This is a genomic window from Ensifer sp. EB106-05-01-XG146 (assembly GCF_058791875.1).
Window position 1 is genome coordinate 1,332,501 of record NZ_JBYTDX010000002.1, and the last position, 111,123, is coordinate 1,443,623.

Below are 111,123 nucleotides of genomic sequence, written 5' to 3' on the forward strand. Positions count from 1 at the left end.
AATTAAACGGTATTTCTATCCACAGACAGCAGCAGCCACCTTCCGCCCGCTTAAACGGGCGGAAATCGATCGGCACGGGATGAATTAACCGGCCTTGGCCTCGTCTTTCCCGCGCAACAGACGGATCAGCGCCGAAAAATCCTCGCCACCATGGCCGAGTTTCTCGAACATTGAATAGAGCTGCGCGGCCTGCGCGCCCATCGGCGTCGTCGCACCAGCGGCACTCGCTGCCTGCTGCGACAGCTTCAGGTCCTTCAGCATCAGGCTTGCGGCAAAGCCCGGCTTATACTCGTTGTTGGCGGGCGAGGTCGGAACCGGGCCCGGCACCGGGCAATAGGTCGTCAGCGACCAGCACTGGCCGGACGACGTAGAAGCCACGTCAAACAGTGCCTGGTGCGACAGGCCGAGACGCTCGGCCAGCACGAAAGCTTCGCAGACACCGGCCATGGAAATGCCGAGGATCATGTTGTTGCAGATCTTCGCCGCCTGACCGGCGCCCCCACCTCCGCAATGGACGATTTTCTTGCCCATGGCGTCGAGCAGCGGCTTGCCGCGCGAAAAAGCCTCGTCGCTGCCGCCGACCATGAAGGTCAAGGTGCCAGCCGCAGCACCACCGGTGCCACCGGAAACCGGTGCGTCGAGCGAGGGGCAGCCGATCTTTTCGGCGAGCATATGAGCTTTCCGGGCGCTATCGACGTCTATCGTCGAACTGTCGATCAGGAGCGTGCCCGGATCGACGAAGCCGAGAAGTTCATCCCAGACGTAGAGGACATGGGCGCCGGCCGGCAGCATGGTGATGACGCATTCAGCACCGCGCACCGCATGTGCTATCGAGCCGGCGACGGAAACGCCGGTCTTCGCCGCGGCGTTGCGCGAAGCCTCAGACAGGTCGAAGCCTGTGACCGCGTGTCCCGCCTTCACCAGATTGGCGGCCATCGGACCGCCCATATTGCCGAGCCCGATAAAGGCGATCTTCGTCATGTCATTCCTCCTCGCATTGAAACTCGGCCAAAACCGAACTGCGACCCATCCTCAGGCGCTAGAACAGTGGCGGGTGATCTTTGCGCGCAAATCGCGCGAGCCTATCGGGCGTCACGTCGGCAAGTCCAACCGACCATTTCGGATTGCGGTCCTTGTCGATCACAGCGGCACGCACGCCCTCGTAGAAATCGGGATTGGCGAGCATGCCGAGCGTCGCGGAGTATTCGCGCTCAAGGCATTCGTTCAGCGAAGCACTGCGGCGGCCGGCGCGCAGGAGATCGAGCGTCAGCTTCATGCTGAGCGCGGAACGGGAGTTCAAGAGCGCGAGCGTCTCCCTGGCAAAATCGGAACCATCGGCTTCGAGCGCCGCGAGGATCTCTTCGATCGTATCGAAGGCAAAGCAACGGTCAATCAGGGCAAGATGGCCTTGAAGCGGCGTTGCCGGAGCTTCCGAAGCATGCTTGGCAATCACGCCGTCGACATCCGCGCTGCCCGCGCTCGGCGCAAGTGCGGCGAGATCAGCGATCAAGGCTTCCAGCTTGTCCGCAGCGACAAAACTGTCCGCGAGCCGCGCAAGGATCGCGTCGGCAGCAACGATGTCCCGGCCGGTGAGACCGAGATAGGTGCCGAATTCACCGGGCGCCTTCGGCAAAAGCCAGGTGGCCCCGACATCCGGGAAGTAGCCGATGCCGGTTTCGGGCATTGCAAGCCTGGTGCGCTCGGTAACGATCCTATGGCTGCCGTGGGCGGAGATTCCGACGCCACCGCCCATGACGATGCCGTCCATGATGGCGATATAGGGCCTACGGTAGCCGGAGATGCGGCTGTTGACGACGAACTCCTCGCGCCAGAACTGGGCGCCCTCCTCCGGGCGCTCGCGGCCGCTCTCATAGATCATTCGGATATCACCGCCGGCGCAAAGCCCGCGCTCGCCCTCGCCGGTGACAAGCACGGCAGCGACCGCCGGATCGTTCTCGAATTCGGTCAGGGCCGCCGCGATTAACCGGATCATCGGCACGTTGAGGCTGTTCAGCGCGCGCGTGCGGTTCAACCGGATCCGGCCGACCGCGCCCTGGCGCTCGACGATCACTTCCGGTGCTGGCGTCTGCATTTCCATGAGCGGTCTTTCCCGTTTCTGGCCTATTTCCGGCCGATAAGCGAACGCGCCACGATGAGGCGCATGATCTCGTTGGTGCCTTCCAGGATCTGGTGCACCCGAAGGTCCCTGACAATCTTCTCGACACCATAATCGGCGAGATAGCCATAGCCGCCATGAAGCTGCAGCGCGTCGTTGGCGACGGCGAAGCAGCGGTCGGTGACGAAGCGCTTGGCCATGGCGCAGAGCTTCGTCGCTTCCGGGTCGCCCGCATCGAGCGCCGAAGCGGCACGCCAAAGGAAAGTGCGGGCGATTTCGAGATCGGTCGCCATGTCGGCGAGACGGAACTGTAGCGCCTGGAATTCGCCGATCGCCTTGCCAAAGGCGCGCCGCTCCTGAACGTAGGCCAGCGCCCTTTCGAAGGCCGATTGAGCACCGCCGAGCGACGCGGCGGCGATGTTCAAGCGACCGCCATCGAGCCCGCCCATGGCGATCTTGAAGCCGTCGCCTTCGCCGCCGAGGCGATTTTCAGCGGGTACGCGCACGCCGTCGAGCATGACGGCGCGGGTCGGCTGCACGTGCCAGCCCATCTTCTTCTCGTTGGCGCCGAAGGTCAGGCCCGGCGCATCCTTCTCGACGATGAAGGTCGAGATCCCCTTGGGGCCGTCTTCGCCGGTGCGCGCCATGATCACATAGAGGCCGGATTCACCGGCGCCGGAGATGAACTGTTTCTGGCCGGTCAGCACATAGCTGTCGCCGTCCTTGACCGCCTTTGTCTTCAGCGCCGCCGCATCCGAACCGGAACCGGGCTCGGTCAGGCAGTAGCTCGCGAGCACGTCCATGGTCAAAAGCTTGGGCAGCAGCCGCTGGCGCTGCTCGTTGGTGCCATAACGGTCGATCATGCCGGCGCACATATTGTGGATCGACATGAAGGAGGCGACGGCGGGGCAGCCGGTCGCCAACGCCTCGATGATGATCGCAGCGTCTAGCCGGGTCAGGCCCGTGCCGCCGACATCGTCACGGACGTAGATGCCGGCCATGCCGAGTGCGGCGGCGCCGCGCAACGTGTCGACCGGAAAATGCTTCTGCTGATCCCAGTCGATCGCGTGAGGGGCAATCTCGTCGCGGGCGAAATCGAGCGCCATCTGACGAATGGCCTCCTGTTCCTCCGACAGGCGAAAATCCATATGCATGTCCTCCCTGACCGCATAGTCGAGCAATTAGGGCCTAGTTACACCAAACCTCCGGCAGGCCCATATGCAACTTCTCACAGGGTCTGTTCAAAAATGAACAGACAAGCCCAATCAGCTCTCACTTAGACGATACGGCAGAGCGCCGCGTAAGTCATGATCCACAATCAGGCGACGCTTCAATGGCGGTACGGCCCGGCTGGCGCATTTCGTGCGCTCGCAGATGCGACAGGAAATACCGATCGGGTCGAAGGCGGCGCGGTTGCCGAGATCCATGTCGTCGGCATAGACGAAAGCATCGGCGTAGGAGATCTCGCAGCCGAGCGCCAGCGCATAACGCGGCTGCGCGGCGCGGAAACCACCGCCACCCTTGGTGATCTGGGTGGCGAGACAGAGGTAGCGCACGCCGTCAGGCGTTTCGGCGAGTTGCCGGATGATCCTACCCGGAGTCTCGAAGGCCTGGTGCACGTTCCAGAGCGGACAGGCGGCACCGAAGCGGGCGAATTGCAGCTTCGCGGCGCTATGGCGCTTGGTGATGTTGCCGGCGCGATCGATGCGGGCAAAGAAGATCGGAATGCCCTTCTGCCCCGGTCGCTGCAGGGTCGAAAGGCGGTGACAGACCTGCTCCAATGAGGCGCCGAAACGGGCGGCGAGCAGCTCGATATCGTGCCGCAAGTCGCGGGCGGCTTTTGAGAACGCCTGATAGGGCAAGATGAGCGCACCGGCGAAATAGTTCTGCAGGCCGATGCGACAGATCTCATAGGCCTCTTCCGTGCGGAAACCGGCGCTGCCGGCCACCCGGTCGATCTCCTCGCGGGCATGAAGCTGGGCGATCTGCAGGGCGATCTGAAAGTCGCGCGTCGCTGGCGGCGCGTAAGGATTGAGCGTCAGGATACGGGCACGCGGATCGAAGCGACGGATCGCCTCGTCGCCGGCAGCACCGCGCACAACACGGACGCCATGGCGCTGCTCCAGATAGCTTGCAAGCGCTGCATGATTGTCGCCTTCGCCGAGCCCGAGTTCGCTCGCCAGCCGCTCCGCGAGTATATCAATCTCGTGGATGTAGTTGTCGACGAAATGGAAGAAGTCGCGCACTTCCTCATAGGGCGTCGTTTCGACGAAGGGGCCGCCGCGGCCGATGGTGTCGTCGATGCTCGCAAGCTGTTCGCTGTTGCGGCGGTAGGCCTGGTGGCAGGTGATCAGTGCATGCGCCAGGCCTGGCGCGTTCTGGGCAACGAGCTTCAGCTCCTGCAGGCTCGCCGAATAGGTCTCGAACAGGGGGTCGCTGAGCGCTTCCGATAGCGCCGAAAGCAGGCGATCGCCCTCCCCGGTCGAAAGCTCGGCGATGTCGATCTGGAATTTTTCGGCGAGCGCCAAAAGCACCGCCGCCGAAACCGGCCGCTGGTTGTTTTCGATCTGGTTGAGATAGCTGGTGGAAATACCGATGCGTTCAGCGAACTGACCTTGTGTCGCCTTGTTCGCTTCCCGCAATTCCCTGACCTTGCGGCCGATGTAGAGCTTGCCGATCGCCATGTTTGCAACTTTGCAATTTACGTTTCACAAAATACTCTATTTCACATTTGCACATGAAGAGACGTTTTTCCATGCCGTCTTCGACGCTATTGCGAAGCTCGAAGCGCCTCTGCACAATCGTTGAAAAAGCCGGGCATCAAAAAATCGGGAGGGCACCATGCGCGCCATACTAGAACAGGTCGAAGCCCGCAGGGCGGAAGCAAGAGCCGGCGGCGGCCAGCGGCGGATCGATGCCCAGCACGGCAAAGGCAAGCTGACGGCGCGCGAACGCATCGTGGTGCTGCTCGATGAAGGCTCCTTCGAAGAATACGACATGTACGTCACGCACCGCTGCGTCGACTTCGGCATGGAAGGCCAGAAGGTCGCGGGCGACGGCGTCGTCACCGGCTGGGGCACAATCAATGGCCGCCAGGTCTATGTCTTCTCCCAGGACTTTACGGTGCTCGGCGGTTCGCTGTCGGAAACGCATGCGCAGAAGATCTGCAAGATCATGGATATGGCTGTACGCAACGGCGCGCCGGTCATCGGCCTCAACGACTCGGGCGGCGCCCGCATCCAGGAAGGCGTGGCCTCCCTTGCCGGCTATGCCGAGGTCTTCCGCCGCAATGCCGAAGCCTCGGGCGTCATCCCGCAGATCTCGGTCATCATGGGGCCCTGCGCTGGCGGCGCCGTCTATTCGCCGGCCATGACCGACTTCATCTTCATGGTGCGTGACTCCTCCTACATGTTCGTGACCGGGCCCGACGTCGTAAAGACCGTGACCAACGAGATCGTCACGGCCGAAGAACTCGGCGGTGCGGGCACGCACACGAAAAAGTCCTCCGTCGCCGACGCAGCCTACGAGAACGACATCGAAACGCTTGAGCACGTGCGCCTGCTCTTCGATTTCCTGCCGCTCAACAACCGAGAGAAGCCGCCGGTCCGTCCCTTCCACGACGACCCGGCGCGGCTCGAAATGCGTTTGGACAGCCTGATCCCCGATAGCGCCACCAAGCCCTACGACATGAAGGAACTGATCCTTGCGCTCGCCGACGAAGGTGATTTTTTCGAGCTGCAGCAGAGCTTTGCCCGCAACATCATCACCGGCTTCATCCGCATGGAGGGCCAGACAGTCGGCGTCGTCGCCAACCAGCCGATGGTGCTTGCCGGCTGCCTCGATATCGACAGCTCGCGCAAGGCCGCGCGTTTCGTACGCTTCTGCGACGCCTTCTCGATCCCGATCCTGACGTTGGTCGACGTGCCCGGCTTCCTGCCTGGCACGGCGCAGGAGTATGGCGGCGTCATCAAGCACGGCGCCAAGCTGCTCTTCGCCTATAGCCAAGCGACCGTGCCAATGGTGACGCTGATCACCCGCAAGGCCTATGGGGGCGCCTACGACGTCATGGCCTCCAAGCACATCGGCGCCGACGTCAACTATGCCTGGCCGACCGCCGAGATCGCCGTGATGGGCGCCAAGGGCGCAACCGAGATCCTCTACCGTTCGGAACTCGGCGATGCCGAGAAGATTGCGGCGCGCACCAAAGAATACGAGGAGCGCTTCGCCAATCCGTTCGTCGCCGCCGAGCGTGGCTTCATCGACGAAGTGATCATGCCGCATTCGTCGCGTCGCCGCATCGCTCGTGCCTTCGCATCCTTGCGCAACAAGCAGGTCGATGTCCGCTGGCGCAAGCACGACACGATCCCGCTCTGATGGAGGCGACGATGGAACGGGAGCCGGAACGCGTAATGACACCGGAAGAGGCCCGACGCGACCACTGGCAGATGCTGCGCTACATGACCGTCAACGCGCTGATCGGCGTTGCGATCGGGGCCATAACGGCCGGCGTGCTGATCTGGCTCAATATCGGCGCGGTCGGCACGCACATCATACGCTCGACGAGCCCGGTACTCGCAACCCTCATGGTCGTGGTGCCTTTCGCGTTGCTCTTTGGAGGTGCTGCCGCAGCATCCTCGATCGCGCTTCTGCCCTATCGCCGCAAGTTCAAACGCTGACGCGCAGTCCGGATTTGAAAGAGAAACAAGATGTTCAAGAAAATCCTCATCGCCAACCGTGGTGAAATCGCCTGCCGCGTCATAAAGACTGCGAAGAAGCTCGGCATCGCAACGGTCGCGGTCTATTCCGACGCCGATCGCGACGCGATGCATGTGCGCATGGCGGATGAGGCGGTGCATATCGGCCCCTCGCCCTCGGCGCAGTCCTATATCGTCATCGACAAAATTATCGATGCGATCCGCAAGACCGGCGCCGATGCCGTTCATCCGGGCTATGGCTTCCTTTCGGAAAATGCCGCCTTTGCGCAAGCCCTGGAAAAGGAAGGCGTTGCGTTCATCGGCCCGCCGGTTGGAGCCATCCAGGCGATGGGCGACAAGATCACCTCGAAGAAGCTCGCGGCCGAAGCGGGTGTCTCCACGGTTCCGGGCCATATGGGTCTGATCGAGGATGCCGACGAGGCGGTTCGGATCGCCGGTTCGATCGGCTATCCCGTCATGATCAAGGCTTCGGCCGGTGGCGGCGGCAAGGGCATGCGCATCGCCTGGAACGACCAGGAGGCACGCGAAGGCTTCCAGTCGTCGAAGAACGAAGCGAAGAACGCCTTTGGCGATGACCGCATCTTCATTGAGAAATTCGTGACCGAGCCACGCCATATCGAAATCCAGGTACTCGGCGACAAACACGGCAATACGCTTTACCTGGGCGAACGCGAATGCTCGATCCAGCGACGCAACCAGAAGGTCATCGAAGAAGCCCCCTCGCCCTTCCTCGACGCCGAGACCCGCAAGGCCATGGGCGAACAGGCGGTCGCGCTCGCCAAGGCCGTCGGCTATCATTCGGCCGGTACCGTCGAGTTCATCGTCGACGGCAAGCGCAATTTCTACTTCCTCGAAATGAACACCCGCCTGCAGGTGGAGCATCCGGTGACCGAGCTCATCACCGGGCTCGATCTCGTCGAGCAGATGATCCGTGTTGCGAGTGGCGAAAAACTAGCTTTCGGCCAGGACGACGTAAAGCTCAATGGCTGGGCGATCGAAAGCCGGCTCTATGCGGAAGACCCCTACCGCAATTTCCTGCCGTCGATCGGTCGGCTGACGCGCTATCGTCCCCCGGTCGAGGGCAGACGCGAAGATGGCACGGTGACACGCAACGATACCGGCGTCTTCGAGGGCGGCGAGATCTCGATGTATTACGACCCGATGATCGCCAAGCTCTGCACCTGGGGGCCGGATCGCAAGACGGCAGTCGATGCCATGGCCGATGCGCTCGATCAGTTCGAGGTGGAAGGCATCGGTCACAACCTGCCGTTCCTTGCAGCCGTCATGCAGCAGCAGCGGTTCCGAGAGGGCCGGCTGACCACGGCCTATATCGCCGAGGAATTCGCCGACGGCTTCCACGGCGTTGCGGCCGACGAGCAGTCGCTTCGCAAGATCGCAGCCGTCGCCGTATCGATCAATCAGGTGCTGCAGGAGCGCGCCAGCCAGATCTCCGGCACGATCGGCAATCACCGTCGCATCGTCGGTCACGACTGGGTGGTCAGCCTCGGCGATCACAACTTCGCAGTCACCGCCGGCGCGTCTGCCGATGGTGCCTATGTCCGATTTGCCGACGGCGCCTCGGTTACGATCGCCGGTGACTGGGCTCCCGGCCGCACCCTTGCCACCTTCAACATCGACAATGAGCCCTTGAGCGTCAAAGTCGATCGGGTTGGAACCGCCATCCGGCTCCGCTGGCGCGGCATCGACACCATTGCCCACGTCAGAAGCCCGCGGGTTGCGGAGCTGGCGCGGCTGATGCCGAAAAAGCTGCCACCGGACACGTCGCGCATGCTGCTCTGCCCCATGCCGGGTGTCATCACCTCGGTCACGGTCAAGGCCGGCGACACCGTCGAGGCCGGGCAGGCTCTTGCCGTGGTCGAAGCGATGAAGATGGAAAACATTCTGCGCGCCGAAAAGAAGGCCGTGGTCAAGCGCGTGGCGGTCGCCGCCGGCGCCAGCCTCGCGGTCGACGAACTGATCATGGAATTCGAATGATGGCGACGGCCGTCGACGCCATCATCCAGGAGAACATCCGATGACCGAAAAGACCACCAAGGACTGGGAAACGCTCGCCGAGCGTGAACTGAAGGCAGCGCCGGCAAGCCTCACCTGGCAGACGCCCGAGGGCATTGCGGTCAAGCCGCTCTATACGGCCGGTGACCTCAACGGCATCGATCATTTGGATTCGCTGCCGGGCTTCGAGCCTTTCGTGCGTGGTCCGCGCGCGACCATGTATGCCGGGCGTCCCTGGACGATCCGCCAATATGCCGGATTCTCCACGGCCGAAGCTTCGAACGCCTTCTATCGGAAGAATCTCGCGGCCGGACAAAAGGGCCTTTCCGTCGCCTTCGACCTTGCGACCCATCGCGGCTACGACAGCGATCATCCGCGCGTCGAAGGCGATGTCGGCAAGGCAGGGGTTGCGATCGACTCGGTCGAGGACATGAAGATCCTGTTCGACGGCATTCCGCTCGACGAGATGTCGGTCTCGATGACCATGAACGGCGCGGTCATTCCGATCCTCGCCTCCTTCATCGTTGCCGGCGAGGAACAGGGCGTTTCGCGCGACAAGCTCTCGGGGACCATCCAGAACGACATCCTCAAGGAGTTCATGGTCCGCAACACCTACATCTACCCGCCGGAACCCTCGATGCGCATCGTCGCGGATATCATCGAGTATACGGCGAAGGAGATGCCGAAGTTCAATTCGATCTCGATCTCCGGCTACCACATGCAGGAAGCCGGCGCGACGCTGGTGCAGGAGCTTGCCTTCACGCTCGCCGACGGGCGCGAATATGTGCGGGCTGCCCTTGCCAAGGGGCTCAACGTCGACGAGTTCGCCGGGAGGCTTTCGTTCTTCTTCGCCATCGGCATGAATTTCTTTATGGAAGCGGCGAAGCTTCGGGCGGCGCGGCTGCTCTGGACCCGGATCATGAAGGAGTTCGAGCCGAAGAAGCCGTCTTCGCTGATGCTGCGTACCCATTGCCAGACCTCGGGCGTCTCGCTGCAGGAGCAGGATCCCTATAACAACATCATCCGCACCGCTTTCGAGGCGATGTCGGCCGCCCTTGGCGGCACGCAATCGCTGCACACCAACTCCTTCGACGAGGCGATCGCGCTGCCGACGGAGTTTTCAGCGCGCATCGCCCGCAACACGCAGCTGATCCTGCAGCACGAGACCGGTGTCACCAAGGTCGTCGATCCGCTTGCCGGCTCCTACTATGTCGAGAGCCTGACCAATGAACTCGCCGAAAAGGCCTGGGCGCTGATCGAAGAGGTCGAGGCGATGGGCGGCATGACCCGTGCGGTCAACGCCGGCCTGCCGAAGCGACTGATCGAAGAGGCCGCGACCCGCCGCCAGGCCGCGGTCGACAAGGGCGAGGAAATCATCGTCGGCGTCAACAAGTACCGGCTCGACAACGAGGAGCCGATCGACATCCTGGAAATTGACAACAGCGCCGTGCGCGCCGCGCAGATCCGTCGCATCGAGGAAACGAAGCGGCGGCGCGACAGCGCAAAGGTGAAAGAGACCCTGGCCGCGGTTTCAAAGGTCGCCTCGACCGGCGAAGGCAACCTCTTGGCGGCCGCCGTCGAAGCGGCGCGGTCGCGCGCGACCGTCGGCGAAATCTCCGATGCGATGCGCGGCGCCTTTGGTGACCATGCCGCAACGCCCAAGGTCGTCAGCAAGATCTATGGCAAGGCCTATGAGGGCGAGCCTGAACTCGAGGTGCTCTCCGGCCGCCTCGACGAAGTTTCGGCGAAACTCGGCCGCAAGCCGAAAATCATGGTCGCCAAGCTCGGCCAGGACGGCCACGACCGGGGCGCCAAGGTGATCGCGTCGGCCTTTGGCGACATCGGCTTCGACGTGCTTGCCGGCCCGTTGTTCCAGACACCGGAGGAAGCGGCCGACATGGCGCTTGCGAGCAAGGTCAATGTCATTGGCGTCTCTTCGCTCGCAGCCGGCCATAAGACGCTGATGCCGCAATTGGCCGAAGCGCTGAAAAAGCGTGGCGGCGAGGATGTCATCGTCATCTGTGGGGGTGTCATCCCTCGCCAGGACTATGACTATCTCATGGAGAACGGCGTGTCGGCGGTCTTCGGCCCCGGCACCAACGTGCTCGATGCGGCACGCGCGGTGCTCGACCTGATCGAGGGCAAGCGCCGCAACATCTGACGCCGGGCGACGCGGAGGACATTGTCTCTCCGCCCGCCCGAGCGGTTGTCGTTACCGGCCGACGCAACTATGGTGTCGGCATGACGTCGATCGCCGAAGTGTTCGGACCCTTTGCCCTGATGGCGCGCCTTCTCGCCCGCTTCTGGCCGCAGCTCCTGCTGATCGCCGCCTGCGGCGCCATCGTGCACGATCTCCTGATGCGGGCAGCCGTCTGGATCGGGATGCAGCATCCGCTCGGCGGCATGGTCACGCTCTCCCTCGTCGTGTTGGCGAAGCTCGTCGTCATCGTGCTGATGTTCATGGTCCTTCGCCCGGGCTTGCCGGCGCTCGAAGCGCTCCGGCAGCAACCGGCTGCGGCGCCTGTCGAGAGCAAGGTGCCGAAGGCCGAGCGCAGGCTGCTCGCCGTCACCGCCGCCGCCCTGCTGCCGTTCTTTGCCTACTACGCCGCCTGGGGTTTTCTCGGCGAGACCGTGCGCGAATATTCGCGGTCAGCACTTGCTGCCGTCGCTTTCGGCGAAAAAGCCAACTTCTTCGATATTCTGGGGTCGCGCGGCGTTCTCGTGTCGATCGCGCTCTGCTGGCTTGTACGCTGGGGCGCAAAACGCATGAGCAAGCTGAGCGAAGCGCCCGTCTGGCGTCTTCTGATTGTAGCCGCAGATGCAAGCTGGATCTTCATCGGTCTCTACGGCCTGTCGGTCTGGAAGGACCAGGTGATCACCTGGCTAGGCGCCGGCAAGCTTCTGAGCATGAACGGCTTCGCCTTCGCCGGCATTGCGCATGCCACCGAGACCTTCGTGCCGGTGGAATTGAGAAAACCTGACTGGGATAGCCAGGCCACAGGCCTGTTCTTCTATGCGCTCCTTCCGGTCGTCTGGCTGGTCATGGCGGCCATCATCAACGGCTACGAGCTTTCGAGCGCAACACCGCGCACCCGGCCGACATCGCCAAAGCCGCGCCGCGCCCGCACGCTGCGCAAATGGGTCGCCGATTTTCTCGACCACTTCATCAGCGATTATCGCTCCCGCTATGCGCCGATCTGGACCTGCCTGAAGCTGACGCTCGGCTCGGGGCTGGCGGCACTTTTCGCCTTTATCATCGCCTACAATGCCATTGCCTGGCTCGGCGGCTGGACCTGGTACGCGGCAACACGGACGCTGGACGTGGCAGATCTTGCGCGCTGGCGGCTCGTTTTCGATGCCGTGAGCCTTTTCATCGGCAGCCCCAGCGATCTCAACGGCGGCATCGTGCTCGATGCCCTGCGCATCACCCTGCTGGCGGCGATGCTCGAACACGCCGTTTCCCGTCAGGCCGAGAAAGTCGAGATCAACTACGCGTCCACTTGAACACCAGCGTCTCGTCACTGGCGCCGGGAAATTCGATCCGCAGCGAAAGGTCCCGCGCCTCCGCCGGAACGATGAAGCTCTCGGCCATGCGGACGGGGCTGCCGGCCTTGGCATCCGTAAAGGCCAGGACACTGCAGCGCGGACGCTCGGCCACCTCCGGATACATCTCTCGCACGATCGGCTCGGTCAGGGTGACCGGTTCGAAGCGGCGCCCTTTGTCGTCGATCAGTCGAACGCGGCAGGCGCCCTTCGACAAAGCGGCGAGATCGGTCGGCGATGCCTCGAATTCGGTAAGAATGACGCGTGCGTCGTCGGTGCGCGGCAGGCGTCGCATATCCATAAGCTTCCATTGCCCGCCGGCGAAGGCCTGCGCCGCTCCATCCGCAACGACGACTTCCGGGCTACCGCCGGCGAGCCATTGGCTCTCACCAAGGCTTTCCCATGCGCGGGCGACGAAGGCGAGCGGCAGCGCGACGATCAACGCGAGCAGGCAGGTCCAGAAGGTGCGTTTCTCGCTCATGACTACCTCCCTCAGTGCGCGGCCAGTGTCCAGGGCGCCCTGCTGCCGCTGCGCGCAATGGTGACAGACGGCTTGATCTCGGCCGGCTTCTTGTCGCCGAGCGCAATCGACAGCTCCTCGGCGAGCGGCGACACACGACTGCGTGCAACGAGCAGCGTGCCCTGGTCGACGGCCGCCTCGGGAAGCTCGAAGGCAAGAAGCACCGGCCTTGGCAGGCCGGGTTCGAGCCGCTCCGTCGGCAGATAGCCCGGCACGGTCGAGAACCGCTGGCTCAACGCGTAGCGCACACCATTGCTCGCCAGCCATTCCGCAGACATCAACGTCATCGTTTCCGTCTTGGAAACGGCCGCGCCCTCGATGACCAGCCAGATGCCGGATGTGGAGAAGTCCTTGACCCGTCCAAAACTTTTGACCTTGAGCTGTCGTGCCAGATGCACATTGGCTGCGCCGAAAGCGAAGTCCCGCGTCTCCACCCGCTCGCCGACAGCACCGCGAATGGCGATCGGCGCGGTGATGTCGCCGTAGCCGGGGGTACTGTTTCGCATCCCATAGAGCGCGGCGAGTGCAAGGCCGCAAAGCAGCAGCGTACGGAAAGCCGACATCATTGCTCCGTCGTCTCCACAGCTTGCGTCACCGGCAACTCGACGACCGCGGCCTCGCCGTCATCGAACCAATTCGGCGCGCCGTAGAGATTGTCACGTGGCTTGTAGATCTGTTTGCCGATCGCCAGCGAAAGCGTTTGCGGTTCCGGGCGGTCCGCCGGCCACTCCCAGGCCGCGACCAGTTTTTCCGGCATGTTCGGATTGATCGCACTGGCGATCCACTTGTCCCTCGCAAGGTAATAGGTGGGCTTGGGCTGCAGCGGAGCGACGTCATCCTTGATCGTGATCAGGTTCATGAAGACGTTGCTGCTGGCCACGGACCGGTTGTCGAGTTCGAGATCCACAAGGAGGAACCTCTTCGGCTCGAACGGTTTGGTGCCGGTTGGCGGCAGAGACGACATATGGGCGCCATTGATGGTCACCCGCCAACGGCCCGTGTCGACGACCTGGTCTTTACCTATGACCGGAACAGGAACCGGATTGGCTGCATCATAAACCGCCGAAGCAAAGGAAATCGCAGCCGCCGCCATGCCGCCGATACCGGTGACAAGCATGATCAGCAGGCGCTGCCTGATCTTCGACCGCCGCATGACCGGCATCTGTCCTCCATCCACCCTGCGGATACTGCAACCGGAAGATAGGAAAGTTTGCCGAGGAAATCAAAACACGCGTGTCGGAAACGGTTTCTTCGGCAGGCACAACCTCAGAACGAAGGTCGGGTGGGCTAAAAGCTGTGCATTGCCCAGCCACAACACGTTTGCCGCCCGCCAACCCACCCGTGATTGGCGCTTGCCTTCTGCCCGCGACGGGCGACAATTGCATGCGGTGGAAAGCGGTGCCAGGAGCCATTCGGCCCACATTCTCCGCCGAACCCAGGAGGCCGGCTATGCGCAAACTGCAATCGCAAGGCGTTCACCACATCACGCTTGTCGGGGCGGACCGTCAGACGTCGATCGATTTCTGGGAGGGGCTGCTCGGCATGCCCTTCATTTTCGAGCAACCGAACCTCGACCGGGCGAGCGAAAGCCACCTCTATTTCGATCCGGGCGACGGCCGCCTGATCACCGTCTTCATCGACGAGAACCGCACGCCGGATCCCGAGCGCACCCCGACCGACATGGGCTGTGTGCATCACATCGCCTTTGCTGTTTCGCGCGCGACATTCAACCAGGCGGTGGAGCGGCTCGACGAGCGAAAGATCCGCCACAGTGGCGTCAAGGATCGCGGCTTCATGGATTCGATCTACTTCGAAGATCCGCTTGGGCTGCTGGTTGAACTTGCCTCCTATCGCTTCGAGCCGCCGGCCGGTCACAGCCATGCCGAAGTCCTGATGGAAGCGCATAGGATCAGGACTGAACGCGGCGACTATAACATCGCCGAGGTCCATCTCGCCGATGCGATCGAAGCCCTGAACGAACGCTCTCGGCCGACGCTGTCGCTCGATCGCCAACCGAAGAACCCATACGGACCGCGATAGGGTCGCACTTGGTGAGATCTGTAGCCAAGTGGCGGTGTCTGCCGCGGGCGAGCCGCCGCCAGTTCAACGACGATCAACCGGGAGGAATGCCATGTCCGCAATCCAGCTCAACGTGATCAAGCCCAGCGTCAACAACATGACCGCGCGCGTGTTCCTGCGCGCAGCCAAGCTCGATTTCAGTGAAAACGATGTCTACGGCCAGACGCGCTCGCCCGAATATCTGGCACGAGCGCCGTCGCATCTGACACCGATGATCGAGACCGCGGACCTGCCCAGGGGCGCGCTTTGGGAAAGCTGCGCGATCATGCAGTACCTTTGCAACAAACATGGGCTTGATGACTTCTACCCGAGGGAACCCGAAGCACGCGCGATGATCGACAGCGCCATGTTCTACCTGATCGGCACCTTCTATCCCTACCTTGCCCGCGCAACCTATCCGGCGCTGAACTTTCCGCTCTACGCGGGCGAAGTCGGCTGCAGCGATGCCGATGCGGCGACGAAGGAGATCGCCCGGAAGGCAGCGGTTGCAGCCCTTGCCGAACCGCTCGACGTATTCCGCGCTTTCTACATTGGCGACAAGCCGTTCATCGGTGGCGCCAAGCCCTCGATCGCCGATATCCGGCTCGCAGCAACGCTCGAGTTCCTGGCCGCGATCGACTATGACCTGCCGGACTGGGCAAAGACCTACATGGCAAGCATCGAAAGAACGCTCGGGGCCGCCTATGCCGAGCCCGCCGCCGATGTCCGCGGCTATATCGCTTATGTAAAATCGCAGCGGCAATAGCCTGGCGGCTGCGATGCAGATCATTGAATGAGGAGTGCGACGCCGGTTGCTCCGAGGGCGAGCGTCCAGAGGCGATCGAAATTGATCCAGGCGGAACGCAGGACCGCAAGGTCGAACCAGGTGAAGACGGCGAGCGCCAGCACCGCGGTCACCGTCAGCATTGCGATGCTATGCACTGCAACGGCGGCGAGCGAGACCGGCAGCGAACTTGCCATCGCCAGTTCGCCGGCGTGACCTGCAAGACAGAGACTGAGCACCGCCGGCACCAGCATCAGGCCGGCCCCATGGCTCGTCGCCATCAGGAATGACCAGACCGCAAGTCCCGCCATGCCGGTCCGCATTCCGATCCGGACGCGGTGGCGATGGCCATGAATGGCGGTGTAGCCGGCGGCTCCCAGAATGAGCACGGCGGCCGCGATCCTGAATGTGTTCGGATCCAGCACCGAGCCGAATGCTGCGACCACCGCCAGCACGGTCGCGACCGAGATCGCGTGACCAACCGCAATGGGTGCGAGGGACAGCCAGACGACCCGGCTGCTCTGGCGATGAAGTCCGAGCGCAACCGCAAACAACCAGCCCATTGCCGGGTTGAGGCCGTGAAAGGCACCGAGGCCGGCAAGCGAGAGCCATGGCCAGACCGTCGTCATTCGCCGTGACCCGGCTGCACCGCGGCTCCCTCCTCACGGATAACAATAGGAATCGGACGAGCAGTCGCCGCCTTCGAGACGAACCTGATGCGGTCGATGACCCTTTGGCCAGTCGACGAAGAAGTTTTCGTCGAAGGCGATCCCGCCACCATCGGCGACATCGAGCTTGACCATCCAACCGTCGATGCCTTCGGGATAGAACTGCGGGTCGATGGCGCCATAGAGCGAGTTGGTGAAATAGACCCGCTTGCCGTCGCGGCTGATTTCCACCATCTGCGGCCCACCGTTGAGCGCACCGTTCTTCGCCTTCGGATGGCTCGCACGCGAAACGATGCCGCCGATCCTGACCCGCCCCGTTTCCTTCGGTGCGAAGGGGTCGGACACGTCGTACTGGATCATGTCGCCGGTGCCCCAGCAGGAAACGTAAAGGAAGCGATCGTCCATCGACAGGTCGATGTCGGTGACGAGCGGCGCGACCGCACTGAAGCCTTTCAGCACCGGTGGCAACAGATCCGGATCGGCCGGTTCTGCCGGGATCTCGATCACCTTCTTCACGGCCCATCGGTCGCCGTCGCGATACCAGGTCCAGATCGACGCCGAGAGGTCCTTGAGGCTGATGACGCAGCCGACGAAACCGTAGGCCTTGGTCGGATCGTGGGCCGGGCGCAGTTCGAAAACGAGCTGGTGTTCCTCGCCGAAGTCGATCTCCTGCACGTGCTTGCGTTTGTGCAGGTCCCAGAAGTGCAAGCGGCGGCCGTATTTCGAGCCAAGCAGCACCTCCGGCACCAGCCCGTTCTCGAAAGTATCGGGCGTGCCCCATTCGCTGGTGATCATCGTGTCGTGGCCGAGGTGCCACCAGAAATCATAGGCGAGCTTCTGCGGCCCACGGTCCATTTCCCACTGTCCGAGCACATCGAAGCTCTGATGGTCGAGCAGGAAAATGCCGCCGGGCGCCTTGCCGTCTCGATCCGCAAGCGCGTTGACGTAAATGCCTTCAGGTCCGCAATGGGTTGTGTGCAACCGCGAATAATTCGCCTTCTCGGCGATTTCCGCGGGCTCGATCACCCGCACGATCTTCGGATTGCGGGGGTCCGGCTTGGTGTCGATGATATGGAGACGGGAGGAGCGCAGGCCCGGCACCACCAGGTAGCGACGCTCGACATGTGGATGCGGTGCGTTGGGACACAGGCACGAGGAGCACGCGTTCCAGCCGAAATGGTGCAACTCGTCCCCGACATTCGGCATCTCGACCTGCCCGACGATCTGCGAATAGCTTTGCGACGCCGGATCCACATCGACGACGGCGATCGCGTCCGGCCTTCTTCGGTCCGGATCGAAAGCCGCCACGTAGGCGAGCGTCTCCTTTGGAGCCTTCGCCGCCATGCGCGGTGATGGATAGAAGGAAGGATCGGGTCGCCACGTCGCCATTGCCATTCTCCCCCTTAGAGAATTCCCGAATGCGCGGTCCTGATGCAGGCTCCGGTCATGCGGCAAAAACGCGTCGGAAATACGGCCTTTGCCTTATTTCCTGACAGGGATCGGAACGCTTCTGGTTGAGCGAGACGTCATCGCGACCGGCAGAGGCGGCCTGACGGCCTCAAGTCTCGATCCGCAGCTTCATCCGGTCAGCGGCAAAGCGGCTACGGGAATATTCGATCGGCTTGCCGTCGAGATCGGCGTTGATCGACTGGGCTTCGAGCACGATTGCGCCCGGCGAGAGCTTCAGCATCGCAAGCTCGTCGGCGTCAGCGTGCCGGGCGACGATCTCCGTTGAGGCGCGTACATAATCATCCAGACCGTGGGCTGCGAAGGCCTTGGTGACGGAGTGCAGCTGTTCGAATTCTTCGGCCATGCGCGGGAAGCGATGCGCCGGATAGTAGCTCGAGGAAACCGAGAGCGGTCGACCATCGCCGCTGCTGACGGTTCTGAGTTCGATCACCGGATCACCGGGCCTGATGGCAAGCGCGCTCGCCACTTCGCCCCTTGCCGGCAATTCCGTGTGGCCGAGCAGCCGCGAGCCAATTTCCTTCACCTGTTGGCCAAGACCTTGCGAGAAGCGCGTGCGCTTTGAAATCGGATAACTCACCCGCTCCTTGCGCTCGATCATTGTGCCGCGCCCTTGGACGGGACGCACCAGCCCTTCTTCGGCCAGCGCCGCCAGCGCGCTTCTGACCGTGTGCCGGTTGACGCCGAACTCGCCCGCAAGCACCGTTTCCGGTGGCACCATGCCGGTCGCGTCATAGTCGCCATTGCTGATTGCCAGGCGGATCCGGTCGGCAATCTGCCGCCAGAGAGCGACGCCGGTCTGGCGCTCCACCACTTTTCGCGCTGCCGTGTCTTTTCGCATTGGCATGTCACAAGCCTGTCATTTGCCGACGTTATGAAAAAGTATAAGATGTATAGTTGTCTAGATCAATAGACATTTGAGGTGAAAATGATGGACGCGAAAGTGAAGCAGGAAAGCCCGCCGGACCCGGCGCGCAAGGAGGCCATGCGGTTGCTCGCCCAGGCAACGCTCGCCGAACTCAAGGACGCCTGGAAAGCGCTCGCAGACCAGCCCGAGGTTCACCCGGTCCGAGGCCCCGAGACCGGCCTCGTCATGGTGCGCGGCCGCATCGGCGGCGGCGGCGATCCCTTCAATCTCGGCGAGGCTACGGTGTCGCGCGCCACCGTCCGCCTTTCGACCGGCGAAATCGGCCACGGGCAGTTGCTCGGAACCGACAAGGAACGCGCCCGGCTTGCCGCCATCTTCGACGCCCTTGCCCAGCGTGACGGCGACAGGGCTAGGGTCGAGGCCCTGCTTGGCCGCGTGGCCGACCGGCTTGCCCAGGAAGAACGCCGCAAGGCGGAAGAAACCGCGGCCACCCGCGTGGACTTTTTCACCATGGTTCGGGGAGACGACTGATGGCCAGCCAATCGCAGATTTACGCCGGCGCCTTTGCCGATCCAGTCTTTGCCGCTCAGTCCGTCTTCCGCGACCTGATGGACGGCTTTGCCCGTCCGGGTACGATCAAGCGCCTCGAAGCGACGAGCACGCCTCCGGCTCCGCTCGCTACCGCCGCAGGCGCCGTAGCGCTGACTTTGTGCGACCATGACACGCCCGTCTGGCTGACGCCGGCACTTTCCAAATCGGCCGTTCCGCAGTGGATCGCTTTCCACACCGGTGCTCCGCTCACCACCAGCAAGACCGACGCGCGCTTCGCCTTCATCGAAAAGGGCGCGGCCTTCCCCGGCTTCGACCAGTTCTCGCTTGGCACGCAGGAATATCCGGATCGCTCGACGACACTCGTCATCGAAGTCGAAGCGCTGAGCGGCGGCCCTGCGCTGACCGCCAAAGGCCCCGGCATCAAGGACGTGACGGAGATTGCGGTGAAGGGGCTGCCGGACGTCTTCCTCGAATTCTGGACCGCCAATCGCGCGATCTTTCCGCGCGGCGTCGATCTCGTGCTGACGGCCGGCGACAAGCTCGTCTGCCTGCCGCGCACCACCCGTCTTTCGCTCAAGGAGGCGTGAGCCATGTATGTAGCCGTCAAGGGCGGGGAAGCCGCCATTGCCAATGCCCACCGCCTTCTCGCCGATCGCCGCCGGGGCGACCGTAGCCTTCCCTCCATCACTATCGACCAGGTAGTCGAGCAGCTCGGCCTTGCGGTCGATAGAGTGATGGCGGAAGCCTCGCTTTATGACCGTGCGCTCGCAGCCCTTGCCGTCCGCCAGGCGCGCGGCGACATGATCGAGGCGATCTTCATCCTGCGCGCCTATCGCACGACGTTGCCGCGCTTCGGCTACTCCGAGCCGGTCGATACCGCCAACATGAAGGTCGAGCGCCGCGTGTCGGCGACCTACAAGGATCTGCCCGGTGGACAGCTTCTGGGCCCGACCTTCGATTACACCCACCGCCTGCTCGACCCATCACTGATCGCCGACGAAGCGGTCGAAGAACCGGCAGTCAAGGAGCCCGGTGAGCATGTGATGCGCGTCTCCGACATTCTCGACGGCGAAGGCCTGATCGAGGGTGATGGCCAGATGCCCGAGGGCCATGTCATGGGCGACCTTACCCGCGAGCCGATGGAGTTTCCGATGGCCCGGGACCTGCGACTGCAGGCGCTTGCCCGCGGCGACGAAGGCTTCCTCTTGGCGCTCGCCTACTCGACCCAGCGCGGCTACGGCCGCACCCACCCATTCGTCGGCGAAGTCCGCATCGGAGAAGTGGAAGTCGAACTCGATCTGCCGGAACTCGGCTTTGCCGTCTCACTCGGCGCGATCCGCGTCACTGAATGCCAGATGGTCAACCAGTTCATGGGCTCGGCCAAGCAGCCGCCGCAATTCACCCGCGGTTACGGCCTCGTCTTTGGCCAGAGTGAACGCAAAGCGATGTCGATGTCGCTGGTCGACCGGGCACTGCGCACTGACGAGTTCAGCGAGGACATCGTCGCACCCGCCCAGGATCAGGAATTTGTCATCTCGCATGCAGATAACGTTCAGGCTACCGGCTTCGTCGAGCACCTGAAGCTGCCGCACTATGTCGACTTCCAGGCCGAACTCGATCTCGTGCGCCGCATGCGCCGCGATTACGAGGCCGCGAATTCAGGTGAAACACCGAAGGTACAACGGGAGGCGGCCGAATGATCGGGCATACCGCCAGCCCTAGCGGTTCAATCGCCGCCGCCATCCCCGCCACCACAATCGCCGCCGTCACCGGCATAGACACCACCGGCGTCGCCACCTCCGTCGTTCTTGCGCGCCCTGCTCTCCGGCTCGCGCTGCGGCCGGCGGGCAATGCCGAACAGGCCGGCAACCGCCGAACACAGCACGAAGATCCCAATCAGCCAGACGAAAATCTCGCTCAAATCCTGGCCTCATCAGCGGTCGACACACTCAAGGGTAATCAGCGATGAACGACCTTGCTACCTATAATTTCGCCTATCTGGACGAACAAACCAAGCGCATGATCCGCCGCGCGATCCTGAAGGCGATCGCCATTCCCGGCTACCAGGTTCCATTTGCGTCGCGCGAAATGCCGATGCCCTACGGCTGGGGCACCGGCGGCGTGCAGGTCACCGCCTCGATCCTCGGTCCGCAGGACGTCTTGAAGGTCATCGACCAGGGCGCCGACGACACAACCAACGCGGTTTCCATCCGCGCCTTTTTCCAGAAGGTCGCCGACGTTGCCGTCACCACCCGGACGAAAGACGCGACGATCATCCAGACGCGCCACCGCATTCCGGAGGAAAAACTCTCGGAGGGACAGACGCTCGTCTACCAGGTGCCGATCCCGGAACCCTTGCGCTTCCTCGAGCCGCGCGAGACCGAGACGCGGAAGATGCATGCGCTCGAGGAATACGGGCTGATGCATGTGAAGCTCTACGAGGACATCGCCCGCAACGGCCATATCGCCACGACCTACGCCTATCCGGTCAAGGTCGAGGGACGTTACGTGATGGACCCGTCGCCGACGCCTAAGTTCGACAATCCGAAGATGCATATGTCGGAAGCGCTGCAGCTCTTCGGCGCCGGTCGCGAAAAGCGGATCTACGCTGTCCCGCCCTATACCGAAGTCGTCAGCCTCGATTTCGACGACCATCCCTTCGAGATCCAGAGCTTCGACAAGCCCTGCGCGCTCTGCGGCGCCGAGGACGTCTATCTCGACGAGGTGATCCTCGACGACAAGGGCGGACGCATGTTCGTCTGCTCCGATACCGATCATTGCGAAGACCGCCGCGCCTGCGGCCATGCAGGTCACATGCTTGCCCGAAAGGAAGCCGCAGAATGAGTACGCTCCCGCTTTTGAAAGTGAACGACGTCTCGAAGTTCTACGGAAGCCGCATCGGCTGCCGCAACGTTTCCTTCGAGCTCTATGCGGGCGAAGTGCTCGCCATCGTCGGCGAATCCGGCTCGGGCAAGACGACACTTCTGTCGTGCCTCTCGACCCGTCTGATGCCGACCTCCGGCATCGTCGAGTACCACATGCGCGACGGTCAGTACCGTGACCTCGCCCGCATGGGCGAAGCCGAGCGCCGCTTCCTGATGCGTACCGACTGGGGCTTCGTGCACCAGAACCCGGCCGACGGCCTGCGCATGACCGTGTCTGCCGGCGCCAATGTCGGCGAGCGGTTGATGGCCGTCGGCGATCGCCACTACGGCAACATCCGCGCCACCGCCAGAGACTGGCTGGAGCGGGTGGAAATCGGCATCGACCGCATCGACGACCAGCCGCGCGCCTTTTCGGGCGGCATGCGTCAGCGCCTCCAGATCGCCCGCAACCTCGTCACCTCCCCGCGCCTCGTCTTCATGGACGAGCCGACCGGCGGCCTCGACGTCTCGGTTCAGGCGCGCCTGCTCGATCTCGTGCGCGGCCTCGTGCATGACCTCGGGCTTGCCGCCATCATCGTCACCCACGATCTCGCCGTCGCCCGCCTTCTTTCACACCGCATGATGGTGATGAAGGATGGCGCGGTCATCGAACAGGGGCTGACCGACCGCGTGCTCGACGATCCGCGCGAGCCCTATACCCAGCTCCTCGTCTCCTCGATCCTGCAGGTGTAAACCATGGCCACGCCCCTTGTTGTTTCCGAAGTCGCAAAAAGCTTCACCATGCATCTGCGTGACGGTATCCGCCGGCCGGTCGTCGCCAACGTCTCCTTCTCGGTGAAGGCCGGCGAATGCGTCGTTCTCGGCGGCCCCTCCGGCGTCGGCAAGAGCTCGATCCTGAAAATGCTCTATGGCAATTACGGCGTCGACGAAGGCCAGATCCTGATGGATCACGACGGCAAGCTGGTCAATCTGGCAACGGCCGAGCCGCGCACGGTGCTCGAAGTCCGGCGCACGACGCTCGGCTATGTCAGCCAGTTCCTGCGGGTGGTGCCGCGCGTCTCCTCCCTCGACATCGTCGCCGAGCCGCTGCAGGCCCGCGGCATGCCGCTCGAAGAGGCCCGCACCCATGCGGCCGAACTGTTGAACAAGCTGAACCTGCCGCGCGAACTCTGGAGCCTGCCACCGGCGACCTTCTCCGGCGGCGAACAGCAGCGCGTCAACATCGCCCGCGGTTTCATCACCGACCACAAGATCCTTCTGCTCGACGAGCCGACCGCGTCGCTCGACGCGAAGAACCGGGCGGTCGTTGTCGAACTGATTGCCGAGAAGAAGGCCAAGGGCACCGCGCTGATCGGCATTTTCCACGACGAGGAAGTGCGCGACGCCGTTGCCGATCGCATTCTCGACGTCTCGGCCTTCTCGCCGCGAAAGGCTGCCGCATGAGCCAGAAGCTCGGGCTCGAGCCCTTTATCCACCCAACGGCGAGCGTCAACAATTCGACGCTCGGCCGCTACACCGAAGTGCAGGAGCGCTCAAGGCTCGACGAGGTCGAGTTCGGCGACTACTCCTACATCATGCAGGACGGCTCGATCTGGTGCGCAACGATCGGCAAGTTCGTCAACATCGCAGCCGCCGTGCGCATCAACGCCACCAACCACCCGACCTGGCGGGCGACGCTGCATCACTTCACCTATCGCGCACCGAACTATTGGGACGATACCCAACTCGACCATGACCTTTTCGCCTGGCGGCGCTCGAACCGGGTGACGATCGGCCATGATGTGTGGATCGGCCACGGCGCCACCATCCTGCCGGGCGTCACTGTCGGCAACGGTGCTGTTATCGGCGCCGGCGCAGTCGTCTCGAAGGACGTCGAGCCCTACACCATCGTCGGCGGCGTGCCCGCCAAGTTCATCCGCGATCGCTTCAATGAGGGCGTTGGCGAACGCATGGACAGCCTTGCCTGGTGGGATTGGGATCACCTGCGACTGCGCAAGGCGCTCGACGATTTCCGCGACCTGACGGCGGAGGAATTCCTCGTGCGCTATGCGTGAGCGACTGAATAACCAGAGCGCCGGACGCAGATTCGGCGCTCTGGTTGCGGAGAATCGGCTCCTCACGATAGTGATAGTGGTGATGAACAACGCCCAGTTGGCGTGAACTGCCACCCAGGAGCAGAAACCCGTGAAACGACTTGGCATTGTGTTGCTTGCCGCATCTGCGATTTGCCCGCGAATGACCTATGCCGGAACGACACCATGCCCGCCGGAAAGATCGCTGTACGCGTATGACTGGGGCGATGAAGATGGAACGCGTACGGTATTCATGCATCAGGTTGTGCCGCCAACAGAACTGCCGCCTCGCGCAACGGACATACGCTTCGAAACCTGGCGGAAAGGCAAACTGATTTGGTCAGTCGACGGCGAAATCTATTGCTCCGACGTCGTTCCCATGTGCAATCTGAAGCTCGAAAGTACGAATGACACGAGCCCGAACGAAGAGCACGAACAATGCGCCGCGTTCCCTCTTGCAGTTGAGCAGATCAGAGAAGGAGAGCAGATCGCCTACACAGTGTTTGGGGCACTTACAGCCTATTCGATGGGTTGCGGAAAATACGCAGCTATTCGAGTGCAGGATAAGGGCAATCTAAGCGCCTTCGAGCGAACCGAGAAGATCTTTCCACTCCCATCGTATGTTCGATTCGAATCCTGCAAAGACTGACGAGACTTGCCCCGAACAATCTATGGCCCGTTGACCAGCTTCAGGATCAACTGGTGAATATTGCCGCCATCGGTCAATTCTATCTGGTCGAAGTCGCGGCTGCGCTGGCGCTGTTCTTGTGAGAGCGCACCGAGGCGTTTGGTCATTTCCACTCTGATCTTGCGGCACTTCGGGTCATCAGGGACGATGAGGCCGAGGGTCGCAGACTCGATCGCGCGCACCATCTCCTTGATGAAATCGCCGTGCACGAGTTCGTGCTTGCGCACGCCGTCGATGAAGATGTCCCAGTTTTCGCGCGTGCCCGCGGGCAGCGGCTTGGCCGGCTTCGGCAAAGTATAGGTGATGATGAGCTTCGGCCTTGCCGTCGTCAGCACACAGGCGCCGCCCTGTTCCTCGTACTTCCGCGTCCAGGTCAGCTTGAAGTTGGTGTGTGCGATTGCCCTGCCGATTCCGGCTTTCGGACCCCGTTCGCCGATCGAGGCGTAGAGCTCGGCACCCGTCTGCCCGGTGATTGTGTAGAGCGCTTCCTTTTCGACCGGCTGCCATTCGGCAGAGGCGAACCGCGGCCCAGACGCAAGGCAAAGGGCAACGACGCCCAGGCAAAGGCTTTTGTTCAATCCAACCCCTCGAAGTTCGCGCTGTCGGCGCACGATTCCTGGCCGCATTCCTTAAACGCGAATCGGCCAATGGCAACAGGCCAAAAAACAAAGGCACCGCGCGCCGTCTCCAGCGTGCGGTGCCTTTGCGTCTTACCCGGTCTTTTGACGCCCCGTTGTGGGAGGTGCAACGGGCCGCCCAAACGACGTTAGTTGACGGCCGTCAGCGTCATCGACGTGCCGGTGGCCGCGAGGTTCAGGCCGATCTGGCCGGTCACGCTGATCGTCTGCAGGTGGATCGAACCGGAGGTGCCGCCGACGAGGATGTTGGCACCGATACCGGCGCCGACGGTCGCTTCCGCCGTTGCCCCCTGGTAGAGACCGCCGAGCGAACCGCGGTGGTAGCCGGCGGTCGGCGCGAACACGGCCCAAATCAGGCGGCTCTGCGTCGTGAAGCCGACATCGACGCCCATCTTGCGGATGGCGCCGGAATAGTGGTCGGAGGCTTCAGCACCCATGGTCGAGCGGAAGACGCAATCGACTTCCTTGGCCGAGCCGAGCACATAGCCGACACCGCCAGCGATGTTGCAATCGAGGTAACCAATCTTGACGCCGTTGCTTGTGTCGGGCTCGGGCTGCGGTTGAACTGTCGCGAGATCGGCTGCGTTTGCGGCGATCGCGCCCGCGAGAACCAGAGACGCTGCGGACACCTTTACGGCAAAACTCTTTTTCATTCTTGTCTCCTTCTCGGAACGTCAGAAATGATTGTCATTTGACCGGCGGCACACGAACTCAAGCACATAGCGCACGCTGCAGGAAACCAAAGCCATAGCCCGCGATCGGGCAATTCCGTGGCAAGCTTTTAGCAGACGATAAAATTGGTCGGGTTTCCCCAACAATGACTGCAGATTGTGTTGAAAAAGCCACGGAATGGCCGGGCCCGGGCAGTCTGCGACGCTCATTTGCGCGGCAGCGTGTGGCGGCGCCGATTGGCGCGGGGCAATGCAGCGGTTACACGGGGGGAGCCTCCGATCGGGCGACGGCGCCGCCCGATCGGAGGAGATATCGTTTCTTAGGCCTTTGCGGCCTGCGCCAGGACACCGGCGGCAACGCGTGCCGTCAGCGCCAGAGAAACGGCGCCGGCGTCCGGATGACCGATGCTCTTTTCCGCAAGCGGCCGTGCCCGGCCGAGCTTCGGCGTCAGGCTCGAAGTGGCTTCGGCCGCTTCGGTCGCAGCCTTTGCCGCCGCCTGCCATGCCTCGATCAACGGCTTTCCGGCGGCAAACTCGCGCTCCAGGGTCTCGACGAAAGGCACCAATGCATCGACAAGGGTCTTGTCGCCGACACGGGCGCGGCCGAGGCGGGTCACGCCATCGAGTGCACGGCGGGCACCGTCGACAATCGCGGCATCGGTCGGGGCTGCATCATCGTTGAAGGCATTGCTCCAGGCGCGCAACAGCAGGCCCCAGATCGCGCCCGACGTGCCGCCGGCCCGGTCCGCCCAGGCATCGCCCGCCACCGCCAGAACGCTGGCGGCGCCTGCACCCGCTGCAACCGCCGCCTTCGCGGCATCGTTGGCCGCGGCCGAACCGCGGCGCATGCCCTGTCCGTGGTCGCCGTCGCCGGCAAAGGCGTCGATGCGACCGAGTTCGTCTTCCGCCTGCTTCAGCGCCTCGGCCATTTCGCCGATCAGCCGCGCAATGCACGCGCCGCTCTGACGGGAGGTCTCGGAAGCCGCTGCGAAGGAAATAGCGTCCTCGTCATCCTTGAGCGTGTCCGTCGCGGGCTCGGTGGCGATGATCGCCCCCTTGCGCAGGGCCGGCGCATCGCAAGCCGCGCGCCAGTAGGTCTCGAGCTCGTCGTTCAGCCACATCAGCGTCAGCGAGCAGCCCTGCATGTCGAGGCTGGTGACGAATTCGCCGCATTCCGGATCGACGATCTCCAGGCCAGCCGCCTTCAGTTCCTTTTCGATCGCAACCCAAAGCACGAAGAGTTCTTCATACTTGGTCGAGCCGAGGCCGTTCAGAAGCGGTGCGACCTTGCGCACATCCGCCGGCCGCTCGGCGAGCAGTTTGCCGACGAGCAGCTTCGCGAACTCAGTTGCCGAAACCATCTTTTCTTCGCGGATACCCGGCTCGCCGTGGATGCCGAGACCAAGGGCCATCTCGCCCTTTGGAACGGTGAAGAGCGGACCCTTGGCGCCCGGAAGCGTGCAGCCGCCGAAAGCCACACCGAAGGAGACGGTGCGGTCGTTGGCAAGACGGGTGACGCGCTCAACTTCGTCGAGATTGAGGCCCGCTTCCGCAGCGGCTCCAGCAACCTTGAAGACCACGAGGTCGCCGGCGATGCCGCGGCGCTTGGCCGGGGTTTCGGCAGAGGCGCTCGCCACGTCGTCCGTCACCGGCACGATCCGCACGTCGATGCCTTCGGCGCGCAGCCGCTCGGCGGCAACGCCGAAGTTCAAGACGTCGCCGGCATAGTTGCCGAAGCCAAGCAGCACGCCGCCGCCCTGGTCAGCCACCCGGCAGACGCGGGCAACGGCCGCGGTCGAAGGTGAGGCGAAGACGTCACCGGCCACGGCCGCATCCGCCATGCCCGGGCCAACATAGCCGGCAAAGGCCGGGTAGTGGCCGGAGCCGCCGCCGACGACGACGGCGACCTTGCCCTTCGGCACTTTGGTCGAGCGCACGACGCCGCCCTTCACGAGACGGACGTTGCGCGCGTAGATCGAGCTGAATCCGGCAAGCGCGGTCGTCGCAAATTCTTCCGGTGCGTCAAAGATTGTGGTCATCGCGTCTCTTCCCTTAGTCGCGAGGCAGAATGCGCCTCAGATAGTCCCGGTTGGCGGCGCTGACGGAGAGCCCGTCGCCACCATAATGCTCGCAGAGAAACGGGCTGTCGAAGCCATGCGCCAAGGCCATACGGATCGCCGCCCGATAGTTGATGACGCCGAATTCCAGCGGCGCCGGATGGGTGACCACCAGCCCCGAGGTCTCATCCTCGGTGCGGTAGTAATTCTTGACGTGCCAGTATTTGGCGAAGGGTGCAACCTTGGCCATCATCGGCTGCCAGTGCTCGACCGGGCGGTGAAGGCGCACGAGATTGCCGAGATCGGCATTGATGCCGACGTTCGGCAGGCCGACATCGGTAACGAAGCGCACGGCGCTGTCGGCCGAGCCGATATAGGTGTCCTCGTACATCTCGAGCGCCAGCTCGATGCCGAGTTCCTCGGCATGGCGACCAAGTTCGCGGATGCGCTGAACCGCTTGTCTCCAGACCGCGGGGTCTTCCGGGTTCTTGACGCCGTCGACGGTCCAGAACCAGAGCGCTTTCTTCTGCGCGTCGGTCAAAGGCCCGAAGAAGCCGAAGGAAACGGAGCCGGCGCCGATGGCCGCAGCCGTGTCGATGACCCGATGTCCGTAGGCGAGATATTCGTCGCCATGCTCCGGATCAATGACGCTACGCCGCGAAGTCGAGATCGCCGGCATGGAAAGGCCAAGGTCACGCGTCAGCTTGACGAAGTCATCGCGCCGCGCGGCCGGGAGGTCGGCGAGCCGGATCCAGCTGTCGGTCGGGTCGAGCTCGGTGAAGCCGGCGTCGACGACATCGGCGAGTGTCTCGGCCCATTGCTCGACCGACTGATCCTGCACGGAGCTGCCGTCTGCTAGCACGTTCGGATACTGGATCATCGCGGCCGCGATCTGCCAGGTTTCACGGGTCCATTTGCGCGATGGGTTCGCCATGGTTTTCCTCACTTATTTTGCGACGCAGCCTATAAGCAGACCGCGCCGCGCTTTTCCGATGCGCTTGTTTTGAGGTGCGGCGGCTCCGTCAAGCCGCCGCGCTGCCGTCGCCATGCGGCGTGGCCGCATCTTGCTTGCGCTTGCGGACCAGGCCGACCAGCCCGAAGACAAGCGGCGACAGCAGTAGGGCAAGAGCAAGCGCCATCAGAGAGGAAACCAGCGGGTTTGACCAGAAGATGTTCAGGGTGCCGCCGGAAAGAAGCATCGACTGGCGGAAGGCGTCCTCAGCCTTGTCGCCGAGCACCATGGCCAGAACCAGCGGCGCAAGCGGGTAGTCGAGCTTCTTGAAGACGTAGCCGAGTACGCCAAAGCCGATGACCATGAAGATGTCGGAGACCGAGTTTGCCACCTGATAGGCGCCGGAGAAGATGACGGCGACGATGATCGGGCCGATGATCGCAAAAGGCACGCGCAGGATCGAGGCGTAGAGCGGCACGGTGGCGATCACCAGGAAGACGGCGACGACGTTGCCGAGATACATGGACGCGATCAGGCCCCAGACGAAGTCCGGCCGCTCGGTAAAAAGCATCGGGCCGGGGGTCAGGCCCCAGATCATCAGGCCGCCCATCATGACGGCCGCCGTTGCCGAGCCGGGAACGCCGAGCGCCAGCATCGGCAGAAGCGCCGAGGTGCCGGCCGAATGGTCGGCGGTCTCGGGTGCGACGACGCCGCGCGGGTCGCCCTTGCCGAACTTCGACTTGTCGCGGGCCGAGCGACGGGCAACGCCGTAGCTCATGAAGGAAGCCGCGGTCGGGCCGGCGGGCGTGATGCCCATCCAGATGCCGATGATCGTCGAGCGCAGGATCGTGAACCAGTAGCGCGGGATCTCGACCAGCGTGCGGCCGATCTCGACGAGCTTGACGCGCGCCTTAATGCCTTCGAAGCGCAGGCCCTCTTCCGTCGTCAGCAGCAGTTCACCGATGCCGAAGAGACCCATGACCGCGATCAGGAAGCTGACGCCCTTGATCAGCGTCGGGATATCGAAGGTCAGGCGCAGGTCGCCGGAGATCGTGTCCATGCCGACGGAAGCAAGCGCGAAGCCGAGCATCATCGAGACGAGCGTCTTGAAGGGCGATTGCGCGCCCATCGAGATGAAACTTGCAAACGCAAGGAAGTAGACCGCGAAGTATTCCGGCGACGAGAACCGCAGTGCGAAGTTCGCGACCCAGCCGGAAAGCAGTGTGATCATCACGACGCCGGCCAGAGCGCCGATGCCGGCGGATACGAAGGCGAGCGTCAGCGCTCGGCTCGCCTGCCCGGCTTTCGCCATCGGATAGCCGTCGAACGTGGTCGCCACCGACGAGGGTTCGCCGGGAATGTTGAACAGGATCGATGTGGTCGATCCGCCGAAGAGCGCCCCCCAGTACATGCAGGAGAGCAGGATGATGGCGGAGATCGGGTCCATCGAGAAAGTCAGTGGCAAGAGCAGCGAAACGCCGTTCGGCGCGCCAAGGCCGGGCAACACGCCGACCAGAATGCCGAGCGTGACGCCGATCATCATCAGTAGGATATGGTTCCAGCTGAGGATGTGGCCGAAGCCATCGATCAGAAGACCGATATTTTCCATGTCATTCCTCCCGGGGCTTAAAGCACGTCACGATCCTTGAGGCTCGCTCCCCGCGCTTTAAGTCTTTGATTTTTTTGCTTGTCGTTAGCGCAAGACCGCTGTGCGCGCTTACGCGACATGCCCTTGAGCGGTCGGGATCAATAGATCCCGAACCAGGCCTCGATCGGTCCCTTGAGCAGGGGAACCTTGAAACCGAACTCGAATACGATGAAGAAAAACAGCGAAACGGCGATGCCCGACGGCAGCGCGATCCACCATTTGTAGCGCCCCTGGAAGAGCATGGTTCCGGCGATATAGAGCGCCGTCCCGACATAAAGGCCGAGCCAGGCGGATACGCCGGCAAAGACAACCAGCGGCAGCAGGAACGATGCCACCACCTTGGCGCGGTGACCGTCGATGAAGATCTCACCGGACCCGCGATGTTTCACGAAGGCGTGGATCGCATTGGCGACGCTTCCGAGAAGGATCAGAAGCCCGACATAGAAGGGAAAATAGCCGGCTTCGGGACCGAATTCCGTCCAGCCCGCGCCGATATCGAGAGATCCGTAGCAGACCGCAGCACCGAAGGCGCCGGTCAGTGCGGCAACACCAAGCTCAACCGCGAAGCGGGAGACCCCATTCGCACCGTTCTCGCTCATGATCGTGACCTTTCAAAGCGAATGACGGGCGCCGGATGGCACCCGTCCCGATCGTCGCCTGTTAGTTGGCGAGCCAACCTTCGCGCTTCAGCACTTCGCCGACAGCAGCGCCATCCATTTCGATGGCGGCCTTGAAGTCGTCGCCGGCGATGTAGGCGGGCGACTGCGACGTGTCGGCCAGGTACTTCGCCCATTCCGGCGTTTCCGAAACCTTGCGCATCAGGTCCGCATAGAACTTGACCACATCCTGGTCAACGCCGGCCGGCAGCCAGACGGTGCGCGGCATGGAGTAGTTGTCGATGGCGATGCCCGATTCCTTGCAAGTGGGGATGTCGCTCCAGGCCTTGCCGCCGGCAACCTTGGTTTCGTTCGAAAGCTTGACGCTCTTGAAGACGCAAAGCGGCTTGACCATGCCGGCCTGCCACTGGCCAAGGTTTTCGCTCGGGTTGTTGACGTTGGCATCGAGGTGCTCGCCGGCGAGCTGAACGGCCGCTTCGCCGCCGCTCTTGAACGGGATGTAGTTGATCGTCGAGCCGGTCGTCTCGTTGATCATCGAGGTCAGGATCTGGTCGACGTCCTTCGACTGGCTGCCGCCGATCTTGAGGCCGCCTTCCTTCGCCTTGGCGGCAAAGTCGGCAGCGGTGTTGTAGGAGGCCTTGCCGTTGACCCAGAGAACGAACTCGTCGGAAGCAAGCGCCGCAACCGGCGTCAGGTCTTCAGCCTTGTAGGGAACCTTGGCGCGGACCGGCAGCAGGTAGGCGTTGTTGGTGCCGAATGCCAGCTTGTAGGCGTCGCCCTTGTTGGTCGCCGTGTAGACGAAGCCTTCGGCGCCGCCGGCGCTGCCCTTGTTGGTGACGACGACCGGAGCCTTCATAAGCTCGTACTTGCCGATGATCGCCTGGATCGTGCGGGCGAAGATGTCGGTGCCGCCGCCGGGGCCGGCGGTGACGACGAATTCAACTGGACGATCGGGCTCGAAAGCGGCGGCCGGAGCAGCAACGCCGAAAACGGCTGCCATGATGCATGCGATGGAGACGGTATTCTTCATGCGGGTCCTCCCGTTTTTGTGGTTCTGCGGCGCAAGACCTCCTCCTGCGCCGTTATTGCTTGAAAGCGTGCGAAATCAGGCAGCAGCCTTGAGAGCCGCCTTTTTCTTCGCCATGCGCACTGCCAGAAGCAGCGCTTCGCGGCTGGCGCCGACGTCGGCAATACCCTTGCCGGCGATGTCGTAGGCCGTGCCGTGGGCCGGCGTGCAGAGCGGGAACGGCAGGCCGCCCATCATCGTCACGCCCTTGTCGAAGCCGATCAGCTTCATCGCGATCTGGCCCTGGTCGTGGTACATGGTCATGACGGCGTTGTAGCCTTCCTTCAGGGCGCGGCCGAAGACTGTGTCAGCCGGGAACGGGCCGTCGACGTTGAAGCCGCGCGCCTTGGCCTTCTCGACGGCCGGCTCGATGATGTCGATCTCTTCCATGCCGAAGCTGCCGCCGTCGCCGGCGTGCGGGTTGAGCCCGGCAACAGCAATCTTCGCCTCGCTGTAACCGGCTTCCTTGAGGCAGCTCTGGGTCAGCTCGAGCTCGGCAAGGATCGCCTCGACCGACAGGTTGTCGGCCACTTCCTTGATCGGAATGTGCGAGGTGACGCGGGCGTTCCAAACCTTCTCGAGAACGTTGAATTCCCGGACCTTGCCCGTGAAGTTGAGAACGTCGGAGACGAAGCGGATCTCGTCGTCGTAGCCCGGATAGGCAAAGCGCATCGCCTTCTTGTTGAAGGGCGTGAAGCAGACTGCTTCCGCCTTGCCGGCATGCGCCAGCTCGAGCGCTACGCGAAAGTTGCGGGTCGCAAAGGTGCCGCCCGCAAGCGTCGCCTCGCCGCGGACGACGTCGGCCGGATCGAGATGGCCAAGGTCGACGAACACGTGGCGCTCGGTCCCGACGGCGTCGAGGCCCTCCAGGGTCGAGGATGCAAGGTCGAGCGTGACGCCGGCAATGCGGGCGCCTTCATCGAGGATACGACGATCGCCGATCGTGATGATGTGGGCAGCCTCACGAATATCGGAAAGCGCCAGCAGCTTTGCCGTGAGCTCCGGGCTGATGCCGGCCGGATCGCCCATAGCGAGCGCGATGACAGGACGCGCGCCGTTAGCGGCTACACCGTTGGTCGTCATGAGAGATGTCCTCCACTTCATTCTTTCGAGAGCCGTCATACGGTATTCAATATTCTGCATCAAGTCTTTTGTATTCTGTATGCAGCATTTTCTGTTGACGATATCGGGGGCCGTCTCCATGCTTTAATGAGACAGCGCTGATTCAATTGGCGCGAACGGGAACAGACGGCCGACACTTCAGTCGCCAGATGCAGAAGCGAAACGATGAACGAAATTACCTCTCTGGAGAAACGCCCCGAGGGCGGCCCCGGCCCGATCCGACGCACTGCGCTGCACGACACGCTGGTCACGCATCTGCGCGACATGATCATCGAGGGTGATCTCTCGCCCGGCACGCGTCTGCATGAAGGTCAACTCGGCGAGCAGCTCGGCGTTTCGCGCACGCCGCTGCGCGAAGCCATCAAGTATCTGGCGAGCGAAGGACTGGTGGAGCTCGTTCCGAGCCGCGGCGCCGTCGTCAAGCGTTTCAGCGCCAAGGACGTGCGTGACATGCTGACGGTGTTGCAGACGCTGGAAGAGCTTGCCGGCAAGCTCGCCTGTGAAGCCGCCAGCGACGCCGGCATCGCCGAAGTGCGCGCGCTCCACGACGAAATGGTCTCGCGCTACAAGGCCGGTGACCGGCTGCAGTATTACAAGCTCAACCAGCAGATCCATTCGGCCATCGCCCAACTGGCGGCAAATGCCGCCTTGGCGGATATGCATGCGATCTTGCAGACGCGGCTGAAGCGCATTCGCTTCATCGGCCACGAGGGGCCCGAAAAATGGGCAGCGGCCGTTGCCGAGCATGAGGAAATGATCGTCGCGCTCGAAGCCCGCGACAAGGCAAGGCTTTCCGAAGTTCTCGGTCGGCACCTCATGAATGCCTGGGAACGGGTGCGCGCCGCGGTGTAGGCGACGCTCCAGCTTCGGCGCAAGTGAGCCCCGCGGGCGCACCTTCTGTCAGAACTTCGAACAGGCGTTCGCAACGGCCTCGGCATCTCCCGCGGCCACCTGCTTTTTCCCCGCGCGAATTGCGTCGCGCGGTACCGGGGTTTGCGGTCAGCGCCTTTCCCGAGACATCCAGGCTCGAGAGCTTGGAGAGCAAGCCCTGCGTCCCCAGCAGACGCGCCAGCCACCGAGGGAAGCCGACGGCAGTTCGACGGCAGGTTCAGGGACGACACACTCGCGTGCAACAGTGAAGAATCCGTCCGCCACCAAGCAACGGCAGGCGATGGCAGCGTCGCTGTCCGCCTGGTGTTACAGATTTGCCTCCCGAACAATCTGCATTGCTTGGAAAGCAATTAAGGATATTCGATTTCAATTGACTTTAACCTGATCGAAATTCACTGAATCTACGTGGGGCGGAGACAGGAACGAAGATGGGGCAGCAACGGCTTCGGGGACTGCTTGCGACAGTGGCAATCCTCTGTCCAGGCGCAAGCATGGCAGAGCCGGTTCAAAGAACACCGCCCGTCGCCGGATCGGTGATTGCCCGCAAATCCGGTGAGGAAGTGCGCTTCGTCGACGTTTCGAGCTGGCGTTTCGTCGATCTCGCACAGGACCTTTTGTCCGGCGATATCCTGCGCACTAATGCGACCGGGGCGCTGGCGGTGCTTTTCTCCGACCACACCCAGATCCGGCTCGGCCGCAACACGGCGTTGCGCGTCAAACGCATGGGCACAGGCAGCGATACCAATCTCGAACTGCAGTCAGGCACGATCTGGGCACGGGCGGAGCGTGGCGGCCAGGGCCTGACGATCGACACGCCGGCGGCAACGGCTGCCATTCGTGGCACCGACTGGACACTGACGGTCGCCGGCGACACGACCTCGCTGACCGTGCTTGAAGGCGTGGTCGAACTCAGCAACGAACTTGGCAGCGTCACCGTGAAACAGGGCGAAGGCGCCGTTGCCGCCATCGGGAAAGCGCCGACTAAGATCGTGATCGTGACGCCGAAGGACCGCGAACAGATGCTCTTCCATCTGTCTTTACGCGACGCCTTCGCGCTCATGCCGTCAACCCCGCTTAAGGTGCGCGACATGCGCAATGAGCGCGAACGGATCGAAGCCCGGCCGGAAGCGTCGCGCTCGGCCGAAGACTGGCTGACACTCGCCGAAATCCAACTGCGGTTCGACGGGCGAGCCCAGGCCACAGCCGCCCTTCAACAGGCCCGACGCCTCGGCCTCAATCGATCTCAAGCCGCGCGCGCCTATCTCGTCGAAGCGCTGATTGCCGGTTCTGAAAACCGCTACGGCGATGCGGCACAGCTGTTCGAAAAGGCAGCCCCCGGGCTCGACGCCGACCGCCGCTCCGTCGCGGCCTTCGGCGGCTATTTCGCACGCGCTCTCGCCGACCCGGACCGGATCGAGCAGCCGCCGCCTCAGGCGACAGGTCCCTATGGTGCGTTCGCTGCGGCCTGGACCGCGGGCTTTCGCACCGATATCCGCGCGGCGATCGAAACGATCAAGAAGGCGGAAAGGCGATATCCGGACGATCCGTTCCTCCCAGCGGCCCGCGCGCAATTTGCAATGCTGCTCGACGATCGAGACGAAACGCGCGCCGGTATAGAAAAGGCGCTTGCGAACGATCCCGACGACCCGACCGCGCTGGAATCGCGCGCCAAGTACCGTTTGCTCATTGAAAACGATCGAATAGGCGCGCTGGCGGATCTCGAGCGCGCCTTGGAAATCACGCCGGGCGACCCGTCTCTCTGGAACTGGGTGGGCCTGGCAAAAAGCGAGCGGGGCGACAATCGCGGCGCCGAGAGAGCATTCCAGAAGGCCGTGGAACTCGATCCGGCCGATCCGCTTTACCACGCCAACCTGGCCTATCAGTACCTCGATGAAATGCGGCTTGCGGAAGCAAAGCGCGAGATCGATACGGCACTCGCGATCGATCCTTCCTTCGACCTCGTGCTCGTCGCTCGCGGTCGGTACCATTTGCAGAACGGCAACTTGGACAAGGCGATCGACGACCTCTTGGCCGGTTCGACGGCCAACCCCGCCTATTCCAACGCGCAATTGCTGCTCTCGGCGGCGCATTATGAAAAGGGAGACCGCCTTCCGGCGGCACAGGCCCTCGACAATGCCGACCGGCTCGACCCGAACGACCCCGTCGTCGCGACCGTGCGGACCGCGATTGCGATCGACGAATACGATTCCGATGCGGCGATCCGCTACGCGCAGGAACTGATGCGGCGGACGCGGGCGCGCGGCGGCGAAAGTGCTCCGCTCGGCGCCAACCAGGATGCCGGATCGACGCTCAACGACGCCTTCCGCCTGCAAGGCCTGAACGCCTGGGGGCAATATTACGGCGATGTGGTCTTCGATCCGTTCACGGGATCGAGCTATGTCGACCAGGCGATCCGCGGCAGCGTCAATCCGCTGTTCAACACCTATGATTTCGATGGCAGCCCCGTCGTCAACACCGCCAATCCGCAGAGCTTCTCCGCCTTCTTCCAGGGGCTGCTGATCGAGCCGCACATGCTGGCAAGCCGCGAGCGCACGGCCAATCTCGTCCAACGGCCGTTCTTCGAGGCCGCGGTTGCAGGCGGCATCATCGCCGACAGCGACCATGAGGGCGGGATCGGCGAAGCGGAACTGCGCGGGCTGACGTTCTCGCCCTTCCCAATCAGCGTCTACGGCAATCTGCATTGGGAGAAGCCGCGCGATACGATCGATATCGGCAATGGCCTGGCGATCGAGCGTGAAGCACGCCTGCTTGGCGGCAATGGCTATGTGACAGCCTCCCCGACGCCGGATGACAGGGTCGTGGCCTATGCCAACTACGGCGATCTTGATGATAAACGCAGTATTTTCGATATCCCGCCTCCGCCTCTCATCCCCTTCAATCTCGATGGGATAAACGACAACGACTCGACGCGCCTTTTGTCGGGGGTGGCATGGAGCCACACCTTCGGCTACCGCAACATCGCCAATGCCGCGTTCTTCTTCTCCGATGAGAACAGCACGGACAACGAGCGGGTTCGCTTTTCGGACATCAGATTTCCCGACCTTGCCACGAGCCGAAACGAGGACAAGCAGAGAACCTATATCGCCGCCATCAATCACCTTTACGGTGACGGCGATTTCACCTGGCGCTACGGCGTCGAAGGCGGCGTGGTAAAGTCATCGAGCGCGTTCGACATTTTTGACCCGCTGGGCGTCAGCACCGGCAGCAGCAATGCGCCCGTCATCGCGTCCGGTTCGACGTCCGCCACACAGACCGTCGCCAAGGCTTACATCGACACGATCTACGAAATCACGCCGGACCTGAAGACGGAAGGCGCCCTCTTTGCCCGCTATATCGAAGGCGTCAACGACGGCGATGTCAGGCTCGAACCGAAAATCGGCATCGCCTGGGCGCCGGCCGAAGGGCATTGGCTGCGGGCGGCAGCCATGCGCGATGGCCTCAACTTCGACGTCGCCACCCTTGCGCCGATCGGCATCGTCGGGCTGCAGCCGAACCAGCTGCGCTTCGGCGCCGAAGGCTATGCCGATACGCTGGCACTGCGTTGGGACGCGGAGTGGAACAGCTGGTTCTTCACCGCGCTCGACTACCAGCACCAGGAGGTGCGGCAACTCGCGCTCGACATTCCGCTTTCGACCACCGGCCTTGCGTATGCCAAGGTCGGGCTCGACCGGGTTGCGGCAACGGCGAACTTTGCCATCGGCCACGGCTTCGGCCTCTCCCTGACCGCGGCCCACACGGAAGCCGACGTTAAGGAACACACCGGCAGCCAGCCCGGCGAACTGCTGTTCGTGCCGGAAAACACCGGCCAAGCGGCGCTGACTTGGGTCAGCACGGCGAACGTCAAGACGACCGTCGCCGCCAACTATGTCGGTTCACGACCCGGCGGGTTAAAGACGCTCGACGACTTCTGGACGCTCGACGCCGCCTTGCAATGGGAACCGTTCGACAAGCAGATCGAGGTGGATCTGGCAGCCTTCAATCTGCTCGATGAAGATTTCGAGCTGGGCAATGGCCTGCCGGGTTGGGGACGAACGTTCAAAGGCACGATCAAAGTGCGGTTCTGATGGAGGAGCGCGTCGCCGTGCAGGCATCGAGCGGTCGGTCCGGACAATGGGACAGCCCCCGCTTCCTGCAACGGCGGTTGAAACTTCTTGCGCTTGCGGTTTTCGTCGCCATCGCGCTGTCGCTGGCGACCTTGACCAATGCCTGGCGGCTGAACGAGTTGCGCAGCTTCGACTACCTGTCGACCATCGACGGCCCGCCGCTGCCCGAGGACAGCCCGATCATCGTCGCGATCGACGAACCGTCGATGGCCGAAATCGGGCGCCAATGGCCCTGGCCGCGCGCCCTGCATGCGCGCCTCATCGAGGCGCTGCGCAAGGCCGGCGCACGCGCCATCGGCATCGACGTGATTTTCGCTGAGCCTTCGGCCGATGCCGCCAACGACGAGGCGCTGGAAAAGGCGCTCGGCGCGGACGTGGTTCTTGCCGGAGACCAGACGCTGGTGGAGGCGCCGCAGGCCGACCAGTTCGTGCGCACCGAGCCGCTCGCCCGCTTCATCGCAAAGGGCGCCTGGACCGGGATCGCCTCCGTCAGCCTCAGCGGCGACGGAACCTTGCGCGCCGTTCCCGACTATCCGGACGGATTTGCCGCCGTGCTCGCGGCAATCGCCGGCGCAAAATCGCACGCACCGCCAAAGGACGCGCTGATCCAGGTCTTCGGACCGGCGCGGACCTATCCCACCGTCTCCTATTACCAGGCGCTCGATCCCGACAATTTCCTGCCAGAAGGCATGTTCGAGGACCGTGTCGTGCTCGTCGGTCTCAGTCTGCAAAATGCGCCATCGATCGCCGATGGCGGGGCCGATGCCTTCACGACATCGGATACCGTACATTCGAACAAGCTCGTTTCCGGCGTTGAGATGCAGGCTACCATCTACGACAATCTGGCCCATGAGCTTTTCATTCAGCGCGCTGCAAGACCGTATGTGGTTGCCGCCATTGCGCTGGCCGCGATGCTTGCGGCCTTTTCGGTGCTGCGGACGACCGGCTGGCGCACGCTTGCCTATGGCGCCGTCGCCATCGGCCTGATCATCGCCGCCAGCTATGCCGCGATGCGTCTTGGCCACGTCTTTCTGTCGCCGCTTGGGCCTGGGCTTGCGTTCCTTGCCGTGACTGCCGGCCAGGCCGGGCTCGACTATGCGGAAGAACGCAAGAAGCGCCGCGAAATCACCCGCGCCTTCCAGCAGTACCTCTCCCCTGCCCTTGTCGAGCGCCTGGCGAAAGACCCGTCACACCTGAGGCTCGGCGGCGAACGGCGCACGCTGTCGATCCTCTTTTGCGACATCCGGGGCTTTACCACCATCGCCGAGGAAATGAAGGAGGATCCGGAGCGTTTGACGGCACTGGTCAACCGGCTGCTGACGCCGCTTTCAGAAGCTGTTCTCGAACAGGGCGGTACCATCGACAAATATATCGGCGACTGCCTGATGGCCTTCTGGAACGCGCCGCTCGACGACCCCGACCATGCCGTGCATGCAGTCGGGGCGGCGCTCGACATGCTTGCGCGGCTTGAACGGGTGAACCGGGAACTCGAAAGCGAGGCGAAACGGGAACGCCGACCGGCCCAAACCTTGAGGATCGGCATCGGCATCAACACCGGCGAATGCGTCGTCGGCAACATGGGCTCGCACCAGCGGTTCGACTATTCGGCCCTTGGCGACGCCGTCAATCTGGCCTCGCGCCTCGAAGGCGCATCGAAGGACTACGGCATCTCCCTGCTCCTCGGCGAGGAGACCGCGCGTCTCGTCGAAAAGACCTTCCCGATCGCCGAACTCGATCGCATCACCGTCAAGGGCCGCACCGCCGTGTCGCCGGTCTTCACCGTCGCCGTCGGCGCCAGGAAGGACGCGATCGAACGCCACCAGGCCTTCGTACAGGCCAAATATGACGGCACGCTTCGAGCTCATGACGCGGTGTTCGACCAGTTGAAGAGCGCCCTGCCGCCACTCGCGCGCTACTACGAAAGGGAGCGTTCCCGTCTCGATACGTCGCGACGGGAACCGAAGTGAGCAGCCACAACCGACCGCGTGGTCAGTGGAGCCCGCCGACGCCGAGCAGCCGCTCGACGGTATCGTGATCTCCCGCCAGCGCTTCCGGCGTTCCGGTCCAGGCGATCCGGCCGCGTTCGAGCACGATCACCCGGTCGGCAAAGTCGAGCGCGCTCTGAATGCGCTGTTCGACCAAGACGATCGTCATGTCGCCGGTCTTTGCCAGTTCGGCAAACGCCTTCATCAGCTCTTCGCAGATAACGGGCGCCAGGCCCTCCAGCGGTTCGTCGAGCAACAGGATCGACGGACGGCCGAGGATGGAGCGTGCCGTCGACAGCATCTGCTGTTCGCCGCCTGAGAGCTGGCTGCCGAGATTGCGCCGGCGCTCGAAGAGACGCGGGAACATGTCGTAGGCTTCCTGGATCGCACTTTTCGGGCGGTTCTTGAGGCCGACGAACAGGTTCTCCTCCACGGTCAGCGTCGGGAAGACGCAGCGCGCCTGCGGCACGAAGCCGAGCCCCTGCATGGCGCGGGCAGCACTTGGCAACACGGTCACGTCCGTCCCGCCCATGCGGATGCGCCCGTCATAACGTCGCGTCTGGCCGGCAAGCGTTGCAAGCAGGGTCGTCTTGCCCATGCCGTTGCGACCGAGAACGGCAAGCCGGGCACCTGCCGGAACGGCAAAGGACACGCCTTCGAGCACCCGCGTCGGCCCATAGCCGGCGGACAGGTTTTCCACCTCAAGCGGCGTGGCTGGCATTGGCATAGCTCCCCAGATAGGCTTCCCGCACGCGCGGATCCTTCGTCACGTCAGACGGCGAACCGTCGAAGATGATCGCGCCGGCGGCCAGCACGACGACGCGCTTGGCAAAGCGGAAGACGAGATCCATGTCGTGCTCAATCATCAAGACGGCGAGATCGGCTGGCAGGTCGGCCAGTGCCTGCTCGATCCGGCCGGTGTCGCTCTGCGGCACGCCGGCGGCGGGCTCGTCGAGCAGCAGCACCCGCGGCTTCAGCGCCAGCGCAACGGCGATCTCCAGCAAGCGTTGCTGACCGTAGGCGATCTCGCTCACCTTGCGGTGCATCAGTTCCCGAAGCCCGAGCTTGCCGAGAAGGTCTGCCACCTCGGCCATGACGTCCGGCATGCCCAGAAAATTGCCGAACAGACGACCGGCGCGGCCAGTGCGTTGCAGGACAGCGAGCGCAACATGTTCGGAAGGTGTCATATCGGCAAAGAGCCGCGTCACCTGAAACGAGCGAACGAGCCCCCTTCGCACCCGACCGATGGCGTCGATACCGGTCACCACCTCGCCACCGATACGCACCTCGCCGGAATCCGGCTTGAGATTGCCGGTCACGAGATTGACGAACGTCGTCTTGCCGGCGCCGTTCGGCCCAATCAGCGCGACCCGGTCGCCCGGCGCCATGCTGAGGCTGACGTCATTGGTGACCGCGAGCCCGCCGAAGGCGCGCTTCAAGTTGCGGACTTCGAAGATCGGCTGCATCACTGTGCCTCCTTGCGGCGGGCAAAGAACGCAGCCGCGGTGCCATAGATGCCCTTCGGCGCGAAGAGCACGACGGCGATCAACAGCGCGCCCACCATCGTCAGCCAGTGGAAGGGATTGGCCGCCGAGACCACGTCCTCGAAAAACATGAAGACGACAGTGCCAGTCAGCGCGCCGAAGAGAGAGCCGGTACCCCCGAGCACCAGCATGACGAGGCTTTCGGCAGACATCGTAAAGGAGAGGCTGTCGAGCCCGACGACCTGGGTGGAGATCGCATTCAGCGCGCCGCCGACGCCGGCAACGGCACCGGAGATGACATACATTTTCGTGAGCGCGAACTTCGGCGACGCCCCCATCGAGCGGATGCGGACAGGGTCTTCCTTGATGCCGCGGCACAACATGCCGAAGGGCGAGCGCACGATCAGTCGCAGCACGACGAAGACGATGGCAAGCAGCGCCACGCCGAAGACATAGGCCGTGCGGCCCCAGAGATCGAACTCGTAGAGTCCGAGAAGTGCCGTCGGCGCAATGCCGGAGAGCCCGTCGCTGCCACCGGTCCAGGAGGAGGCCTTGTTGGCGAACTCGTGGAAGAGATGGATGAGCGCGATCGACAGCACCAGTTGCGGCAGCCCGTGCGCACGCAGGATGACGACCCCGCAGATAAGTCCCGCCACCGCCCCGGCAACAATGCCGAAGGCCAGCATCGCCAGCGGATCGTTGATGCCGTAATGCGCCGAGGCGATGCCCGCGGCATAGGCGCCGGCGCCGAAGAGGGCCGCGTGCCCGAGCGTCGCGACACCGCAATAGCCGGTGACGAGATCGAGCGACAGCACCAACAGAGCGGCTGCGATGATCCGGGTCAGAAGAGCCAGATTGTTGGGAAAGAGGAAGTAGCCGACCACCGCGACCAGCAGGATAACGGCCAGACCTATGAGGTCCCCACCGCCAAACCGTCGGCGCACCGGAGCGGTCGCGATCAAGTCGTTCGTCGTCGTCATGGTCATCCCTTGGCCCTCCCGGCGAGCCCGCGCGGGAACACGCAGATGATCGCGATCACGGCCAGATAGAAGAAGAATTCACCGAATTCCGGCATGAGATAACGGCCGGTCGTATCGATCGCGCCGAGCAGCAGGCAGGCAACGAGCGCGCCCGGGATAGACCCGGCGCCGCCGACGGAGACGACGACCAGGAACGTCACCATGTAACGCAACGCGTAATAGGGTTCGACCGGAAGAAGTTCCGCCCCCACCACGCCGCCGAAGGCGGCAAGTCCGACGGCAACCGCAAAGCTCACCGCATAGACGATTTCCGTGCGCACACCGAGGGCGGCCGCCATTGCCGCGTTGTCAACCGAGGCCCGCAGCTTGACGCCGAAGGCGGTCTTTTCGATCGCGTACCAGAGACCGGCTGCAACCACGAGGCCGCAGACGATCGCAAAGATGCGATGGGTAGCGATTTCCCGGAAGCCGAGGTCGACGGATCCCTGCAATTCGCCAGGCAGCGGCACCGTCTTCAGCGTCGGGCCGAAGACATAGTTGGCGATGCCGATGATGCAGAATGTGATACCAATGGTCATCAGCACCTGGGTCAGTTCCGTTGCGCCGTAGATCCGCCTATAGAGCAGCCGCTCGATCGGCACGGCGATGATGATGGTGCCGAAGACCGCGAGCAGCACGGCAAAGCCGTAGGCAAGACCCAAATCGCGCGCTGCATAGGAGGCGATGTAACCGCCGATCATGGCAAAGGCGCCATGCGCCAGGTTGACCACGCGCATCAGGCCCATGGTGACCGAAAGGCCGATGGAGATGACGAAGAGCACCATGCCATAGGCAAGGGCGTCGATCGCAATGCTGAGGACGGTTTGCATGGGGCTATCCGTTGCCCTTTCTTCCAAATTTGGCTGCGCCGGATTCGGTGCGCACTATGCGCGGAGCGGCAGTCAGGCGCCAGCATTCGCGGCGCCGCAGGCGCGCCGGTCGCTCAAAAGCAACCGGTCAACGCATCATCAGTGTCGGTGGGCGCTCAGCACCCGCCCAAGTCGACTACTTCAGCGCAGCGAGACCGGGGTCGCCCTGCTTCTCGAAGGTCTGGATTTCCTTGTTGTAATAGGTGCCGTCATCGGCCTTGGCGACCTCGCGCAGATAGATGTTCTGGGTGATGTGACGCGATTCCGGATCGATCGTCACCGGACCACGCGGGCTGACCCAAGAGAGGCCTTTCACGGCTTCCACGGCCTTGGCCGCATCCTGCTCGCCGCCGGTCGCCTCGATCATCTTGTAAATCACATGCATGCCGTCATAGGCTCCGACCGAGGGGAACGAGAGTTCGGCCGGGTTGCCGATCGCCTTGCTCGCCGCTTCGACAAAGGCCTTGTTCTCCGGCGAGTCGTGCGAGACGGCGTAGTGGAAGGTCGTCTGAATGCCGAGCGCCGCCTCACCGAGAGCAGGCAAATCGGATTCCTGCGTGAGGTCGCCGGGCGCAAAGAACTTGATGCCGCCGTCCTTCAGGCCGTTTTCCTTGAAGGCCTTGACGAAGCCGAGCGTCGTCGGGCCGGACGGCAGGAAGGCGAAGACGCCTTCCGCGCCCGAATCCTTGATGCGCTGCATGATTGGGGAAAAGTCGTTGGTCGCAAGCGGCATGCGGATCGCTTCGACCACCTGGCCGCCGGCCGCTTCGAAGCCCGTCTTGAAGGCGTTCTCGGCGTCCACGCCCGGGCCGTAGTCGCTGACGACGGAGATCACCTTGGAAACACCCGCGTCCTTGGCAACCTTGGCGATCGGCGTCGAGGTCTGCCAGGTGGTGAACGAGGTGCGCACGACGAGCGGGCTTTTGGTGACGATCGCCGAGGTCGCCGCGTTCATGATGACGAGCGGCACATTCGCCTGGGTGAGCAGCGGCGTGACCGCCATGGCATCCGGGGTGAAGTAGAAGCCGGCGAGGTACTGCACGCCTTCCTTGACCACCAGTTCCTGGGCCAGCGCCTTTGACTGGGCGGGATCGGCCTGCGGCACGTCGCGGTAGATGATCTCGATATCGTCGTCGCCGACCTTGCTGCCGTTCAGCGCCATATAGGCGTCGATGCCAGCCTTGAAGTTCTTGCCCTGCAGCGCGAAGGGGCCGGAGAACGGTCCGACGACACCGATCTTGATCGTGTCGGCATAGGCAGCACTGCTCATTGCCAAAGCCGCAACCGCAGCCAGAATCATCCGCTTCATATTTCCTCCCTGAGATGCCGGCCACTCCCGAGCCCGCATCCTCGTCGCAAACGACTGTCGATTTGATGGTTGTCAGCTTGCCATGCCAAACGGTGATGTAAAAATGAAATATGGGGTGCCAATCATAATTTAGGGGTTATGTTTTGACACAGGCAGCGCGCCTCGGCCAGCCGAATGCACCGAAATCCCCAGCCCATGACACGCACCTTCCGGTGCCCGCGCCAGCCCACTGCGGTCAACAGGGAGCAGCAAACGACACGGTGGCGGCTCGATCGCGGGTTCGGGGCGTATCGCCGCCGCTAACCTAGATCGGCGGCAGATTTTCCGGCTGCGCCATGTCGATGAAGACCTGAACGCGTTTGGCTCGCAGCTTGCCGGGCTTGTACTTCTTCAGCCACTCGCCAGTTTCATCGAGGAACAGACTGGCCGCGGCTCCCTCGGATGTCCCCACGCGCGCCGCCTTGTCCCGGTCGGACTTCTTCTTTGCTGTCGCCTCCCGGACAGAGCGGAAATAATAGTGGTTGAACAGCCGATTGAACTCCGTGAAGTAGATGTCGGCCGCGCGCCGATCGCCACGGATGAGCAGCATGTTCTCGTCGTTGTCGTTGGTCGACGCGTCCGAGAAGTTCGCCGAACCGGTGACGACCATTGGATCCGCGCCAAGGGGATCGGCGAGCAGAAACTTGGAATGCACATAGGCGACGTGATTGTTGAGCCCGAGCGCCCGCGCATTGGTTTCCCGCGCCCACTGATAGACCGGATCGCGCAGATAGGATCCCCAGGCCTGATAGACGTTCTGTCGCGCCGTCAGCGGAATGAACGGCTTCTTCGCCTTGGCCTTAGGCTGGTCGCGCTTTTCCAGGAGGAGGAAGAGCACCGGATGCACGCCAGACTGGGCACTATTGTCGAGAAACGCCTGCTTGAAGCGATCGTTGATCCCGAAGGCGAGCGTCACGCCGCCATAGGACCGCGCCTCGTCCAGCGCCCTCACATACATATCCAGAACGGCGCTTCCGGCACGCGGACTGAAGATCGAGGTCACGCCGCTTGAAACATCCGCGGGCGCATGCGGCACCTCGGCAAGGTCAGAGACCGCCTTGCGAAAGGCTTTTCGCTTTGACCTGCTCGCGGCAGGATTGTCGGTCTTTGCCGCACCAGGGTCGCCGGCAAGCAGTGTCCAGTATGTTTCAAATGCCTTGGCGAGATCGGCGTCGCGGACCCAATGCCCGACATTGGTCTGGCCATGCACGCCGCCCATCGACAGGTTCGTCGAGCCTGTCCAAACCTGCGGCTTTCGGCCCGGATCCTTGGGGAGCAGCACCATGAACTTGTTGTGCTGTATGTCGGCGGGATTGTTCTCCCGCCACCGCGCGATCGCCGCCTTCGGAAGCCCTACGGTGCGGACGATTTCCTTGTTCTCCTCGCGCGGAAAGCTCTCGTGGAACTTGCCCTTCTTGTCGGTATAGGCATTTTCCTTCGCGTCGAGCACGAGCCTCACGGCGACGCCGCGCTCGAAGGCGGCCTTCAGCCTTTCCACGACGGGGCGATATCTGAATTCATAGAAGCAGCCGAGCAGCGCGTCCCCCGCTTCCGCCTCGTCGATGAAACGCAGCAGTGCTTCGTCAAGGTCCCGGCTCAGCCACTGCAGCGCCTCGAGCGTCTTTTCCGGCGTTTCCAGCTTGTCCGGCGGCTTGTTTCCGAAACGGCGTCGGTAGGCCTGGCTGCTCGCGACACCGCGGTTGAAGAAAACGTCGTGCGTCTCCTCACTGAAGAGCGGTTCGGTTTTGATACCGATTCTGATGGCAGGTGCTGACCGGTCGATGTTCTTCGCCATACCTGTCAGCGGATGGAAGTAATAGTCGTAACGCCGACCGGGCTTGGCCGTGAAGTCATCCCAGACGAAACTCTGAACGGGATGGTCGTAGGTCAGAACGACGGTATCCTCATTGGGATGGGAGATCACCGTTTCGAAGACCTTGAAGCCGTACATGTAGTACCGCTCGCCTTCCGTTGGATCATGCCGCTCGACCGCAAAACCGAGAAGCCCCGCGGTGTCGGCGTTGCGATAGTCTATCGCGAACGAAACCGTATTGACCCCCGACACGGCGAAGACCTTGTACCCGCCAACCGCATCCGAAACGAAATGCATGCCGTCCTCCCGCGCGTGGTTGCGACAAGCATACTCGCTCAACTTCGAGGAATTACAACAGCGACAACTACAAAGGAGCTTGATCGGCGAACTCCCGCGCCGCTGCGCAGTGGCAGCGGCTCCGGCTCGAAAACACCGCCACACTTGTTACTCCCGCCGATCCTCTTGTGGTGTCAAGCTGCTCAGGACTGCAAGGCATCGGCCTTGCGTTGAGAAGTTTTGCTGAAACGAGGAGACACAGCACCATGACCCAGACGATCGAGAAACGCGAGAACGGACGCGCGGACGCCCAGTCGACGATGCAGAAGCCGCCGGTGGTTTCGGCACAGGCATGGGAAGCGGCCCGGCAGGAAATGCTGGTAAAGGAAAAGGCGCACACCCGCGCCCGCGATGCGTTGGCTGCCGAGCGTCGGCGGATGCCCTGGACGGCCGTGACCAAGAACTACGTGTTCGAGGGCTCCGACGGCAAGGCGAGCCTGCTTGACCTCTTTGCCGGCCGGCGCCAGTTGATCGTCTACCGCGCCTTCTACGAACCGGGCGTGCATGGCTGGCCCGATCACGGCTGCCGGGGCTGCTCGATGGTCGCCGATCAGGTTGCGCATCTGTCGCACCTTAACGCCCGTGACACGACCCTGGTCTTTGCCTCGCGCGCCCCGCAGGCGGATATTGCCAGGCTGAAGGCACGGATGGGCTGGACCATGCCCTGGTACACCATCACCGACAGCTTCGATGCTGATTTCGACGTGGGCGAGTGGCACGGCCACAATGTCTTCTTCCGCGACGGCGAAGAGCTGTTTCGCACCTACCTCGTCAACAGCCGCGGCGACGAACAGATGGGTAGCACCTGGAACTATCTCGACATCACCCCGCTCGGCCGACAGGAAGTGTGGGAGGATTCGCCGGCCGGATATCCGCAGACCCCGACCTACAAGTGGTGGAACTGGAACGACAGCTACGTCGAAGGCGCTGCCCCCGACAAAAGATGGGTCGAAGTATCGGATGCCGGCGAGGCCGCGATGCGCGCCTCCGACACGAGCGCGAAGCCATGAGCATCGGCGCCCGCTCCGGTGAGCGCGACGGGCGGGCGCCCTCCCTCGCCCGTTTGGTAGCTGCGGGGTTGGCGCTTGCCGCCGCCCCCACCTTCGCCCTGATGGCGGTTCTTTCCAACATGGGAACCGCCGGGGCCGATCCGATGCTGTGTAGCGGCGCCGGACAAACTGTGATCGGCGGGATGACCGCCATGTATCTGCTGATGGGCGCCTTTCACCTTCAGCCCTGGCTGAAACTGATCGACATCAGAAAGGGCTGAGGGATCGGCCTCGCCCCCGGCGCCTGTCAGTTGCGGGCGTCGGGAGCTGAAAAATCATCCGGCGACATGCTATTGTCGCACGGCACGCAAAAGATGTGGAAACGCCGATGGGCATATGTCCCTGAAATCGGCGAGTGGGCATGCTGTCGAGTCGGAGAAGCAAGTGACTTCTCAGCTTGAAGTACGGAACGGTTCCACTAGGTAGATTTGGCAAGATCTCCGGCCCTTGTATCGGCAGGAGAAATCAGTCGCTTTCCACCTGTGGCCGGATCCGTTCGGAAAATACAGCGAATCAGGAAGTTGACCTTGAGTGTTGCCGCCTCTCAACCGAACCCGACACGTTTCAAGAGCCGCCCGTTGCCTTTGGCGGGCGCCCTGCTGCTTTTCGTTACAGCCGCTGCGGCATCGCTCTACTATTTGAGTGGAGCGAAAGAGCCTTCGTCGGAGATCGCAGCGATTGCCCCGGCTGTGACCGGCGCTGAAGTCGACGCCGCGATGATGCAGTCGCCGAATTTCCAGATCCTGTTCAGTGACGGCGATCGCGGGCTGATGGTCTACGAGGGTTACGTCTATGTCGTGCGACTCGGCGACAAATTGCCGAATGGCCGCCGCATGATCGGATTCCAAAAACGGGACGGAAACTGGGCTGCGGTGACGCTTTGACAGCTTTCACCGCCTCCGAATTGTGGATGTTAACGCTTTGTTAACGCTCGCTTGCAAGGCACGGGGAACCCCCATTTAGCCACGGTTGCTACCCAGGGCGAACTGGCGCAACTCTTTGTTAAAGAGTCGTGAATCAGTGCTTTGGATGGTGCAGAATGATTAACAAGAAGCTACAGGATGAGCTGGTCGAGCTCGACGAAAGCCCTGCGTTCGAAGGCCGTTCTGTCATGAGCGAGCGCGCAGTCCAGGGAATTCCTCTCGCGATCGAAGCGGTGATCGGGCGCGCCAAGCTGACGGTGTCGCAGATCTCGAAACTCCATCAGGACGACACGATCCATCTCGATCGCAACTTCGGCGAACCGGTGGAACTCAAGGTCAACGGCATGGTGATCGGCCGCGGCGAAATCGTCTTCGACGAAGCCACCAACGCGATCGGCATCAAGATCATCGAAATCTCCCCGATCGGCGCCCAATAGGCTCCGACGCGTAAGGCCGCCGTCGTCAGCGGAACTTGGCTTCCACAGCCAGCAAGGCTATGTCGATAGTTCAACGACACGATCCGGTACGGGAGGAGCCTCATATGCTGATCGATGGAAAAGTCTTTATCGTTACCGGTGGCGGTTCGGGTCTGGGTGCGGCCGTCGCGCGGCAGCTGCATGGCGAGGGTGCCCGCGTGGTTCTCGCCGACGTCAACGCCACAGCCGGCCAGCAGATGGCCGAGGAGCTTGGCGGCAACGCGCTCTTCCAGAAGACGGATGTCACCAGCGAGGCCGATGGCGCCGCCGCAGTGGCAGCGGCCCTCGATCGCTTCGGACATCTGCACGGCCTGGTGAACTGCGCCGGCATCGCGCCGGGGGAAAAGGTGCTCGGGCGCGACGGTCCGCACCGGCTTGAAAGCTTTTCGCGCGCGGTCGCGATCAACCTCATCGGCACCTTCAACATGCTGCGGCTCGCCTCAGAGGCGATCCAGCGGGAAGAGCCCGGCGAGGATGGTGAGCGCGGGGTGATCGTCAATACCGCATCGGTCGCCGCCTTCGATGGCCAGATCGGCCAGGCGGCCTATGCCGCTTCCAAGGGCGGCGTCGTCTCGATGACCCTGCCGATTGCGCGCGAACTCGCGCGCCACGGCATTCGCGTCGTCGCCATTGCGCCGGGCATCTTCGAAACACCGATGATGGCCGGCATGCCGCAGGAAGTGCAGGATTCGCTCGGCAAGAGCGTGCCCTTCCCGCAGCGCCTTGGCAAACCGGACGAATTCGCGGCACTCGTGCAGCACATCTGCGAAAACCGCATGCTGAACGGCGAAGTCATCCGCCTCGACGGCGCCCTGCGCATGGGCGCGCGCTGACACGATCGGAGCTGGTGGCGCCCGACGACCGGGCGCGTGCCAGAGCGTTCCTTTGGCACGATCAGGCGGCCCGGTCGGCCGACTTGACCACATAGGCACAACGTCGCGCGCCGGCCAGAATGTGCTCGGCGCGCTCGACCTCGACACCGGGGCCGAGCACCGCCCGAAACACGCTCAATTCTGCCCTGCAGAAGCCCTGGCAGTTGGTCGCGGCGGCACAGATCGGACAATGGTTCTCGACGAACAGCAGCGTGCCGTCGCCCGGATCCTCGCAGGCGGCCATATAGCCTTCCTGTGACCGCAATCGAACGAGCACGTCCACCCGTTCGCGCAGGCTCTCTTTCTCCACCATCGCCGCACGATAGTTCTGGCGCGTCTCGTCCTCACGCGCGGCGATCAGCCGGTCGATCGCGTCCTCGCCAAGCGTCTGCCGGATGGTGCGCAACAACTGGACGGTCAGCTCTGCATGCGTATCGGGAAACTCCGCGTGGCCGGCAGCCGTCAGCCCCCAGAACTGCGACGGACGACCGACGCCTTTTGCCTCGGACCACGACGTGGCCAGCCCCTCCTCGGCGAGACGCACCAACTGCTGGCGCACGGCCTCGCCGGTGATCGCCAGACGTTTGCCGAGCGCTGTCGCGGTCTGCGGTCCGTGTAGCTTGAGTGCAAGCATGATGCGCTCGCCCGGGGTGCGGCCGGCGCTTTGCTCTGGATTTAACAAGGGATCGCTTGACATATTCCCGCGCGCAGATTTACAAAGAATTGTCTTGCTAAATACACTCTCCTCCGTTCGCAGACAAGTGATCCGAGAGTGCCCCGCCCGCAAAGGATTTGACCATGGCCTTCGAACTTCCCGCCCTTCCCTACGCCGCCGCAGCACTTGCCGAAAACGGCATGAGCGCCGAGACGATCGAGTTTCACCACGGCAAGCATCACCAGGCCTATGTCACGGCGCTCAACGGGTTCGTCGAGAAGGACGCCTCGCTTGCAGGCCTGTCGCTGGAAGAGATCATTCGCCTCAGCCACGGCAAGGCGGAACTCGCCCCGGTCTTCAACAATGCCGGCCAGCACTGGAACCACATCCTGTTCTGGAACAACCTTTCGCCGAAGGGCGGTCAGATCCCCGGCGTGCTCGATAAGAAGATCACCGAAGATTTCGGCAGCGTCGCTGCCTTCAAGGATGCCTTCAAGGCAGCCGCCACCGGCCAGTTCGGTTCGGGCTGGGCCTGGCTGGTGCTCGGCCAGGACGGCAAGCTAAAGGTGACGAAGACCGCCAATGGCTCCAACCCGGTTGCCACCAATGAAGGCAAGGCGCTGCTCGGCCTCGATGTCTGGGAGCACGCCTATTACATCGACTACCGCAATCGTCGCCCGGACTACGCGTCGAACTTCCTCGACAAGCTTGCCAACTATGAGTTTGCCGAAGCGGAGCTCAAGTCCGCCTGACCGACTGAAGGCGGTGCGGGCTGGAAAGAGTTCGCGAGCCGATCGGTCGAAGAGTTGCAGCAGCCGCTCGCCCCCGCCTGAGCTCAGGCTTCTGCAAATCCCGTGGCGTCTCCCCGCCGCCACGGGCTATTTCATCTCGGAACGAGCCCCATGCGCCAGACACCTCCGCCCTCCCTCGCCATCGACGCCCATGCCGACCTGGCGGTGTCGAAACCGGAGTTCGCCGACACCCTGTCGCATCTCGCCGCCACCGTCTGCGTGGCGAGCGCCGGCAATGGCCCCGACAGTCTCGGCCGGACGGTGACGGCGACCTTCTCGCTCTCTGCCAACCCGCCGTCGATCGTCATTTCGATCAAGGCGGACAGTCCGCTTGCCGCGCTGATCGCCGCCGAGCGAGGGTTTTCGCTCGCCATGCTGGCTGAGGGCCAGGAGCTGATCGCAGATGCCTTTGCCGGCAAGATCGAAGCGTCGAAGCGCTATCTCGTCGGCATATGGGCTGAGTGGCCGAGCGGACGGCCAAGGCTGCTCGGCGCGGCTGCCACGCTCGACTGCCTGCTCAGCGCTTCGATCGAGGTGGGCGACCATATGCTGTTCGTGGGAACAATTGTCGCAACCCAGACGTCTGCTCATGCCGACCCCTTGATCTGGGGCCGCCGCCGGTATCAGTCTCTCGACAGGACGAGATCGCTGACGCTGGCGAGCAATGGGCATGCGCCCCTTACCCCAAGCAAGCCTGCGGCCTGAACCGGCGATCGCGGAGGAGGAAGCCATGCGGCAAGTGCTCGAAAAGCTCTTACAGGACGGAAAGGACGACGCCCTTTTGCGGTTCACGCTCGGCAGCATCTGCCTCCAGGAGGCGGACTTCGATACCGCCTTGGCCCATGTGGAGCGGGCGATCGCCTTCGACCCGGACTATTCGGCAGCATGGAAACTGCGTGGCGCAATCCTCCTCAAGCTGGGCCGCCACCAGGAGGCAATTCAGGTCTGGCGCGAAGGCCGTACGGTCGCCGAGCGGAAGGGCGATCTGCAGGCAGCAAAGGAAATCGGCGTCTTCCTGAAACGCCTGGAGCGGCAGTGTCTCGCCGCCAACGGGAACGAGTAGCCAGCCCTGAAAAAGGCCGGGCCCGGCGGATATGCCGAGCCCCGAGATATCGCGAACGATCAGTTCACTTGAAGACCGAAGGCAGCCACAGCGACAGCGCCGGTATGTAGGTGACCGCCATCAGCACTGCGATGCTGGCGCCGAAGAACGGCCAGATCGTGCGCATCGCCTCGCGGATGGATATCCCGCCGACGGCGCAGCCGACGAAGAGTACGGTTCCGACCGGCGGCGTGTTGAGGCCGATGCCGGCATTGAGGATCATCACCACACCGAAATGCACCGGATCGATGCCGAAGGCCTTGACCACGGGCAACAGCACTGGCGTGCAGATGATCACCATCGGCGCCATGTCCATGAAGGTGCCGAGGATCAAAAGGATGATGTTGATGACGAGCAGCACGATGATCGGGTTTTCCGAGATCGCGCCGATCGCACTGATCATCAATGCCTGCACCTGAAGGAACGCCATCAGCCAGCCGAAGGACGCCGCCATGCCGATGACGAGCAGCACCATGGCCGTCGTGCGCACCGCCCCCATCACCGCCTCGACGAAGCCCGTCCAATTCAGCTCGCGATAAACAAGCATGGCGACGAGGAAGGCATAGAGCACGGCAATGCACGAGCTTTCCGTGGCGGTGAAGACGCCGGAGCGCACGCCGCCAAAGATGATGCCGATCAGCACGATGCCGGGGAACGAGGCGAGCAGGTAGTAGAAGACCTTGGCAAAGCCCGGAAACGGTTCGGACGGATAGCCCCGGCGCCTGGCAACGACATAGGCCGTCACCATCAGCGCAAGCGCGAGCAAGAGCCCCGGGATGATGCCGGCGGTAAAGAGATCGGCAACCGAAACATTACCGCCAGCGGCGATCGAATAGAGGATCATGTTGTGCGACGGCGGAACCATCAGCGCGATGATCGCCGCATTGACGGTGACGTTGACGGCATAGTCGCGGTCGTAGCCGCGCTTGGCCATCTGCGGGATCATCAGACCGCCGACCGCCGAGGCGTCAGCCACCGCCGAGCCGGAGATGCCTCCGAAGAGCGTCGAGGCGACGATATTGACCTGGCCGAGGCCGCCGCGCAGGTGGCCGACGAGGCCGGCCGCAAACTGGATCAGCCGGTTGGCGATGCCGCCGCGCACCATCAGGTCACCGGCAAAGATGAAGAACGGGATCGCCATCATGGCAAAGACGTTCATGCCCGAGTTCAGCTGCTGAAACACCACCACCGGCGGCAGGCCGAGATAGAGCACGGTCGCGAACGAAGCGATGCCGAGGCAGAAGGCGATCGGCGTGCCGATGAGCATCAGGAGGGTGAAGACCCCAAAGAGGATAGTGTAAGCCATTCAGGCCATCTCCTGCACGACGACATCGGCTGCGAGTTCGACGCCGAGAAACTGGTCGATAAATCGCTCCGCGGCAAAAAGGGCGATCATGGCGCCACCGACGATCAGCGGGAAAAAGTCGACGCCGCCGGGCCATCCGAGAACCGGAATGGTCGCCGTCCAGGTGCCGGCCGAAAGGAGCAGGCCGTAATAGGCCATCGCTAACCCGAACACGACGATCAGCCCGAGGCTCGCCAGATCCATGGCAAGCTGCACCGACGGCTTCATCACGTGTCGGACGACATCGAGGCCGAGATGCACGCTTTCGCGTACGCCGACGGCGGCGCCGAGCATGATGAACCAGGCCATGAGATGAAGAGCCAAGGGCTCCGACCAACTCGGAGAGTCGTTGAGCACGTAGCGGGCAAAGACCTGCCAGCCGACGATCAGCGTCATGGCGACCATGCCGATGCCGGCGATGTAGAGCGAAGCGCGGCTCAGCGCGCCTAGAAGCGGACGTATCGTCCGCATGAAACGACGCATGTTTCTTCCTCCTCCGCAAAGGCGATCCGGTAAACAGTTGAAAAGGCCGGCCCCGATCCCGGAGCCGGCCTCACCGCTGTCACTTGACCGCCTTTACCCTTTCGAGAAGGTCCTTCAGCTTCGGGTCGCTGACGAACTGGTCGTAGACCGGCCCCATCGCGGCTGCGAACTCCTCCTTGTTGACCTTGATCACGTTGGCACCGGCAGCGCGGACCTTCTCCTCGGAAGCCTTTTCGCGCGCGCTCCAAAGCTCGCGCATCTTGCCGACGCTGTCCTTGGCCGCTTGGCGAAGCAGCGTCTGATCCTCAGGCGAGAGCTTGTCCCAGCTCGTCTTGGAAATGACGAGGATTTCCGGATTGAGCGAATGTTCGGTCAGAGAATAGTTCTTGGCCACCTCGAAATGGCGGGCGGATTCGTAGGATGGCCAGTTGTTTTCGGCACCATCGACGACGCCCGTCTCGAGCGAGGAATAGACTTCGCCCATCGGCATCGGCGTCGGGTTGGCGCCGAAGGCCTGCATCATCGCGATCCAGAGATCGGATTGCTGCACGCGGATCTTCAGGCCTTTCAGGTCAGCCAGTTTCTCGATCGGCTTCTTGGTCGTGTAGAAGGAACGCGCGCCGCTATCGTAGAAGGCAAGACCGATCAAGCCATGCGGTTCGAAGGCTGCGAGGATTTCGTCGCCGATCGGGCCGTCGACTGTGTTGTGCATATGTTCCGTCGAGCGGAACAGGAAAGGCATGCCGAGGACCATCGTCTCCTTGACGAGGTTGTTGAAGGGTGCTGCGTTGACGCGGTTCATGTCGATGACGCCGAAGCGGGTCTGTTCGATCGTGTCCTTCTCGCCGCCGAGAACGCCGTTGTTCATGACCTCGATCTTGATGCGACCGTTGGTGCGCTCGGAGAGCAATTGCCCCATGTATTTGACCGCATCGACGGTCGGGTAGCCATCCGGATGGATGTCGGCCGAACGCAGGGTGATTTCCTGCGCCTGCGCCGCTGTGCCGGCAAACGCCAGCCCCATGGCGACGCAAAGCATGCTTGCAATTTTCTTCATGTTTTCCTCCTCCTATAGTCGTGCTTCGGCCTCTCCCAAGACCGGGTTGCTGCCCATCCGGGCCGGCATGCGAAATCTCCATGTTGTGGGTTCCACGGGCGCCTCCCAGCACCCGCGGCAACTACACCGCGGCGAAGGCAGGCAGCTTGAACAGGCGTTCCGGGTTCTCGACGAGAGCCAGATGTCTGGCCCGTTCGTCCGGAAGCCAGCCGAGCACGAGGTCTGCCAGCCGTGCATCGTCGGGATAGTCTTCTGTCTTGCGGATCATGTTGTGCGGCCAGTTCGAGCCCCATACGATGCGCTCTGGCGCATGCGCGGCGATCTTCCTGGAGACGGCTGCGACATCCCCATAGGGCCACCCGTCGCGCGAACTCTCGTAGACGCCGGCGAACTTGAACCAGACATTGTCGCGATCGATCATCTTCAAGAGAGCCGCGATCTCCGGTCCATCCGGATCGACGCCGGCAAAGAACTTGCCGTGGTGATCGAGCACCCAGCGTGACCGGATGCGCGCCAGCCGCGGCAGATGGTCGAGCAGCCGGTTGCCGTCGAACTGCACGGCTATCATCCAATCTGCCGCATGTGCCCGCGCATCGACCGCTTCCAACGCATCGAGCCCCACCGCCCCTCCAGGCAGATCCATGATACGGGCACCGACAACGCCCGCGTCGCTGAGCGCGCCGATGTCCGCGTCGGACGTGGTTTCGTCGATGACGGTGACGCCGCGCGCGACATCGCCCATCTCGGCCAGGCAGGCGAGCAGATTGGCGTTATCCTTCTGATGGGCGTTGCCCTGGGTGATGATCACCCGGTCGATGCCGAGCCAGTCCATGACCTGGCGGTAGGCGGCAGCATCCGGCAACGGCTCAACCGGCAAAGGCGGGCCGCCGGGAAGCGATGGATAACCCGGCAGATACATGTGCATCTGCGCGTCGACCGTGCCCGTCGGCAAGCGCGGTTCAGGCGGGCGGCCGGTGAGGGTTCGCTCGATCATTGCGCGCTCTCGGGCATCTTGAACCTGGCGAGCGCGTCACGATCGATCTCGATGCCAAGGCCGGGCGCATCGGGGATGGCAACGACACCGTTGACCGCCTCGATCGGCGCCTTCAGCACCGCCTGCCGGAACGGGTTTTCCGTCCGGTCGAACTCCAGGATCGGTTCGATCGGGTTGACCCGCACCGGATCCGGCGTCATCGCCGCCATGAACTGCAGCGCGGCAGCGATATGCACGCCCGTGCCCCAGACATGCGGCACGATGCGAACGCCGTGCAGCGTCGCAAGGCTCGTGATCTTCGCCATCTCGGAAAAGCCGCCGCAGCCACAGAGATCCGGCTGCAGGATGTCGACGGCACGGCTTTCGATCGCCGGCCACATGCCATAGCGGCCATGCCAGGTCTCGCCGCCGGCAACCGGGATCGGCTGGCCGGCCCTGACCGCGCGATAGGCGGAAAGCTGTTCCGGCACGACCGGCTCCTCGAACCAGTCGATGTCGTAGTCGGCCGCCGCCTTGCCAAGCCGGATCGCCTCGGTGACGGTGTAGCCATGGTTGGCGTCAATCATCAGGCGCATCTCGTCGCCGATCGCCTCGCGCACGGCACGAATGACACGCAGGTCTTCCTCGATGCCGAAGCCGATCTTGATCTTGCAGGCATGGAAGCCTTGCGCCCGGCGCTCGGCCATCTCCAGCGCATTGTCGGAGACCCGGTCGACGCCATCGCGCTTGAAGCTGCCGGTCGCATAGGCGCGCACGCTCTCGCGCCAGCGCCCGCCAAGCAGCATGGAAACGGAGGCACGATAGTGTTTGCCCTTGATATCCCAGAGCGCGATATCGATGCCGGAAAGGGCGGTGACCGCAAGCCCGCGCTGCCCCTGATCGCGCAGCGCGTTGTAGAGGATCGCCCAGAGCTTTTCCGTCTGGCGCGGGTCCTGGCCGATCAGCCAGGTCGTGTACGCCGCAACCACCGCCGCATTCGGCCGCGCCGGGCCGAGGCACTCGCCCCAGCCGATCGTGCCGTCGTCGCACTCGATCTCGACCAGCACATGGGCGCGACGGTCAAAACGCATGGAGGCGCTTTCGAACGGCACGGCCAGCCGATGTTCGAGAAGGTGGGTGCGGACGGCGACGATCTTCATGGGCTATCCTCGCAAAACGCTCATTTCTGACGCTTGTTCGCACCGATGAGCGCGTCGAGCATGGCGACTTCCTCCTCGGTCAAGTCTTTCAGCGGCGCACGCACCGGACCGGCATCAAAACCCTGCAGCCGCACGCCGGCCTTGATCGCCGACACCGCATAGCCCTTGGCGCGGTTGCGGATGGCCATGAACGGATAGAAGAACTCGTTGAGGATGCGCTCGCAGGTGGCGCGCTCGCCGGCGCGAAGGGCGGCATAGAACTCATTGGCAAGGCCCGGCACGAAGTTGAAGACGGCCGAGGAATAGGTGGTGAAGCCGGCACCGAGATAGGCCTCGGCAAACAGTTCCGCCGTCGGCATGCCGCCGAGATACATCAGCCGGTCGCCCATCTTGGCGGTGACCTGGCGCACCAGCCCGATGTCGCCGGTGCCATCCTTGAAGCCGATCAGGTTCGGGCATTCGTCGCACAGCCTTGCAAGCGTGTCGGCCTGCAGCACCGCGTTGTCGCGATTATAGACCATGACGCCGATGCCGACCGACTGGCAGATCTTCTTCACATGGGCATAAAGCCCTTCCTGCGGCGCATCGATCAGATAGTGCGGCAGAAGCAGGATGCCGTCGGCACCGACGCGCTCGACCGAACGGGCGATGTCGACCGCCATCTCCGTGCCATAGCCGCAGCCCGAGACGATCGCCGTGTCGCCGGAAACGTCCTTGGCCGCCCTGACGATGCCGGGGATCTCGTCCGGCTTCAGCGAAAAGAACTCGCCGGTGCCACCGGCCGCAAACAGAACCGGCGCCTTGTAGCCGGCCAGCCACTCGACATGCGCCCGATAGCTGTCCGGCGCAAACCGACCCTCCGCATCGAAATGCGTCACCGGGAACGAAAGCAGGCCCGATCCAAGCGCGGCCTTGATCTGCTCAGGGTTCATTTCGTGCGGGTCCTCCCTAAAACTCGACGCGCCTACTAAGCAAGTCATCACACACATGTCAATATGTCGTAATACAAGTCATCATATAAGATCTGCGGGTCGCCTTTGTACTTCGAAAGCGACGTGACGCCATAAGCCCGAAATTCGGCGCCAAACGCCGCCAAGAGATCGCTCCTTAACAAAATCGCCTCATCGCGAAAGCATTGCAATAGAGATGTATTATATGTTAGCGGATATCATATGATATGTGGGCGCATCGATCGCGGTGAGCGCCTGCACCGGCTTGGGGGGACAGGCGATGGAACGACTTCTGATCACCGGCGCGGCGGGGCAATTGGGCCGCGTCATGCGCGAAAGGCTGGCGCCATTGGCAAGGACGATCCGTCTAGCAGATCGCGCGCCGCTCGATCCGCCGGGTGAAAACGAGGAATGCGTTCAGTGCGACCTGGCCGACCGGCGCGCCGTCAACGAGCTTGTCGTCGGATGCGATGCGATCGTGCATCTGGGCGGCATTTCGGTTGAACGTCCGTTCTCGGAAATCCTCGACGGCAATATTCTCGGCCTCTACAATCTCTATGAGGCGGCGCGCGCCAACAACAAGCCGCGCATCCTCTTTGCCAGCACCAACCACACGATCGGCTACTATCCGCAAGGCGAACGGCTCGGCCCGAACGCGCCCTACCGGCCCGACGGGCTCTACGGCGTGTCGAAGTGCTTCGGCGAAGCGCTGGCGCGCATGTATTTCGAGAAGTTCGGCCAGGAGACCGCCCTGGTCCGCATCGGCTCCTGCCTGCCCGAGCCCGTCAACTATCGCATGCTCTCCACCTGGTTTTCCCATGACGACTTCGTATCCTTGACGGAGGCCGTCTTCCGTGTGCCGGTTCTCGGTTGCCCGGTCATCTGGGGCGCCTCGGCCAACGACGCCGGCTGGTGGGACAATTCGCATGTTTCCTGGCTCGGCTGGCGCCCGAAGGACAATGCCGAAGTTTTCCGTCAGAAAGTCGCTGAAAACGCCCCCACGCCGCAGCCGGGCGACTCTCTCGTGCGCTATCAGGGCGGCGCCTTCGTCGATGATCCGATTTATTGAGACATCACCCTTGGTTCCCGCGCATTGCAGCCAGCCATGGATTGCGCCCTTGATCGGCAATGGCGTATCCAGACACAAAGCACCCAAGTCGCAGAAACGGCCATTCCCATGAGCAACGTCACCGCCTCCGAACCCCCCGCCTCTCAAGGCAAGACGCTGGTGGCCAAGGTAACGGACGCCCTCAGCGGCCAGATCGGCGCCGGGCATTACAAGCCTGGCGACCGCCTGCCTTCGGAAGCGCAGCTGACGCAGGAATTCGGCGTGAGCCGCACGGTCGTGCGCGAAGCGATCGCGGCGCTGCGCTCCGGCGGGCTTGTCGAGGCGCGGCACGGTATCGGTGTCTTCGTGCTGGAGCCTGCGCCTTCGACCCCGCTGCCGTTCCACGGCATCGATCTTGCGCGCGTCTCTTCGCTGATCGAAATGCTGGAACTGAGGACCGCCGTCGAAGGCGATGCCGCAGCGCTTGCCGCCCTTCGCCGTTCGCCGGCCCAGGAAGAAAAGATCGCCGAAGCGTTCGACAGTTTCTGCGAGAGCGCCGCGCAGGGGCGGCCGACGGCGGAGGCCGACTTCAACTTCCATCTGGCGATCGCCCAGGCGACCAACAACCCGCGCTTCAGCGAGTTCCTGCAGATGCTCGGCACGGCGCTCATTCCCCGCCGAGCGGTTTCGGAGAGCGGCGAGGAAACCGTGCTGGCGTCTGCGGAGCTGTCGCGATTGATCGCCGAGCACGAGGCGATCCTCATCGCCATCCAGGATGGAGACGAGGAGCAGGCGCGCAGCGCCATGCGCCAGCACCTCAAGAACAGCCAGGTGCGCTACCGCTCGATGTTGCGCGCGGCCCGCTGAGGGATCGCGTCACCAGCCCGCTCAGGCGCGGCCAAGCCGGCGTATGTTGCCCACGAGTTCGCCAGCCAGACGAAGCGCTGCCGCCGTCGCACCAGCCATCTGCGGCATGATCAGCCATTCCAGCGTCCAGGCGGCGCCGGAACGCTCCTGTTCGTGGATCAGCGCATGGTGCATGCCGGAAAGCTGGGTCGCGTTGAACCGCGCGAGCGCCACCAGAACTTCGGCTGCCACCGGGTTCTGCTTGTGCGGCATTGCCGAGGATCCGCCGCCACCCGCAAGCTCGATCTCGTCGCCCTGCTGCGCCATCAAGGCGATGTCCTGGCCGAACTTGCCGAGGCTGCCCGTGACCAGCGACAGGGCATTGGCAAAGTCCGCCACCTCCGAGCGCTGGCTGTGCCATTGCGGAAAGTCGGCGAGATCGAGTTCTTCGGCAAGCGTCGCGCGCACGTCGTCCGCCCGGTCACCGAGCTTCTCCAGCGTCCCGGCGGCGCCGCCGAACTGGACGGCGAAGAGATCGCGATCCATGGCTTCCAGCCGGTCCTTGTGATCGAGCAGCGGCTCGATCCAGCTGCGCAGCCGGTCCGACACGGTGATCGGGATCGCCGCCTGCATACGGGTGCGCCCCATCAGTCCGCGCTCGCCCCATTCGTTGTCACACTCCTCGAGCACCGTGACGATGTTGCCGAGCCGGACGGCGAAAAGCTCGGCCACCGCCTTCATCCTGAGCATCAGGCTGGTGTCGATGACATCCTGGCTGGTGGCGCCGTAATGCACATAGTCTGCCGCCTCGCCGCCGACGATCAATCGCAACTGTCGCACGAGTTCCGGAACCACCACCCCGTCGGCCGCCACGGCCCGCCTCAGCGCGCTGACGTCGGGCGAAAAGGCGCGGCACGCCTCGGTGATCCGATCGGCAGCCTTGGCCGGAATGATGCCGTGCACGGCTTCGGCCCGCGCAAGCGCCGCCTCGAAGGCGAGCATCGCGTGGATATCGGCGGAAGCCGAGAACTCGGCGGCAACCGCCTCATCCCCCAGCAACCCGGAAAGATAAGGGTGGTCGAAGGCGGAATAGGTCATGATTTCCCCGTTTCTGGTCGCGGATGCGGCTCGCCGAACGAAATGCCACCTGCTGCCCTGAATGCCGCCCATGCGGCACTCCATGTCCAGGCGTGACATTCCTGTTCAGATGTCGAGGAAGACCGTTTCCTTCTCACCCTGCAGGTGAATGTCGAAGACATAATTAGGCGCCGTTCCGGTCGCGACAAGCGTCGCGACGCGATGGCGATGTTCGATGCGCGCAAGCAGCGGATCGGCAGCGTTGGCTGCCGCCTCGTCCGGGAAATACATTCGGGTGTGAAGGCCTATGTTGATGCCCCGCGCGACGATCCAGAAGGTGATGTGCGGCGCCATTTTCCGGTCTTGGCTGTAGGGAACCTGCCCCGGCTTGATGGTCTCGAAGGAAAAGACCCCGTCTTCGGCGCCCGTTGCGCAGCGCCCCCAGCCGGTGAAGTTTGCGTCCGCAGCACCGCGTATCTCGGTCGGCGAATTGTAGAGCCCGGCGGCATCCGCCTGCCAGATCTCGACGAGCGCGTCCTTGAGCGGCGCACCGGCGCCGTCGATCACCCGTCCGGTGATAGTAATGCGCTCGCCACGCGTCTCAGCGTTCATCATCCGCGATCCGAGGTCAGCCTCGTAGACGCCGGTGATGCCGCAGAAGTTCGGGGTGAGGCCGATATGCACGTAGGGCCCGGCCGTTTGCGAGGGCGTCTCCTTGAGGTAGCCGAGTTGCTGAACCATCAGTTGCCCTCCAGCCGGTTCTCGAACAGTGTCGAGCGGCGTCCCCGCAGCACGATATCGAACTTGTAGGCCCGTGCATCGAAGGGAATGGTGTTTGCCCAATCGAGCGGGGCGATCAATTGTTCTACCGCCTGGCGGTCCGGGATGGTGTTGACGATCGGACACTTCCAGATCATCGGGTCGCCCTCGAAATACATCTGGGTGATCAGCCGCTGCGCGAAACCATGGCCGAAGACCGAGAAATGGATATGCGCCGGACGCCAGTCGTTGACGCCGTTCGGCCAGGGATAGGGACCGGGCTTGATCGTCCGGAAAGCGTAGCCCCCTTCCGCGTCGGTGATCGTGCGGCCGCAGCCGCCGAAGTTCGGATCGAGCGGCGCGAGATAACTTTCCTTCTTGTGGCGGTAGCGGCCGCCGGCATTGGCCTGCCAGAATTCGAGCAGCGCCCCAGGCACGGCGCGGCCACGCTCGTCGAGCACGCGGCCATGCACGATGATGCGCTCGCCAATGGCGCTCTCACCGGGCTTGGCGAAATTGTGGATGAGGTCGTTGTCGCGTTCGCCGATGACCGAGTGCCCGAAGACCGGGCCGGTAATTTCCGAAATCGTGCCGTCAAGTGAAAGCAGCGCCTTTTGAGGCGAGCGCAGCACCGAGGTCTTGTAGCCCGGCGTCAGCGCCGGCGCATGCCATCCACGGTCGCGTGGGAAAAAGGCGCCCGTCTCCGGCTTTCCATTGGTTCTGTCGGACATCGCTTCCTCCCGTCAGGCCGCCGTGCCGGCATCGATCTCGGCAAAGACCTGCTTGGCGATCTTGATCGCGTGGTTGGCCGCCGGCACGCCGGCATAGATCGCCACGTGCAGCAGCGCCTCGCAGATATCCTCGCGGGTCGCACCGGTATTGGCGGTCGCCCGCACATGCATGGCAACCTCGTCGTCCTGGCCGAGGGCGGCGAGCAACGCGATCGTCACGATCGAGCGCTCACGCTTCGTCCAGGTCGGCCGCGACCAGACATGGCCCCACGCCGCTTCGGTGATCAGCTCCTGGAAGGGGCGGTCGAATTCGGTGGAAACCGACTGCGTCCGATCCACGTGATTGTCGCCGAGCACCGCACGGCGCGTGGCCATGCCCTGGCGATAGCGATCGGAGGGCGCAGAAGCGTCACTCATGGGTCCTGTCTCCATGCATTGCAATTTCGAAGAAGGCGCGCAGCACCGCGGTCAAGGCTTCCGGGTTTTCGACGCAGGGAATGTGACCGGCATCGCGGATGACTTCGTAGCGCGCACCGGGAATGAGGCGGGCGGTGGCAAGCACGACATCCGGCGGCGTCGAGCCGTCCTGATCGCCGACGACGCAAAGCGTCGGCACGGCGATGCGGGCTGCCGCCTCGGTATAGTCGGCGTCGCGGATGGCGGCGCAGGTGGCGACGTATCCGGTTACAGGCTGACGGACGAGCATGTTGCGATAGCCGGCATAGGCGATGTTTTCCGGGCGGCGAAACGCCGGCGTGAACCAGCGCTCGAGCACGCTATCGGCAATCGCCTCGATGCCGTGTTCCTCTACCGCCGCGATGCGTGCGGCCCAGGTCTCGGCCGTGCCGATCTTGTGCGCCGTGTCGCAAAGGACGAGCGCCCGCACCAGATCGGGCCGTCGCTGGTAGAGCGACTGCACAATCAGGCCGCCGACCGAGAGGCCGCAGATGATCGCCTGCTTGACCGAGAGCATGTCGAGCAGGCCGGCAAGGTCGTTCGCATGGTCCTCGATCGCATAGGGTGTGGGCCCGATATCCGAGAGGCCATGGCCGCGTTTGTCGTAGAGGACGATGGCAAAATCGCCGGCAAGACGGACGATGACATCGCGCCAGATGCGAAAATCCGTGCCGAGCGAATTGGCGAAAACCAGCACCGGCCGGTCGCCGGTGGCGCCGATCACCTGATAGTGGATCGTAATGTCGTTGATACGGGCAAACTGCACGGGCTCTCTCCTCCGCCACCAAATTGGATATTTAATCTGGTTAGGTAAAATGATATTTCATGGCATTTCATTAACTTGAGGGTTATGAATTCCATGATCGACGCCCGGGTCAAGTTTCGCCATCTACAGACATTTGTCGAGGTCTCCCGGCAGAAGAGCGTGATGAAGGCGGCCGAGCTGCTGCATGTCAGCCAGCCGGCCGTGACCAAGACGATCCGCGAACTCGAAGAGGTGCTTGGCGTCGCGGTCTTCGAGCGCGACGGGCGCGGCATCAAGATAACGCGCTACGGCGAGGTGTTCCTGCGCCACGCCGGTGCGGCGCTGACGGCGCTTCGGCAGGGGCTCGATTCCGTCTCGCAGGAACGGTCCGGCGACGGCGTTCCGGTCCGCATCGGAGCGCTGCCGACCGTCTCGACGCGGATCATGCCGCATGCCATGACGCTGTTTCTCAAGGAGGAGACCGGCGCCCGCATCAAGATCGTCACCGGCGAGAATGCAGTCCTCCTCGAACAGCTGCGCGTCGGCGATCTCGATCTGGTCGTCGGGCGGCTTGCGGCACCGGAAAAGATGACCGGCTTTTCCTTCGAGCATCTCTATTCGGAACAGGTGGTCTTTGCCGTCAGGGCCGGACATCCGCTGCTTGCCGGCGCCCACTCCACCTTTGCGCGGCTCGCCGACTTCCCGGTCCTGATGCCGACACGCGCCTCGATCATCCGCCCCTTCGTCGAGCGCTTCCTGATCACAAATGGCATTGCCAGTCTGCCGAACCAGATCGAGACCGTGTCCGACGCCTTCGGCCGGGCCTTCGTGCGGGCGAGCGATGCGATCTGGATCATCTCCGCCGGCGTCGTCGCCGCCGATGTCGACGATGGCACGATCGCAATCCTGCCGATCGACACAAGCGAAACGAAAGGTCCTGTTGGCCTGACCATGCGCGCCGACGCGGTGCCGCCGCTCGCCCTTTCTCTGCTGATGCAGACTATCCGAGAGGCGGCGACAGCGGTCTCAGCCAAGCTCTAGCAGCGCCTGGCCGATCGACATCGCCTTTGCGATCATCTCGCACCGGCAACCGCTCCGACGTTGATAATTCGGCTGCTGCTCAACAGGCCTGCGGCCTGCACCAGCGGATAACCGGCGGCTGCGATATCGGAATTGATCCGGTGGAGGTCGCGCACGAGGTCGATGAAGAGGGCATTGTCTCTCGCACCGGCCGCCGTCTCCACATGCTCGCCGCCGAGATGCCGGCGCACGATTTCATCTTCGAGTTCACGGAAGCGGTCCTTTTGGGCCGCGAGCCGCGATGCGGCCGCGACGTCGCGGGAGGAGAGGGCCGCAGGCAACAATCGCAACGAGGCCACGATCACCTCCGAGAGCGCCTCGATCGCCGCACGCTGGCTGACGGTGAACTGAATGTTCTGCTTGATTTTCGCCCTGATGCGATCGGCAAGGCTTAGCTTGATGACGTCGCCCGCATGTTCGAGATTGCTCGCAAACAACATGATCTCATGGGCTCTGCTCGTCTCTCCGGCCGGCAACCCGTCCTGTGTCAATTGTCCGAGATAGGCGTGCACCGACGCCATGTAATTGCCGAGCCGTGCATCCACGGGCAGCAGTTCCTTCAGATTTTCGAGCCTGCCGGCCTGTAACGACGTCAGCGCCATCCGGAACATGCGCTCCAGCAATTCGCTCATGCGGATCGTTTCGGTCGTTGCATTGCTGAGCGCGATTGCCGGCGTCTCCAGCGACATGCTGTCGAGATAGCGCGGAGACGTCAAGGGATCGCCAACGACCGGCGCTGGCGGGACAAGCCGTTCCACAAGGTTCACGACGAACGACGACAGCGGCAGGAACACGGCCGCAACGACCAGGTTGAAGGTGACGTGAAGACCGACCGCGACATGCAACGGATCGGTGGGTAGACGGCCGGCAATATCGACGATCTGCCGCGCGAAGGGCAGCAGCGACACGGCCAGAAGCCCGCGGCAGAAGAGATTGGCGACCGGCAGCTTGCGGGCAGATGGCGGCTGGTCGAGCGTGGCGCTGACCGCCGGAAGTCCCCCGCCGAAATTGATTCCGAGGATAAGCGGGACGGCGCCGGCGACTTCGAGGCTGCCGTTCATCAGGAGCGAGGCGACGAGCAGGATGACGGCAAGCGTCGAGTGGAACAGCCATGCAAGCATTGCACCGACGAGGAAGCCAAGCACGGGCTCCGTCGCGACCGCCTGCAGGACATCGTGGAAAAGCGTGGCTTCGCGCAGTGGCGCGGTCGCCGACACGATCACCTTCAAGGCCATCAGCATCAGCCCGAGGCCCATCAGGATGCGGCCGGCGTTACGCGGTCGGAATTCGCCGGATACGCTGAATGCGATGTATCCGGTCAGGAGAAACAGCGGAGCGAGCACGCCGGCAAGCGACGAGCCGGAGGCAAAGAGGCCGGAGACGAGCGCGGAGCCGATATCCGCCCCGAGCAGGACGGCGAGCCCGGTCCGGGCCGAAATCGCACCGGCGCCTGCAAGCCCGGCAACGATCAGCGCCATGGCCGTGGCGCTGCCGAGCACGGCGGTCGCAAGGACCCCGCCACCGAAGGCGGTAAGCCGGTTCGACAGGCGTTCTTCGACAAAGCGCTGCAGCCGGTCGCCCCAGCCGCGCATGACGCCAGTGCGCACCATGCGAACGCCCCACAGAAGCAGCGCCACGCCACCCAGAAGTTCCAGGATAACGAATGTTCCGGAGTTCATCTCATGCCCCTCGCCGCAAGTATCAGTCGGCGACGAAGTCGTCGGGTGCGACAGATCCGATGTTGTAGCCCTCCAGCTGCGCGGTCATGCTGCCGCGCCGCGGGAAATGCAGGATGGTCGCCGTCCCCGGCGTGACGGGGACGACGCGCGACGGGGGAAGATCGAGGAATTCGTGGCAGGCGGCGCGCACCACGCCGCCATGGGCAACCACGAGCAGGTCCCCTTCGGTGCGCGACATCCAGTCATGCACGCCTTCGGCCACGCGGCCGCGAAAGGCGCCCCAGGTTTCGCCGTTGGCCGGCGTGAACGTACCGGCGCGCCATGCGGCATATTCTTCCGGCCGCTCGGCGATCAGATCCGGCTTGCGCCGTCCCGTCCATTCGCCCATGTCCAATTCGCGGAAGCGCTCGTCGGTCGGCGCGTCCGGGTGACCGATGAGGGCGACCGTCTGCCGGGTGCGGCCGAGATCGGAGGCGATAATGCGAACCGGCTTCAACGCCTTGGCGTAGGGGCGGAACCGCCTCACCTGCGCGACCCCACGCTCGGACAGGAGCGAGTTGTCCTGTCCCTGGAGGCGTTGTTCGGCGTTCCAATGAGTTTCGCCGTGGCGCATGAGGATGAGCCTCATTGTTGGATCCTTTCTCCGGTGGCGGCGAAAACCGCATCGGGGGTGCGAATGAAGGAAAGGGGGATCGGCTCCCCCGGTGTGGCGGTGAAGTAGCTGTCGGCCATGGCCGTAACGCGCAGGTCGCCGACCATGGCGGTCACCATGGTTCGGCCCGCGATCGGTGCTGCTTCGGCAAAGCGGGCCATAAGCGACGGTGCTCCGGCGACCGCGCCGACGCTGACGTCTTCGGCACGGTAGAGCAGTTGCGCATCGTCGCGGCCGGCCGCCACGGAAGCCGGCGCGAGCACCATATCGCCGAAGACGAGGCCGTCGCCGGCGCGGTGCACCGGTATCAGGTTTGCCGGCGGCGTGCCGAGGAAGGTCGCAACGAAGGTGGTCTGCGGATTGCGCAGGAGATCGATCGGCTTGCCAAACTGTTCGACGCGGCCGTTGTTGAGCACGGCGACATGGGTCGCCATGGTCATCGCCTCGACCTGGTCGTGCGTGACGTAGACCGATGTCGCCCCCGTCGCCCGGTGGATGCGCATCAGCTCGCTGCGCATCTCGATGCGCAGCTTGGCATCGAGGTTCGACAGCGGCTCGTCGAACAAAAGAATGCTCGGCTGTGGCGCGATCGTGCGGGCGATCGCCACGCGCTGCTGCTGGCCGCCGGAGATCTCGGCCGGATACCGTTCGGCAAGCGTGTCGATGCCGAGAAGCGAAAGCACTTCCCGCACACGCTGCTCGCGCTTGTCGCGCGGCCATCTGGCGACCTTCAGCGGCCAGGCGATGTTGCCGGCGACCGTCATGTGCGGCCAGAGCGCATAGCTCTGGAACACGAGCCCGGCGTTGCGCTTGCCGGCGTCGGCAATGACGCCGCCCGCACCGCTCGATACGGTCTGCCCGACGAAGGCGATTTCGCCTTCGCTCGGGCTTTCAAGCCCGGCCAGCATGCGCAGAAGGGTCGACTTGCCGCAGCCCGAGGGGCCGACGAGCACGAGAAAGGATCCCGCCGGTACCGAGATGTTGACGTCCTTGACGGCGGTAAAGGCGCCAAAGCGTTTGACGAGGCTGCGGATCTTGATGGCGTCCGCAGTGCCGGTTGCTAAAGCATTCATGGTGCTTTCCATTTCTGGACACGGTTCTGCAGGCTGTGGGCCACGAAGGAGGCAGCCAGGCAGACGACGAGGATGACGAGGGTGATGGCATTGGCGAACTGCAGGAAGCCTTCCGCAGCATAGCGATAGGCGACCATGCTCAAGACCGGCGAGGTGGCGGTGAACAGCAGCACGACCAGCGAGAGATCCCGCACCATCTTGACGAAGACGAGGATCGCGCCGGCAAAGAGGCCCCGGATCGCGAGGGGAAAGATGATCGCGAACAGGCGACGGATCAGTCCCGCACCCGTCAGCCGGGCGCTTTCCTCGATGTCGGCGGAGATCTGGCCCAGCACCGACCGCCCCGACTGCACGGCAAAAGGCAGATTGTGCGCCGATGCCGCGATGACCAGCAGGGCGAAGGTGCCGTAGAGCGAAGGCAGCGGCCCGATCGGCGCGCCGAAGAGCGCGATATAGGCCGCGGCAAAGGCGATGCTCGGCACCAGAAGCGGCAGGAAGGCGAGCTGGCTCAGCAGCGTCGCGAGCAGGCTGCCGCGGCGCTGGACGATGGTATAGGCCAGCCCAAGACCGAGCAGCATCGTGGTGAAGGCGACGACCAGCCCGAGACGGATCGTGTTCCAGATCGCGTCGATCAGCACCGGATTGCGGAAGATACCCGCTTGCCCCTGCGCCATCTCGCCGCCACCTTCGCCGATCCAGAAGTGCAGCGTCCAGTTGGAAAACAGCGCGCCGCTCTGCGGTGCCAGGCTCGACGCGGCCAGCACGAGGACCGGCAGCACCGTGGTCAGAAACCCGATGATGACGGCGATGGCAAAGAGTGGCCAGCGCCAGGCGCCAAGCGGGAAGCGTTTGGTCCGCCCGCCTTTGCCGGTCACCGTGATGAAGGCCTTGCGACCGGAGACGATACGATCGGAGAGCCACAGGAACATTGCCGACACTGCAATGAGCAGCAGCGCAAGCACGAAGCCGCGTTCGTTCTGCCCGGTCTCGATCATGCCGAAGAGACGGGTCGAAAGCGTCTGCATCCGCACCGGCAGGCCGAGCAAAGCGGGTGCCGCGAAATTGGCGACGGCACCGGCGAAGGTCAGCGATGCCGCGGCAATCAGCGCCGGCGTGACCACCGGCAGGATGATGCCGAAGAAGATGCGCGGGCGCTTGGCGCCGGCCATCTGGCCTGCCTCGACGAGATCGGCGCCGACCGAACTCAAGGCCGCGGCGATGATCGTATAGGCGAGCGAATAATAGTGCGCGATCAGCACGATCGCCGTCGGGATGAGTCCCCAGGCGAGCCAGTCGGGAATGGCAAGGCCGCTGGTTTCGAAGAAGCCGGCCGAACCGCCGAGACGCGAATTGCGAAACAGCGTGCCCCAGGCAAGGGCTGCGGCAAAGCTCGGGATCATGTAGGGCAGCGACGCCATCAGGCCGAGGAAGCGACGGCCCGGCACGTCCGTCAGCACCACAAGCCAGGCAAGGAAGCCGCCGATGAGCAGGCAGCCGGCGCCGACGCTGAAACCGAGGATCATGGTATTGAGGAGCGGCCGCCACCAGAGGTTGGCCGAGAGCGGGCTGGCGAGCACGGCCTTCCAGGCCGCGATGCCTTCAGGCGTCAGCGTCGTGAAGAGGATGCGCAAGAGCGGAGCGACGACCAGGATCGCGACGATGGCGACGAGAATTGCCGGCAAGAGGAAGCCCGATCGGAGCAGCCGGCTGCCCGATGGTGCGGATATCGATAGGGATGTCATGTCAGAGCCTCGGCGTCTGTCGGCACGCGTTTTGGAAAAGCGTGCCGACAGACGGTTTCCGTTACTGGAGCGTGATGATCAGGTCGGCAATGCGCCCGCGCGCGGCGGCCGTCTTTGCCGGGTCGATCGTCCAGGCCTTTAAGTCATCGAGCTTCACAGAGTCCGGATGGTGGGCGATGGTCTTGCGGGTCGCGTAGTCGCCGGGGACGTTGAAGGGCTCGAAGCCCGCCCCGCCGGTCGGCGTATCGTCGCCGAACATGAAGTCGATCAGCAACCGAGCGGCCGCCGGATGCGGCGCCTTGTCTGCGACCGTCAGTACCGCCGGAAACAGGATGCCGTTGGCCGGCTCGACATTGTTGGCGATCTGCAGCGCCCAGCCCTCCTTCTCGTTGTCACGACGGTCGGAATAGGTGCCGAAACCGACGGGCGGGCTCTTGGCGTTGACGTCTCCCACCGACTTGTTGAGGACGTCGCTGTTGGGAACCAGGATCAGGTCGTTGGCGAAGAGGTCCTTGATGAACTGCTCACCGGCGCCCTGAAGATCACTTTCGACTTCGATATCCTTGCCGAAATGCGCCTTGTAGGCGGCGGCCATTTCGTCCGGATGCAGCGCGATCTCGGTCAGGAGATCGAGCAGTTCGCCACGCTGGCTCGGGTCGACCATCAGCACCCTTCCCTGCCATTCCGGCTGGGTGAGCTGCCAGAGATTACTGACGGGCGAACCATCAGGAAAAGCCTTCTCGTTGTACATCAGCACCTTCGTCGAGAGGCGCTGGGTCAGGAGCGGCGCCTTGTAGCGATCCTCCAGTTCGTTCGCGACCCGCGGTGGCACATAGTTCACGATCCGCTTCCCCTCCAGAAGCTTGGTGAACACGACAGGTGTGTCGGCAATATAGAGCACGTCGACAGCATGCACGCCGGCCTGTTGCTCCGCTTCGACACGCGCGATCTGCTTGGTCGAACTCATGTCGAGACCGATGAGGTCGATGCCCGGATAGGTCTCTTCGAAGGCCTTCTCGATCTTGGCTATGCGGCTCGACAATGAGAAGACTGTAACGCTTCCCTCCTTCTGTGCGAGCGGCAGCAATTGCTGCGGCGTCAGACCGTCGAGATCGGACGCCATCGCCATCGACGGCAGTACGAAACATGCGGCAAGTGCGGCACTGGACAGTTTTTTCAGCATTTCGTTCTCCTCCCTTTATAGTTCCCCGCTAGAGCATCCTGCCTTCAAGTGGGATCACTTGCGGGCGGAAAGATGCTCTAGAATCAAAGTATTAGAACGTCCTTTGTGCGTTCTTGTGAACGCAGGCGCTCTAGTCGAAGTCGTTGAACAACTCCGACAGCTTCTCCAGCCTGCCGATCACCTGCCCCTGGTGGCGGCCGGCGATCGTCAGCACGATGGCGTTGACGATCGCAAACGGGATCGTCGGTGTCTGAAATTCGCTGCCCGAGCGTCCCCTCGGCGCTGCAAGCATCAGATCGGCAGCGGGCTCCATCAGCGGCCCGACCAGATCGGAAACGAGGATCGAGGGCGCACCGACCCGTGCCGCATGCCGCATCAGCGGGGCGTAGCTTTGCGGCTGTTTGCGAAAGGCAAGCGCCACGATGAGGTCGCCTGCCTCCATGCTGACCAAGCGCTCGGCGATGTCCCGGCCGCGCCCCGTCAGCTGGATCGTGGTCATGCCGAAGCGATCGAGGCGACGCTGCAGGAAGCCGGCCACGGATTGCGCGTGCCCCTGCCCGAAGATGAAGACGCGACGTGCGGAAAAAATCATGTCCGCGGCCCTGTCGATATCCGTCTGCTCGACGGACCGGGCGAGCGTTTCGAGCGCGCTGATCTCGGCCGCAATCAGATCGGTCAGGTAGTCGCCATGCTCGACCTTCGAGACCGAGCGGCGCATGCGGTTGGCCGCGTCCTGATCGTCCAGCACCTCGCGCTGCAGCTGCGCGCGAAGGTCCGGAAAGCCCTTGTAGCCAAGCTTCTGCGCCAGCCGGGTGGCGGTGGCCTCATGAACGGAGGCGCGCTGGGAAAGCTGCGGGCCCGACAGGAACGCGGCCTCCGCCCGGTTTTCCAGCATGGTGGTGATCAGCTTCTGATCCGCATCGGTAAGCCGCCTGGAATGCGTCTTAATGCGATCGAGTATCGTCATGACGTCCCCGCAAGTTCATTTGCAGGATCCATCGTTCCTGCAATTTTCCGTGCCGTCAATAATGGCAATGCAAGAATCTTTGCAAGGGTCTGCAATGGGTGATGCCGCCTGTCTGCAGATGGGGTCCCGGCCCTGCAGGTTACCGGCTAGACGCCCCAGCAAACCTACCTGCGCGCGCTCCCGGCAGGACAACCTGCAACCTGTGCGTTTACCCAACAGATTCTTTGCAAAGCACCGCAAACCGATGCCGCCGGCCGTGATTGCGCCGGACAAGCTCAGTCCCTCGAACGATTGCTCCTCCGATTTCGGCGCTCTCTCCACGCAACCCACACACGGCCTCAACGAATCCTGTGCCTGCCGGTTGCACCGCTGATTGCAGAGAAACTCCGAGAACCACCATGAGCGATCCCCAAACGACAGACCTTACCTTCGGCCCAACCCCGGGCAGCCGTCCCAGGAAACGGGAATGGGCGATCGGAGGCTTCAGCTGGCTTCTGACGAAACACATGTTTCTGGCGGTGACGGCCACCATTGGGGTGCTGACGTCGGGATCGTTCATTTACATGTACGTCCTCTATCTGACGCACCCCGACGCGGTCCTCGAGCCGGTCACCCTGTTCGAGCTCCTGGTTATGGCCGCAGTGCTCATCGTCAGCCTCATCATCGCTGCGACCATCGGCGGTCGCCTCAGCCACCGGATCGTGAACGCACTGGTGCTCATCCGCGATGCCGCAAAGGCGATCGCGATGGGAAATTTCTCCACCCGCGTGCCCGTTCGATCAAGACGACTGGGGGAGGTCGACGATGTGATCGACCATTTCAACCGGATGGCTGAACTGCTGGAGAACGCAGAGAAGGAGTTGCAGTACCAGAACAACGCCATTGCCCATGAGCTGCGAACGCCGCTGACGGTGCTGCGGGGCCGCCTGCAGGGAATGCGCGACGGCGTCTTCAAGCCAACCACCGAGCTTTACGATGGCTTGACGGTGGGCGTCACCACCGCCCGCTTCGAGGGCAAAGGCAACCTAACCTCACGCGATCGCTGGCACACGGGCTGGACCTATGGTGCGGGCGCAGAGATGGGATTTACCGAAAACATCTCCGGCAAGGCCGAATATACCCAGACCCGCTTCAACGGCGTGGACTCCACGATCGGTGGCGTGAAGGGCTCGAACAATCTGGTCAATCACGCGATCAAGACGGGCCTGAACTTCCGCTTCTGATCTCGACACGCCCGGTTGTAATGTCCCCTAGCGCCGGTCGGGCGAGCAGCAACACTTCGCCAACCGGCGGCGCCTCGGCAGGCGCAGACTTCCTCGCTTCGGGTATTCCGCGGTTCAGTACAGGGCGCACGGCTCTGTATCCGCTGCGCTCCACACCGGGGAGTTGCAAGATGTAGTCACTCGAACACGCCGATCAACGCCCTGCCGTTGGCCGCCGCCAGCCGGGCATTGTAGCGGTCGTTCACCCGGCCCCCCGGGGACCACTGGAGAGTGAAATCTCCAGCGCCTCGGGCGGGGCGGGACGAACGCCCGCCTAAGTCACGCGAGAAAATCGAGCTCGCGCCCAGCCCGGATCGGGCGGGTTACTCCTCGATGTCGACCTTGTCGAAGCGATGCGAGCCCAGAGGCTCCATCACGTAGTTCTTCACCTTTTTCGACATCGGCAGCACGACGGTGGAATGTGCGATCGGAACCCAGGGCGCCTGATCGCTGATGATCGCCTGGGCCTCTTCGTAGAGCTTCGTCCGCTCGCCCTGGTCCGAGCTGGCGCGGGCCTTCTGGAAGATCTCATCCAGCGGCTTGTAGCACCAGTTTGCATTGTTGCTGCCGCCGACGCCTGAGCAGCTGAAGAAGTAGCTGAGCAGGTTGTCGGGGTCGCCATTGTCGCTCGTGCCGCCGAGGATGATGGCGCCGTCGCGCGCCTTGTCCCGCGACTTCTTGAGGTATTCGCCCCATTCGTAGGAGACGATCTCGACACCGATGCCGACCTTGGCAAGATCCGCCTGCATCAGTTCCGCGGCGCGGCGGGCATTCGGCATATAGGGGCGGCTGACGGGCATTGCCCAGATCTTCATCTTCAGATCCTTGACGCCGGCCTCGTCGAGAAGCTTCTTGGCCGCTTCAGGATCGTAGCCATAGCCCTCGATCCCGCCGTTATAGCCCCACATCGTCGGCGGCAGGACGCTCTTGGCCATCTGGCCCATGCCCTGATAGACGGACTCGACGATCGCCTTGCGGTCGATCGCCATGTTGATGGCGCGGCGCACCTCCAGCTTGTCGAATGGCGCCACCAGGGTGTTCATCGCCAGATAGGAAACGTTGAGGCCCGGTTGCTCCATGACGTTGAGGTCCGGATTTGCCTTTAGCTTGGCGATATCGGCCGGTGCCGGATACGGAGCGATGTGGCATTCGCCCGCCTGCAGCTTCTGCATGCGGGTGGTCGGGTCGGTGGTGATCGCGAAGATGAGATTGTCGATCTTCGGCGCGCCATCCCAATAGTCGGCATTGGCGGCAAAACGGATCGCAGCGTCCTGCTGGTAATCGACAAAGCGGAACGGTCCGGTGCCGACCGGCTTGCGATCGAGGTCCTCGCGCCGCCCGTCTGCCGCCAGCTTGTCGCCATATTCCTTCGACACGATCGAGCCGAAGTTCAGCGCGAGCTTGGACGGCAGTGACGCATCCGGCTGGTTCAGTACGAACTTGACGGTCCTGTCATCGACCTTGACGATCTCCTTGATCGCCGCCGGCATCTCCATCGCGTTGAACATTTCCCAGTTCGCGCCGGCGAAATAGCTATGCCACGGATCGTCCTTGTCCATCTGGCGGTTGAAGGTGAAGAGCACGTCGTCTGCATTGAAATCACGCGTCGGCGTGAAATCGTCCGTCGTCTGGAACTTCACGCCCGCGCGCAGTTTCAACGTGTATTCGAGATTGTCGGCGGAAATGGTCCAGCTTTCGGCAAGGCCCGGGACGACATTCGTGGTGCCGGGCTCGAATTCGGTGAGGCGGTCATAGACCGTCTCGGCCGAGGCGTCCCAGGTGCTGTTAGCCGAATACAGGGCCGCATCGAAGCCTTCCGGCGCGCCTTCCGAGCAATAGACGAGCGTCTTTGCCATGGCCGGCGTCAGCGCGGCGCCTGAAAGCATGGTGGCTGCGAAGAGCGTTACAAGGGTGCTGCGCGTCCGCGCGAATTTCACGTTCATTGGTTTGTCCTCCCTAAAGGAATGGAATGCGAGTGCCGGCCGATGGCGCCGGAAGGATCATTCGGCCCTGCCGGCCGTGGTGCCGAGCCCGCGGCCGGGGGTCCAGACCGGATCCGGCGTGGTCCAGAGCACGTCGTTGCGGATCAGCTTCACCAGTTCGCTCGCCTGAAGATCGAGGAAACGCTCGCCCTTTGCAGCGGTTGCGCTGCGCGGATCGCCCCAGGTGCCGGTAACCGGCGCGCGCTCGGAGAAGGAATAGAAGCGCGACACGTCCGCCGGCACGTCGACCGGGTGCTGCTGGTTACCGAAAGCCTGACCGAACATCTCGGTCTTTACCGCGTCCGGCACGATCGCCAGCATGACAGAGGCCTCACCTTCGCAGGCATGGTGGGCGCCGGTGTCGACTTCGAAGATCTTTGATGCCTCCTCCGTCGCCAGCATCCACGGCGTCGTCGCGACGATCGGCATGGCGAACTCGACCGCCAGTTCGCGCACGGCGACCACCAGCGGATCCATGTTGCCCCCGTGACCATTGACAATGAACAGGCGCTGAAAGCCGAGCGTCTTCAGCGAGCGGACGATGCAGCGGAGGACGCGGCTCAGCGTATCGTAATCGAGCGTGATCGTGCCGCCAAAGGGCAGGTGATGTTCGCTCATGCCAGTCCACAAACCCGGAAGGACGGCGACCGGAATGTCATCGGCCACCAGCCGGGCAGCGCGGATCGCGGCTGCCGATGCGCTCGCGGTGTCGGTGATGACGGGCAGGTGCGGGCCGTGCTGCTCCAGCGAGCCGATCGGCAGGATTGCAAGCGCCCCCGGTTTGCCGGCAATTTCGCGCAGGCTCGGCGCGGTCATGCGCGCCCATTCAACTTCCTTGGTCATGTCAGGCCTCTTTCATGTCATCAAAGCAAATTCTGTTCGCCGCCTCGCCGGCGACAGGCGCCGTCTGGCGTCCGCGGGCATCGACCCGCAGGGTCACCGCGCGCCCATCCGATTGCCGCAGGCTGACGAAAGGCGTCGAGCAGCGTTGGGTCAGTCAATCTCATCTCCGGCAAGCGGCGGGATCGCGAAAAGGCGGTCCCGATTGGCAAGCGCCGCCCGATGGCGGCGGCTACAAATTTGCACAGTCGGAAATATCAATCAAATTATTTTTCCTATAAGAAAATTATATTTCTCAAACTATCGAAATTGCGCATCAAATGGCACAGGCCGCACCGCGCCGTTCCGGCGGCTGGGCCGGCGGGCGCGGATCTGGCGCGTCGTCTGCGCTCTCACGTCTGCGCCAGGTGACACCTGACATGGCGGGCGCTCTCGCTCAGGCGCCGCAGGACCTGGCCCGCCTCGCAACCGCCGCCGATCCGGTCGCACCTCTGCTTGTAGAAGCAGCCGTCCGGCAGATGGCGGTTGTTGGGAAGCTCGCCCGCACGCACCTGCGCAATATCCGGCAGCGGGCTTTCGAAGCTCGGCGCCGCCGCCAGAAGCGTCTGCGTGTAGGGATGGCGGGGATTGCGCAACACTTCGTCGGCCGGGCCGGATTCGACGATCTGGCCGAGATACATCACCGCGACGTCGTCGCAGAAATGGCGCACCAGCGCGACGTCGTGCGAAATCAGGAGATAGGTGAGCCCGCGCTCCCGCTGCAGCTTCAAGAGCAGATTGATGATCTGCGCCTGTACCGAGACGTCGAGCGCCGATGTCGGCTCGTCCAGCACCAGCAACTCCGGGTCCGTGCTGATCGCGCGGGCAATGGCGATGCGCTGGCGCTGGCCGCCTGAAAACTCGTGCGGCAGGCGATCGAGGTGTTCCGGACGGAGCCCGACGGCGATGGCCAGTTCCTCGGCCTTCTCATGCAGTTCGGCCCTGCTGTGCCCACCGCGAATGTGCAGCGGCTCGCTGATCAGCCGCCAGACCGGCAGGCGCCGGTCGAGCGAGGATTGCGGATCCTGAAAGACGATCTGCATCTTCTGCCGCAAGGCGCGCTTTTGCTTGCCCTGAGCCTTCTGAAAATCCTCGCCGTCGATCGCCAACCTGCCCTGTTCAAATGGCGCGAGCCCGATGATCGCCTGGGCGAGCGTGCTCTTGCCGCAGCCTGACTCGCCGACGATGCCGAGGCTCTTGCCGGCGCCGACCTCAAGGGTCACGCCATTGACCGCATGCACATAAGACGTGGGCCGCCCCAACCAGTTGCGGGAGGCCGGGAAGCGGACATGGAGGTCGGAAACCTCGAGCACCGGCCGCGCTATCGTACCAACGCCTTCGGTCATTGCCGGCCTCCCTGCTCTACGAGTTCGGTCGCCACACCGCGACGCCAGCAGGCGACCTGCTGGCCGCTGGCCCCCACCAGTTGCGGAGACCGGGTTCGACATTGTTCGACTGCTTCCTTGCATCGCGGCTGGAAGTAGCAACCCGCCGGTGGGTGCAGAAGGTTCGGCACAGCGCCAGGGATCGCTTCGAGTTCCTGCTTCGGCGCGACCCGCTCCGGCAGGCAGCGCAACAGCGCCTGGGTATAGGGATGCTGCGGCGTTTCAAGGACCGTCCGCGTCGCGCCGTGCTCGACGATCCGCCCGGCATACATCACGTAGAGCCGATCGCAGAGCTGCGAGACGACGGCGACATTGTGCGAGATGAAGATGACTGACGTGCCTGTCCGGCGCGCCCGGTTCTGGATCAACCGCAGGATCACCGCCTGCACGGTAACATCGAGTGCAGTCGTCGGCTCGTCGGCGATGATCAGGCCGGGGTTGCAGGAAAACGCCATGGCGATCAGCACCCGCTGCCGCATGCCGCCGGAGAGTTCGAACGGATAGAGGTTCATGACCCGCTCGGGCTCGCCGATCAGCATGTCGGCAAGAATGTCCCGCGCCACGCGCCTTGCCTCGGCGAGATCTATTTCCTCGTGGCGCATGATGACGTCGGTCAGCTGCTTGCCGATACGGATCGTCGGGTTCAGCGCGTTCATCGGTTCCTGGAAGATGGTCGAGACCACCTTGCCGCGCAGGTCCTGCAACTGATTGTCGTCCATGGAAAGCGTGCTGTGGCCAAAGAGCCTGACGGTGCCACCGGTGATGCGGTAGCGTCCCTTGGGCAGGAGCCCCGTTGCCGCCATCGTCGTCACCGACTTGCCGCAGCCGGACTCGCCGACGATACCGACGATCTCGGCCTTGCCGACGCTGATCGACACATCGTCAAGCGCCTTGACGGCGCCGCTGAAGGTTGGAAACTCCAGGGACAGGTTGTTGATGGCCAGCGCCTGGCCGCGTGGTTCTGCCGTTCCCATCGTCATCATCTGCCCCTCAAGCGCGGGTCGAGCATATCGCGTATGCCGTCGCCGACGAGATTGCACCCCATGGCCGTGATCAGGATCGCAAGGCCCGGGAAGGTCGCGTACCACCATTGGTCGAGCATGTAGCTGCGGCCGCTGCTGACGAGCGCGCCCCATTCGGCGGTCGGCGGCTGCGCGCCGAGGCCGATGAAGCTGAGGGCGGCTGCAATCAGCACGACGCCGCCGAGATCGAGGGTCGCCTGGACGATGATCGGCGACATGGCGTTTGGCAGGATATGCCAGCGCAGGATGTAGAACGGCGAGGCGCCAAAGGTGCGCGACGCCTTGACGAAGACCTGCTCGCGCAGCGACAGCGTCTGGCCGCGGGCGAGGCGCACATAGGCGGGGATGCGTACGATCGCGACCGCCAGCATGGAATTGAACAGGCTTGGGCCAAGAGCCGCGGCCAGCGCCATGGCGAGCACCAGCGCCGGCAGGGCGAGCACGACATCCATCAGCCGCATGATGGCGGTATCGACCCGACCGCCGACGACGCCCGAGAAGCAGCCGATCAGCACCCCGACCGACATCGAGATCAGGACGATCATGAAGGCGGCGCCGCAGGAAGCCCTTGCCCCAAAGATCACGCGCGAGAACAGGTCGCGGCCGACCTCGTCGGTGCCGAACCAGTGCGCCGCACTCGGTGGCAACAGGCGCGCCGTCAGCGACACCTTGTCCGGATTGTAGGGCGCGATCACGGGTGCGGCGACGATCATCACGAGGACAAGCAGGATGATCGCGACGCCGACCAGCGTCAGCGGGCTGCGGCGGCTGAGGTACCAGAAATAGCGCAGCCGCTCGGAAAAGGACTTGGTCCTGCGCATTGCTGCATTCGACGCGGCAGGCTCTGTCGGCATGACGGCGGACATGATCAGACCTCCCTGATCTGCGGGTCGGCGAGCATGTAGGCGAGATCGACCAGGAGGTTGATCAGCACGTAGCCGATGGATGCGACGATGGTGAAACCCATGATGGCGGGGAAATCGAGGGTCTGGATCGAGGTCACAACATAGGTGCCCATGCCCGGCCAGGCGAAGATCGTCTCCGTCAGCACCGCGCCATAGAGCAGATCGCCGAGCGCCAGCCCGAGCAGCGTGATCGACGGGATGAGCGCGTTTCTGAGCGCATAGTTGAAGATGATCATGCCCTTGCGCAGGCCACTGGCGCGCGCTGTCCGGATGTAATCTTCCTGCAGCACGTCGAGCATCGAGGCGCGGATCTGGCGCGTGATCACGCCCATATTGGCAAAGGCGAGCACGAAGCCCGGCAGGATGATGTGGTAAAGGGCGCTGCGGAATGCGTCGAAACGGCCCTGCAGCAGCGAGTCGATCAGCAGGAAGCCTGTGATGCGCTCGGGTGTCGCAATACCCATGGCCAGGCGCCCGCTGCCGGGCAGGATCTGGAATTTCGCATAGAAGACGTAGATCAGGATCAGGCCGAACCAGAAGACTGGCATCGAGATGCCGCAGACCGAGACCGTGCGTGCCACCTGATCAATTGGACCATCCTTGTAGACGGCCGAGAGCACACCGAGCGGCACGCCGAGACAGATCGCGATGAAAAGCGCGACCACGCCGAGCTCCAGCGTCGCCGGCAGGAAGGTGCGGATATCGGCCGCGACGGGGCGATTGGTCCTGAGCGACGTGCCGAGATCGCCCTGAAGTAGATTGCCGATATAGATGGTGAATTGTTCGACGACCGGCCGGTCGAGACCGAGATTGCGCCTGACATTTTCAAGCGTCTCGGCGCTTGCCCTGTCGCCCGCGATCATGCGCGCCGGATCACCGGGAATGAGATGCGAGATCGTGAAGGTGATGACCGCGACCCCCAGCACGACGAAAAGCAAGAGGATCAGACGCGGAAGAATGATGCGGGTGATTGCCATGGACGTCAGCCCTTCCGGCAGGGGAACCCCGGCCTAGCTTGGGAAACGAAGAACCCCTGCCGCCACGGCCAGGGGCCGGCGGCAGGCGTTCCGTGGAATGCGGTCGGTCAAGCGAAGCTTGACCGTTCCTCCTCACTCCGTCTTCGACATCGTTCCGAAGTTGTAGACCTGGATCAGCATCGGATTGTAGACATAGCCCTTCACCGCGGCGCGGCGGGCGAAGATGTCGTTCTTCTCCATGATGTAGAGGTACGGCGCGTCGTCAGTCGAAAGCTTCTGCGCCTCGATGTAGAGAGCCTTGCGCTTTGCTTCGTCGACGATCGAAGCTGCCTCTTGGACGAGACCCGTCACCTTGCTGTTGTTGTAGAAGGAACGGTTGCCCGGACCGCCCATCTTACCGGCGTCGAACCAGTAGTTCATGAACATGTAGGGGTCGGCGAAATCAGGCGTCCAGGCGCCGGGCGCCATGTCGAACTTGCCGTTGGCGACCAACTCGCGCTTCGTCGTGTCGGCGACCGCCTGCAGATCGAGCTTGACGCCGATTTCTGCGAGAGAGGCTTGCAGCGCCAGACCGACCGGTTCCCAGGCAGGATCGGCCTGAGAGAAGGTATAGGTCAAATGGATGTCGCCCTTGCCGGATTCGGCAAGCAACGCCTTGGCCTTCTCGATGTCGTAGCTGTACTGGAAACCCTGCGGATCATGGCCCCACATGCCGCTCGGCACCGCGCCGCGCATCTGCTTGGCCTGACCGAGCATGATGCCGTCGATGATGCCCTGGTAGTCGACCGCATAGGAGATCGCCTGACGCACCTTGGCGTCGTCGAGCGGCGGCTGGCGATTGTTCATGTAGATGTAGTTCACATACATGCTCGGATTGCTCTCGACGACGACGGAGGCATCCTTCTGCAGCGCTTCGGCCTGATCGAGCGGGATCTGTTCGATGATGTCGGCATCGCCGTTGGTCAGTTGAAGGCGACGCGCCGACACGTCGCCGACGATGCGGAGCACGACTTGTTTCAGCGCCGGCTTGGCGCCTGCATAATGTTCGTTGCTGTCGAGCACGATGCTCTGGTTGCGCTCCCAGGAAGCGATGCGATAGGGACCGCTGCCGGCCGTATGCTCGGCGAGCCAGGCCTTCGCCATGTCGCCGTCCTTCTCATGCTCCATCACCTTTGGATTGATGATCGCAGCGCCGGAGACGGCAAGCGTGGAAATGAACGGCGCAAACGGCGCGGTCAGGTGAAACTTTACGGTTTGCGGGTCGACGACCTCGACCTCTTTCAAGACCGGGAACGCGTCGGACGGGCCGGCCTTCAGCTTCATCAGCCGGTCGAAGCTGAATTTGACGGCGGCGGCATCGACCGGCGAGCCGTCGTCGAATTTGTGGCCGGCCGCAATCTTGAAGGTCCAGACGAGGCCGGCATCGTCGGCAGTCCAGCTTTCGGCGAGTTCCGGCCCGACTTCCGTCGAGGCGCCCTTGTAGGCGACGAGCCTTTCATAGGCGGCGTAAGTGAGCGTGTAGCCGCTGTTGCTGATCTCAATGCCTGGATCGGCCGTCGGCGGATCTTCCGCGCGCGCCAGCACCAGCACGTCCTGCGCAGCAATCGCGCCGAAAAGCGGTGTCGATGTCAGAAGCAATGCAATGCCGATCGATTTCCACTTGGAACCGTTCATCTCGTCGTCCTCCCCAGAACCGCGGCGTGCGATGCCCTCCCGGCACCCACCGCAGTCCTAGACTAGGAAACGATTTTCCTAAGTGCAATATTTTTTCTTATCGTATTTGTTTTTTAGTTTCGATCAGCTTTTGAGCTTGATCGTCTGCGCGTTTGCCAGTGTGGAGACCAATTCGGTTTCCGGGGTCGAGCAAACGCATAAGATTTGCGCCGGCTCCTCGCTGACGCTCAAATAGGCGTGTCCCATCATGGCGTCGAAGTAGCAGGAATCACCCTTCTTCAGCCGAAGGGGCGCGTAGATCTCGGTGTGGAGTTCCAATTCGCCGTCGAGGACGTAGAAGAATTCCTCGCCCTTGTGGCGGATCAGCGGTCCGAACTCCTCGAGCGTGCGCGCCCGTGCCATCGCCAGGATCGGGACCATCGACTTCTTGGAAATCTCCGTGCAAACATAGAGATAGTCGTAGTTCTGCGTGACGATCTCCCGACCGTCTCCGGATTTGGTATAGGTGCGCCGCCCCATCATGTTGGGCACGTCTTCGGCGCCCGTCATCGTCCCGAAAAGCTCGACGATGTCGACCTTCAGGCCCTGGGCAAGCTGGATCAAGCGGTCGTAGGTGAGCTGCATCTGGTTGTTCTCGACCTTGGAAAGGGTCGAGACCGCAAGCCCGGTCATGGAGCTGACTTCGGCCAAGGTCCAACGGTTGCGATTGCGAATATCCTTGAGGATCTCGCCAAGGCTGGATTTCGCGTCGGTCATCGTTGGCGTCTCCATTTGCCTGCCGCCATCGAAGTGCTCGCCGGTTCTCGCCCGCCCGCAACACAGAATCCGATTGGCATGATAGGAAAACCATTTCCTATAATACGTGGCCGAAAGCAACATCGTGTTGACGGCAATCCCTGCCCCACAACCACTTGCAGCGTTTCGAAGCTCGCCTACTCCGCAAACGGATTGGCGACCCTTGGCCAATAGGGGCGCTTCAGCTTGGTGAAAGCCAGATCCTCGAATGTCGGCTGCAAGGCGCCTGGCGCACTGACGTAAAGAATGTCACGCGCGATCGGTTCGAAGCCGGCACGGAAGTGGTTGCTGGATTTCACCACGACGATCTTCTTTTGCGCGGGGTCGAGGCCAAGCGCTGTCATGCATTCCGGATGGAAGGTCTGCGTGCGCACTGTGTTGATCACGATGTCGATGCTGCCGGAAGACACCCACACGGCATCGCCGATGGCAAGCGGCGTCGGCCCGAAGCGCTGGGTGATGCCGGACGCGACGCGCCTGACCGTCACCGTCAGGTCAAGCGGGTCGCCGGATGCTGGCCCCACCTTGCCGCCGATCCTCAGTGCCAAAGTGGCCCCTTCCCCCGCCTCGCGGCACATCCGAACCGCAATCGGATCCCAATAGAGGCAGGAGGCCACGTCTTCGATGCCGCGCTCGATGATACGACGCAGGATGAAGGTCGAGTCTCCAGGCGCGCCTCCGCCGGCATTGTCCGAAACATCGGCAAGCACGATCGGACCGCTTGTCGCGGCAACGGCCCGGTCCAGCGCCGCGTCGATCCCGAGATAGTCTCCCCGCATCTGTTCGCGCGCCTCGAATATCTCGCGAGCGAAGGACCGGGCGACACGCGCGGCTTTTTCCGGATCGTTGTCGGTCACAACAAGCATCTTGGCACCGACATCCTCGACATCGCCCCAGGGGAAGCCGTGACCGAAGGAGACCGAGAGCACACCGTCCTGCCCTTCCATCGCCTTCATGCGGTCAACGATGCCACGCAAGGGCGCGCGATGCGGGTGGAAGGTGTTGATCATGCGGCAGTCATGCATGCCCATGGCTGGCTTCACTTCGCCCGCAAGTGTGCGCTCCACCAGCCGGAACAGTTGCTCCGCGACCTCCTCGATGTCGGTGTGCGGATATTCCTTGTAGGTGGAGATGATGGTCGCATTGGCCAGCATGCGGTCGGTGATATGGCAGTGCAGGTCGAGTTCGGCTGCGACCGGCACATCCGGCCCGACCACCTGCCGGACATGCGCGAGCAGATCGCCTTCGACATCGTCGTAGCCGTCGGCCACACAGGCACCGTGCAGCGCGAGCATCACGGCGCTAACCGGCATCGCGGCCTTGAGATCGTCGAGAATGGTGGCGCGGAAACTCTCATAGACCGCTCGCGTGGTCCTACCGCCGGGCTCGGCCACGGCGCACAAGCTCTCCACCACATCCCAGCCTTTTTCTTGCGCGGCATTGCGCCAGACGAACATTTGCGAAGAGCAGCAGTTGAGCGGCTTGCCGGTGGCATCGCCATAGGCGATCAAGTTCTCGCGGAAGGCCTCGATGCCGGTCTGCATCGGCGAAAAGGTGTTGGTCTCCGTATCCAGCCCCGCGATGAAAAGTTTCATTTTCGTCCCTCGCCATTCAAGAAAGATATTTTCTAATCATAAAACTATGTTTATCGTCGGAAAGTCAAATGCATTATCCGCGCCCTTGCGCGGCTGACCGGGGAGGCAGGAATGCGCATCTATATTTCCGCTGACATCGAAGGGATCGTCGGGGTCGTGAGCCGCGACCAGCTGATGCCCGAAGGTTTCGAATACGAGAACGCGCGGCGCTGGATGACAGACACCGTGGTTCACGCCTGCGAAGCTGCGCATGAAGAAGGCGTCGAGGAGGTCATCCTCAGCGATTCCCATGGAAATGGCGAGAGCATCCTGATCGACCGCCTGCCGGACTATGTGCAGGTCGTGCGCAGCTGGCCGCGGCCGCTGATGATGATGCAGGGCGTCGAGCTAGGTTCCTTCGTCGGCGCGATGCTTCTCGGCTACCATGCCGGCGCAAGCCATGCGAGTGGCGTGCTATCCCACACGATCGGCGGCACCGCCTTTGCCGAAGTGCGCATCAACGGCACCGTCATGCCGGAGGCCGGGATCAACGCCGCCATTGCCGGACATTTTGGCGTACCGGTGCTGCTCGCATCCGGTGACAACGTTGCCCTCGACGAAATCAAGGAGCGGATCGGCGACATCGTGACGGTGCCGGTCAAGCAAGTCTACAGCACGCAATCGGCGATCACATTGACGCCCGCCGCCGCCCATCGCCGCATCCGCGAGGGCGTCAAGAAGGCATTGTCGAGGGCCGGTTCGGCAAAGCCGTTCAAGTTGGAGAACCCCGTCCTTGAGATCGTCTTCCGCAACCGCCTTCCGGCAGAATATCTTTCCTATCTCAAGGGCGTCGAACGCACCGACGGGTACACGATCCGCTACCAGGGCGACGACATGGTCGACGTCTCGCGTTTCATCCAATTCGTGGTCGGCTACAATTCCCGCCTCACCTTCTGACGAGCATTTCCGCGGAACCAATCCATGACCACCTCTATCGTCCTCGGCGCCGGCATGGTCGGCGTCTCCACAGCGCTCGCTTTGCAGGAAACCGGGCACCAGGTGGTGCTTATCGACCGCAAGGCACCGGGCCGGGAAACCAGCTACGGCAATGCCGGCATCATCCAGACCGAGGCCGTCGAACCCTATGCTTTTCCTCGCTCGCTTGCCGAGATCGTCAGGGTCGGATTGAAGCGCGGCAACGATACGGACTGGCGGCTCGGCGACATGCCGCGGCTGGCCGGACCGCTCTGGCGCTATTTCACGCAATCGGCGCCGGCGACTTATGCGAGAACCGTCGCGGCCTACTCGAAGCTGGCGCTGCGGGCAAGCGACGATCATGCGCGCTTCATCGAACCCGCCAATGCCGGCGACCTGATCGTTCGCGAGGGCTGGCGCGCGGTCTACCGTTCGCCAGGAAAGCTCGATGCGGCTGTCGCGACCGCCGAGCGTCTGAAACGGGAATACGGCGTGCCGTCGGACGTGCTTACCTCCGACGAGCTTGCGGCAAGCGAGCCTGCGCTCAAAAGCCGGCTGGCGGGCGCAGTCCATTGGACCTCACCCTGGACCTGCCGTGATCCGGGCGACCTGGTCTCGCGCTACGCCGCGCTCTTCGTCGCCCGCGGCGGCAAGGTCGCCCAGGGCGATGCCATGTCCCTGCACCAGACCGGCGCGGGCTGGCGGGTCCTGTCGGAGGGTGGCAATCTCACGGCTGAAAACGCGGTCGTCGCCCTGGGGCCGTGGTCGCCGATGCTTTTGGCGCGGTTTGGCTATCGTGTCCCAATGGTGTTCAAGCGCGGCTACCACTGGCACTTTGGCGGCAAGGAAGGCCCACGCATTTCGATGCTGGACATCGACAGCTCCGCCTTGATCGCCCCGATGAACGCGGGGTGGCGGGTTTTGACCGGCGCGCACCTGGCGCCGCTCGGCACCGCCCCGGCATCCCGACAGATACGACACGCTGTCAGCGCCGCACGAACGCTCTTTGCACTCCGCGACCCCATCGAAGCAGCGCCATGGTCGGGTACCCGTCCCTGCATGCCCGACATGCTTCCCGTCGTCGGGCCCTGTCGTCACAAGGGCCTGTGGTTCCATTTCGGCCATGGGCACCAGGGCTTCACCCTGGGGCCGACGACAGCACTTCTCCTGGCCGAGCAGGTTGCCGGCAATCGCAACAATCCGCTGGCCCTGCCTCTGTTGCCGTCGACCCGAGACTGGGCATAGCCGAACGTCAGGGCCCGGTCATTGGCGCACGGTCGAAAATGTGCGGTCGGCCAGCCGCGGCAGCATGAGCCGGAAGGCGACGCTGCGGGCGCTTTGGAACAGGATCAGCGCGATCCACAGTCCGTCATTGCCGAAGACCGGCTGCAGGATCGCCCAGGCGGTAAAGTAGATCACCAGCGAGGCGACCATCAGATTTCGCATCTGCCGCGACCAGGTGGCGCCGATATAGACGCCATCCATCTGGAAGGCGACGATACCGAAGATCGGAAGGGCGGCGACATAGGGCAGGTACGCGTGTGCAAGTGCTGACACGCTTTCCGACGGGGCGGTGATGCCGATCACCCAGTCGCCGGCCACAAAGAGACAGAGCGCGACAAGGCCAGCAAAGACGAAGCCCCATATTGTGGTCAATCCGACGGCGCGATCGAAGGCTGGCCGGTAGCGTGCGCCGACGGCTCGTCCGGCCAGTTGCTCGGCTGCCGTTGCCACCCCGTCGAGAAAGGCGACGCCGAAGAAGTAGAAGCGCAGCAGGATCGTATTGGCCGCAAGGACTTCGATGCCGAGCATGCCGCTTTGGCGGGTGAAGAAGGAAAGCCCGATCAGAAGCGCGAAGGAGCGGATCATCATGTCGCCATTGACCGAAAAGGCGCGGCGGAACGCCGTCAAATCCGGAAGGTTCCACGCGCTCCGGTCGGTCTTTGCCCAGATGAGGTAGAGCCCCGCCAGTGCCGTGACGGCTTCGGCAACGAGAGAGGCGGCAGCAACGCCCGCCACACCCCAGCCGAGACCGAGGACCCAGTGCACGCTCAAGCCGGCGTTCAGCGCATTGAGCAAGGTTTGCAGGATCATGCCCCAGAGCGCATCGCCACGCCCGATGATCCAGCCGAAAACCACGAAATTGAAGAGGACGAAGGGCGCCGACCAGACCCGCCAGGCGAAATAGGTGGCGGCCGCTTCGGCGACCTTGCCTTCCGCGCCCATGGCGGCAAGGCCAAGCGCGCCGATCGGCTTTTGAAGCAAAAGCAGTGCCAGCCCCGCCACGATCGCGATGATGAGGCCGCTTGCGAGCATGCGCTGCTCTTCACGCCGGTCACCGGCGCCGAGCGCCTGGGCCGTAAAACCCGTGGTCGCGCCGCGCAGGAAGTTGAAGGTGACGAAGATGACGTCGAAGATGACGGTCGAAAGCGCCACGCCGCCGATCAGGGTCTCGTCGCGCAACTGGCCGATGACGCCGGTTGCGACGAGCCCGACAAGCGGGCTCGACAGATAGGCGATCATCATCGGCAACGCGATGCGAAGCACGTCGCGATGCGCGATGTCGAAGGGACGGACCGTGACCGCAGCGTGATCGGAAGCGTGTTTCACTCAATCCAGCCGGTGTGGTTCGCCGAGCGTATGCATCAGCCGATTGGCCCAGCCGAAGATTGCAACCGCGTGGATAAGGTCGAGGATCTGCAGGTCGTCGAGGCCGATCTCGCGCAGATGGTAGAACTGGTAGGCGCCGACATTGTCGGGATGCGCCGTCAGGTCGACGCCGAAATTGAACAGCGCCTGCTCGAATTCCGGCAGGTTCGCGTCAAGGCCGCTGCCATAGATCTCGTCCACCACCTCCGGCCGCTTTTCGAGCTGGATGTAGCGCGCCGCATGAACCGAGGCGCAATAGATGCAGCGGTTGACGAAGGATGCGGCAAGCGCGCCGATCTCCCGGCCACCGCGCGACAGCCCGCCCTCGCTATACATGATGTCGTTGAAGAGCGGCGTGCGCTCCTTCAAGGTTTCCGGCTCGTTGGCGAGAACCAGCACATAGTCCGAAATCTTCTTGTTGGACGGCGTGATCTTCAGCGCGTCGAGCTGTTCGGGTGTGGCGGTCTCGACATCGACCGGCTTGACATAGGGCTTCCAGTCGAGCGCTTCGACGGTGAATTCGTGCACGGCTTGCGACATCTCAGTTGTCCCTCAGCATCTTGAGGCCGGCCGTAACCAGCACCTGATAGTTCACGAAGGCGATGAGGCCGGCGAGCGTGACGATGTCCCGGTCGTCGAGACCTGCGGCGGCGAGCTTTTCGATGTTGGTGCGCGTCGCCTCCTTCGGCGAAAGCGTGACGAGATCGACATGGGCGAGGATCGCCTGAAGGCGGGGGTCTTCGATGCCGTTGCCAGGATCGGCAATCGACGCCAACGCGGAGCCCTCGTCCTCGCGTTCGAGCAGCGCCCGGAAATGCGCGGAGAGCTCCTGCGACTTCCAGAGTGCCGCCATGCGCGCAGCAAGGGCTGCTCGGAGCGCATAGGAGAAGTTGCGCGGATCGGCAGGGCGAAGGGCGGCCTGATAGCTCGTCTGGCTCAACTGCTTCAGCTTCGCCCGCTGTTCGCGCAGCGCCTGCAGGTCGGGAAAGCGATCGAGCCCGAGCACGGTGTCAATTACGTCAGTTGTCGATGGAGAAGTCATTGGTTTTCCTGTCATCTGAAACGCGGGAGGTTCAGGCCGTCTTCTGCGCCGGCGTCGGCGCGTCGGCATCCACCCATTCGGTCCCGTCGAGCTCCGGCTTTTCGTAGGCGATTAGCGCTTCCCAATGGTAGTCGACGTCCCGAATGAAGAGCGAGGCCGCGACCCCGCGCGCCAACCAGAGCGCACCCTCGCTGATGGCGGGGATGTCGCCGCTGACCTTGCCGACGCTGACGGAGGCGCCGTAGTTGAAGCAATGGATGTCCTTCAGCCAGGGGGCTGTTCCCGGCTCCTTCTCGGTGAAGGAGAAGTCTCCGCTCAGCCAGGGGAAGCGCCCGAGCCCGGGGTTCTCTTCGCCCGGTGGCGGCGCGTATCGGTCATCCCAGCAGGCGATCTGGTCCTGATAGGGGGCAAGCTCACTGCGGCTCAGCGGATCGATCGAGAACCCAGTGCCGAGGATGACGAAGTCGGTGCGGAAGATGCGGCCGTTCGTCGTGGTGATAACGACCTCGCTGCCCTCTTCCCTCATCGACCGGATGCCGCAGTCGAAATGGAAGTAGGCGTTCGGGTGCCGGCTGACGCGCAGCGTCGAATTGTGTGGTGCCGGCGTCTGCTGCTTGGCCGCATAGTCCATCAGCCGCCAACGCCATTCCGGCGAGATCTCGGCAAAGCCTGCGGTCACACCATAAGAGCCGATGCCCATCAGCTTGTTGACCGTCGGCATTTCCTTGCGGCGGGCGAGAAGGCGGACTTCCCCGGCTCCCTGCTCCAGTGCCTCTGCGGCATTGTCGACCGCCGAAGCCCCGACACCGATGACGACGACCCGCTTGCCCTTCAGGCGATCGAAGTCGATCTCGTCGGCCGAGTGCACCCAGGACTTGTGCCGCTCCATGCCCTTGACGAAATCCGGAATGGTCGGCTCGCCGAGCCCATCGCGGCCCGTCGCCATCACCAGCTTGCGGGTGATGATCGCAGGTTTTGCGCCGCCGGCGATTTCAAGTTCCAGCAGTCCATCGGGGCGCGGCACGACGCGGGTGACATGCGTGTCGTTTTCGACCGGAATGTCCATGACATCGCGATACCAGCGCAGGTAATCCATCCACATAGGCCGCGGGATGCGAAAGAGCTCCTCCCATTCCGCTTCACCATGAAGCGCCGTGAACCAGGCGCGGAAGCTGAGTGACGCAACGCCCAGTGCCGGGCCGAGAAGGATCTTCGGCGAGCGCAGCGTCTCCATGCGTGCATAGGTGACCCAAGGGCCCTCGAAACCCTTCGGCGCGCGGTCGACGATGCGCAGATTGGCAATGCCGGCACGCGTCAAGGCATGCCAGGCAACGAGCCCGCACATGCCGCCGCCGATCACGACCACATCGCTGACGTCATCGCCCGCCGCAGTCGTCACCGGCTTCGACCAGTTGGCCGGCGGATAGTTGAGGTAGCTCAGGTCCTGCCTTACCCGCGCATTGAGCGCGGCAAGCCGTTGCTGCTTTTGACTGTCGGTCATCCCCGATCTCCCTTCACTTCGCCAAAAGGACGGCATCGCGGTCGCGCCACCCCACCCAGACGTCGTCCCCTTCGATATGCGAAAGCGCCACCGGATCGATCTGCGCCTCGAGCGTGCTACCGTTGTCGAGCTTGACGGTCAGCGACGTGTGAGCCCCCTTGAAGACGCGCTGATCGATGCGCCCTTTGAGCGATGGCCGGTCTTCCGGCTTGCGCGACAGGCAGAAAACCGCCTCCGGTCGCAGCGCCACGGTGGCATGGTCTCCCGGTATCGGCGAGGTGCCGTTCACATCCGCATGCACGATGTTGCCGCGCCACTCGACGGCAGCGATCTCGCCGGAGACCGAAGCAACCGTGCCTTCGAGGAAATTGCTCTGGCCGATAAAGTTTGCAACGAAGCGGCTGCGTGGCCGGGCGTAGAGCTCGTCCGGTCCTCCCATCTGCTCGATCCTGCCCTTGTTCATCACGACGATGACGTCGGACATGGTGAGCGCTTCCTCCTGGTCGTGGGTGACGAAGATGAAGGTCTTGCCGGTCTTCTTTTGGATCGACTTCAGCTCGATCTGCATCTGCTGGCGCAGCTTCGCGTCGAGCGCCGACAGCGGCTCGTCGAGGAGCAGCACGTTCGGATCCGGAGCCAGCGCCCGCATCAGCGCCACGCGCTGGCGCTGTCCGCCGGAAAGCTGTGCCGGCATGCGTTCGGCGTGATCCTGAAGGGAGACGAGGGCGAGGAGATCGCTGACCCGTCTGTGGATCGCGGCGCTCTCCATGCCCTTCAATTCCAGGCCGAAGGCGATGTTGCGGCCGACCGTCAAATGCGGAAAGAGCGCGTAGTCCTGGAAGACGATGTTGACGTTGCGCTTGTTCGGCGGCAGGTGCGAGATCGGTTTGCCCTCGAGGTAGATTTCCCCCGACGTCGGGCTATCGAAGCCACCGAGCATGCGCAGCGTCGTCGACTTGCCGCAGCCGGATGGGCCAAGCAGCGTGACGAACTGGCCGGGCGCGATCGCAAGATCGAGATCATCGACGGCGGTCAGCGCCCCATAGGACTTGTTGACGTTCTTGAAATGGACGACAGGCTGCATTTGCGTCAGCTCCTCGATCGGCGGGTGAAATGCTCGGCATAAAGGCCGATGGCGGTGGTGACGACGAGCACGATGGTCGCCATGGCGTTGATTTCCGGCGACATGCCACCTTGCACCTTGGCGAAGATCAGCATGGGCAGGGTCGGCTGGTAGCCGCCGAGGAAGAAGGTGCGGACGAAGTCGTCGATGCTGGTCAACACGCAGAAGATCATGCCGCCGAAGAGCGCCGGCATCAGATAGGGGATGGTGACGCGCAGGAAGGCGATGAAGGGATCGGCGCCGAGATCGCGCGCCGCATCCACCAGATTGGCCGGCATCGACCGCAGCCGGGTCAGAACCATGATGACGACGAAGGGCACGGCATGAACCGTATGCGCAAGGATGATCGCGAAGGTTCCGGTCGGAATGTCGACGGCGCGGATGAAGATGCGCATCGAGATCGCGTTGATCAGCCCCGGCACCACGGCCGGAAGACAGGCGAGCGCGAAGATCACTGCTTTGCCCCAGATGTTTTCCGCCGAAACGAGAAGTGCGATCCAGACGCCGATGATCGTCGCCGAAACGGTGGTCGCGAGCGCAATGCCGATCGAATAGAGCGAGGCTTCGAGGAACTGCTTGTCCTGGATCACCTTGCCGTACCAGGACAGCGTCCAGTTGCCGATCGGGAAGGCGATGAAGTTCGCGTCCTTGAAGCTCATCGCGGTCATCAGCGCCAGCGGCAGCACCAGATAGACGGCAAAGATCCAATAGGAAGCGCCAAGCGCGGTTTTCGGAAGGTCGTTGAAATAGGTTCGCATCGTTCGCCCTCACATCAGCCGGACGGAGCGACCGCCGACGACCCGCATGAAGAGCCCGACGGTCGTCAAGGACACGACAAGCATGATCATCGAGAAGGCAGCACCTTCCGGCCATTTGTCGTTTGAGCCGTGAAACAGCGTCGCGATAACTTCAGGGAAAATCACTGAATTCGGGCCGCCAAGCAGCAGCGGCGCAGCGAAGACACCGACGGCGGTCAGATAGACGAGGCTGCACCCAGAGACGATGCCGTCCTTGGAGAGTGGCAGGATGACCCGGCGGAACCGCTGAAAGGGTCCGGCGCCGAGATCGGCTGCCGCTTGGATCAGCGGCGTCGGGATCTTCTCGATCGCCGAATAGAGCGGCAGGAGCATGTAGAGCGCCAGCAGATAGATGACGCCGAAGCTCAGCGAAAAGAAGGTGTAGAGCATCGGGATCGGCCGGTCGATGAAGCCGAATTCCCGCAAGAGCACGTTCAGCGCCCCGCGGTTGGCGAGCAGCATGATGACCGAGAAGGTGCGGATCAGCTCACCGGCCCAGAAGGGGATGAGCAGCAGCAACAGGGCCCGCATCCGGTTCTTCGGCTGCACAATCTTTGCGACGTAGTAGGCCACGGGATAGACGATCACCAGTGTCGAGATCGTGACCACGGCGGCAAAGATCAGGCTGCGGACAAAGGGCAGGAAGTAGAGCCGATCGGAGAAGAACAGCGCGTAGTTGGCCAGCGTGTATTCGCTGCTCTTGTCCGGCTGCGGCGGATAGTTGGCAAGTAGGCTGATATTGGCCATCTGCAGGATCGGCCCGATATGCAACATGGCGATCCAGAAAAGCGGCACGCCTGCCAGCACGGCGAGACGCACGCGCCGGCTTTCGACGAGCAGGCCGATCGTATGGCGATAAAGCCCCGAACGTGCCGCCTTGCCGATCCATCCGGCATAGCGCGGCACCGTCGACAAACCGACGGATGGCGGTTGTGTTGTCGTATCCAGCATTGTCTTTGTTCCCGGCTCTGGAAGAGTCCATTTTATGACGGGCGACCGGCCTCAGCCGATCGCCCGGATTTTGATAGGTCAGGCCGACTTGATCTCGGCCGTTGCCTTGTCGATCATCTCGTTCTTCATGTCGCGGTTGACGGAGCTGAAGAACTGGATGCGTTCGACCTGCTCGGGCGGCAGCGACAGCGCGGCACGCTCCTTCTCGTCCAGCACCTTGTCGACGCCGTCGAAGGCCGACGAGAAGCCGGACTGGCGGGTCATCGCAGCACCAATCTCCGGCGAGGACAGGATGGCGTCGAGGAAGGTGTAGGCCGCGTCCGCGTTCGGCGCGTTGTTGACGATGTTGAAGGAGTAGAGGAAGCCGAATGTCCCTTCCTTCGGCACCGAGATCTCGATCGGATGGCCGTCCATGATGAGCTTGGCGGCCGGACCGGACCAGGCCTGCGCCAGGTAGATGTCCTCGTTGACCAACATTTGCTGCAGCTCGGAGCCGGCATCGTAGTACTTGCGCACCTTGTCCTTGTGCTGGATGAGGAAATCGCGGGCCTGGTTCGTTGCGGCCTGTGCGACTTCGGGCTTGTCGCCGTAGGTCACATAGTCGCCGTCGTTGCCCTGGTAGCGCATGACGATCGAGAGGAAGTCGCTGACGATGTAGGACGTCAGGTTCTTGTTCTCGTCATCGAACATGATCGCCCAGCTGTCGGAAGCCTTGGCGTATTCGGTGTTGCGCACCAGGCCCTCGAAGCCGGCAAGCAGCGGCACGCCGAAGGTCTTGCCGTCGACGGTCAGTTGCGGCGCGCCCTTGTAGGCGGCTGCAAGCTTGCCCCAGTTCTTCAGCCGCGTGGTGTCGAGCGACGAGAGCAGGTTCGATTTCATGAACTGCGACAGGCGATGGCCGGTCACGGTGACAATGTCGGTGGAAGGTGCAGCCCCTTCGGCGGTCAAAAGGTTGTACTGCTTTCCCTGGTCGTCGGTCAGCCGGATTCGCACCTCGATGCCAGTATCCTTCTGGAACTGATCGATAAAGGACTGCGGTACGAACTTGTCATAGGTCGTGATGTTGACGACCTTGCTCTGGGCGAAGGCCGGGCGGATGATCGAAGGTGCTGCGAGCACGCCGGCCCCGGCTGCCAACAGCTTCATTGCCGATCGGCGGGTGACGTCAAAATTGTTCATCTCGTTCTCCTCATTTTGGCAGGCTCAATTCTCGTGTGGGCGTTCAGAGCTTTTGCTCCCCTTTATTTCGCCGCCGGGTTGTCCGGCGGCGCACCATTGCCGGCGTTCCTGCCGGCAAAGCTCCTTTCGGCGATACGCGCCATCTGCCTGGGATCGTGCACTGTCAGATCCGGCATCCGCTCCGACGCGATCTGCGCTATCCGTTGAATGAGGTCCCGGACGCCGGCCGAGAGCGGGCGCGAGCCGGCCGACAGGATCGCCCACAGAAAGGGGATCTGAACATCGAGCGGCCGAACGACGATGGGTGCCGATTGCAGACCGTAGGCGGTCGCCGGCTCGATAATCGCCACGCCGAGGCCGAGCGATGCGACCTGCACGGCGTTGTTGGCAGCGTTGGTCGCGATGATGCGATTGGGCCGCACGCCGGCCGCGTTGAGCACTTCGTCGACGCTATGGCGCAGCCGAAACGGATTGGACATGGTGACCAGCGTGCGCCCGGCCAGATCGGCGATCGAGATCACGTCTTTCGCCGCCAGCGGATCATGCGGCGCAACCGCGGCGACGCAGCGCCCTTCGAAAAAACCCTGAACGTCCAGGCCGGGCTGATCGGCCGGCAGTGACGTCACGCAGAAATCCGCCGTGCGCGCAAACACCGACTGCACGGCGGCCTCGGCCGGCATGCTGCGCAGATTGATCGTGTGGGGCAGCAGATGCTCCGGCAGCGCGGCAAGTGCGATCGGGATGATGCCGCTGGCAAAGGCCGGCGTTGCAGCGATCTCGATCGGTTCGGGTTCCTTGCCGGCGATTGCCTTGGCGCGATTGCGCAGGTGCCCGATGCCGCTGACGAAGCGCTCGGCATCCTCATGGAAGGCAATGCCCTTGTCGGTCGGCGCGATCCGCGGACCGTTCCGCTCGAACAGCGCAAAGCCGAGCGACGTCTCCAGGTCCTGGATCAGGCGCGTCACCTGCGACTGCGAGCGGTCGAGCAGGCGGGCGGCACCTGTGATGCTGCCCGTCGACATAACGGCGAGAAAGGCCTCGAGATCGCGTACTTCCATCGGCTATCATGCGCTCCCTGCATGGTGGACGATCAATAGTGCATAAAACGCATTCTTAGTTCTAGTGACAAAAGACAATTTTTCTCGGATGGGGTCGACCGGGCCGGATCGGGCCGCCCCTTGCGGCCTTACCAGTCCATGACGACCTTTCCGGAATTGCCGGAGCGCATGGCCTGAAAGCCGTCGCGGAACTCGTCGATCTTGATGCGGTGGGTGATGACGGGGGCAAGGTCGAGCCCGCCCTGCACGAAGGCGATCATCTTGTACCAGGTCTCGAACATCTCACGGCCATAGATGCCCTTGAGGTTGAGCATCTTGAAGATCACCTTGTTCCAGTCGATCTCGAAGCCGGCCGGCGCGATGCCGAGAATGGCGATCTTGCCGCCATTGTTCATCTTGTCGATCATGTCGCGGAAGGCAGGGGCCGCACCCGACATTTCCAGCCCGACGTCAAAACCTTCGGTCATGCCGATCGCCTTCATCACGTCGGCAAGGTTTTCCTTCGAGGCATCGACGACATGGTCGATGCCGACGCTTTTCGCGAGCGCAAGCCGCGTCGGGTTGATGTCGGTGATCACCACCTTGCGCGCGCCGGAACGCTTGGCAACGAGTGCGCCCATGATGCCGATCGGCCCGGCGCCGGTGACGAGAACGTCCTCGCCGACGAGATCGAAGGAGAGTGCTGTGTGCACGGCATTGCCGAACGGATCGAAGATCGCCGCGATCTCGTCGGGCACATCCTCCGGGATCGGCACGACGTTATACTCCGGCAGGCAGACGAACTCGCCGAACGAACCCGGCCGGTTGACGCCGACGCCGAGCGTGTTGCGGCACAGATGCCCGCGGCCGGCCCGGCAGTTGCGGCACTTGCCGCAGACGATGTGGCCCTCGCCCGAGACGCGCTCGCCGACATGGTACTTGGTGACGGCAGATCCGACCTCGGCGATCTCGCCCATGAACTCGTGGCCGACGACCATCGGCACCGGAATGGTTTTTTGGGCCCACTGGTCCCAGTTCCAGATATGCACGTCGGTGCCGCAGATCGCCGATTTCTTCACCTTGATCAGCACGTCGTTCGGGCCGATCTCCGGCACCGGCACGCGCTCCATCCAGAGGCCCTCTTCCGGTTTCGACTTCACCAGCGCCTTCATCATGTTCGTCATCAGTCTCTCCCTCAGATCACGCCGAGGTCGCGGCCGACCTCTTCGAAGGCGGCGATTGCCCGCCGGACGTCCGCTTCACTATGCGCTGCCGACATCTGCGTGCGGATGCGCGCCTGGCCCTTCGGCACCACCGGGAAGGAGAAGCCGATGACATAGACGCCCTTCTTCAGCATGCGCGCCGCCATCTCCTGGGCGAGTGCGGCATCACCGAGCATCACCGGGATGATCGGGTGGCCCTCACCGGCCAGCGTGAAGCCGAGCTTCGACATCTCGGTGCGAAACAGGCTCGCATTGGCATAGAGCCGTTCGCGCAAGCGATCGCCGTTGTCGATCAGGTCGAAGACTTTGAGCGAGGCGGCGGCAATCACCGGCGCCAGGGTGTTGGAAAACAGATAAGGGCGCGAGCGCTGCCTGAGCCAGTCGACGACTTCGGCCTTGGCCGAGGTGTAGCCGCCCGAGGCGCCGCCGAGCGCCTTGCCGAGCGTGCCGGTGATGATGTCGATCCGGCCCTCGACGCCGCAATGCTCGGCCGAGCCGCGGCCATTCTTCCCGACGAAGCCGACCGCATGGCTGTCGTCGACCATGACCATGGCGCCATATTTGTCGGCGAGGTCGCAGACGCCACCGAGATTGGCGATGATGCCGTCCATCGAAAACACGCCATCGGTGGCGATCAGCTTGAAGCGGCTGCCCTCGGCCTTCTTCAGTTCCTCCTCCAGCGCCGCCATGTCGTTGTTGGCGTAGCGGAAGCGCCTGGCCTTCGACAGCCGCACGCCGTCGATGATCGAGGCGTGGTTGAGCGCATCGGAGATGATCGCGTCTTCCTCGCCGAGCAGCGTCTCGAACAGGCCGCCATTGGCATCGAAACAGGAGGAATAGAGGATGGTGTCTTCCAGCCCGAGGAAGGACGAAATGCGTGCCTCCAGCTGTTTATGCTCCTCCTGCGTGCCGCAGATGAAGCGCACCGAGGCCATGCCGTAACCGTAGCGGTCGAGCGCCTGTTTGCCGGCCTCGGCCAGTTCCGCGTTGTCGGCAAGGCCGAGATAGTTGTTGGCGCAGAAGTTGAGCACCCGCTCGCCCGAGGCGACCTTGATCTCACCCGCCTGCTTCGAGGTGATCACACGCTCCGACTTGTACAACCCGGCCGTCTTCAGGCCCTCGAGTTCTAAACGGAGATGGGTGAGGAAGCGATCGCTCATTCAGACGCGTCCCTCGGTTCGATCGACAGCGACGACAGGCGGGAAGCCGGTGCGGCACAGGGCATCGAGACCTTCGAGATCCAATCGCTCAAGACCCAGTTCCGGAAGGAGGTCGTTCTCGCCTTCGAAGTCCCGGCCGTACATGGCCGAGAAGATGCGGATGCCGGCCTCGTGCAGGTCTGCCGGGCATCCGGCAAGGCGCGCGAGCTGCGCCGTCACGACCAGACCGAAGGGGACATCCTCCGTCACGTAACGGCTGTCGGCCGTCGCAGGACCCGTGCCGTTATGTCCGGCCTCATGCATTTCCTGGTTCATCTGCGAGATCGTGCTGACCGGCACATGGAACGACAGGTGGAAATGCTGAAAAATGTCGCGCACCTTCAGCTGCAGCTTCTCGGCGACGGCCAGGCGTTCGAGGTCGAGCGTCTCCAGGAGACGACCGATATTGGGGGTGACGTTCTGGGCCTGAACCCAGGTCTCGCCACGCTCCATGCGCGACATGTTGCCGAGCGCGATCCCGAGGTGGTTTTGCGGATTGAGGTTTGAAAGCGCGATCGCCAGCAGGCTGCCGCGGTCGACGAAATGTTCGCCGAAAAGCGCCGTGCAAACCGCATGGCCGCGCGCACTTTCCGATGCCGGAACGGTCGCGAGGTCGACCTGCTTGCGGATGGTGTTCACCTGCACCAGCGCAGGGCCGAGCTTCCGGCCGCTGACGATCGTCGTGCCCCAGGCAACGATCGGCAAGGTGATGCCGCGTGCTGCCAGAAGCGACGAGAGATAAAGCGCTCCGAACGAGGTGTGCGAGCTGAAGATCACCACTTGTCCAGCGGTCAGATGCGGCGCGATTGCGTCCAGCACGAAGCGGTGACCATAGGCCGGCAGCGCGATGAGGATCGCATCGGTATCGTGGACGAGATCTTCCGCACTCTCGGCAACGGCCGGAAGGAAGGTGCCTTCGATGGCACCCTCGGCCGTCAGGCTCTTTCCGTCGGCAAGTGCCACAGTCCCGGTGCCGGACGGCGACCAGAGCGTTGCCTTGTGTCCCAGTTTTTCAAGAAGTGCAGCGGTGCCGAAGGCAATAGAGCCAGCACCTGCGATACCTACACGCATGTCGTTTTCCACTTTCATTGATATCGGGTAGCGGGCGCAGCTGGGCGCCCGCCGTCGAGGGTGTTGCGGCTAAGCCGCGTTGCGGGCGGGGATGAGCGTCGTCGCTTCGGACGACCAGCCGACCCAGATGTCGTCGCGGCTCAAGCCTTCCACCTCGCTTGGATGGACGAGTGCGTTGAGCAGATGCCCCTCGCCGATCTCGACCTTGAGCGATGTGTGGTTGCCTTTGAAAACGCGCTGGCGGATGCGCCCCTTTACCCGGTTGGCGACACCCGGTTCCTGCGCCGAACATTGGATCGCTTCCGGCCGCAGGACGACGTAGATCGCGTCGCCGGCCTTGGGCGAGAGCGCGCCGGCGGACGCCTTGATCGTCATGCCGTTCCACCGCACCGCCGCTTCGCCGGCGTCAGTACCGACGACGTCGGAATGCAACAGGTTGGTTTCGCCGAGGAAGGTCGCCACGAAGGCGGAGCCGGGGCGCTTGTAGAGGGTCGCCGGATCGCCCATCTGCTCGATCCGGCCATTGTTCATGACCACGATCGTATCCGACATGGTGAGCGCCTCTTCCTGGTCGTGGGTCACGAACATGAAGGTCTTGCCGGTCTGTTCCTGGATCGCCTTGAGCTCGATCTGCATCGTCTGGCGAAGCTTGGCGTCGAGGGCGGAAAGCGGCTCGTCCAGAAGCAGAACGTCGGGATCGGGCGCCAAGGCGCGCATCAGCGCGACGCGCTGGCGCTGGCCGCCCGACAGCTCGGACGGAAGGCGGCCGGCAAAATCCTGCAGCTGCACGAGCTCCAGAAGCTCCGATACGCGCCTCTGGATCTGGCGGTTGTCGACGCCCTTCAACTCCAGGCCGAAGGCGATGTTCTTCGCGACCGACATGTGCGGGAACAGCGCGTAGTCCTGGAACACGATGTTGACGTTGCGCCGGTTCGGCGGAACCATTGTCACGTCGCGGCCGGAGAGCAGGATGCGGCCCTCGGTCGGCGTTTCGAACCCGCCCAGCATGCGCAGCGTTGTCGACTTGCCGCAGCCGGAGGGGCCGAGCAGGGTGACGAACTTGCCGCGCTCGATGTTGAGATTGAGATTATCGACGGCGACAAAGCTGCCGAAGCTCTTGCGGATATTTTCGAACTGAACAACCGGTTGCATCAGCGGATCCTCGAACGACGTGTGAGATATTCTGCGTAGAGCCCGACCACGGCGGTCACGACCAGGACGAGCGTCGCCATGACGTTGATCTCCGGAGACATGCCGGACTGCACCCGGGCGAAGATCAGCATCGGCAGCGTCGGGCGATAGCCGCCGAGGAAGAAGGTGCGGACGAAGTCGTCGCTCGACAGCAGCAGGCAGAAGATCATGCCGCCGAAGATGGCCGGTCCCAGATAGGGAAGCGTGACTCGGAAGAAGGTTACGATACTGTCGGCACCGAGATCGCGCGCGGCATCGACCAGATTGCCCGGCATCGAGCGCAGCCGCGTCAGCACCATGACCACCACGAAAGGCACGGCGTGGACGACGTGGCCGAGGATGATGGCGACCGTGCCCGTCGGCAGATCGATGGTGGTGATGAAGATGCGCAGCGAAATCGCCGAGATCATGCCCGGCACCACGGCCGGCAGGCAGGCCACCGCAAAGGCCACGTATTGAGCGGCCCCGCGCAGCGACCCGATCAGCATCGCGATCCAGACACCGATCACCGTTGCAATGGCCGTCGTCGCCGCGGCGATCATGATTGTGTAGAGGCAGGCGTCCAGGAACTGCTTGTCCTTTATGACCTTGGCGTACCAGTCGATCGTCAGGTTTCCGAGCGGAAACGAAATGAAGCTCGCATCCTTCAAGCTGACCGCCACCATCAGCGACAACGGCAGAAACAGGTACAGGACAAACAGCCAGTAGAAGGACTTGAGGGCCAGCCCGGGCCAATCGTGAAACAGGGCGCGCATCAGAATGTCCTTTGCTTCGAGCCGCCGACGACCCGCATGAACAGACCGACGGTGACGAGGGATGCGGCAAGCATGATCATCGCGAAGGCCGCACCGGCCGGCCAACGGCTGCTGGCGCCGTGGAAGAAACTGCTGATCGTCTCGGAGAACATGCTGGTGGTCGGCCCGCCGAGCAGAATGGGAGCGGCAAACACGCCCATGCAGGTGAGAAAGACCAGCGAGCATCCGGACACGATGCCGTCGCGCGACAGCGGCAGGATGATGCGGCGAAAGCGGGTGAACGGCCCTGCCCCGAGATCGGCTGAGGCATCGAGCAGCGACTTCGGGATCTTCTCGATCGCCGAATAGAGCGGCAGCAGCATGTAAAGGCAGACCATGTAGACGAGGCCGAAGCTGATCGAAAACGAGGTGTAGAGCATCTGGATCGGACGCTCGGTCAGCCCGATTTCCCTGAGCAGCACGTTAACGGCACCGCGATTGGCGAGAAGCATGATGACCGAGAAGATGCGGATGATCTCGCCGGCCCAGAACGGGGCCAAGAGCAGGAGCAGCGCCCGTGACCTGTTGCCGGTCGCAACCACCTTCGCCACGTAATAGGCGACCGGATAGACCACGACCAGAGTGACGGCGGTTGCGATGGAGGCATAGATGAAGCTGCGCAGCAGCGGCATCCAGTAGAGCTTTTCGCTGAAGAAGAGCGCGTAGTTGTCGAACGTGAATTCGGCCCCGACGCCCGGCTGCGGCGGATAGCTGGACAGGAGGCTGATGCGCAGCATCTCGTAGATGGGGCCGATATGCATCATCAGCATCCAGACGACCGGCACGCCGGCCAAAAGCAGGATGCGTCCGTATCGCCGCTCGGCAACCGCGCCCAAGGTGTAGCGATAGAGCGGTGAGTTGATCACCCTCGAGACACCGGTCGAGTATTTCATGTGCGCAGCACGGACGGGTAGACCGCCACCTGCCGTATGTGTTCCCACGGCCATTGAATTATCCCAAAGCTTGTCCGCGACCCGACGGGCGTTGGCAGAACATGCGTCACCGTTCTGACCCCGCCGCCACGGCGAGGTCAGTCAGTCATCGCAATGCGATTGATTAGGCCGCTTTCAGTTCGGCGACGGCGCGATCGATGATCTCGTTCTTCATCGAGCGGTTGAGCGAGCTGAAGAAGGTGACGCGCTCGAGCTCGTCCTGTGGCAGGGTCGATGCCAGCCGCTCCCTCTCGTCGAGCAGCTTGTCGACACCCGATATCGTCGAGCTGAAGCCGGAGGTGCGCGTCATCGCCGCCCCGACCTCGGGATTGGCGAGGATCGCGTCGAACAGCTTGTAGGCATTCTCGGCGTTCGGCGCATTGTTGACGATGTTCAGCGTGTAGCAGAAGCCGTAGGTGCCTTCCTTCGGCACGGAGAGCTTGACCGGCACGCCGTCCATGATCAGCTTGGCGGCCGGGCCCGACCAGGCCTGCGCCAGGTGGATGTCCTCGTTGATGAACATCTGCTGCACTTCGCTGGCCGCATCGTAGTATTTGCGAACCATGTGCTTGTGCTTGATCAGGTGGTCGCGCGCTTGGCTGGCGGCCTTCTGGGCCTCCTCGACCTTGTCGGTGTAGGTGACGAAGTCGCCGTCATGGCCCAGATACTTCATGGTGATCGACATGAAGTCGCCCGCCATATAGGCGGTCAGGCCTTCGTACTTCTCGTCGAACATGATGCCCCAGCTGTCGGCCTCCGACACGTAGTCGGTGTTGCGCACGAGGCCTTCGTAGCCGGCAAGGATCGGCAATCCCCACAGGTTGCCCTCGAAGCGCGCCCAGGCAGCGTCCTGATAGGCGGGGTTGAGGTTCGACCAGTTACGCAGCTTTGCCGTATCCAGCGCCTGCACCAGCTTGGAGCCGATGAACTGGCCGTAGCGGTGGCCGGCGACCGTCACGATGTCCGTGGTCGGGTTTGCGCCTTCCGCCGTCAGCAGGTTGTACTGCTTGCCCTGGTCGTCGGTCAGGCGGATGCGAACCTCGATGCCTGTGTCCTTCTGGAACTGCTCGATGAAATCCTGCGGCAGGAACTTGTCATAGGTGGTGATGTTGAGAACCGAGCTCTCAGCACGCGCCGACCGGATGAGGTAAGGCGCGGTGAGCACCGTTGCACCGCCTGCCCCCAACAGCTTGAGCGCGTTCCTGCGATTGATCTTCTGCCCGATAATCATTTGTTCCTCCTCTCGCCTCCCAGCGTGACTTGATGGCGCCAGAGCGCGCATACGCGCTTCTGATCCCGTCGCCGATCGCGCAGCCGGATCGATCCAGTTGCAGCCTGCATAAAGATTGGCGCAGCAAATTTGGTCCGTCTAATTGTTTTTGAGCCTGCATCCATTCCAAAAGGTTATAGCCCAGAATTTAAGCCGGCACGGCAAACGGCGATATTTTGCGGGGGTCTTGGTCGGCCGGATTGTCAACCTCCGCGCGCAAAGCTAGGGTATGGGTAAGTTTGCCCCGAATGAAGTTATGAAATGAAGCGCGCACCGAACCTGCGACAAATCGAGGCTCTTAAAGCCGTGATCGAATGCGGCACGGTCAGCCGTGCCGCGGAAGTGCTGCATATCTCGCAACCTGCCGTGAGCAAGCTCCTGGCGCATCTGGAAGAAGATACGGAGCTTGAACTCTTCGACCGCATCAAGGGGCGGCTCATTCCTTCGGAGCATGGCATGCGGCTCTACAAGGAGATCGATCGTGTCTTCGCCGGCATCAAGCAGATCGAGCGCGCCGTCGACCTGATCCGGCGCGAGGAACTGGGGCAGATCTCGGTCGGTGTGATGCCGGCGCTTTCCGGCCTCTTCATCAGCGACACCAACAAGCGCTTTCTTGCCGGGCACGGCGACGCCTACATCTCGGTGGTGATCCGCAGTTCGCAGTTCATCGTCGAGTGGCTGCTTTCCAAGCAGGTCGATATCGGCCTCATCAACCGCAATACGGACAACCCCTACATCGAGTGCGTTCCCTTGCGCGGCGGAGACCTCGTCTGCATTGCGCCGCGCGACCATCGCTTCGCTGCGAAACAGGAGATCGTGCCCGCCGACATCCACGGCGAGCCCTATATCGGCTTTGCCGCGGACAACCGCATCCGGCAAAAGATCGAAAGCACGCTCGATGTCTATGGCACGCGGTTGAACTACATCATGGATGCGACCCTTGCGCCGGCGGTATGCGAAATGGTCGCCAACGGACTGGGGATCGCCATCGTCGATCCGGTGTTCGCCTTTGGCCAGCGCGACCGGCTGACAATCAAGCCGTTTCTCCCCAGCATTGCGTCGGATCTCAGCCTCTGCTGGCTCCGCGAAACGAGAAACCGCCATCTGGTCGACGCCTATGTCGAGGCGACCCGCGCCACGGTCCAGGATATGCGGCTGGCGATGGAGGCGAACTGAGGCCGTGTCGGCGGTGTGTCGGAATTCGCGGCTTTACAAGCCCCGCTCCACAGCCAAGACTGCGGCCCCGACAGAATGGTGAACCATGCCGACCGCTCCCCTCCTTGTTGACGCATTTTCCGAAGCGCACATCCCCGAGATGCTCGACTGGTTTTCGAGCCTGGAGGCGCTGGTGCAATGGGGCGGCCCCGGCCTCTCCTTTCCGCTGGAAGCGGCACAGCTCGAAGCGATGCTCGCCGGAACCAAAGGTGCCGAACCTGAGCGCTTGATGTTTGCAGGCGTCGTCGACGGCAAGCTCGCCGGCCATGCGCAGGTAGCGCTCGACTGGGCAAACGGCGTCGGGCGCCTCGCCCGGGTTGCCATCAATCCACGCATGCGCGGCCAGGGTCTCGCCCAGCCTTTCGTCAGCGAAGTGACCCGCCGCTTTTTCGCCGACCCCGCCTTCGAGCGGCTGGAGCTCAACGTCTACACGTTCAACGAGGCAGCGATCCGCACCTACCGCAGCCTCGGCTTTTACGAGGAAGGCGTTAGACGCTCTTCCGCAAAGGTCGGGGATGCCAGATGGGACACAGCGATCTACGGCATGCTTAGAGGCGAATGGGTCGAGCGCGTCGGCGCCGCTCAGTAGGGCAAGCCGACATAGTTCTCCGCCAGCGCCGTTTCTGCCGCCACCGAATGGGTGAGGTAGTCGAGTTCGGCTTCCTGGATGCGCTGGTCGAAATCACCGGTATCCGGAAAACGGTGCAGCATCGTCGTCATCCACCAGGAGAAGCGCACGGCCTTCCAGACACGCGCCAGCGCCCGCGCAGAGTAAGCGTCGATGCCGGCATTCGAGCGATCCTGATAGTGTTCGAGCAGCCCCTCGAAGAGATAATGCACGTCGCTGGCGGCAAGGTTCAGACCCTTCGCGCCCGTCGGCGGCACGATATGGGCGGCATCGCCAACCAGGAACAGCCGGCCGAAACGCATCGGCTCGGCAACGAAAGAGCGCAGCGGCGCGATTGATTTTTCAAAGGACGGTCCCGTTACCATTGCTTCGGCATGATGAGACGGCAACCGCCGGCGAAGTTCGTCCCAGAAGCGCGTGTCGGACCAATCCTCGATCTTTTCGCTCACCGCGCACTGGATGTAGTAGCGGCTGCGCGTCGTCGAACGCATCGAGCAAAGCGCGAAACCGCGCGGATGGTTGGCATAGATCAGTTCGTGGTCGACCGGCGGCACGTCGGCGAGAATGCCGAGCCAACCGAAGGGATAGACCTTCTCGAAGGTCTTGAGCGCCTTTTCCGGTACCGACTTGCGGCTGATCCCGTGAAAGCCGTCGCAGCCGGCGATGAAGTCGCAGTCGATGCGCTGCGCCGTGCCATCCTTCTCAAAGGTCACATAGGGCAGATGACCGTCGAAATCATGCGGTTGGACATTGGCCGCCTCGTAGATCGTGACAGCCCCTGAGCGCTCGCGATGCTCCATCAGGTCGCGCGTCAGCTCCGTCTGGCCATAAACCATGACGCGCTTGCCCCCGGTCAGTTGCCTGAGATCGATGCGGTGATCGCGGCCGTCGAAGGCGAGCGAGAAGCCGTCATGCGGCAGGCCCTCCTGATGCATGCGCGCCCCGGCTTGAGCGCGATCCATCAGGCCGACCGTGCCTTCCTCCAGCACGCCGGCGCGCACGCGCCCGAGGATGTAGTCCTTGCTGACACGGTCGACAATGACATTGTCGATGCCCCCTTCCGTCAGCAACTGCCCGAGCAGAAGACCTGACGGGCCCGAGCCGATGATGACCACCTTGGTGCGCATGCTCTCCTCCGGAATTGCTCTTTGTCAGAATTGTCTTTTGGCAAAATCTGCGCCGGGCCGGCTTCGCTCTCAATGGACAAATCCGCCATGAAATTGCACAAATCGAACATGGCTTCAGGATGTGCGGCATGAAGAAGACGGTTCCGACCTACGAACTCTACGGCGAAAAGACCGGAGAACGGCCGGATTTCTGGCTGCATTGCGAGACTATTCCGTCACGAAGCAGCCTCTACCACTGGGAGATCGGGCTGCACCGGCACGAGAGCTTCTTTCAGATCTTGTACATTGCCGGCGGCTCCGGCGACGCGGTCTTTGGCAATGCGGTCAGCATGATCGAACCGCCGATGGTCATTACCGTTCCGCCGGCGCTCAGCCACGGCTTCCGCTTCTCGCGCGACATCGACGGCTTCGTCTTCACCATCCTTGCTTCGCACTTGAAGACGCCGCCCGGCGAGCGCAGCCGCCTTGGCGCCTGGCTCGCCGTCCCGCACCTGATCCGGCTCGACGGCGGCGAAGATGCTGCCTACATCGCAGCAACCCTCACACGTCTTGCCAGGGAATGGGAAACCAGCCGCGGCAACCGCGCCGATCTTCTGGACGCCTACCTGACCGCCGCGCTGACGCTGACGGCCCGTCTCGACGAGACGAGCGACGACCGGGATGATAGCAGCCAGAGTGAAAACGAGCGGCGGGTCCAGCGCTTCCAGGCGCTTTTGCAGCGGCACCTCCGCTCGCATTGGCCGGCCGCGGCCTATGCCCGCGAACTCGGTCTGTCGCAAACCCATCTCAACCGGATCACGCGCGCCGTCGTTGGCCTCAGCGCCCACGAAATGATCTCGCGAAAGCTCGTCGGTGAAGCAAAGCGCGAACTCGTTTTCACCCGCGCCAGCGTCCAGGAAATCAGCTTCCGCCTCGGCTTCGCCGACCCCGCCTATTTCTCCCGCTTTTTCCTGCGCCAGACGGGCGTGACGCCCCGCGCCTGGCGGCTTGCGGAACGAGACAGGCTCGGTGCGTAGGAAGGCGGGATCAGGGCGCCGCGGTCCAGTCCTCGACTCGCAAGCCGGGCACACGATCGAACTCCCGCCGGTTGTTGGTCACGAGGATCAAGCCTTGAGACCGTGCATGACCCGCGATCAACTGATCGTAAGGCCCTATCGGCGTGCCACTGCGGGCGAGTTCGGCGCGCAACTGTCCGGTATGGCTGGCTGCCGCCTGATCGTAGTTGAGAACCTCAAGACGCGCGGCAAACCCCTCTATGACCGATAGGTTGCGCTCGGGCATTGCGGATCTTTCCGCGCCGCAGATCAACTCCATCAGGCTGACCGAGCTGATGCACAGTTGGCCGTGATGCCTGTTGAACGCCTCACGAACCTGCTGCGGCCGGTTCTTGACCGTGTAGATGCAGATATTGGTGTCGAGCATGTATTTCAACATCAGAGTGGCTCGCGTTCCTGGGCCTCCGGCTGCTCTTTCTGCACCATGAAATCGGCTGTGACGAGCTCGCCGTCGAACCAACTGTCCCAGGCCTCGCCTGCGGGTGTAATGATGCGCGTTCGCCCCACCGCCACGATATCGACGCGTTTGACGTCCTCCGGAAGCGCTACGGCCCTCGGCAGCCGGATCGCCTGACTACGATTGGTGAGAAAAACTGCGCCCTGTTCCGACATTGTCGCCTCCGGGATATACCTTGAATATATCCAAGATGGTTTCAGCCACAGGATATGTCAATGGGATATACGCGACCTTTCGCGGCTGCCGATCGCAGTTTCTGCGAGGCCGCTTGGTCACGTTCGGTGCCACTGCATCCCCACCTCGACGATCCAAAAAGCTTTTTGCAACGACTCAAAACGGGAGCAGAATCAAGCTCGGGTCCGAGGGGGGCCCGGAGGAAATACGGAGGAAGACATGGCAGTACGCGATCCGTCGCCCTCGTTGTACAACGAGGATCTGGCACCGGCCGAGGAGCGCCGGTGGGGCGCTTTCAGCATCTTCAATGTGTGGACATCCGACGTGCATAGCCTGTGGGGATACTACCTCGCAGCAAGCCTGTTCCTGCTCTGCGGCAGCTTCATAAACTTCGTCATCGCGATCGGCATCGGCTCGCTGGTGATCTTCTTCCTGATGAGCCTCGTCGGCAATGCGGGCGTACGCACCGGCGTGCCCTTCCCCGTTCTCGCCCGCGCCTCCTTCGGTACCTTCGGCGCCAACGTTCCGGCGCTGGTGCGCGCCGTCGTCGCCTGTTTCTGGTACGGCGCCCAGACAGCGGCTGCCTCCGGCGCGATCGTGGCGCTTCTCATTCGCAACGAAAGCATGCTGGCCTTCCATCAAAACAGCCACATGCTCGGCCACTCGACGCTTGAGGTCATCTGCTACGTCGTCGTCTGGTCGCTGCAATTGCTTATCATCCAGCGCGGCATGGAGACCGTTCGCAAATTCCAGGATTGGGCAGGCCCGGCCGTCTGGATCATGATGCTGATCCTTGCCGTCTACCTGATCGTCAAATCAGGGACGTTCTCCTTCGGTTCGGAAATCCCGCGCGACGTGCTCGTCGAAAAGACCAAGGACGCAGGCGTTCCGTGGGAGCCCGGCAGCTTCCCGGCGCTGGCCGCGGTCGCCGCCACCTGGATCACCTACTTCGCAGCGCTCTATCTGAACTTCTGCGACTTCTCGCGCTATGCAACCGACGTGAAGACGCTACGCAAGGGCAATCTCTGGGGCCTGCCGATCAACCTGCTCGCCTTCTGCCTGGTCGCCGGCGTGACGACGACCGCCGCCTTTGCCGTCTATGGCGAAGTGCTGCTGCATCCGGACCAGATTTCGGCGAAATTCGACAGCTGGTTCCTGGCGCTGCTTGCAGCCCTTACCTTCGCCGTCGCGACGCTCGGCATCAACGTGGTGGCGAACTTCGTGTCGCCGGCCTTCGACTTTGCCAACGTCTTTCCGCGGCAGATCAACTTCAAGCGCGGCGGCTACATTGCGGCGCTGATTGCGCTCATCCTCTATCCGTTCGCCCCTTGGGAAACGGGGGCTGCGCATTTCGTCAACTTCATCGGCTCGACGATGGGGCCGATCTTCGGGGTGATGATGGTGGATTATTATTTGATCCGCCGCGGCCAGCTGAATGTCGAAGCACTCTATCACGAGGACGGCGAGTTCCGCTTCCAGGGCGGCTGGCACGGCAGCGCCTTTATTGCCTTTGCCATCGGCGCGCTGTTCTCCTCGATCCTGCCGACCTTCACCAACATCCTGCCCGCCTGGTGGGGAATCTATGGCTGGTTCTTCGGCGTCGCCATCGGCGGGG

General features: G+C 63.1%; 107 protein-coding genes (1 of these 107 cut by a window edge). 36 read left to right on the plus strand and 71 right to left on the minus strand.

What is annotated here, in order from left to right:
* Nucleotides 1-84 precede the first annotated feature (84 nt).
* The 4 genes from mmsB to AC3WVQ_RS26230 form a co-directional block, all read right to left on the minus strand.
* Nucleotides 85-981 carry a 3-hydroxyisobutyrate dehydrogenase gene (gene mmsB, locus AC3WVQ_RS26215; protein ID WP_492383219.1) on the minus strand — a complete coding sequence of 299 codons (897 nt, stop codon included), beginning with the start codon at nt 979-981 and terminating at the stop codon, nt 85-87.
* 58 nt (nt 982-1,039) lie between these two features.
* Nucleotides 1,040-2,098 carry an enoyl-CoA hydratase/isomerase family protein gene (locus AC3WVQ_RS26220; RefSeq protein ID WP_034800107.1) on the minus strand — a complete coding sequence of 353 codons (1,059 nt, stop codon included), beginning with the start codon at nt 2,096-2,098 and terminating at the stop codon, nt 1,040-1,042.
* A gap of 23 nt (nt 2,099-2,121) precedes the next feature.
* Nucleotides 2,122-3,264 (minus strand): isobutyryl-CoA dehydrogenase, encoded by a 1,143-nt coding sequence (locus AC3WVQ_RS26225; RefSeq protein ID WP_162731945.1) that lies wholly within the window; start codon nt 3,262-3,264, stop codon nt 2,122-2,124.
* 117 nt (nt 3,265-3,381) lie between these two features.
* A complete protein-coding gene (locus tag AC3WVQ_RS26230) occupies nt 3,382-4,800 on the minus strand; it encodes a helix-turn-helix domain-containing protein (RefSeq protein WP_034800105.1) in 1,419 nt (472 codons plus the stop codon).
* 157 nt (nt 4,801-4,957) lie between these two features.
* On the opposite strand from AC3WVQ_RS26230, the gene AC3WVQ_RS26235 reads away from it, so the two are divergent.
* The 5 genes from AC3WVQ_RS26235 (at nt 4,958) to AC3WVQ_RS26255 (ending at nt 12,348) form a co-directional block, all read left to right on the plus strand.
* Entirely contained in the window at nt 4,958-6,490 is a 1,533-nt protein-coding gene (locus tag AC3WVQ_RS26235) for an acyl-CoA carboxylase subunit beta (RefSeq protein WP_034800104.1), read from the plus strand.
* Nucleotides 6,491-6,501: 11 nt separating this feature from the next.
* A complete protein-coding gene (locus AC3WVQ_RS26240) occupies nt 6,502-6,792 on the plus strand; it encodes a hypothetical protein (protein WP_029742742.1) in 291 nt (96 codons plus the stop codon).
* A gap of 30 nt (nt 6,793-6,822) precedes the next feature.
* On the plus strand, nt 6,823-8,826 hold the full coding sequence (locus tag AC3WVQ_RS26245) for an acetyl-CoA carboxylase biotin carboxylase subunit (RefSeq protein WP_034800103.1): 2,004 nt from the start codon (nt 6,823-6,825) through the stop codon (nt 8,824-8,826).
* Between the two features lie 40 nt (nt 8,827-8,866).
* Nucleotides 8,867-11,005, plus strand: coding sequence for a methylmalonyl-CoA mutase (gene scpA, locus AC3WVQ_RS26250; protein WP_492383220.1), 2,139 nt, complete (start codon nt 8,867-8,869; stop codon nt 11,003-11,005).
* Between the two features lie 80 nt (nt 11,006-11,085).
* Nucleotides 11,086-12,348: a hypothetical protein gene (locus AC3WVQ_RS26255; protein ID WP_492383221.1), complete on the plus strand. Its 1,263-nt coding sequence runs from the start codon at nt 11,086-11,088 to the stop codon at nt 12,346-12,348.
* Here the strand turns inward: AC3WVQ_RS26255 and AC3WVQ_RS26260 are convergent.
* The 3 genes from AC3WVQ_RS26260 to AC3WVQ_RS26270 are packed head-to-tail and all read right to left on the minus strand — an operon-like array spanning nt 12,329 to nt 14,069.
* Nucleotides 12,329-12,868, minus strand: a complete 540-nt coding sequence (locus tag AC3WVQ_RS26260) for a hypothetical protein (RefSeq protein ID WP_060583590.1) — start codon at nt 12,866-12,868, stop codon at nt 12,329-12,331. The genes AC3WVQ_RS26255 and AC3WVQ_RS26260 overlap by 20 nt on opposite strands.
* 11 nt (nt 12,869-12,879) lie before the next feature.
* On the minus strand, nt 12,880-13,470 hold the full coding sequence (locus AC3WVQ_RS26265; RefSeq protein WP_492383222.1) for a hypothetical protein: 591 nt from the start codon (nt 13,468-13,470) through the stop codon (nt 12,880-12,882).
* Nucleotides 13,470-14,069: a hypothetical protein gene (locus AC3WVQ_RS26270; RefSeq protein ID WP_034800096.1), complete on the minus strand. Its 600-nt coding sequence runs from the start codon at nt 14,067-14,069 to the stop codon at nt 13,470-13,472. The genes AC3WVQ_RS26265 and AC3WVQ_RS26270 overlap by 1 nt, the downstream gene beginning before the upstream one ends.
* Nucleotides 14,070-14,356: 287 nt before the next feature.
* On the opposite strand from AC3WVQ_RS26270, the gene AC3WVQ_RS26275 reads away from it, so the two are divergent.
* Together AC3WVQ_RS26275 and AC3WVQ_RS26280 are read left to right on the plus strand one after the other, a co-directional pair.
* Nucleotides 14,357-14,947, plus strand: coding sequence for a VOC family protein (locus tag AC3WVQ_RS26275; RefSeq protein WP_492383223.1), 591 nt, complete (start codon nt 14,357-14,359; stop codon nt 14,945-14,947).
* Nucleotides 14,948-15,038: 91 nt separating this feature from the next.
* Entirely contained in the window at nt 15,039-15,731 is a 693-nt protein-coding gene (locus tag AC3WVQ_RS26280; protein WP_029742732.1) for a glutathione S-transferase family protein, read from the plus strand.
* Between the two features lie 20 nt (nt 15,732-15,751).
* On the opposite strand, the gene AC3WVQ_RS26285 is transcribed toward AC3WVQ_RS26280, so the two are convergent.
* The 3 genes from AC3WVQ_RS26285 to phnF form a co-directional block, all read right to left on the minus strand.
* Nucleotides 15,752-16,378: a hypothetical protein gene (locus AC3WVQ_RS26285; protein ID WP_029742731.1), complete on the minus strand. Its 627-nt coding sequence runs from the start codon at nt 16,376-16,378 to the stop codon at nt 15,752-15,754.
* A 33-nt stretch (nt 16,379-16,411) separates the two neighbouring features.
* Nucleotides 16,412-17,806 carry a selenium-binding family protein gene (locus tag AC3WVQ_RS26290; protein ID WP_034800094.1) on the minus strand — a complete coding sequence of 465 codons (1,395 nt, stop codon included), beginning with the start codon at nt 17,804-17,806 and terminating at the stop codon, nt 16,412-16,414.
* Nucleotides 17,807-17,975: 169 nt separating this feature from the next.
* Complete coding sequence (gene phnF, locus AC3WVQ_RS26295) at nt 17,976-18,725, minus strand: phosphonate metabolism transcriptional regulator PhnF (RefSeq protein WP_060583599.1); 750 nt, start codon at nt 18,723-18,725, stop codon at nt 17,976-17,978.
* A 90-nt stretch (nt 18,726-18,815) separates the two neighbouring features.
* Here phnF and phnG point away from each other — a divergent pair, with 90 nt between their 5' ends.
* The 3 genes from phnG to AC3WVQ_RS26310 are packed head-to-tail and all read left to right on the plus strand — an operon-like array spanning nt 18,816 to nt 21,004.
* Nucleotides 18,816-19,283: a phosphonate C-P lyase system protein PhnG gene (gene phnG / locus AC3WVQ_RS26300; protein WP_089046012.1), complete on the plus strand. Its 468-nt coding sequence runs from the start codon at nt 18,816-18,818 to the stop codon at nt 19,281-19,283.
* Nucleotides 19,283-19,891, plus strand: a complete 609-nt coding sequence (gene phnH / locus AC3WVQ_RS26305) for a phosphonate C-P lyase system protein PhnH (protein WP_060529561.1) — start codon at nt 19,283-19,285, stop codon at nt 19,889-19,891. Before phnG ends, phnH begins: the two co-directional genes overlap by 1 nt.
* Nucleotides 19,892-19,894: 3 nt before the next feature.
* The gene (locus AC3WVQ_RS26310; protein WP_060529560.1) at nt 19,895-21,004 is read left to right on the plus strand and encodes a carbon-phosphorus lyase complex subunit; all 1,110 of its coding nucleotides are present in this window, start codon (nt 19,895-19,897) and stop codon (nt 21,002-21,004) included.
* Between the two features lie 26 nt (nt 21,005-21,030).
* Here AC3WVQ_RS26310 and AC3WVQ_RS26315 read toward each other — a convergent pair whose 3' ends face one another.
* The gene (locus AC3WVQ_RS26315; protein WP_113080680.1) at nt 21,031-21,225 is read right to left on the minus strand and encodes a hypothetical protein; all 195 of its coding nucleotides are present in this window, start codon (nt 21,223-21,225) and stop codon (nt 21,031-21,033) included.
* 44 nt (nt 21,226-21,269) lie between these two features.
* Between AC3WVQ_RS26315 and AC3WVQ_RS26320 the strand changes: the two genes are divergently transcribed.
* From AC3WVQ_RS26320 to AC3WVQ_RS26340, 5 genes are all read left to right on the plus strand, one after another.
* Complete coding sequence (locus tag AC3WVQ_RS26320) at nt 21,270-22,148, plus strand: alpha-D-ribose 1-methylphosphonate 5-phosphate C-P-lyase PhnJ (RefSeq protein ID WP_034800089.1); 879 nt, start codon at nt 21,270-21,272, stop codon at nt 22,146-22,148.
* Entirely contained in the window at nt 22,145-22,921 is a 777-nt protein-coding gene (gene phnK, locus AC3WVQ_RS26325) for a phosphonate C-P lyase system protein PhnK (protein ID WP_034800088.1), read from the plus strand. The genes AC3WVQ_RS26320 and phnK overlap by 4 nt, the downstream gene beginning before the upstream one ends.
* A 3-nt stretch (nt 22,922-22,924) precedes the next feature.
* A complete protein-coding gene (gene phnL, locus AC3WVQ_RS26330; protein ID WP_034800087.1) occupies nt 22,925-23,632 on the plus strand; it encodes a phosphonate C-P lyase system protein PhnL in 708 nt (235 codons plus the stop codon).
* A complete protein-coding gene (locus AC3WVQ_RS26335) occupies nt 23,629-24,243 on the plus strand; it encodes a DapH/DapD/GlmU-related protein (RefSeq protein WP_492383224.1) in 615 nt (204 codons plus the stop codon). Before phnL ends, AC3WVQ_RS26335 begins: the two co-directional genes overlap by 4 nt.
* Nucleotides 24,244-24,373: 130 nt before the next feature.
* Nucleotides 24,374-24,910, plus strand: coding sequence for a hypothetical protein (locus AC3WVQ_RS26340; RefSeq protein WP_162731946.1), 537 nt, complete (start codon nt 24,374-24,376; stop codon nt 24,908-24,910).
* A gap of 20 nt (nt 24,911-24,930) precedes the next feature.
* Here AC3WVQ_RS26340 and AC3WVQ_RS26345 read toward each other — a convergent pair whose 3' ends face one another.
* From AC3WVQ_RS26345 to AC3WVQ_RS26380, 8 genes are all read right to left on the minus strand, one after another.
* Nucleotides 24,931-25,575 (minus strand): DUF922 domain-containing Zn-dependent protease, encoded by a 645-nt coding sequence (locus AC3WVQ_RS26345; protein WP_113080685.1) that lies wholly within the window; start codon nt 25,573-25,575, stop codon nt 24,931-24,933.
* 140 nt (nt 25,576-25,715) lie between these two features.
* Nucleotides 25,716-26,240, minus strand: a complete 525-nt coding sequence (locus AC3WVQ_RS26350) for a DUF992 domain-containing protein (protein ID WP_034800084.1) — start codon at nt 26,238-26,240, stop codon at nt 25,716-25,718.
* Nucleotides 26,241-26,578: 338 nt separating this feature from the next.
* A complete protein-coding gene (locus tag AC3WVQ_RS26355; RefSeq protein WP_060520519.1) occupies nt 26,579-28,297 on the minus strand; it encodes a dihydroxyacetone kinase family protein in 1,719 nt (572 codons plus the stop codon).
* 13 nt (nt 28,298-28,310) lie between these two features.
* A complete protein-coding gene (locus tag AC3WVQ_RS26360; RefSeq protein WP_112772897.1) occupies nt 28,311-29,249 on the minus strand; it encodes a sugar phosphate isomerase/epimerase family protein in 939 nt (312 codons plus the stop codon).
* A gap of 88 nt (nt 29,250-29,337) precedes the next feature.
* Nucleotides 29,338-30,876 (minus strand): tripartite tricarboxylate transporter permease, encoded by a 1,539-nt coding sequence (locus AC3WVQ_RS26365; protein ID WP_034800081.1) that lies wholly within the window; start codon nt 30,874-30,876, stop codon nt 29,338-29,340.
* 137 nt (nt 30,877-31,013) lie between these two features.
* Nucleotides 31,014-31,514 carry a tripartite tricarboxylate transporter TctB family protein gene (locus AC3WVQ_RS26370; RefSeq protein ID WP_034800080.1) on the minus strand — a complete coding sequence of 167 codons (501 nt, stop codon included), beginning with the start codon at nt 31,512-31,514 and terminating at the stop codon, nt 31,014-31,016.
* Nucleotides 31,515-31,575: 61 nt separating this feature from the next.
* Nucleotides 31,576-32,562 (minus strand): Bug family tripartite tricarboxylate transporter substrate binding protein, encoded by a 987-nt coding sequence (locus tag AC3WVQ_RS26375; RefSeq protein WP_457578433.1) that lies wholly within the window; start codon nt 32,560-32,562, stop codon nt 31,576-31,578.
* Between the two features lie 75 nt (nt 32,563-32,637).
* Nucleotides 32,638-33,681 carry a 4-hydroxythreonine-4-phosphate dehydrogenase PdxA gene (locus AC3WVQ_RS26380; protein ID WP_060520517.1) on the minus strand — a complete coding sequence of 348 codons (1,044 nt, stop codon included), beginning with the start codon at nt 33,679-33,681 and terminating at the stop codon, nt 32,638-32,640.
* 204 nt (nt 33,682-33,885) lie between these two features.
* On the opposite strand from AC3WVQ_RS26380, the gene AC3WVQ_RS26385 reads away from it, so the two are divergent.
* The 3 genes from AC3WVQ_RS26385 (at nt 33,886) to AC3WVQ_RS26395 (ending at nt 40,702) form a co-directional block, all read left to right on the plus strand.
* On the plus strand, nt 33,886-34,572 hold the full coding sequence (locus AC3WVQ_RS26385) for a GntR family transcriptional regulator (protein ID WP_034800075.1): 687 nt from the start codon (nt 33,886-33,888) through the stop codon (nt 34,570-34,572).
* A gap of 467 nt (nt 34,573-35,039) precedes the next feature.
* Nucleotides 35,040-38,696, plus strand: a complete 3,657-nt coding sequence (locus AC3WVQ_RS26390) for a FecR domain-containing protein (RefSeq protein ID WP_492383225.1) — start codon at nt 35,040-35,042, stop codon at nt 38,694-38,696.
* Nucleotides 38,696-40,702, plus strand: a complete 2,007-nt coding sequence (locus tag AC3WVQ_RS26395) for a CHASE2 domain-containing protein (RefSeq protein WP_110819847.1) — start codon at nt 38,696-38,698, stop codon at nt 40,700-40,702. Before AC3WVQ_RS26390 ends, AC3WVQ_RS26395 begins: the two co-directional genes overlap by 1 nt.
* 22 nt (nt 40,703-40,724) lie before the next feature.
* Here AC3WVQ_RS26395 and AC3WVQ_RS26400 read toward each other — a convergent pair whose 3' ends face one another.
* The 6 genes from AC3WVQ_RS26400 to AC3WVQ_RS26425 form a co-directional block, all read right to left on the minus strand.
* Complete coding sequence (locus AC3WVQ_RS26400) at nt 40,725-41,441, minus strand: ABC transporter ATP-binding protein (protein WP_060520536.1); 717 nt, start codon at nt 41,439-41,441, stop codon at nt 40,725-40,727.
* Entirely contained in the window at nt 41,422-42,186 is a 765-nt protein-coding gene (locus AC3WVQ_RS26405; protein ID WP_060529554.1) for an ABC transporter ATP-binding protein, read from the minus strand. Before AC3WVQ_RS26405 ends, AC3WVQ_RS26400 begins: the two co-directional genes overlap by 20 nt.
* Nucleotides 42,186-43,190, minus strand: a complete 1,005-nt coding sequence (locus tag AC3WVQ_RS26410; RefSeq protein ID WP_089046005.1) for a branched-chain amino acid ABC transporter permease — start codon at nt 43,188-43,190, stop codon at nt 42,186-42,188. Before AC3WVQ_RS26410 ends, AC3WVQ_RS26405 begins: the two co-directional genes overlap by 1 nt.
* The gene (locus tag AC3WVQ_RS26415) at nt 43,187-44,053 is read right to left on the minus strand and encodes a branched-chain amino acid ABC transporter permease (protein WP_492383226.1); all 867 of its coding nucleotides are present in this window, start codon (nt 44,051-44,053) and stop codon (nt 43,187-43,189) included. The genes AC3WVQ_RS26410 and AC3WVQ_RS26415 overlap by 4 nt, the downstream gene beginning before the upstream one ends.
* A gap of 175 nt (nt 44,054-44,228) precedes the next feature.
* Entirely contained in the window at nt 44,229-45,401 is a 1,173-nt protein-coding gene (locus tag AC3WVQ_RS26420; RefSeq protein ID WP_034800069.1) for an ABC transporter substrate-binding protein, read from the minus strand.
* A 304-nt stretch (nt 45,402-45,705) separates the two neighbouring features.
* Nucleotides 45,706-47,550, minus strand: coding sequence for a phospholipase D-like domain-containing protein (locus AC3WVQ_RS26425; RefSeq protein ID WP_492383227.1), 1,845 nt, complete (start codon nt 47,548-47,550; stop codon nt 45,706-45,708).
* Between the two features lie 245 nt (nt 47,551-47,795).
* On the opposite strand from AC3WVQ_RS26425, the gene AC3WVQ_RS26430 reads away from it, so the two are divergent.
* The 5 genes from AC3WVQ_RS26430 (at nt 47,796) to AC3WVQ_RS26450 (ending at nt 50,870) form a co-directional block, all read left to right on the plus strand.
* Nucleotides 47,796-48,599, plus strand: a complete 804-nt coding sequence (locus tag AC3WVQ_RS26430; RefSeq protein WP_034800067.1) for a DUF899 domain-containing protein — start codon at nt 47,796-47,798, stop codon at nt 48,597-48,599.
* A complete protein-coding gene (locus tag AC3WVQ_RS26435) occupies nt 48,596-48,859 on the plus strand; it encodes a hypothetical protein (protein WP_034800066.1) in 264 nt (87 codons plus the stop codon). The genes AC3WVQ_RS26430 and AC3WVQ_RS26435 overlap by 4 nt, the downstream gene beginning before the upstream one ends.
* Before the next feature lie 306 nt (nt 48,860-49,165).
* The gene (locus AC3WVQ_RS26440) at nt 49,166-49,522 is read left to right on the plus strand and encodes a hypothetical protein (RefSeq protein WP_143034323.1); all 357 of its coding nucleotides are present in this window, start codon (nt 49,166-49,168) and stop codon (nt 49,520-49,522) included.
* Between the two features lie 155 nt (nt 49,523-49,677).
* Nucleotides 49,678-49,998 carry a FliM/FliN family flagellar motor switch protein gene (locus AC3WVQ_RS26445; RefSeq protein ID WP_051659531.1) on the plus strand — a complete coding sequence of 107 codons (321 nt, stop codon included), beginning with the start codon at nt 49,678-49,680 and terminating at the stop codon, nt 49,996-49,998.
* A gap of 104 nt (nt 49,999-50,102) precedes the next feature.
* Nucleotides 50,103-50,870 carry a 3-hydroxyacyl-CoA dehydrogenase gene (locus AC3WVQ_RS26450; protein WP_492383228.1) on the plus strand — a complete coding sequence of 256 codons (768 nt, stop codon included), beginning with the start codon at nt 50,103-50,105 and terminating at the stop codon, nt 50,868-50,870.
* 61 nt (nt 50,871-50,931) lie between these two features.
* Here AC3WVQ_RS26450 and AC3WVQ_RS26455 read toward each other — a convergent pair whose 3' ends face one another.
* On the minus strand, nt 50,932-51,543 hold the full coding sequence (locus AC3WVQ_RS26455; protein WP_034800063.1) for a helix-turn-helix transcriptional regulator: 612 nt from the start codon (nt 51,541-51,543) through the stop codon (nt 50,932-50,934).
* 164 nt (nt 51,544-51,707) lie between these two features.
* Here AC3WVQ_RS26455 and AC3WVQ_RS26460 point away from each other — a divergent pair, with 164 nt between their 5' ends.
* The 3 genes from AC3WVQ_RS26460 to AC3WVQ_RS26470 all read left to right on the plus strand — a co-directional run bounded on the left by AC3WVQ_RS26460 (nt 51,708) and on the right by AC3WVQ_RS26470 (nt 53,418).
* Entirely contained in the window at nt 51,708-52,316 is a 609-nt protein-coding gene (locus tag AC3WVQ_RS26460) for a superoxide dismutase (protein ID WP_060520511.1), read from the plus strand.
* 150 nt (nt 52,317-52,466) lie between these two features.
* Nucleotides 52,467-53,060, plus strand: a complete 594-nt coding sequence (locus AC3WVQ_RS26465) for a flavin reductase family protein (RefSeq protein WP_063979538.1) — start codon at nt 52,467-52,469, stop codon at nt 53,058-53,060.
* 25 nt (nt 53,061-53,085) lie between these two features.
* Nucleotides 53,086-53,418 carry a tetratricopeptide repeat protein gene (locus tag AC3WVQ_RS26470; protein ID WP_034800062.1) on the plus strand — a complete coding sequence of 111 codons (333 nt, stop codon included), beginning with the start codon at nt 53,086-53,088 and terminating at the stop codon, nt 53,416-53,418.
* Between the two features lie 64 nt (nt 53,419-53,482).
* Here AC3WVQ_RS26470 and AC3WVQ_RS26475 read toward each other — a convergent pair whose 3' ends face one another.
* The 6 genes from AC3WVQ_RS26475 to kdgD form a co-directional block, all read right to left on the minus strand.
* The gene (locus AC3WVQ_RS26475) at nt 53,483-54,763 is read right to left on the minus strand and encodes a TRAP transporter large permease (RefSeq protein ID WP_492383229.1); all 1,281 of its coding nucleotides are present in this window, start codon (nt 54,761-54,763) and stop codon (nt 53,483-53,485) included.
* Nucleotides 54,764-55,285, minus strand: coding sequence for a TRAP transporter small permease (locus tag AC3WVQ_RS26480; RefSeq protein WP_060520510.1), 522 nt, complete (start codon nt 55,283-55,285; stop codon nt 54,764-54,766).
* 79 nt (nt 55,286-55,364) lie between these two features.
* Nucleotides 55,365-56,342 (minus strand): TRAP transporter substrate-binding protein, encoded by a 978-nt coding sequence (locus AC3WVQ_RS26485; RefSeq protein ID WP_060520509.1) that lies wholly within the window; start codon nt 56,340-56,342, stop codon nt 55,365-55,367.
* A gap of 121 nt (nt 56,343-56,463) precedes the next feature.
* Nucleotides 56,464-57,336 carry an amidohydrolase family protein gene (locus tag AC3WVQ_RS26490; RefSeq protein WP_492383230.1) on the minus strand — a complete coding sequence of 291 codons (873 nt, stop codon included), beginning with the start codon at nt 57,334-57,336 and terminating at the stop codon, nt 56,464-56,466.
* Entirely contained in the window at nt 57,333-58,475 is a 1,143-nt protein-coding gene (locus AC3WVQ_RS26495; protein WP_492383231.1) for a mandelate racemase/muconate lactonizing enzyme family protein, read from the minus strand. Before AC3WVQ_RS26495 ends, AC3WVQ_RS26490 begins: the two co-directional genes overlap by 4 nt.
* Nucleotides 58,476-58,495: 20 nt before the next feature.
* Nucleotides 58,496-59,407 (minus strand): 5-dehydro-4-deoxyglucarate dehydratase, encoded by a 912-nt coding sequence (kdgD, locus tag AC3WVQ_RS26500; RefSeq protein ID WP_034804438.1) that lies wholly within the window; start codon nt 59,405-59,407, stop codon nt 58,496-58,498.
* Nucleotides 59,408-59,705: 298 nt separating this feature from the next.
* Here kdgD and AC3WVQ_RS26505 point away from each other — a divergent pair, with 298 nt between their 5' ends.
* On the plus strand, nt 59,706-60,494 hold the full coding sequence (locus AC3WVQ_RS26505; RefSeq protein WP_404528298.1) for an NAD-dependent epimerase/dehydratase family protein: 789 nt from the start codon (nt 59,706-59,708) through the stop codon (nt 60,492-60,494).
* A gap of 108 nt (nt 60,495-60,602) precedes the next feature.
* Nucleotides 60,603-61,340, plus strand: a complete 738-nt coding sequence (locus AC3WVQ_RS26510; protein WP_060520898.1) for a FadR/GntR family transcriptional regulator — start codon at nt 60,603-60,605, stop codon at nt 61,338-61,340.
* 21 nt (nt 61,341-61,361) lie between these two features.
* Here AC3WVQ_RS26510 and AC3WVQ_RS26515 read toward each other — a convergent pair whose 3' ends face one another.
* From AC3WVQ_RS26515 to pcaD, 5 genes are all read right to left on the minus strand, one after another.
* Nucleotides 61,362-62,417 (minus strand): 3-carboxy-cis,cis-muconate cycloisomerase, encoded by a 1,056-nt coding sequence (locus AC3WVQ_RS26515; RefSeq protein ID WP_060520905.1) that lies wholly within the window; start codon nt 62,415-62,417, stop codon nt 61,362-61,364.
* A 105-nt stretch (nt 62,418-62,522) separates the two neighbouring features.
* Nucleotides 62,523-63,137 (minus strand): protocatechuate 3,4-dioxygenase subunit alpha, encoded by a 615-nt coding sequence (gene pcaG, locus AC3WVQ_RS26520; RefSeq protein ID WP_492383232.1) that lies wholly within the window; start codon nt 63,135-63,137, stop codon nt 62,523-62,525.
* The gene (pcaH, locus tag AC3WVQ_RS26525) at nt 63,137-63,886 is read right to left on the minus strand and encodes a protocatechuate 3,4-dioxygenase subunit beta (protein WP_034801800.1); all 750 of its coding nucleotides are present in this window, start codon (nt 63,884-63,886) and stop codon (nt 63,137-63,139) included. The genes pcaG and pcaH overlap by 1 nt, the downstream gene beginning before the upstream one ends.
* A gap of 12 nt (nt 63,887-63,898) precedes the next feature.
* Nucleotides 63,899-64,303 (minus strand): 4-carboxymuconolactone decarboxylase, encoded by a 405-nt coding sequence (gene pcaC, locus AC3WVQ_RS26530; RefSeq protein ID WP_034801802.1) that lies wholly within the window; start codon nt 64,301-64,303, stop codon nt 63,899-63,901.
* Nucleotides 64,296-65,108, minus strand: a complete 813-nt coding sequence (pcaD, locus tag AC3WVQ_RS26535; protein ID WP_404528303.1) for a 3-oxoadipate enol-lactonase — start codon at nt 65,106-65,108, stop codon at nt 64,296-64,298. The genes pcaC and pcaD overlap by 8 nt, the downstream gene beginning before the upstream one ends.
* Nucleotides 65,109-65,201: 93 nt before the next feature.
* Here pcaD and pcaQ point away from each other — a divergent pair, with 93 nt between their 5' ends.
* Nucleotides 65,202-66,128: a pca operon transcription factor PcaQ gene (gene pcaQ / locus AC3WVQ_RS26540; RefSeq protein ID WP_034801846.1), complete on the plus strand. Its 927-nt coding sequence runs from the start codon at nt 65,202-65,204 to the stop codon at nt 66,126-66,128.
* Nucleotides 66,129-66,160: 32 nt separating this feature from the next.
* Here pcaQ and AC3WVQ_RS26545 read toward each other — a convergent pair whose 3' ends face one another.
* The 6 genes from AC3WVQ_RS26545 to AC3WVQ_RS26570 form a co-directional block, all read right to left on the minus strand.
* Nucleotides 66,161-67,846 carry a Na/Pi cotransporter family protein gene (locus AC3WVQ_RS26545; RefSeq protein ID WP_492383233.1) on the minus strand — a complete coding sequence of 562 codons (1,686 nt, stop codon included), beginning with the start codon at nt 67,844-67,846 and terminating at the stop codon, nt 66,161-66,163.
* A 22-nt stretch (nt 67,847-67,868) separates the two neighbouring features.
* Nucleotides 67,869-68,474, minus strand: a complete 606-nt coding sequence (locus AC3WVQ_RS26550) for a histidine phosphatase family protein (protein ID WP_492383234.1) — start codon at nt 68,472-68,474, stop codon at nt 67,869-67,871.
* The gene (locus AC3WVQ_RS26555; RefSeq protein WP_060584557.1) at nt 68,471-69,571 is read right to left on the minus strand and encodes an ABC transporter ATP-binding protein; all 1,101 of its coding nucleotides are present in this window, start codon (nt 69,569-69,571) and stop codon (nt 68,471-68,473) included. The genes AC3WVQ_RS26550 and AC3WVQ_RS26555 overlap by 4 nt, the downstream gene beginning before the upstream one ends.
* Nucleotides 69,568-71,313 (minus strand): ABC transporter permease, encoded by a 1,746-nt coding sequence (locus AC3WVQ_RS26560; RefSeq protein ID WP_404528308.1) that lies wholly within the window; start codon nt 71,311-71,313, stop codon nt 69,568-69,570. The genes AC3WVQ_RS26555 and AC3WVQ_RS26560 overlap by 4 nt, the downstream gene beginning before the upstream one ends.
* Before the next feature lie 61 nt (nt 71,314-71,374).
* Nucleotides 71,375-72,496, minus strand: coding sequence for an ABC transporter substrate-binding protein (locus tag AC3WVQ_RS26565; protein WP_192358933.1), 1,122 nt, complete (start codon nt 72,494-72,496; stop codon nt 71,375-71,377).
* 130 nt (nt 72,497-72,626) lie between these two features.
* Nucleotides 72,627-73,463, minus strand: a complete 837-nt coding sequence (locus AC3WVQ_RS26570) for a MurR/RpiR family transcriptional regulator (protein ID WP_034801814.1) — start codon at nt 73,461-73,463, stop codon at nt 72,627-72,629.
* Between the two features lie 398 nt (nt 73,464-73,861).
* Between AC3WVQ_RS26570 and AC3WVQ_RS26575 the strand changes: the two genes are divergently transcribed.
* On the plus strand, nt 73,862-74,686 hold the full coding sequence (locus AC3WVQ_RS26575) for an outer membrane beta-barrel protein (RefSeq protein WP_404528311.1): 825 nt from the start codon (nt 73,862-73,864) through the stop codon (nt 74,684-74,686).
* 362 nt (nt 74,687-75,048) lie between these two features.
* Here AC3WVQ_RS26575 and AC3WVQ_RS26580 read toward each other — a convergent pair whose 3' ends face one another.
* The 9 genes from AC3WVQ_RS26580 to AC3WVQ_RS26620 form a co-directional block, all read right to left on the minus strand.
* A complete protein-coding gene (locus tag AC3WVQ_RS26580; RefSeq protein ID WP_492383235.1) occupies nt 75,049-76,668 on the minus strand; it encodes an ABC transporter substrate-binding protein in 1,620 nt (539 codons plus the stop codon).
* A gap of 57 nt (nt 76,669-76,725) precedes the next feature.
* Complete coding sequence (locus tag AC3WVQ_RS26585; protein WP_404528315.1) at nt 76,726-77,550, minus strand: creatininase family protein; 825 nt, start codon at nt 77,548-77,550, stop codon at nt 76,726-76,728.
* Nucleotides 77,551-77,939: 389 nt separating this feature from the next.
* Nucleotides 77,940-78,932, minus strand: coding sequence for an oligopeptide/dipeptide ABC transporter ATP-binding protein (locus AC3WVQ_RS26590; RefSeq protein WP_034801820.1), 993 nt, complete (start codon nt 78,930-78,932; stop codon nt 77,940-77,942).
* On the minus strand, nt 78,929-79,954 hold the full coding sequence (locus AC3WVQ_RS26595) for an ABC transporter ATP-binding protein (RefSeq protein ID WP_113506394.1): 1,026 nt from the start codon (nt 79,952-79,954) through the stop codon (nt 78,929-78,931). Before AC3WVQ_RS26595 ends, AC3WVQ_RS26590 begins: the two co-directional genes overlap by 4 nt.
* The gene (ddpC, locus tag AC3WVQ_RS26600) at nt 79,951-80,859 is read right to left on the minus strand and encodes a D,D-dipeptide ABC transporter permease (protein WP_060520890.1); all 909 of its coding nucleotides are present in this window, start codon (nt 80,857-80,859) and stop codon (nt 79,951-79,953) included. Before ddpC ends, AC3WVQ_RS26595 begins: the two co-directional genes overlap by 4 nt.
* Nucleotides 80,860-80,861: 2 nt before the next feature.
* The gene (locus AC3WVQ_RS26605; RefSeq protein ID WP_034801824.1) at nt 80,862-81,875 is read right to left on the minus strand and encodes an ABC transporter permease; all 1,014 of its coding nucleotides are present in this window, start codon (nt 81,873-81,875) and stop codon (nt 80,862-80,864) included.
* Between the two features lie 132 nt (nt 81,876-82,007).
* A complete protein-coding gene (locus AC3WVQ_RS26610; RefSeq protein ID WP_492383236.1) occupies nt 82,008-83,549 on the minus strand; it encodes an ABC transporter substrate-binding protein in 1,542 nt (513 codons plus the stop codon).
* A 123-nt stretch (nt 83,550-83,672) separates the two neighbouring features.
* On the minus strand, nt 83,673-84,305 hold the full coding sequence (locus AC3WVQ_RS26615; RefSeq protein WP_034801861.1) for a helix-turn-helix domain-containing protein: 633 nt from the start codon (nt 84,303-84,305) through the stop codon (nt 83,673-83,675).
* A 176-nt stretch (nt 84,306-84,481) separates the two neighbouring features.
* Nucleotides 84,482-85,939, minus strand: a complete 1,458-nt coding sequence (locus AC3WVQ_RS26620; protein WP_192358948.1) for a M81 family metallopeptidase — start codon at nt 85,937-85,939, stop codon at nt 84,482-84,484.
* 111 nt (nt 85,940-86,050) lie between these two features.
* On the opposite strand from AC3WVQ_RS26620, the gene AC3WVQ_RS26625 reads away from it, so the two are divergent.
* Both AC3WVQ_RS26625 and AC3WVQ_RS26630 read left to right on the plus strand, forming a co-directional pair.
* Nucleotides 86,051-86,875, plus strand: coding sequence for a M55 family metallopeptidase (locus AC3WVQ_RS26625; RefSeq protein ID WP_192358951.1), 825 nt, complete (start codon nt 86,051-86,053; stop codon nt 86,873-86,875).
* Between the two features lie 24 nt (nt 86,876-86,899).
* On the plus strand, nt 86,900-88,138 hold the full coding sequence (locus tag AC3WVQ_RS26630; protein WP_457578452.1) for an NAD(P)/FAD-dependent oxidoreductase: 1,239 nt from the start codon (nt 86,900-86,902) through the stop codon (nt 88,136-88,138).
* An 18-nt stretch (nt 88,139-88,156) separates the two neighbouring features.
* On the opposite strand, the gene AC3WVQ_RS26635 is transcribed toward AC3WVQ_RS26630, so the two are convergent.
* The 16 genes from AC3WVQ_RS26635 to AC3WVQ_RS26710 form a co-directional block, all read right to left on the minus strand.
* Nucleotides 88,157-89,503 carry an MATE family efflux transporter gene (locus tag AC3WVQ_RS26635; RefSeq protein ID WP_404528325.1) on the minus strand — a complete coding sequence of 449 codons (1,347 nt, stop codon included), beginning with the start codon at nt 89,501-89,503 and terminating at the stop codon, nt 88,157-88,159.
* Nucleotides 89,504-90,082, minus strand: a complete 579-nt coding sequence (locus tag AC3WVQ_RS26640; protein ID WP_043614924.1) for a peroxidase-related enzyme — start codon at nt 90,080-90,082, stop codon at nt 89,504-89,506.
* A gap of 1 nt (nt 90,083) precedes the next feature.
* Nucleotides 90,084-90,584: a CMD domain-containing protein gene (locus tag AC3WVQ_RS26645; protein ID WP_060520885.1), complete on the minus strand. Its 501-nt coding sequence runs from the start codon at nt 90,582-90,584 to the stop codon at nt 90,084-90,086.
* A gap of 31 nt (nt 90,585-90,615) precedes the next feature.
* Nucleotides 90,616-92,085: an NAD(P)-binding domain-containing protein gene (locus tag AC3WVQ_RS26650; RefSeq protein WP_492383237.1), complete on the minus strand. Its 1,470-nt coding sequence runs from the start codon at nt 92,083-92,085 to the stop codon at nt 90,616-90,618.
* Nucleotides 92,086-92,098: 13 nt separating this feature from the next.
* Complete coding sequence (locus tag AC3WVQ_RS26655) at nt 92,099-93,169, minus strand: ABC transporter ATP-binding protein (RefSeq protein ID WP_034801840.1); 1,071 nt, start codon at nt 93,167-93,169, stop codon at nt 92,099-92,101.
* A 5-nt stretch (nt 93,170-93,174) separates the two neighbouring features.
* The gene (locus tag AC3WVQ_RS26660) at nt 93,175-93,966 is read right to left on the minus strand and encodes an ABC transporter permease (protein WP_060584577.1); all 792 of its coding nucleotides are present in this window, start codon (nt 93,964-93,966) and stop codon (nt 93,175-93,177) included.
* 9 nt (nt 93,967-93,975) lie between these two features.
* Complete coding sequence (locus AC3WVQ_RS26665) at nt 93,976-94,956, minus strand: ABC transporter permease (protein WP_051659597.1); 981 nt, start codon at nt 94,954-94,956, stop codon at nt 93,976-93,978.
* Nucleotides 94,957-95,034: 78 nt separating this feature from the next.
* Nucleotides 95,035-96,135: an extracellular solute-binding protein gene (locus tag AC3WVQ_RS26670; protein WP_051659598.1), complete on the minus strand. Its 1,101-nt coding sequence runs from the start codon at nt 96,133-96,135 to the stop codon at nt 95,035-95,037.
* A gap of 62 nt (nt 96,136-96,197) precedes the next feature.
* Nucleotides 96,198-97,193, minus strand: coding sequence for a LysR family transcriptional regulator (locus tag AC3WVQ_RS26675; protein WP_192440642.1), 996 nt, complete (start codon nt 97,191-97,193; stop codon nt 96,198-96,200).
* Nucleotides 97,194-97,321: 128 nt separating this feature from the next.
* Nucleotides 97,322-98,356, minus strand: a complete 1,035-nt coding sequence (tdh, locus tag AC3WVQ_RS26680) for an L-threonine 3-dehydrogenase (RefSeq protein ID WP_060611193.1) — start codon at nt 98,354-98,356, stop codon at nt 97,322-97,324.
* An 11-nt stretch (nt 98,357-98,367) separates the two neighbouring features.
* Entirely contained in the window at nt 98,368-99,555 is a 1,188-nt protein-coding gene (locus AC3WVQ_RS26685; RefSeq protein ID WP_492383238.1) for a glycine C-acetyltransferase, read from the minus strand.
* Complete coding sequence (locus AC3WVQ_RS26690; protein ID WP_457578456.1) at nt 99,556-100,665, minus strand: NAD/NADP octopine/nopaline dehydrogenase family protein; 1,110 nt, start codon at nt 100,663-100,665, stop codon at nt 99,556-99,558.
* A gap of 69 nt (nt 100,666-100,734) precedes the next feature.
* Nucleotides 100,735-101,817, minus strand: coding sequence for an ABC transporter ATP-binding protein (locus tag AC3WVQ_RS26695; protein ID WP_034805888.1), 1,083 nt, complete (start codon nt 101,815-101,817; stop codon nt 100,735-100,737).
* Nucleotides 101,817-102,611: an ABC transporter permease gene (locus AC3WVQ_RS26700; RefSeq protein ID WP_457578458.1), complete on the minus strand. Its 795-nt coding sequence runs from the start codon at nt 102,609-102,611 to the stop codon at nt 101,817-101,819. The genes AC3WVQ_RS26695 and AC3WVQ_RS26700 overlap by 1 nt, the downstream gene beginning before the upstream one ends.
* Nucleotides 102,611-103,597, minus strand: coding sequence for an ABC transporter permease (locus AC3WVQ_RS26705; RefSeq protein WP_457578459.1), 987 nt, complete (start codon nt 103,595-103,597; stop codon nt 102,611-102,613). Before AC3WVQ_RS26705 ends, AC3WVQ_RS26700 begins: the two co-directional genes overlap by 1 nt.
* A gap of 109 nt (nt 103,598-103,706) precedes the next feature.
* Nucleotides 103,707-104,813, minus strand: a complete 1,107-nt coding sequence (locus AC3WVQ_RS26710; protein ID WP_060644721.1) for an extracellular solute-binding protein — start codon at nt 104,811-104,813, stop codon at nt 103,707-103,709.
* 300 nt (nt 104,814-105,113) lie between these two features.
* On the opposite strand from AC3WVQ_RS26710, the gene AC3WVQ_RS26715 reads away from it, so the two are divergent.
* Together AC3WVQ_RS26715 and AC3WVQ_RS26720 are read left to right on the plus strand one after the other, a co-directional pair.
* Nucleotides 105,114-106,028, plus strand: coding sequence for a LysR substrate-binding domain-containing protein (locus AC3WVQ_RS26715; RefSeq protein WP_034805874.1), 915 nt, complete (start codon nt 105,114-105,116; stop codon nt 106,026-106,028).
* 85 nt (nt 106,029-106,113) lie between these two features.
* Entirely contained in the window at nt 106,114-106,656 is a 543-nt protein-coding gene (locus AC3WVQ_RS26720) for a GNAT family N-acetyltransferase (protein ID WP_192357065.1), read from the plus strand.
* On the opposite strand, the gene pobA is transcribed toward AC3WVQ_RS26720, so the two are convergent.
* Complete coding sequence (gene pobA / locus AC3WVQ_RS26725) at nt 106,650-107,822, minus strand: 4-hydroxybenzoate 3-monooxygenase (RefSeq protein WP_089042812.1); 1,173 nt, start codon at nt 107,820-107,822, stop codon at nt 106,650-106,652. The genes AC3WVQ_RS26720 and pobA overlap by 7 nt on opposite strands.
* 128 nt (nt 107,823-107,950) lie before the next feature.
* Here pobA and AC3WVQ_RS26730 point away from each other — a divergent pair, with 128 nt between their 5' ends.
* Entirely contained in the window at nt 107,951-108,838 is an 888-nt protein-coding gene (locus AC3WVQ_RS26730) for a helix-turn-helix domain-containing protein (RefSeq protein ID WP_113079296.1), read from the plus strand.
* Nucleotides 108,839-108,848: 10 nt separating this feature from the next.
* Here AC3WVQ_RS26730 and vapC read toward each other — a convergent pair whose 3' ends face one another.
* Both vapC and vapB read right to left on the minus strand, forming a co-directional pair.
* A complete protein-coding gene (vapC, locus tag AC3WVQ_RS26735) occupies nt 108,849-109,256 on the minus strand; it encodes a type II toxin-antitoxin system tRNA(fMet)-specific endonuclease VapC (RefSeq protein WP_090425784.1) in 408 nt (135 codons plus the stop codon).
* Entirely contained in the window at nt 109,256-109,489 is a 234-nt protein-coding gene (vapB, locus tag AC3WVQ_RS26740; protein ID WP_192357063.1) for a type II toxin-antitoxin system VapB family antitoxin, read from the minus strand. Before vapB ends, vapC begins: the two co-directional genes overlap by 1 nt.
* Nucleotides 109,490-109,727: 238 nt before the next feature.
* Between vapB and AC3WVQ_RS26745 the strand changes: the two genes are divergently transcribed.
* Nucleotides 109,728-111,123, plus strand: partial view of an NCS1 family nucleobase:cation symporter-1 gene (locus tag AC3WVQ_RS26745; RefSeq protein WP_034805858.1) — the 5' portion only. It continues 53 nt past the right edge of the window; only the first 1,396 of its 1,449 coding nucleotides appear in the window; the start codon lies at nt 109,728-109,730; the stop codon falls past the right edge of the window.

What these genes read in the sequence shown, in the direction of transcription:
- pobA (WP_089042812.1), bottom strand. Translation starts at nt 107,822, where the DNA reads ATGCGCACCAAGGTGGTCATCATCGGCTCGGGCCCGTCAGGTCTTCTG.
- phnK (WP_034800088.1), top strand. Translation starts at nt 22,145, where the DNA reads ATGAGTACGCTCCCGCTTTTGAAAGTGAACGACGTCTCGAAGTTCTAC.
- AC3WVQ_RS26490 (WP_492383230.1), bottom strand. Translation starts at nt 57,336, where the DNA reads ATGATCGAGCGAACCCTCACCGGCCGCCCGCCTGAACCGCGCTTGCCG.
- AC3WVQ_RS26370 (WP_034800080.1), bottom strand. Translation starts at nt 31,514, where the DNA reads ATGAGCGAGAACGGTGCGAATGGGGTCTCCCGCTTCGCGGTTGAGCTT.
- AC3WVQ_RS26610 (WP_492383236.1), bottom strand. Translation starts at nt 83,549, where the DNA reads ATGAACGGTTCCAAGTGGAAATCGATCGGCATTGCATTGCTTCTGACA.
- AC3WVQ_RS26495 (WP_492383231.1), bottom strand. Translation starts at nt 58,475, where the DNA reads ATGAAGATCGTCGCCGTCCGCACCCACCTTCTCGAACATCGGCTGGCC.
- pcaH (WP_034801800.1), bottom strand. Translation starts at nt 63,886, where the DNA reads ATGTCCGACAGAACCAATGGAAAGCCGGAGACGGGCGCCTTTTTCCCA.
- AC3WVQ_RS26570 (WP_034801814.1), bottom strand. Translation starts at nt 73,463, where the DNA reads ATGACGATACTCGATCGCATTAAGACGCATTCCAGGCGGCTTACCGAT.
- AC3WVQ_RS26660 (WP_060584577.1), bottom strand. Translation starts at nt 93,966, where the DNA reads ATGCGAACCTATTTCAACGACCTTCCGAAAACCGCGCTTGGCGCTTCC.
- AC3WVQ_RS26375 (WP_457578433.1), bottom strand. Translation starts at nt 32,562, where the DNA reads ATGAAGAATACCGTCTCCATCGCATGCATCATGGCAGCCGTTTTCGGC.
- AC3WVQ_RS26455 (WP_034800063.1), bottom strand. Translation starts at nt 51,543, where the DNA reads ATGCTTGCACTCAAGCTACACGGACCGCAGACCGCGACAGCGCTCGGC.
- AC3WVQ_RS26260 (WP_060583590.1), bottom strand. Translation starts at nt 12,868, where the DNA reads ATGAGCGAGAAACGCACCTTCTGGACCTGCCTGCTCGCGTTGATCGTC.
- AC3WVQ_RS26415 (WP_492383226.1), bottom strand. Translation starts at nt 44,053, where the DNA reads ATGCAAACCGTCCTCAGCATTGCGATCGACGCCCTTGCCTATGGCATG.
- AC3WVQ_RS26470 (WP_034800062.1), top strand. Translation starts at nt 53,086, where the DNA reads ATGCGGCAAGTGCTCGAAAAGCTCTTACAGGACGGAAAGGACGACGCC.
- AC3WVQ_RS26730 (WP_113079296.1), top strand. Translation starts at nt 107,951, where the DNA reads ATGAAGAAGACGGTTCCGACCTACGAACTCTACGGCGAAAAGACCGGA.
- AC3WVQ_RS26510 (WP_060520898.1), top strand. Translation starts at nt 60,603, where the DNA reads ATGAGCAACGTCACCGCCTCCGAACCCCCCGCCTCTCAAGGCAAGACG.
- AC3WVQ_RS26670 (WP_051659598.1), bottom strand. Translation starts at nt 96,135, where the DNA reads ATGAACAATTTTGACGTCACCCGCCGATCGGCAATGAAGCTGTTGGCA.
- AC3WVQ_RS26320 (WP_034800089.1), top strand. Translation starts at nt 21,270, where the DNA reads ATGAACGACCTTGCTACCTATAATTTCGCCTATCTGGACGAACAAACC.
- AC3WVQ_RS26350 (WP_034800084.1), bottom strand. Translation starts at nt 26,240, where the DNA reads ATGAAAAAGAGTTTTGCCGTAAAGGTGTCCGCAGCGTCTCTGGTTCTC.
- AC3WVQ_RS26435 (WP_034800066.1), top strand. Translation starts at nt 48,596, where the DNA reads ATGAGCATCGGCGCCCGCTCCGGTGAGCGCGACGGGCGGGCGCCCTCC.
- AC3WVQ_RS26655 (WP_034801840.1), bottom strand. Translation starts at nt 93,169, where the DNA reads ATGCAGCCTGTCGTCCATTTCAAGAACGTCAACAAGTCCTATGGGGCG.
- AC3WVQ_RS26270 (WP_034800096.1), bottom strand. Translation starts at nt 14,069, where the DNA reads ATGCCGGTCATGCGGCGGTCGAAGATCAGGCAGCGCCTGCTGATCATG.
- AC3WVQ_RS26410 (WP_089046005.1), bottom strand. Translation starts at nt 43,190, where the DNA reads ATGACCATGACGACGACGAACGACTTGATCGCGACCGCTCCGGTGCGC.
- AC3WVQ_RS26365 (WP_034800081.1), bottom strand. Translation starts at nt 30,876, where the DNA reads ATGGAAAATATCGGTCTTCTGATCGATGGCTTCGGCCACATCCTCAGC.
- phnF (WP_060583599.1), bottom strand. Translation starts at nt 18,725, where the DNA reads ATGCGAAAAGACACGGCAGCGCGAAAAGTGGTGGAGCGCCAGACCGGC.
- AC3WVQ_RS26220 (WP_034800107.1), bottom strand. Translation starts at nt 2,098, where the DNA reads ATGGAAATGCAGACGCCAGCACCGGAAGTGATCGTCGAGCGCCAGGGC.
- AC3WVQ_RS26515 (WP_060520905.1), bottom strand. Translation starts at nt 62,417, where the DNA reads ATGACCTATTCCGCCTTCGACCACCCTTATCTTTCCGGGTTGCTGGGG.
- AC3WVQ_RS26550 (WP_492383234.1), bottom strand. Translation starts at nt 68,474, where the DNA reads ATGAGGCTCATCCTCATGCGCCACGGCGAAACTCATTGGAACGCCGAA.
- AC3WVQ_RS26475 (WP_492383229.1), bottom strand. Translation starts at nt 54,763, where the DNA reads ATGGCTTACACTATCCTCTTTGGGGTCTTCACCCTCCTGATGCTCATC.
- AC3WVQ_RS26545 (WP_492383233.1), bottom strand. Translation starts at nt 67,846, where the DNA reads ATGAACTCCGGAACATTCGTTATCCTGGAACTTCTGGGTGGCGTGGCG.
- AC3WVQ_RS26265 (WP_492383222.1), bottom strand. Translation starts at nt 13,470, where the DNA reads ATGTCGGCTTTCCGTACGCTGCTGCTTTGCGGCCTTGCACTCGCCGCG.
- AC3WVQ_RS26395 (WP_110819847.1), top strand. Translation starts at nt 38,696, where the DNA reads ATGGAGGAGCGCGTCGCCGTGCAGGCATCGAGCGGTCGGTCCGGACAA.
- AC3WVQ_RS26620 (WP_192358948.1), bottom strand. Translation starts at nt 85,939, where the DNA reads ATGAAACTTTTCATCGCGGGGCTGGATACGGAGACCAACACCTTTTCG.
- AC3WVQ_RS26630 (WP_457578452.1), top strand. Translation starts at nt 86,900, where the DNA reads ATGACCACCTCTATCGTCCTCGGCGCCGGCATGGTCGGCGTCTCCACA.
- AC3WVQ_RS26445 (WP_051659531.1), top strand. Translation starts at nt 49,678, where the DNA reads ATGATTAACAAGAAGCTACAGGATGAGCTGGTCGAGCTCGACGAAAGC.
- vapB (WP_192357063.1), bottom strand. Translation starts at nt 109,489, where the DNA reads ATGTCGGAACAGGGCGCAGTTTTTCTCACCAATCGTAGTCAGGCGATC.
- AC3WVQ_RS26560 (WP_404528308.1), bottom strand. Translation starts at nt 71,313, where the DNA reads ATGACATCCCTATCGATATCCGCACCATCGGGCAGCCGGCTGCTCCGA.
- tdh (WP_060611193.1), bottom strand. Translation starts at nt 98,356, where the DNA reads ATGACGAACATGATGAAGGCGCTGGTGAAGTCGAAACCGGAAGAGGGC.
- AC3WVQ_RS26585 (WP_404528315.1), bottom strand. Translation starts at nt 77,550, where the DNA reads ATGACCAAGGAAGTTGAATGGGCGCGCATGACCGCGCCGAGCCTGCGC.
- AC3WVQ_RS26420 (WP_034800069.1), bottom strand. Translation starts at nt 45,401, where the DNA reads ATGAAGCGGATGATTCTGGCTGCGGTTGCGGCTTTGGCAATGAGCAGT.
- AC3WVQ_RS26345 (WP_113080685.1), bottom strand. Translation starts at nt 25,575, where the DNA reads ATGCGGCCAGGAATCGTGCGCCGACAGCGCGAACTTCGAGGGGTTGGA.
- AC3WVQ_RS26355 (WP_060520519.1), bottom strand. Translation starts at nt 28,297, where the DNA reads ATGACCACAATCTTTGACGCACCGGAAGAATTTGCGACGACCGCGCTT.
- AC3WVQ_RS26480 (WP_060520510.1), bottom strand. Translation starts at nt 55,285, where the DNA reads ATGCGTCGTTTCATGCGGACGATACGTCCGCTTCTAGGCGCGCTGAGC.
- AC3WVQ_RS26665 (WP_051659597.1), bottom strand. Translation starts at nt 94,956, where the DNA reads ATGCTGGATACGACAACACAACCGCCATCCGTCGGTTTGTCGACGGTG.
- AC3WVQ_RS26230 (WP_034800105.1), bottom strand. Translation starts at nt 4,800, where the DNA reads ATGGCGATCGGCAAGCTCTACATCGGCCGCAAGGTCAGGGAATTGCGG.
- AC3WVQ_RS26580 (WP_492383235.1), bottom strand. Translation starts at nt 76,668, where the DNA reads ATGAACGTGAAATTCGCGCGGACGCGCAGCACCCTTGTAACGCTCTTC.
- AC3WVQ_RS26645 (WP_060520885.1), bottom strand. Translation starts at nt 90,584, where the DNA reads ATGACTTCTCCATCGACAACTGACGTAATTGACACCGTGCTCGGGCTC.
- AC3WVQ_RS26700 (WP_457578458.1), bottom strand. Translation starts at nt 102,611, where the DNA reads ATGCGCGCCCTGTTTCACGATTGGCCCGGGCTGGCCCTCAAGTCCTTC.
- AC3WVQ_RS26460 (WP_060520511.1), top strand. Translation starts at nt 51,708, where the DNA reads ATGGCCTTCGAACTTCCCGCCCTTCCCTACGCCGCCGCAGCACTTGCC.
- pcaC (WP_034801802.1), bottom strand. Translation starts at nt 64,303, where the DNA reads ATGAGTGACGCTTCTGCGCCCTCCGATCGCTATCGCCAGGGCATGGCC.
- AC3WVQ_RS26650 (WP_492383237.1), bottom strand. Translation starts at nt 92,085, where the DNA reads ATGACCGACAGTCAAAAGCAGCAACGGCTTGCCGCGCTCAATGCGCGG.
- AC3WVQ_RS26625 (WP_192358951.1), top strand. Translation starts at nt 86,051, where the DNA reads ATGCGCATCTATATTTCCGCTGACATCGAAGGGATCGTCGGGGTCGTG.
- AC3WVQ_RS26405 (WP_060529554.1), bottom strand. Translation starts at nt 42,186, where the DNA reads ATGCAGCCGATCTTCGAAGTCCGCAACTTGAAGCGCGCCTTCGGCGGG.
- AC3WVQ_RS26280 (WP_029742732.1), top strand. Translation starts at nt 15,039, where the DNA reads ATGTCCGCAATCCAGCTCAACGTGATCAAGCCCAGCGTCAACAACATG.
- AC3WVQ_RS26640 (WP_043614924.1), bottom strand. Translation starts at nt 90,082, where the DNA reads ATGTCGCAAGCCGTGCACGAATTCACCGTCGAAGCGCTCGACTGGAAG.
- AC3WVQ_RS26360 (WP_112772897.1), bottom strand. Translation starts at nt 29,249, where the DNA reads ATGGCGAACCCATCGCGCAAATGGACCCGTGAAACCTGGCAGATCGCG.
- phnH (WP_060529561.1), top strand. Translation starts at nt 19,283, where the DNA reads ATGGCCAGCCAATCGCAGATTTACGCCGGCGCCTTTGCCGATCCAGTC.
- AC3WVQ_RS26695 (WP_034805888.1), bottom strand. Translation starts at nt 101,817, where the DNA reads ATGCAACCGGTTGTTCAGTTCGAAAATATCCGCAAGAGCTTCGGCAGC.
- AC3WVQ_RS26310 (WP_060529560.1), top strand. Translation starts at nt 19,895, where the DNA reads ATGTATGTAGCCGTCAAGGGCGGGGAAGCCGCCATTGCCAATGCCCAC.
- pcaG (WP_492383232.1), bottom strand. Translation starts at nt 63,137, where the DNA reads ATGGTTCAGCAACTCGGCTACCTCAAGGAGACGCCCTCGCAAACGGCC.
- ddpC (WP_060520890.1), bottom strand. Translation starts at nt 80,859, where the DNA reads ATGTCCGCCGTCATGCCGACAGAGCCTGCCGCGTCGAATGCAGCAATG.
- AC3WVQ_RS26720 (WP_192357065.1), top strand. Translation starts at nt 106,114, where the DNA reads ATGCCGACCGCTCCCCTCCTTGTTGACGCATTTTCCGAAGCGCACATC.
- AC3WVQ_RS26715 (WP_034805874.1), top strand. Translation starts at nt 105,114, where the DNA reads ATGAAGCGCGCACCGAACCTGCGACAAATCGAGGCTCTTAAAGCCGTG.
- AC3WVQ_RS26380 (WP_060520517.1), bottom strand. Translation starts at nt 33,681, where the DNA reads ATGACGACCAACGGTGTAGCCGCTAACGGCGCGCGTCCTGTCATCGCG.
- AC3WVQ_RS26450 (WP_492383228.1), top strand. Translation starts at nt 50,103, where the DNA reads ATGCTGATCGATGGAAAAGTCTTTATCGTTACCGGTGGCGGTTCGGGT.
- phnL (WP_034800087.1), top strand. Translation starts at nt 22,925, where the DNA reads ATGGCCACGCCCCTTGTTGTTTCCGAAGTCGCAAAAAGCTTCACCATG.
- AC3WVQ_RS26465 (WP_063979538.1), top strand. Translation starts at nt 52,467, where the DNA reads ATGCGCCAGACACCTCCGCCCTCCCTCGCCATCGACGCCCATGCCGAC.
- AC3WVQ_RS26690 (WP_457578456.1), bottom strand. Translation starts at nt 100,665, where the DNA reads ATGCGTGTAGGTATCGCAGGTGCTGGCTCTATTGCCTTCGGCACCGCT.
- AC3WVQ_RS26275 (WP_492383223.1), top strand. Translation starts at nt 14,357, where the DNA reads ATGCGCAAACTGCAATCGCAAGGCGTTCACCACATCACGCTTGTCGGG.
- AC3WVQ_RS26565 (WP_192358933.1), bottom strand. Translation starts at nt 72,496, where the DNA reads ATGCTGAAAAAACTGTCCAGTGCCGCACTTGCCGCATGTTTCGTACTG.
- AC3WVQ_RS26240 (WP_029742742.1), top strand. Translation starts at nt 6,502, where the DNA reads ATGGAACGGGAGCCGGAACGCGTAATGACACCGGAAGAGGCCCGACGC.
- pcaQ (WP_034801846.1), top strand. Translation starts at nt 65,202, where the DNA reads ATGATCGACGCCCGGGTCAAGTTTCGCCATCTACAGACATTTGTCGAG.
- AC3WVQ_RS26615 (WP_034801861.1), bottom strand. Translation starts at nt 84,305, where the DNA reads ATGACCGACGCGAAATCCAGCCTTGGCGAGATCCTCAAGGATATTCGC.
- AC3WVQ_RS26245 (WP_034800103.1), top strand. Translation starts at nt 6,823, where the DNA reads ATGTTCAAGAAAATCCTCATCGCCAACCGTGGTGAAATCGCCTGCCGC.
- scpA (WP_492383220.1), top strand. Translation starts at nt 8,867, where the DNA reads ATGACCGAAAAGACCACCAAGGACTGGGAAACGCTCGCCGAGCGTGAA.
- AC3WVQ_RS26335 (WP_492383224.1), top strand. Translation starts at nt 23,629, where the DNA reads ATGAGCCAGAAGCTCGGGCTCGAGCCCTTTATCCACCCAACGGCGAGC.
- AC3WVQ_RS26430 (WP_034800067.1), top strand. Translation starts at nt 47,796, where the DNA reads ATGACCCAGACGATCGAGAAACGCGAGAACGGACGCGCGGACGCCCAG.
- mmsB (WP_492383219.1), bottom strand. Translation starts at nt 981, where the DNA reads ATGACGAAGATCGCCTTTATCGGGCTCGGCAATATGGGCGGTCCGATG.
- AC3WVQ_RS26675 (WP_192440642.1), bottom strand. Translation starts at nt 97,193, where the DNA reads ATGGAAGTACGCGATCTCGAGGCCTTTCTCGCCGTTATGTCGACGGGC.
- AC3WVQ_RS26590 (WP_034801820.1), bottom strand. Translation starts at nt 78,932, where the DNA reads ATGACCGAAGGCGTTGGTACGATAGCGCGGCCGGTGCTCGAGGTTTCC.
- AC3WVQ_RS26575 (WP_404528311.1), top strand. Translation starts at nt 73,862, where the DNA reads ATGAGCGATCCCCAAACGACAGACCTTACCTTCGGCCCAACCCCGGGC.
- AC3WVQ_RS26255 (WP_492383221.1), top strand. Translation starts at nt 11,086, where the DNA reads ATGACGTCGATCGCCGAAGTGTTCGGACCCTTTGCCCTGATGGCGCGC.
- AC3WVQ_RS26505 (WP_404528298.1), top strand. Translation starts at nt 59,706, where the DNA reads ATGGAACGACTTCTGATCACCGGCGCGGCGGGGCAATTGGGCCGCGTC.
- AC3WVQ_RS26385 (WP_034800075.1), top strand. Translation starts at nt 33,886, where the DNA reads ATGAACGAAATTACCTCTCTGGAGAAACGCCCCGAGGGCGGCCCCGGC.
- AC3WVQ_RS26605 (WP_034801824.1), bottom strand. Translation starts at nt 81,875, where the DNA reads ATGGCAATCACCCGCATCATTCTTCCGCGTCTGATCCTCTTGCTTTTC.
- kdgD (WP_034804438.1), bottom strand. Translation starts at nt 59,407, where the DNA reads ATGAACCCTGAGCAGATCAAGGCCGCGCTTGGATCGGGCCTGCTTTCG.
- AC3WVQ_RS26710 (WP_060644721.1), bottom strand. Translation starts at nt 104,813, where the DNA reads ATGATTATCGGGCAGAAGATCAATCGCAGGAACGCGCTCAAGCTGTTG.
- AC3WVQ_RS26225 (WP_162731945.1), bottom strand. Translation starts at nt 3,264, where the DNA reads ATGGATTTTCGCCTGTCGGAGGAACAGGAGGCCATTCGTCAGATGGCG.
- AC3WVQ_RS26390 (WP_492383225.1), top strand. Translation starts at nt 35,040, where the DNA reads ATGGGGCAGCAACGGCTTCGGGGACTGCTTGCGACAGTGGCAATCCTC.
- AC3WVQ_RS26425 (WP_492383227.1), bottom strand. Translation starts at nt 47,550, where the DNA reads ATGCATTTCGTTTCGGATGCGGTTGGCGGGTACAAGGTCTTCGCCGTG.
- AC3WVQ_RS26595 (WP_113506394.1), bottom strand. Translation starts at nt 79,954, where the DNA reads ATGATGACGATGGGAACGGCAGAACCACGCGGCCAGGCGCTGGCCATC.
- AC3WVQ_RS26705 (WP_457578459.1), bottom strand. Translation starts at nt 103,597, where the DNA reads ATGGCCGTGGGAACACATACGGCAGGTGGCGGTCTACCCGTCCGTGCT.
- AC3WVQ_RS26235 (WP_034800104.1), top strand. Translation starts at nt 4,958, where the DNA reads ATGCGCGCCATACTAGAACAGGTCGAAGCCCGCAGGGCGGAAGCAAGA.
- AC3WVQ_RS26685 (WP_492383238.1), bottom strand. Translation starts at nt 99,555, where the DNA reads ATGAGCGATCGCTTCCTCACCCATCTCCGTTTAGAACTCGAGGGCCTG.
- vapC (WP_090425784.1), bottom strand. Translation starts at nt 109,256, where the DNA reads ATGTTGAAATACATGCTCGACACCAATATCTGCATCTACACGGTCAAG.
- AC3WVQ_RS26555 (WP_060584557.1), bottom strand. Translation starts at nt 69,571, where the DNA reads ATGAATGCTTTAGCAACCGGCACTGCGGACGCCATCAAGATCCGCAGC.
- AC3WVQ_RS26285 (WP_029742731.1), bottom strand. Translation starts at nt 16,378, where the DNA reads ATGACGACGGTCTGGCCATGGCTCTCGCTTGCCGGCCTCGGTGCCTTT.
- AC3WVQ_RS26290 (WP_034800094.1), bottom strand. Translation starts at nt 17,806, where the DNA reads ATGGCGACGTGGCGACCCGATCCTTCCTTCTATCCATCACCGCGCATG.
- phnG (WP_089046012.1), top strand. Translation starts at nt 18,816, where the DNA reads ATGGACGCGAAAGTGAAGCAGGAAAGCCCGCCGGACCCGGCGCGCAAG.
- AC3WVQ_RS26485 (WP_060520509.1), bottom strand. Translation starts at nt 56,342, where the DNA reads ATGAAGAAAATTGCAAGCATGCTTTGCGTCGCCATGGGGCTGGCGTTT.
- AC3WVQ_RS26400 (WP_060520536.1), bottom strand. Translation starts at nt 41,441, where the DNA reads ATGCCAGCCACGCCGCTTGAGGTGGAAAACCTGTCCGCCGGCTATGGG.